This window comes from Bacteroides sp. An269, assembly GCF_002159755.1.
GTDB lineage: Bacteria > Bacteroidota > Bacteroidia > Bacteroidales > Bacteroidaceae > Phocaeicola > Phocaeicola intestinalis.
Genome location: NZ_NFJG01000001.1, coordinates 1 through 115343, shown reverse-complemented (window position 1 = coordinate 115343; position 115343 = coordinate 1). Strand labels below are relative to the sequence as shown.

The window sequence follows — 115343 nt, the reverse complement described above, 5'->3', positions numbered from 1 at the left end:
CTTAGACAAAATTCTTTTTTTGCTTAGGCAAATATACTGGTTCATCTACTGATCCGATATTTAGTTTGACGGTATCAAGCACCTTGCGATTAGCTTTGTCTATGAAGTCCCATGACTTCTTTATATAGATGTCCGTCACCCTCATTGTTTCGTCCACATGGTTAAGCGAAGTGTGAACGGTGTACTTATCAACTCCTGCCTCATTGTTGGCTATTGTAGCCCATGAGTGCCGGGCTTTGTACAATGCAGATATATTTGTGGAAATAGATGCAATTAAAATTATAGATAACAATGAATATCAATAGTTTATGAAACAATCAGCGAAATGGATATTCTGCTTATCTTTTGTTTGTTGATAGGTGTTTTGACTTTTTATGTTACTTTTTTGTTAGTTGTTTCTTGGTGTTTTGGATGGGTTTTTCTATCTTTGCACAAGCAGTAACAAATAACCAAGGAGGAAGTCATGGCACGTACAAAGAAATCAGAGTCTGTACCCGTCCGAATTCGTTTCAAGGAATTGGAGAATGGGAACAAGTCCATCTACCTCGATATATATTATGAGAGGAAAAGACGGTATGAGTTCTTGAAACTGTACCTTATACCAGAAACTTCCGCCGAGGCAAGGGCGCAGAATGAGCATACGCTCAAAGCGGCCAATGCTATCAAGTCACAACGCATCATCGACATCACGAACAAAAAGCCACCGCTTGTTTTGTCCGAGAAAGGCAAGATGCGTTTAATAGACTGGATGGAAATATATATGGAGCAAAGAAAGCAAAATGGAAAACGCGGATTGGAGCCAAGTGTTCATTCCACAGTGGTCCAACTCCAGAAATATGACCCGAAAGCACGGTTGTGCGATGTGGACAAGGAGTTCTTGGACGGTTTCGTGGAATACATGACAAAGGTCGCCAAAACAAAACGTACCAAGAAACCTTTCGCCAAGAAGACCATTAAGACTTATGTAGGTTATATCGTCTCGGCTCTGAACCTTGCTGTTGACGAGGGCATCTTGTCCGTCAATCCCGGATTGGCCATTGACCGGAATGCCATACAGGGGGAACAGAAGAAACGTGAATACCTCACCATAGATGAAGTACGGCTATTGATAGACACCCCTTGCCGTGAAGACGTGAAAGTTCCTTTCCTGTTCTCCTGCTTTTGCGGCCTGCGGCTTGGCGACATGCGCTCTTTGCAGTGGAAAAATGTAATAGAGGAAACAGGGAAGGTTCATCTTGAAGTGCGCCAGCGGAAAACGGGCAACATGCTTTATCTGCCACTCAGCACCCAGGCGCAAGGTTACCTTCCGGAACAACGGGGCGATGCTGAAGAACATGTGTTTTCCATTCCACATACCACTACCTTGGATGTCGTATTAAAGAGGTGGGCTAAAGCTGCCGGCGTAAAGAAAAATCTCTGCTACCACATGAGCAGGCACACGTTCGCAACCATGGAGTTGACATTGGGGGCAGATTTATACACTACCAGCCAATTATTGGGGCACAGGGATGTGGAAACCACGCAGGTGTACGCAAAAATTGTCGATGCCAAAAAAGAGGCAGCCGTGCTGATGATAGACAAACTTTTTGAATGAAAAACAACTGACCGGAGGAAAAGCCATGGCAAGACCGAAGAAACAAGTAAAGGCTAAAGAGCCTGTCCGTTTGCGATTCAACAAGTTGAAGAACGGGAACACTTCCATATACTTGGACATCTACCATGATGGAAGAAGAAGTTACCAGTTCCTCAAACTGTATCTGGTGCCCGAAACCGATTATGCCTCCAAAATCCAAAATGCCAATACGCTTGCCACGGCGAATGCGATAAAGGCGGAAAAGATTTTGGAGTTGACCAACAAAGTGGCAGGAATTTCCGACCGTTCGTACAAGGCTAAGATGCTGTTCACCGACTGGATGAAGGTGTACCATGACTATGTGATGAAGCGGGGCGGTTCCAAGTCTGCTTCGACTTGGATAAACCGTAGCATAGCAGAATTGGAGGAATATAATGGCAAGGTCACACTTGCCGAGGTGGACAGGGAGTATTTGCTCGGCTTTATGGAACGGCTGCTTACCAGGAAGGCATACACGCGGGATCATGGGAAACTTGCCAAAGAAACTGTCTTCATGCACATGGACTACATCCGTGCGGCACTCAATTATGCCGTAAAGGAAAATCTGCTGCAGAAATCTCCATACAAGGGGATAAAACGCAGTATGGTGGCCGGGAAAGAGACCAAACGTGAGTATCTTACCGTGGATGAGATAAAGCGTCTCATTAAGACCCCGTGCCGAAGACCGGACATGAAAGCGGCTTTTCTGTTTTCATGTTTCTGCGGTTTGCGTATCATGGACATCAAGTTGCTCTGTTGGAAAAACATCATCCGGAACAACGGGAAATGGCAGGTGGAGATTACCCAATACAAAACAGGTGTGTTACTGTATCTGCCATTGAACATGAACGCAAGAAAATGGTTGCCGGAACAAGGCGATGCCTCGCCTGACGACCCGGTGTTCCCCACGTTGAGCATTTGGTACAAGCACGTGCTCAGCGATTGGGCGAAAGGTGCCGGAATTGACAAGAAATTTTCATTCCATGTCGCCAGGCACACTTTCGCGACCCTTGCCCTGAGTGCCGGGGTTGACATTTATACGACCAGCCAGTTGCTTGGCCATACGACCATCCGACACACACAGCGTTACGCGAGAATCATCAACAGCAAGAAGAACGATGCGGTTTCCTTGTTGGACAGCGCATTCGTCCAGTAATAATTTATCCACTAAATTTTAGCAGTATGATTAGAAAGCGTAAAAAGATGCCTGCTTTTAAAAAAAGGACAGGCGGACCGTGCCAACGGTAGTGCATCGCAAAGTGGCCTGAATTCCCTTCTTAGGGAACTCGTGGCCAAGTACCAAGCCGAGGTCGTGGCTGGCGGAAAACTGTACAAACTGTTCGCCATGGATTTTCTGAACAGCCATCACCACATCGACCGGCTGGATGCGGCGGGATTGAACGAGCACCGGAAGAATCTCGGCATCCTGCGTGGCATCCTGTTCGCACGGAAAGACCTCCTTGTACGGTTCTCTGAAATGGGAAAGCCCGATGATGGTCTCACGAAGGACTTGTTGCACTTGTATTACACGACGGAAGCGCCTCCTCCGGGGTGCGAAACGGGTGCGGCCATGCCTTCCGCCACCCATCCAAACCATTCATTGTCGTTAGGCTGCTGCCTTGACGATGACCAACTGAGCCTCATTGCCGATTGTGCCAATGAGGCTCGCGTATTTGTGGAAACCATTGACGCATCCACTTTCCGTTCTCTTTTGGAAGGCAAACTGACTGTCCCGCTGACATCGCGTAACAACCGGATGCTCGCCTATCTTTTCGACCAGTTGTGCCGGCACGGGCTGATCCTTTCCCGTTGGCAGAATTTGTTGGAACAGGCCGGAAGCATACTCAGTCCAAAGGGGAACAAACCCTTGAGGCATGAGCAGTACTCGAACGCGCTGACCCATGCAAGAAATACGCCGAACAGCATGCAGAAGAAAATCCGGGAATGCGTCCAACAAGTGCAAAAACAGCTTTCAAATGACGGGACAGCCAGCAAATGACACGGGAAAAGAGCAATAGTTGGAGCAACAGTTCCGAACTGTAAATGTTGGCCTGACATCCGTTTGGGGGCAAGCGACTAAATTCGCCCTCTGAAACGAAAAAAGTTTCGGAGGGTGAAACCCCTTCATTGTCCAACTTAAAAATGCAAGAATGATGGAACAACAAAGAACTGCAACGAATGAACAGCCGGAACGGGTGGAGTGCCCGTCCTGCCTGTTGAAACTGAGCCTGCTGCAGGCACAGGTGGAAAAAGTGGAAAAGCTGCTGTACTGCATCAAGGACACGCTCAACTTCAAAGAGGCCTGCCGTTACACTGGGCTTTCGGACAGCCAGCTTTACAAGCTGACAAAAACGGGAAAGGTGCCGCACTACAAACCCAGCGGCAAGCTCCTGTTTTTCAGCAAACGGGAACTGGACGGATGGCTTTGCCGCAACCATGAATGCGGTGAATCACCCTACCGGGTGGAAGTATCGGAAATGGAACTTAAAGGAATGGACGTATGACGGAAGCCGGATTCTTGGAAACATTGGAGCGGGTGGAAGCCGTCCACTCCATATTGAAACGGATGGAGGACATTGACTGCGTTTTGGACAAGATAACGGTCATAGAGGAGTTCATCAGCCGTTTCGGCACCTTGGAGGCATTGATTGCCAGGTTTGAGGAAGTAGAACGGCAGCTTTACATCTTGAAAGAAGTGTTCAACGTGGAAGAAGCCGCCAAATACCTGAACATATCCACCGGACATCTGTACCGCCTCACGTCCACCCATGAGATTCCGTTCTCGAAACCTAACGGCAAGCACATCTTCTTCGAGAGGAAAGCGTTGGACGACTGGAAACGCCGGAACCCGGTACTGTCCAACCGAGAGATTGAACGGCAGGCGGCTCTTGCCGGAATCAGCATGGGGAGTAGCAACTCACTAATGAAGAAAGGGAAGAAACAATGAACGCACATGGAATCATGCCGGTATCGGAAGACATCGACAGGCAGGTTTACGAGCAGATATTGAGCTTCATCCGATTGCGGGTCACGGAGACCTACGCCTACCCTCCCGAAATCGTGCAGGTGGACGGCATCACCATTGCCACGCTCGGCAATTTCAGCGCATCCGTGGGCAAGCCCAAGAGCAAGAAGACCTTCAACTGTGCCGCTATCGTAGCGTCGGCCTTGTCCGGCAGGAACATCCTGCACTACAAGGCGCATCTGCCTGAAGGAAAACACAAGGTGCTTTATGTGGACACCGAGCAGAGCAAGTGCCATTGCCACAAGGTATTGGAACGCATCCTCAAACTGGCCGGGATGCCTACAGACCAAGAAACGGATCGACTGGTGTTCTTCATGCTGCGTGAGTACAGCCCCAAGCAGCGGAGGCAGATTATCAACCATGCGCTTGCTGCCGACCCGGAGATAGGCTTTGTCGTGATAGACGGCATCCGTGACCTGATGTACGACATCAACAGTCCCAGCGAGTCAGTGGACTTGATAAACGACCTGATGCGCTGGTCAAGCATGCACGACCTGCACATCCACACCGTGCTGCACTTGAACAAGGGTGATGACAATACGCGCGGGCATATCGGTACCGAGTTGAACAACAAGGCAGAAACCATCCTGCAAGTGACAAAGAGCCAGTTTGACGGCAACATCAGCGAGGTCAAGGCCATGCACATCCGTGAACGGGAGTTCCAGCCGTTTGCGTTCCGCATCAACCGGGATGCCCTGCCGGAACTGGTGGAGGACTACGCCTTTACACAGGAACGCAAACCCACCACCGAGGCCATCACGGACGCCCAGCACGCAAAGGCTCTGGAAATTGCCTTTGAAAATGGTCCCATCGTAGGATACGGGCTCCTCATCAAGTCGTTGCGGCAAGGTTATGCGGAAATCGGTTTCAAACGCGGTCGGAACATCTGCATTGAACTGAACAAATATCTGATGGGAAGAGGGGTTATCATCAAGAAAGACAAGGTTTATGCCTACTTGCCGGAATCATTGAACAGACAGGAAGATTCCGCCACCAAAGAGGTTTAGTTTAACGGGAGGGTATATATAGGACAAACTTGGAGAACTTCCATCCCGGTATCAGCCGATATGGAAGATTGGCACAAACAGGTTTAGTTTAACACCGGGTGTATATATATGACAAACGGGGCAAACTTGCATCCCTTGCCGGCGATTAAAGACCGGCGAGTGAAAGAGGTTTAGTTTACAATGGGCGTATATATATGGTAAACTTGGTTATATCCACTCCAATATTCATTAAACATAGAAAAATAGAACGATATGAACATATTACAAATCAAACAGATAGCCATAGTGGACTTCCTGCTGGCCATCGGAATCCGACCTGCCAAGGAAACCGCCGTGTCCGCATGGTATCATGCACCTTACCGGGAGGACGAGAATCCGTCTTTCAAGGTGAACAAGAACCGCAATATATGGTATGACTTCGCTACGGCTAAGAGCGGAGACATCATCGACCTTGCGGTATTGGTATATCGGACCCCGAACATACCTAAAGTGTTGAAGATGATTGCACAGGCAGCACCTGCCGTGCCTTTGAAGGTACGGACATTCATGCCGCTTCCGCAACCGTCCGCAACCGATGGCAAGCCACCGCAAGCGGCCGCATTCCAAAACCTACGGGTGCAAGCGTTGACATCCATACCTTTGCTCTCCTATCTCTCCAAGCGCGGCATTGACCTCGACACCGCAAGGCAAGAATGCAAGGAGGTGCATTACACCTGCCGTGGAAAGAACTACTATGCCATCGCGTTTCCCAACGGGGCGGGCGGCTATGAGATACGTAATCCTTATTATAAGGGTTGCATTGCCCCGAAAGCAGTGTCATTGATTACACAAGGACAAACAGACTCCGTTTGCCTGTTCGAGGGGTTCATGGATTACCTGTCATTTCTGACCTTGCGGAAACGGGAACGCTTGTCCGTACCCTGTTATGGCGCAGACCTGTTGGTGCTGAACTCGGTGAACAACCTGCCCAAGGCATTGCCGCGGCTGAAAGCCTGCAAGCATATCTATTGCTATCTCGACAACGACGATGCAGGACGGCGTGTGGTGGACATGCTCCGGGAACTCAAGGGCGATGCCGTGCATGACATGATGGAAGCCTGTCCGCTCTACAAAGACCTCAATGACATCCTTGTCGGGAAGAAGAGGATGCCGTAATTTGAGGAGATAGAAGGAATAAATCTTGAAGATATTGTTTGTATTCTGATTATAGTTTAGTATTTTTGCATCGTTTTAATAGCAGATTAAATTGATGCAAAAACTGGAAATTGATATTACAATTGCAGGAAGGAATGTTTCGCTACAGTTGCGGGGCAAGGAGCGTATGAAAGGTGTCACCATAGGAGACGCCCTTGCCTATCGGTTCTATGATGGCGAATATCAAGGTATGCCCTTGTTGTTTGCAGAACCCAAAGGTCCGGTGGCATCACCGCGCAACCTCGCCCTGACAGCCGATAAAATCTCCGCCTCAATGGGGCTTCCTGTCGTTTACCTGTTGCCGTCTGCCCCTGCATACCAGCGGCAGCGGTTGATAGACAGGGATGTCTACTTCGTAGTGTCGGCCAAATATGCCCATCTACCCATGTTGGTGGCCAACGAACGAATCCGGCACAAGAAAGCAGCCAAGGCTTTGTCGCCCGTAGCTCAATACCTCCTGCTTTATCATTTGCAGGTTGAAAGTCTGGAAGGGTTGTCTGCCAATGATGTCAAAGACAAGTTACCCTATTCATACGCAAGTATCACCTTGGGCATGACATGCCTTGAAGACTTTGGATTATGCGAGAAAGTAGCGGACGGCCCGAAGAGAAAGCAGCTACACTTCCACCGTAGGGGGATTGAATTGTGGAAACAGGCGAAACCGGTACTTGCCAACCCTGTTGAACAAAAGGTTTACTGTGACGGTCTGGACACGGAAGAAGTCTTTCCTGTGTGCGGCATCAATGCCCTTGCCCATTATACGCGCCTCAATCCCGACCCGGAGCGTATGGTCATGATGGAAGCAAGGCGGTTCCGGTCGTTGAGGGCAGCAAAGGCCATGCAGAATCCGAATGACTATGACGGCAACATTGTCATAGAGGTATGGAAATATCCCCCAGTTACAGGGTGTGGAGAAACTCCCTTGTGGGTGGATAAGTTATCGTTGGCCCTCTCATTGCAAGAAGATGCCGATGCCCGGGTGGAGAGCGAAGTTGAACAATTAATCAATAAAATGGAATGGAAGGATTAGAAAGATTCCGGGAAGCCTTCGAGGCTTATTCAGACAACTATGTCATCATTGGCGGCACGGCCTGCGAGATGGTGATGTCAGGCACGGCGGTGCGGCCGCGTGCCACCCATGACATAGACATGATTGTGATCGTGGAGAAGATGACCACAACATTTGCCGAAAGGTTCTGGCAGTTCATCCGGGAAGGCGGCTACCGCCCGGAGAAAAGGAATCCTAAAGACGGAGAAGCACCAAGATATGAACTGTATCGGTTCGTGGATGGCAAGCCCGGTTATCCGGCGATGATTGAGCTTCTCTCCCGGCATCCTGACATTCTCGGGACACCGAAAGGGCTTACGATAGAACCATTGCCCATGGAGGCCGATGCATCGAGCCTGAGTGCCATCATCATGGATGACGACTACTACCATTTTACCATTGCGCACAGTATCCTGACGGATGGCATTCGTCATGCCTCACCGGAAGCCCTGGTAGCCTTGAAAGCCCGTGCTTACTTGAACTTGCAGCAAGACAAGGCCGCCGGGCGGCATGTCAACAGCAAGGATATCAAGAAGCACCGGTCTGACGTGTTGAAAAATGTCGCCATCATGGAAAATGCGCCCGTGGCCGCACCTGATGCCATCGTGGCATGTGTGAGGTCTTTCGTGGCTTCTGTCAGAAGTGAATGGGAAGCATTGGCGGAGCCTCTTGCCAAGTCCCTTGGGCAGGAGGTGTCCTTCGTGGAGGGCTTGTTGGAAGTGCTGGACGGACTATTTATTGCCGAAGAACCATGAAAATACAATATGCGTCCGACCTCCATCTGGAGTTTGCCGACAACTGGCGATACCTCAAAGCGAACCCGCTTGAAGTGTCCGGGGACATACTCGTCCTCGCAGGTGACATAGGCTATCTCGGCGATGCAAACTATTCCATGCACCCATTTTGGGACTGGGCATCGGACAACTACAAACAGGTGATAGCCTGTATGGGCAACCACGAGTTCTACAAATATTACGACATAGGCACGTTATCTGACAGCTCAAGCATTGAAATACGTCCCAATGTGCATAGCTACTACAATGGGGTTATCCGCATCGGAGACATTGACATCATTGTTTCAACGCTGTGGAGCAGGATTCCTTTGGGAGAGGCATATTTCACAGAGCAAGTGGTCAGCGATTTCCGCCGTATCCTGTACAAAGGGGAACTCCTTACTTTTGCGGACTTCAACCATGAACACGAACGGTGTTTGTCTTTCATCAAGGAGGCCGTCAAGTCGAGTACAGCCCGCAAGAAAGTGGTCGTGACCCACCATGTACCCTCATTCAGGATGCAATGCCCCAAGTTTGTAAGCAGCAAAGCCAACGGGGCGTTCATGGTAGAACTGGAAGGCTACATCAAGGAATGCGGAGTAGATTACTGGATTTATGGCCACTCTCATTACAATGTGGATGTGCGCATTGGCGAAACATGGTGTGTCAGTAACCAACTGGGGTATGTATTCCATGACGAACACTTGACTTTTAATCCGGGCAAGACCTTTGAGCTATAAAAGGGAAGCCTGTACATTTTACACGGAACAACCCATTTTAGTGAAAAGGACAACCGCCCTATCACATCGGTAGAACGGATGTCCTTTCTTATTTTCAGCCCTTATGCCGGTCTGCGTCCTCTGACTTTCCAGCCGTAAACATCTGCAACGTATGGATACAGTGAGCGTGTGAGCTTACGGAAACCCTTCTCGTCAATTTCAAGGTTGTAAATTTTGTCGGCTATCCGCTCGGCATCCTCCCGGCTTTTCGCCACCCGGTAAAGCACATAGTTCGTGCCGTCGTGGTGCGTGAGTCGGGCACGGATGTTGTAGCCGTCGCCGTACCATTCGTTGTCATCGCATGAGCTGCGCAAGATGTCGGCAAGGTTGCTGCCCAAAATCTGGTAGCCCTGCCTGCGGCCGCGCCACAAGCCCAAGTCGCCAAAGGCGATTATCACGCCGTCCACCTGCACATTGAGGTTCATGCGCTCGGCATCGAGCCAACTGTACACTTCCTCACCCCATTCTTCATCGCTCACTGTGTAGCCGTCATCTTCCAAATACTCACGCTGGCAGTCTTGGTAATACTCCCTTGCCTTGTCGTCAAAATAGCTGTCGTTCGACCAAATAATCTGTTTCATCGTTTCGAGAATTAAAATGTTAGACTTCTTGTTCTTTCCCTGCCGTCGGGCTTTCACCCGTCCACAGGGACTTGTTTTTACGTGCAAGGGTCAAGGCGGAAAGCCGGGAACGAATGCAAGGAGGAAGCAGCCACTGCGCCTTGCAGCTTCCCGACGGCCTTACCTTTGCACAGGAAAAACAACGACCGTGGAACAGCCCTTGCACTTCATTGCCGGAGAAGATATGCTTCGATGGTTGAGCAAGTATAATTTACCCAAAGAAGCAAGTATAACTGTCCTTGGAAAGGCTTTCAAAGTATGATTGACCGTATGATTTTTTCGCCTGAAGAAAAATCAAGTTAAAACAGCACAGTATTTCCATCAGAGGTTTCCCGAGGCAGCCTTTCCGCTATTCTTTTGCAGGCAAAACGAGATTGTAAACCCATAAACCAGACAGTGCAATGAGTCCATTTATGATATTCGCCTTTGTTCTGACGATAGCCTACGTCCTCTATTATGCGGTGGTCGTCGCCAAGGACTTGCAAGGTAAAAAAGGAATCGCCAACTCCAACGAGGAGGTGTTCGACCTGGACGGCATGGAAGAAGAGGAGTCCGTGGAAGTAAGTGAGACCGCTGACAGTTTCCAAGTGGGAAATTCCGGAGAAAAGCAGGCTGTCTCGCCTGAGTCCACAACGGTTGACCCTATTGAGAAGCCGGAAGCCCCCACATTGAATGCGGTAGAGGAAAAGGCAGAACAACTCAAATCCAGCCTGCTGGAAGCCGACATAACGAGCGAGAATGGCGTGACTGCTCCCGAACTCCATGAGTTGTTGGAGGGCAAACGGGAAACCCTGTTCAAAATCCCCATGAAGATTACGAGGAATGAGTTGTAAGACGCGCAGGTGGACAGGCTTGTTGTTTGGCGTGTGTGCGGCCTTGCCCGCCTCGGCCAAATGTGGTGGCGTGGACTACAGTTGGGGTGCTGACGCATTGGCACTTATGCACGATTATGTCGTGACGATGATGCTGTATGTCCTCTACCTGCTGTACGCCATTGCCGCCATCGTCGCCATCTATGCCAGTTTGCAAATCTATATCAAGATGAATACGAGGGAGGAAGGCATCACAAGGGAGATAATGATGGTGGTCGGTGCTTGCCTGTTTATCATAGGTGCATCCATCGTGTTCCCGGCATTCTTCGGCTACCGGGTATGACAGGAAGAAATGAGACAATTCACATAGTGTTTAATTTTTAAGGTAAAAAGAATGTTTAAGGAAAAACTCAGAAAGTGGATGAAGGGACTTTGCCCTTCGGGGAGATTGAAAATGCTCTCCCTCATGCTGCTGGCAGGCACAACCGCAGCACTCGCCCAGAACGCCGCCGGTGACTATACGGCAGGCACCACCGCCCTCGGTACGGTGACGACCGAAATCGCCAAGTATGTGCCCTACGTGGTGAAGCTGTGTTACGCCATCGCCGGTGTCGTGGCCATCGTGGGAGCCATCAGCGTGTACATCAAGATGAACAACGAGGAGCAGGATGTGAAGAAGTCCATCATGATGATTGTGGGCGCTTGTATTTTCCTTGTGGCGGCCGCACAGGCACTCCCGTTGTTCTTCGGCATCACCAGCTAAGCCATGTCCGGAACGAACGGCGACACCCGGCCACTGGAATACCCCATGTTCAAGGGGCTGCAACGGCCTCTTGAATTCATGGGGATTCAAGGCAGGTACATCTATTGGGCGGCAGGAGCCATCGGTGGAGCCATTGTCGGCTTCATCGTGGCTTACTGCCTTTCCGGTTTCCTTGCCGGGCTGATAGTCCTGGTGGTGACACTTTGCGGCGGCGCGGCACTTATCCTGCTCAAACAGCGGAAGGGGCTTCACAGTAAAAAGAACGACAAGGGCGTGTTCGTCTATGCCCGCTCTAAAGGATTGTAAGTAGGATTTCACTCTATAAAACAACAGATACGAAAATGATTAAAAACCTCTATAAAACAACGAACGGATGCAAGCCTTTCTGATAATATGTATCGGGCTGCTCCTCGCCTCCTGCGGCGGTAAGGAACAGCCCAAGTCCACGGTCGCCGCCATTGAGTCGGGCGAGAAAACCCGCATGGAATGGCAAAAGAGCCGCAAGCCTGTTGAAATCTACATAGAGGCTGTGGAGGGAATAACCCCTGCATGGCCCCACTTTGGCATATATATGGACGTAAGCGCCACCACACCCGAAGAAAGGCAAGCATTTGCAGGAACGATGTTCACCCGAAAAGGTGGTGTATATGTGTCGGGAAACAGCCATGCCGTCACTAGCGACACGACGGCAACCGTCAGTGTTTGCTATCCATTCCGAAAAGGATTGGGAACAGACGACATCATCCGCTTGGCCGCTCCGTTCGATGAAAACCTTTATGGAGTGGAAACCCACCGCGTCATCGGAAACGCCATCCAACCGGCATTCAGGCTGCAAAGTTCCATGGCACTGCTCCGCATTGTCTGTGAGAGCGACGACCTGCGTGACCGGCTGGACGACATCACTCTCATCGGGGATAACCTCTATACAGAGGGCGGCTACCAGCCTTATACTGGCAGATGGCTCGATAAAAAAGCCAATGGTAGCCTACAAGCGAAAGATGCGGATTGTCTGTTGAACAATGGCAGGAAGCATGACCTCTATTTGATTCCTACTGAAACCGCTTGCTCGGTTACAATCACCATCCGTATCAATGGAAAAGACCATGCGTTGCGCACCATGCTGCCACCCTTGACGGCAGGGAGCATGACGCACCTTTCCATCCGTAAGGGGCGTGAGGGCGTGGCCATCAACGGCAGTTGGGTGGAAACAGAGCGTAGCTTGGCGTATGAACACCGGATGATGCCGGTTGATTCCGTGCAGGTGGGCCATTACCTGCAAAAAAACGGAAAGGTACAAGCAGGACGTGACTCCCTTTCCATCGCCGTGGTCGTGGAAACAGACGGCAAGCATGGCAAGGCCGTTGCCCTGTCAGATTGCAACGGGATGTTCGTATTCTCTGGTAACGACCTTTCAAGCGGCAAGCTGTATTCGACCATAGACGGAACTCGTCATGAGGGCATCATCAATCCAACTGGCGACACCCCGGAGGATGACAAGATTATCTACAAGCCCGGTATGCCCTACCCGGACGATTGCGCCTTGGGCCATGCTGACGGGGCAAGCCTTACGCAAGGACTGATTGAATCCAACAGGCAAGCCAAGCAAGGATCTCCTTTGGGCAGACAAACCATGCTGCAAGAGGCAATGCGGCATTCCGGCAGTTATGTGCCCTCACTCGGTGAATTGGCCGGGCTTTATTACTTGCTGGAATGTGACAAGTCATCCACGCTGAAAGGTTTGATAGCCACCCTGCAAGGCGAATACCTCACTTGTTCCGAAAGCGGCAAGGACACCTTCTATCTGATGGACTTCTCCAATGGCATTGTAACAGGAGGATTATCCAAGCGATATGCCCAAGCGAGACTACGGCTTTTCTACTTATTCTAAAAATGCAGATGAATCCATGACACTCTATGTACTACTGACATTCACGGCTCTTTTGGCAGGCATGGCCATCTCTGTCAAAGCATTCGGCACGGGAGGCAAGCGCAAACGCATGTTCCGAGAAATTTATTTCTCCATTGAGGACGTGGAGGGCATCGGTATCCTCTACACCAAGACCGGAGAATATTCCGCCATCCTGCGCATCGAGAATCCTGTGCAGAAGTTCTCCGCCGACATCGACAGCTATTATGAGTACACCCGGTTGTTCACCGCATTGGCACAGACACTTGGCGAGGGCTATGCCCTGCACAAACAGGACATCTTCACCAGGCAGGGCTTCGAGGAAACAGGCAACGGCAGGCACGAGTTCCTGAGCGAATCCTATTTCCGCTATTTCAAGGGAAGGCAGTACACCAACAGCCGCACCTACCTGACCGTGACGCAGGAGAACCGCAAGGGCAACCTGTTCTCCTATGATGACAAGCGGTGGAAGGACTTTTTGGTAAAGATACGCAAGGTGAAAGACCAGTTGCGCGATGCGGGTATCAATACCTCGTTCTTGGGCAAGGCAGAAGCGAGTGCTTACGTTGACCATTACTTCACGATGGACTTCTCAGACAAGCCCGTGGCAATGGACAGCTTCAAAGCGGGCGAGGAATGTGTGGAGATGGGCAGCAGAAAATGCAAGGTGTTTTCCATAGTCGATGTGGACAGCACAGGATTACCCTCGCTGGTACGCCCGTTCACCAACATCGAGGTAAACAACACCGAGATGCCCGTGGACTTGGTGTCTATGATAGACAGCATACCCGACGCACGGACAGTGGTTTACAACCAGATGATTTTCATGCCAGGCCAGAAGAAAGAGCTTGCCGCACTGGAAAAGAAGAAGAACCGCCATGCCAGCATCCCCAATCCATCGAACCTGATGGCCGTGGAGGATATCAAGCGGGTGCAAGACACCGTAGCGAGGGAAAGCAAGCAACTGGTCTATATGCATTATAACCTCATGGTGTGCTGCGACAAGGGGATCGACCTGCAAAAGCCTACCAACTACTTGGAGAACAGCTTCGGGAGGCTCGGCATCCATATCAGCAAACGGGCATACAACCAACTGGAACTGTTCGTCAACTCCTTTCCTGGCAACTGCTACGGCATGAGCGTGGACTACGACCGCTTCCTCACTCTCGGCGATGCAGCCGCCTGCCTGATGTACAAGGAACGCATCCAGCACAGCGAGAACACCCCGCTGAAGATATACTATACCGACCGCCAAGGTGTGCCTGTTGCCATTGACATCACTGGTAAGGAAGGACGTAACAAGCTGACTGACAACTCTAACTTCTTTTGTTTGGGACCAAGTGGAAGCGGCAAGTCGTTCCACATGAACAGCGTGGTGCGCCAGCTGCACGAACAAAATACAGACGTGGTGATGGTAGATACGGGTAACTCCTACGAGGGCTTGTGCGAGTACTTGAACGGCAAGTACATCAGTTATACGGAGGAGAAGCCGATTACCATGAACCCTTTCCGCATCAACCGCCAAGAACTGAATGTGGAGAAGACAGGCTTCCTGAAAAATCTCGTGTTGCTGATATGGAAAGGCTCCCAGGGCACGGTCAGTAAGACCGAGGACAGGCTCATCGACCAAGTAATTACCGAATACTATGACGTTTATTTCAACGGTTTTGACGGCTTTACCCCGCCCCAACGGGAAGACTTGCGCAAGAGCCTGCTGGTGGACGACCGCACCAACACCCGTGACGGCAAGGAAACAGAAGAGGAACGGATGGCCCGTATCGAAAGGGAGATTGACGAGATAGAACTCCGCCGAAAAGAACTGAAAGTGGAGAGCCTCTCGTTCAACACGTTCTACGAATACTCCGTGCAGCGCATTCCCGACATCTGCCACGAGAATAACCTTGCGGGCATCGACCTCTCCACCTACCGCTACATGATGAAGGACTTTTACCGGGGTGGCAACCACGACAAGACGCTGAACGAGGAAATGGACGGCACCCTGTTCGATGAAACTTTCATCGTTTTCGAAATCGATGCGATAAAAGATGACCCGTTGCTTTTCCCCATCGTGACGCTGATTATCATGGACGTATTTCTGCAAAAGATGCGCCTGAAAAAGAGCCGCAAAGTCCTGGTGATTGAAGAAGCATGGAAGGCCATCGCCTCGCCGCTGATGGCAGAGTATATCAAGTTCATGTACAAGACCGCCCGAAAGTTCTGGGCAAGCGTGGGCGTAGTGACGCAAGAGATACAGGACATCATAGGCAGTGAGATCGTGAAAGAGGCCATCATCAACAACTCTGATGTGGTGATGTTGCTCGACCAAAGCAAATTCCGTGAGCGGTTCGACGGCATTAAGGCGATACTCGGCCTGACCGATGTGGAGTGCAAGAAGATATTCACCATCAACCGCTTGGAAAATAAGGAGGGCCGCTCGTTTTTCCGGGAGGTGTTTATTCGTCGTGGCACGGCCAGTGAAGTGTACGGCGTGGAAGAACCGAGGGAATGCTACATGACCTATACTACCGAGCGGGCTGAAAAGGAAGCTCTCAAACTTTACAAGCGGGAATTGGGATGCAGCCACCAGGAAGCCATCGAAGCCTATTGCAGGGATTGGCAACTTTCAGGCATCGACAAGTCCTTGGCGTTCGCCCAAGAGGTGAACAAGACAGGTCGAGTGCTGCAGCTGGAACGGAATCGTCGGATGACTATTCAGTAATCACCTAATAATCAACAATAAACAATCGACGTTATGGAAGCAGAAAAATTTATTCACGACTTTTGGAAGGCCAACGAAATCAGTAATTTCTCAAAAGAGGCCACCGTGTTGTTCTTCTACCTCATTTATGTGTGGGAGAACGAGAAAAAGCCTGACGTGTTCTATGTGCATCCTGCCAGCCTACTGTGCAAAGTAAGGGGATTCAGCGTGAAAGGCGTGTTGGCCGCCAGTGAGGAATTGCAGGAACGTGGCTACATCACCTACAAAGCCCCAGACCAACAATGGTGTTCCGGGCAGTATTCACTCTGCTTTGACCGTGAGGTGAAGTCCGGGAAGAGTGAAAATCCCGCCCATTCCGCAGGCAACATCATGAATGCGCAAAATGCCAAGCCGTAACCCATGAAAAAAATCCTTGTCCTGTTGCTGTGCGTGTGTGTTTCCGTCCTTTCGGCGGAAGCACAGTATGTGCGTGTCAACTACGACAAGAAGACCGTGGCGGCAATGGCGGCGGCTTACGCCACCGAAACGGCTACCGAAGCTTATTATACCGAGCAAGTAAAGGACATACTCGATAAATACAGCGCGGCGGAAGTGGCGGCGGCGGGCATATTCCTGTCGAAGTTCCTCGACCGCAAGGCTCTTACCGACCTGGGCATCTGGAGCGACGGCACGGAAAACTACTATTATCGCCGCATTTACCACCTCGTAAGTGCGAAGATAATGCCGAAGATATGGACAGTGGCAGGTCAGATGCTCCATTCCCCGCAGACTGCCCTGTATTGGGGCAGTTACCTGATGAAAGTCTGCGCCGAGGTAAAGGCCCTCTGTATGCAATTTGAATCGGTAGTGACCAACGGCACGTTGTCGTTCCGGGACGTGGTGTTCCTGGAGATTGCCCCGCAGTTTGCCCCGTTGTTCAAACTGTCGGAAAGCGGCGGCATTGACTGGGAAGCCTTCTTTGACGATTTGGGCAACATACAGCATAACTTCACCAAGGAAAACCTGAAAGCGGACATTGATAACCTATATAATATAGGTGTGGGACTGGCCAATACCGGGGCGGATAATTTCACGGATGCCATTTTGGGTGAAAGCAGTTTCGACGACTTGCTGAACGGAAAGGTAAGCGACATTGCGCGAGTGGCCGGGAATGCTTACGACCTGTACGGGCAACTGGAACATTCCATGGGCAATACGTTGCTCTCGATGGTCGGCGGGCCGGAAGGCGTTGCCAACCTCTTCCAAATAGACAACTACAACCTCACTTCGTGGATAAGCGACTACCTGAAAGAGACGGCTGGGCAATACTACACCCAACGGTGGTACATTTACCGCAGGGATGCCGGCACGGAAACCCTGTGTGACTACACCCCACCCACGGACGATAACAGCATCCTCTATGGAGGAGAATGGACGCGCTTCAACACCACGAACTCCAATTTCTATCCCAACAGTTCGCAGACCGAGCAGATACTGAGCAACTCGGAACGGTATGCCGGATGGTCAAGGGCGCAGGTGGAACAGATGAACCAGTCAAACGACGGCTATTCCTACAGCATCAGTTATTACCGTTCCAATTACAACATTTCCAAAGGCGGCAAGCAAATACAAAAAGCATACGCCTATAGCATACGGGTGACAAGAAGCTGGAACCAAGAGGAGGTAGTATATGAAGAAGTATTCGATTCCTACAAGATGGACTTGAATACTTTCAAGGCCGGGCTTAACGCCCGATTGTCGGAGTTCAACGACAATGAGGAAGGATACACCTATGTCATCGGCAGCGATACCAAGCACTATTACCAGGCCACGGACGAAGCCAAGCTGCAAGGTTGCGAGAGTGTGATTGTCAGTGTGACCTGCCATGACGGGGTGACATTAGGCAGCGGAAGCGCCCAATACAAGTGCCGCACCTGCGGCGGCAGCCTGAACAACCATTCCAAGGAATGCGCCATGCAGACTACCGTGTCCGGCGATGACGAACTGGACTTGTCCGGTCTGGACGAACTGGAAAACGAATACAACGCTGAAGCGGTGGTCTTGCAGTCACAGATAGATGCCTTGGAAGTCGAGAACGCCGAGTTGGTGAAGCAAATCGTATCTTCCACGGTGGAAGAAGCGGCATCCTTGCGGCAGCAATACAACCGCAATAAGGATGAAATTAACCGGTTGGAATCCGACCTTGCCACCGTCCGGAAGAAGCAGGACGAGCTGGCGCAGGCCAAGGAGGAAGCGGCGGCAGACAATGCCGTGCCCACCGATGACTATTATCGCCTCCCCGCCCTTATGCAGGAATGCAGAAACGCCTATAGCCTGACGTGGCAGGGTGACGGCTGGTGGAACGGCTACAGCTACCTGCGGGAAGCCACTGCACCGAACATCAACGGCACCATCACCTTCAAAGCCACCCTGTCCATCGCCCGCAAGCCCAAGTATTTCCTCGGCATCAAGATACACCGTGCCATCATTCAGATAAGCTGGGAACTGACGGCGGAGTATTCGGATACGGAAGTGGTGGACATCATCGAGCTTGATCCGGCCATGAGCGAGCCTGAAAAGGCAACGTTGGTCAATGACCGTCTGTCGGAGATTGCCCGGCAATACCCTTCGTGTGAAATCATCACGGAATATGTGAAGTCGGAACCGGTGGAGGAAGACACGACTACGGACACTTACCACTTGCTGTGGGCATCCGACCGGCTGGAAATCGCCCGTCAGGTGGAAGCCCGACTGACAAACATCTTCGCCGACCTCGTTGCCTTGGAGAAGATGATGAACTACAAGCTCAGCATTATTGATGTGCTAAAGGACATTGCGCCCTTTGTCAACGACGAACGTGGACGCAGGCTTACTCTGGTGGAGGAATGCCGCCGCAGGTGGTTGCGGGGTGCGGCGAACAGCCTGCACTCGGTGGATTACAACGGGAAATATGAGGAAACGGATGATGAAAGAAGGGAGGAAAGGGAATGAACAAGACCGAGAGACATATTCGCTACGTGGCTATTGTAATCATGGTCGTGGCGTTTCCACTGAAAGTGTCGGCGCAATGGAACTTCGACATCGTTTCGGTGGAAGCCTACATCAACGACCACAAGCAGCAGCGAAGCCTGTTGCTGGCCCGTTCGACACTGGAACTGAGCAACCAACTCCTGCACGAATACAGCAGCGAAGCGGCGGTGGACTTCAAGGAACTGAACGTGGATTTGGACAAGTACACAAGGGCTTTTGATGTCATTGACATCCTCTACCAGTCGCTGCGCACCTCGTTGAACGTGTATTCCACCTACAACAGCGTGAGCGACCGAGTCGGCGACTACAAAGATTTGCTGGACGATTACTATACGAAAGTGGTGGAACGGAACAGGATGGAACTGATGGATACACTGATTATCGGCATCAGCTTGCGGTGTGTGCAGAGGATTGCAGAAGACGGTAAGCAACTCTACCGTTCGATGAGCGACCTTGTGCTGTATGCCACCGGGGCAGCGGCCTGTTCCACCTCGGACTTGCTGTTGGTACTGGAAAGCATCAACCAAGGACTGGACAACATCGAGCGGCACTTGAACAAAGCCTATTTTGAAACTTGGCGGTACATCCAGCTACGCATGGGCTACTGGAAGGAAAGCATCTACATAACCAAGGACAAGTCACAAATAGCGAACGAAGCTTTCCGAAGGTGGCGGGATTCAGGATTGAACCCGTATAATCGATGACAAGGAACAGATTAAACGGAGACAGAATGAGGGAAACAAGATACAAGGAACATAGAAGAACGAAAGAATTGAGATGAAACGAGCGGTATATATAATAGGTATGAGTGCGGCGATATTTAGCCTTGCACCTGAGGCACTTGCCCAAAGCGTGACTTATAGCCACGACGATGCCAAGATGAACCAGATTACCGTGGCCGAAATCGGGTCGGGAGGATTGACACCGGCATTTTATTACCAACTACTGCACAATTCCTACCAAAAGAGCGCGGCGGCAAAGAACAAATTGGGCTTTCGCACGGCGGCGGGTATCAACCTTTACAACCAAGTGGACGATGCAGAGGCATTGGATTCTGCCATGACCCAACGTGCCCGGATTGAGGCCTTGAACGTGACCGACCGAAGCGGCGGTGCGTTAGACGTGGCCTGGCTGGCCGAGGGCGAAAAGGTCAATGCCGCCTTGGAGAACTTCGAGCGGAACATACGGCGGATTACGGAAGCCGGGGGCAGCAGCCGTGAGCAGGAACTTTGGGAGGATTGCTACCGGATGTACCAATGCGCGGTCAAGGCAGTGCAGGAAGCCTATATGCCCAATTCGGAGCGCAAGAAACAGTACCTCCGCATCCATGCGGACATTATCCGCAAGAATGAAACCTTAGTGCGTTACTTGGTGCGGCTGGCCAACTCGGTCAAAGTGGCGGAACTGTTGGATGCTTCGGCTACTATTGAAGACCGTCGGGCGCAGATTGCCATGTCTGCCATGAACCGTTGGCGGGAAGCCGGGTGGCGGATAATGGGGAATTAAACTGATGGTAGGGATATGAAAGATTCAATAACCAATATATTATATATATAAGACAATGAGCAAGGATAACGCGATTCAGGTGTTCAACCACCCGCAGTTCGGGAGCATCAACACCGTAGAAACAGAGAATGGGAAAGTGCTGTTCAGAGCCAATGATGTGGCAAAAGCATTAGGTTATGTGGAAACAGCCAAAGCGGTACGCACCCATTGCAAGGGGGTGTCCGTTTTGGACACCCCCTATGAGAATCAGCTTGGTACGATTGTCATGCAACCCACCAAGTACATTTCGGAAGCGGATGTTTACCGTTTGGTGATGCGCAGCAAATTGCCCGAAGCGGAGAAGTTTCAGGACTGGGTATGCGAGGAAGTATTGCCGAGTATCCGCAAGCACGGGGGTTATCTGACCGATGCCGCCTTGCAACGGGTAGTCACTGAACCGGACTTCCTGATAGGCCTGGCCAATGCCATTAAGGAGGAGCGGAAAAACCGCCTGGAAGTGGAAGCAAAGTATGAGGAGCAGAAACAGTTAATCGGCAAGCAACAGGAGCAAATAGAGGAATTGGGCAAGCGGACAAGCTACGTGGAACTCGTGCTGCAATGCAAAGGTTTGCTCGACATCACGCAAATCGCGCAGGACTATGGGATGTCTGGGCGGAAAATGAATGCCATACTGCACGAGAAAGGCATCCAGTACAAGGACAACAAGCAATGGATTCTGTATGCAGCCTACAAGGACAAGGGGTATGTGCATAGTGCCACCCTCTCATTAGAAAGCGGAAAATCGGTGATGCGCACCCAATGGACGCAGAAAGGGAGGATGTTCATCTACGAGAAACTGAAAGCGGACGGCATACTGCCGGTAATGGAACGGGAGCAATCCCCAGTGGATAATCAAGCAACAGCATAAGGGCATGGGAGACGACATACTTTCTGATTTCGGCATCCACCTCTTGGAAGAGGAGATTGACGATGTGATATTCCAGACCAACGAGTTCCTTTGTGATGCCACGTTTACAGGCACCCAAGGGCCATTTTGGTGGATTCTCCAAATGTGCATGGCACTGGCCGCCCTGTTTGCCATCATCATGGCGGCGGGTATGGCTTACAAAATGATGGTGAAGAAAGAACCATTGGACGTAATGAAGCTGTTCAAGCCGTTGGCGGTGGCTGTCATCATGTCGTGGTGGTATCCGCCTGCAGATACGGGCATTACCAATAGTGGAAGTAGTTGGTGCGTGTTGGATTTCCTGTCCTATATCCCCAATGCCATCGGTTCGTACACCCACGACCTCTATCAAGCGGAAGCCTTACAGATAACGGACAAATTCGAGGAAGTGCAGCAACTCATTTACGTGCGTGATACCATGTACACCAGCCTGCAGGCACAAGCCGACATTGCCCGTTCCGGCACAATGGATCCGGCATTGGTGGAATCGACGATGGAACAGACCGGTGTGGACGAAGTGACGGAAATGGAGAAAGATGCCAGCCGGTTGTGGTTCACCTCTTTGGTAAGCGGGGCGACCGTCTGCTTGGATAAAATCGTGATGGTAATCGCCTTGATTGTGTATCGAATCGGTTGGTGGGCGACCATATACTGTCAGCAAATCCTGCTGGGTATGCTGACGATATTCGGACCGATACAGTGGGCATTCTCGCTGTTGCCCAAATGGGAAGGTGCCTGGGCCAAATGGATGACAAGGTATCTGACGGTGCATTTCTATGGCGCGATGTTATACTTCGTGGGCTTTTATGTGCTGCTTCTGTTTGACATCGTATTGTGCATCCAGGTAGAGAACCTGACGGCGATAACCGCCAGCGAACAGACGATGGCTGCATATTTGCAGAACTCATTCTTCTCGGCAGGCTACCTGATGGCCGCAAGCATCGTGGCATTGAAATGCCTGAACCTCGTACCAGACCTTGCGGCATGGATGATACCGGAAGGTGACACGGCATTCAGCACGAGAAACTTCGGTGAGGGCGTGGCGCAACAGGCGAAAATGTCGGCTACCGGGGCTATGCACTCGTTGATGAGATAAAAGATACACAAATGAGTAACGATTATAACGGTTAGGATTATGGTCATAAAAAACTTGGAGAACAAAATCAAATTAGTGGGGATTGTCTGCGTGGCGGTCATCGTAGGATGCGTGGTTATCAGTATGTCGAGCATCTGGACGGCACGGGGCATGGTGGCAGACGCACAACAAAAAATCTATGTACTGGACGGTAATGTGCCGATATTGGTGCAACGCACCTCGATGGAAGAAACACTTGATGTTGAAGCCCGTAGTCATGTCGAAATGTTCCACCACTACTTCTTCACCCTTGCACCGGACGACAAGTATATCCAGTACACGATGGAGAAGGCGATGTATTTGGTGGACGAAACCGGATTGGCGCAGTACAATACCTTGAAAGAAAAAGGATTCTACAACAACATCATGGGCACGAGTGCCGTGTTCAGCATCTTTTGTGACAGTATCAAGTTTGACAAGGAAAAGATGGAGTTTACCTATTACGGCCGGCAACGTATTGAACGGCGCACCAGCATTCTGATGCGCGAACTGGTTACGGCCGGGCAACTGAAACGTGTACCCCGGACAGACAATAACCCGCATGGGCTGCTGATTGTGAATTGGCGTACTTTGCTCAACAAAGACATTGAGCAACGGACGAAGAACAACTACTAAATGAAGAATGAAGAGTTAAGAATGAAGGATTTAAACACTGAAATAATCAAGCTATGGGATGGAAGAAACTGATTTTCGGGGAGAAGATGCCGGACAAGGATGACCCGAAGTATGAGAAACGGTATAAGAAGGAAGTGGAAGCAGGAAAGAAAGCCGCCCGTTTTCTGCGGATAGACAAGATGGCAGGGTGTGCGCAACGATTTGCCTGCAAGCATCCGAGATGGTTTCTCGGTATCGTGTTCGGCATCGTGTTGGGATGCCTCGCACTCAATGTGTGCAGGGTGGTATCAATATGCACCATGCCTGACAATGGCAAGCAAGCCACAGCCACCGAGCGGCAGGAGATTCTTTTGAAACAAAAACAACCTACGCATGATGATAACAGACAGGATTAATTTCAGGCAGCCGAAGTATGTGCTGCCGGCCATCCTCTATCCGCTGCTGTTGGTGACGGGGTATTTGGTGATGGATATTTTCAATACAGAAGTGGCAGAAATGCCTTCCGCCTTGCAAACCACCGAATACCTGAACCCGGAATTGCCGGAAGCTCAGATGCGCGATGACGGCATAGGCGGCAAGTATGAGAGCATGGTCAAGTCCTACGGCCGGATACAAGACTATTCCGCCGTGGAAAACATTGAACGGAACAACAATGAAACAGAGAAAGAAGATTACGATTCCCGCTATAGCGATGAAGACCTTGCCCTGCTCGATTCGGAAGCAGCCGCAAGGTCGGAAGAACTGGAACACCTGCGTGAGATGCAGGAACGCCTGCGGCAAAGTGCCGAGAGAGGCGAAGCGATGGTGGCGGATTCCACCGGGGTGCAACCGTTGAGCGAGGAAGAACGCCTTGCGCGAAGTGAGCAGCGACGCAAAGAGGCTTTGACCGAGTTGGACAAGGCACTGGCAGAAGCCAGAAAGCAAGGGCAAAAAGGATTGCAGGACGTGGACAGCACGGACGCGGAGAGCCTTGCCCCCACCGGCAGTGTCGCCATAGGCGGCAAGGTGGAAATTAATGAACAGGCCGTGAACGAGCTTGCCGAGAATGCAGAGAGCGAGCAGGTGGTGAAAAAGGTGAAGACTTCTTCGGATTACTTTAACACCTTGGCCGAAAACGAGCCTGAACCCAGATTGATAAAAGCCATCATCGATGAGAACATCAAGGCCGTGGAAGGCTCGCGGGTGCGGTTGCGCCTGTTGGACGACGTGGAGATAGACGGCAAGGTGGTGCCGAAAGGCTCGTACCTGTATGCCACGATGAGCGGCTTCGGCAGCCAGCGCGTGAAAGGCAGTATCAAGAGCCTGTTGGTGGAGGATGAACTGGTAAAAGTGAATCTGTCGCTCTACGACACGGACGGGCTGGAAGGACTTTATGTGCCGAGCAGTTCCTTCCGTGAAACCACACAAGATGTGGCCTCCAATGCCCTCGGCAGCACGATGAGCATCAACAACGGCTCTACCGGGAACACTTTCGCACAATGGGGGATGCAAGCCATACAGAACGCCTACCAGCGCACGAGCAATGCTTTGTCGAAGGCTGTCCGCAAGAACAAGGCGAAACTGAAATACGGCACGTTCGTCTATTTGGTGAACGGCAGGGAGAAAAGGAACTGACATACGATGTAACAAATAAACAAACTAAAAATGAAACTGATAGCAAAAGTGATGCTGCTTGTTGCCACATGGATTACCGCAAGCTCGGCACAGGCCCAGCAAACCTACAACGAAATGGAACAACTGACGGTGAACGAGCAGGTGACGACCGTCATCACCGCCACCGAGCCCATCCGCTTTGTGGATATTTCCACTGACAAGATAGCGGGTGACCAGCCCATTAACAATACCATCCGCCTGAAACCGAAAGAGGCCGGGCATGAAGACGGCGAGGTGCTGGCCATCGTCACCATCGTGACGGAACGCTACCGTACCCAATACGCCTTGCTCTACACCACCCGGATGCAGGAAGCCGTAACGGACAAGGAGGTGCAGCCCATGGAAATGACCGCCTACCGTAACCCGGCGGTGTCGCTCTCCACCGAGGACATGTACCGCTTTGCCCGGCAGGTGTGGCTGTCGCCCGCCCGCTACCGCAACGTGAACCGCAGGCAACACCGCATGACCATGCGCCTGAACAACATCTATGCCGTGGGCGACTACTTCTTCCTTGACTTCTCCATCGAGAACAGGACGAATATCCGCTTTGACATCGACGAAATCCGCGTCAAATTGGCGGACAAGAAGGTGTCGAAAGCCACCAACTCACAAGTTATCGAACTGGAGCCGGAGATGAAATTGAAGCAACGTAGTTCGTTCCAACATGGTTACCGCAATGTGCTGGTCATAAAGAAAATGACTTTTCCCAATGACAAGGTGCTGACCATCGAGGTGAGCGAGAAACAGATTTCGGGGCGTACCATTGCTTTGAACATCGACTATGAGGACGTGCTTTGCGCGGATAGTTTTAATGAGGCTTTATTACAGGAGGAATAGAGGAAATGAAGAATGTAGAATTAAGAATGAAGAATTTGGCTGTGCCAAAGGGCTTAGTCATATTGGCATTCATGTTAGTAGCCACTTTGCCGGGTTTTGCCGATGACCGGCAAGGACGCATCCAAATCGGTACAGGCCTGCTGTATGAGAGAGGGCTGGACTTGACGGTGGGTTACGAGTATGAAACGAACTACCACCATGCGTGGGAGTTCTTCGGAAATGTCTATCTGAAATGGGACGAATGTGAGGATTGCAAGCATATTTGCCCCGAATCGTTCTGGAACCACTACAACACTTGGGGCGTGGGTGCGGCCTACAAGCCTTGCGTGTTCCGCAGCCGTAACCATCATGGCAATTTGCGGTTGGGCGGGTCGCTCGGCTCGGACAGAAACAAGGTACTGGGCGGCATTCATGTGGGCTATGAACACAGCTATGCGTTGCGCAAGGGCTGGAAACTGTTTTGGCAAGCCAAGTGCGACTTGATGATAAAAGGGGAAGATTTGTTTCGGACAGGTATTGTCATCGGCGTGAAGATACCCACGAAATAAGAGATTGGCACACAGATAATACAGATTAAACAGATTCTCGCAGAATGGAGTATTCATCTATATATATTATTATAAGGTATGCAAACGAGAACGATTAAAACAAGAATAGCGTGTGTGGCGGTCGTGGCCATGTTGGGTGTTGGCTTGACCGGTTGTGACGGGCATCACGACCCGTTGGACACCTCGATGAAAGTAGGACACATACTTTGTACGGACGGCAAGACACGAAGCTACGAGGATTATGTGGCTTCCGGCAAGGAGGCGATAGCTGTGGTGTTCCATGTGAACCGCAATGAAGAAATGAGTGGCACTGGCTATGCGGTCTATCTGCATGACCTTCCTCCGGAAGCCTTTGCTGACAGTTTGGGCATTTCGCAAGGAACGTCTGCTGACTTGACGGCTTACGATGGGAACGAGAATACCTTTGCCCTGTATGACACAGACGATGTTTCTTCACCTATGGCCATGCAGGTATTCGATATGTGGCGGTACGGACAGAGTGCCTACGTGCCTTCGGTGGCGCAAATGCGGCTGCTTTATGCTGCCAAGGCATCTATCAATCCTTACATCAAGTCTTGCGGTGGTGAACCGCTGCCCGATGATGCCGATGAATGTTGGTACTGGACGAGTACGGAAGTAGAAGGACAAGAAACCGCCAAAGCATGGCTGTTCTCGATGGGGAGCGGTGCCATACAGGAAACACCCAAACTGCAAGGGCATAAGGTGCGGGCGATAGTCACTTTGTATAATGAAGAATGAAGAACGAAGAATTATTGCACGTTTGTAAATTGGACCCAAATATAGAAAGGAAACATGGAAGAAAGTAAGGAACTGCAAGGGGCTTATAAGATATTTCGGACAGTGGTGTATGTGTCGGTGTTGGTGGAGTTCTTCATGTACGCCATCGACCCGGCAGTGCTCGACCACTGGAACGGTATCGTGTGCGATGTGCATGACCGCATGAAGACATGGCTTATCTACCACGACGGAAATCTCGTTTACAGCAAGGTGGCAACCGTCCTGCTGATTTGCATTACCTGCGTGGGTACGCGTAACAAGAAACATTTGGAGTTCAATGCCCGGAGGCAGGTGCTATACCCGTTGGTGAGCGGCATCGGTTTTTTGGTGCTGTCTGTTTGGCTTTACAATCATCCGATGGAACTGCTTGTTTATTCCCTACGTTTGAATGTCATCTTCTATATGGCGGCATCCGTAATGGGTACTATCCTTGTCCATGTGGCACTCGATAATATCTCCAAGTTCTTGAAAGAAGGCTTGCTGAAAGACCGTTTCAACTTGGAAAATGAAAGTTTCGAGCAATGCACGGAGTTGGTGGAGAACAAGTATTCGGTGAATGTACCCATGCGCTATTATTACAAAGGCAAATTCCGCAAGGGATGGGTGAATATCGTCAATCCTTTCAGAGGAACATGGGTGGTCGGCACTCCAGGTAGCGGAAAAACCTTTTCCATCATCGAACCATTTATCCGACAGCACTCCGCAAAAGGCTTTGCCTTAGTAGTTTACGATTATAAGTTCCCCACTTTGGCGACCAAGCTGTATTACCATTACAAGAAGAACCAGAAGCTGGGGAAATTACCAAAGGGCTGCAAGTTCAACATCATCAACTTTGTGAACGTGGAATACAGCCGGAGGGTGAACCCGATACAGGCAAAGTACATCCCCAACCTCGCTGCTGCCAGCGAAACGGCAGAAACGCTATTGGAATCTTTGCAGAAAGGCAAGAAAGAGGGAGGAGGAGGCAGCGACCAATTCTTTCAGACCTCGGCGGTCAACTTTCTTGCCGCTTGTATCTACTTTTTCGTGAACTACGAACGGGAGCCATACGACAAGAACGGGAACAAACTTTATGCGGAAAAAGTGCAGGACAAGGAAACCAAATTCTGGAAGCCCACTGGCGTAGTGCGTGACCGCAAGGGCGGCAACATCGTGGAACCGGCCTATTGGTTGGGCAAGTATTCGGACATGCCGCATATCCTTTCCTTCTTGAACGAGAGTTATCAAACCATCTTTGAGGTGTTGCAGACCGACAATGAGGTTGCCCCGCTGCTCGGCCCGTTCCAGACGGCTTTCCAGAACAAGGCGATGGAGCAGTTGGAGGGTATGATAGGCACGTTGCGTGTCTATACTTCCCGATTGGCCACCAAGGAATCTTATTGGATATTCCATAAGGACGGGGACGACTTCGACCTGAAGGTGAGCGACCCGAAAAACCCCAGCTATCTGCTGATAGCCAACGACCCGGAAATGGAAAGCATCATCGGAGCATTGAACGCCCTTATCCTGAATCGACTGGTAACCCGTGTGAATACCGGGCAGGGCAAGAACGTGCCCGTGAGCATCATCGTGGACGAGCTGCCCACGCTGTATTTCCACAAGATAGACCGTCTGATAGGTACGGCGCGAAGCAACAAGGTGAGCGTGGCGTTGGGATTCCAAGAGTTGCCGCAGTTGGAGGCAGACTACGGGAAGGTAGGTATGCAGAAGATTATCACTACAGTAGGTAATGTCGTATCTGGTTCTGCCCGATCCAAGGAAACCTTGGAATGGCTGAGCAACGACATCTTCGGCAAGGTCGTGCAACTGAAAAGAGGCGTGACCATTGACCGGGATAAGACCAGCATCAACCTGAACGAAAACATGGACAACCTCGTGCCCGCCTCGAAAATTAGCGACCTGCCTACAGGATGGATATGCGGGCAGGTCGCCCGTGACTTCGTGAAGACCAAGACCGGCATGGGTGGAAGCATGAATATACAGGAAGCCGAGGAGTTCAAGACCTCGAAATTCTTCTGTAAGACGGATTTCGATATGGAGGAAATCAGGCAGGAGGAAGCCGGGTATGTGCCGCTGCCCCAATTCTATACTTTCCCGTCGAAAGAGGAAAAAGAACGTATCTTGTACAAGAACTTCGTTCAGGTGGGGATGGATGTGAAGGAGATGATTAAAGACGTGGTGAACCGCCGCGGGGCGAAATGATACTTCAACAATAAAATATCAATGTTATGACAACATCAGTAAAAGCTAAATTCAGACCCTCGCGGGTAAAAGGGAAAACAGGAGCCGTCTATTTCCAAGTGATTCACGACCGTATGGCACGGCAAATTAGTACAGGTTATAAACTTTTCCCCGAAGAATGGAAAGATGGAGAAGTGGCACTCCCTGAACAAAATCCGGAACGCAGTTGCTATTTGGCGGAAATAGCACAGAACCTGCAGAATATGAGGAAGCGAATCGAAGCGATAATCCACCGTTTGGACGAGTCGGGCAAGCCGTATTCTGCGGACGAAGTGGTGGCGGCTTACCTGTTGCCCGATGATGACGAACACTGCCTTCGCGCGTTTTCCCACAAACTGGTGGAACATCTGAAACGCACGGGAAAGCACCGCCTCGCCGAGACCTACACTTCATCCGTGAACAGTTTCCTGCGTTTCCGTGGTGAACAAGGCGACATCCGTCTGGATGAAATAGATGAAGAACTGGTTAAAGAGTATGAATATTACCTGCTTGAAGATTGCGGATTGTGCAGGAATACCTCTTCGTTTTACAACCGTAACCTGCGGGCCATCTACAACCGCGCCGTGAAAAAGAAACTTACCATAGACCGGCACCCCTTCGCGGAAGTTTATACCGGCGTGGACAAGACCGCCAAGCGGGCCATCTCTATCCAAACCGTCAAAGAAATCAAGGACTTGGATTTGAGCAGGAATGCCGAAATGGCGTTTGCCCGCGACCTCTACCTGATGAGCTTCGACCTGAGAGGCATTTCGTTCGTGGACTTGGCCATGCTGGAAACCGGGCAATTGAAAAACGGCTACTTGACCTATTCCCGCCAAAAGACCCGGCAGAAGCTCGAAATCAAATGGGAGAAACAGATGCAGGAGATAGTTGACCGCCACCACGTGGAGGGCTCCCGCTATCTATTGCCAATCCTAAGCGAAGAAAGGGGCGACATACGGAGGCAATACCTGAATGCCCTGCACCGGATGAACGTCCAGCTGAAAAAAATTGGCAAACTCGTAAACTGCCCCATTCCGCTGACAACCTACACGGCGAGGCATTGCTGGGCCAGTGCTGCCTATCGGCTGAACATACCCACCCCGTCAATCAGCCAGGCATTGGGGCATGATTCGGAAAAGACCACACGCATCTACTTGAGTTCCTTGGATAACCAGGTGATTGACGATGCGAACCTGACTGTCATTCGCGCAGTCTATGCACGATAACCTACAGATTAAACAGATAAGTTAGATTGGCATAGATTTGTCCTATCTATCTTTCGGACTGCTGATTTTGCTGACAATTTCCCTGCGCATCCACTGGCTAATCATGTTTGGTGGATGCGCCAAACTGTTATTGCCTACCTTGAATGGAAAAAGGTAAAGATGAATAGAAAATGACGATTGTCAGCAAATCAAGACATCGTACACAGAATTTATGCAAGATGAGATATAAAGAAGAGTGTTCTTTTGCAGATGGAGAAGGAATTTTTGTTGAGTAAAATGAGGTATCTCTCTTTAAGAGATGGATTTATGCGTTGCAAAGATACAAAAAATACTATGAAATCCATAATGTGCCAAATAAAATCTGTTCAAGCTATCTCAATTTTTATGTATCTGCCTGGCAAATGTAAGCAATTTGTTGAGAAACAGTCGCTTTTTTAATCTGTAAATAGCTGATATTCAAAGTTGATATCCATCGGACACATCTCTTAAAGAGAGATGTACCGAATTCGGCATCACGTACTGGTTTTAGGGTTTTAAGCCACAGCATGTTTATCCGGGAACAGGATAGCTATAGGACAAGAAACCACTTGTGGTAGAAGTTTTCGGAAGATTGGGCTTAATATGCCAAGGGGGTATTAAAATTCTTGAATTGTTGAGCAAATCTAACCATCTCTTAGCAAGAGATATACGCAGGTGCAAAGGTATAAAAAATATCAAATAAAACAGTAAGAATGAGCAAAAAAGATTCATTTGACACCTATTTTGATGTTTGACAGAACTTGTTTTTGTCTAACAGATGTTGAGTGATGGATAATTGTGGATTTCTTTTCTGTACTGATTTACAACAACCTTAATGCTTGTGATTCCAAAAGATACATCTCTTGCTAAGAGATGTACCGCATTGGAGTTGAAATGCAAACTCCACTAAATGATAAACTGACTAAGCCTGAATAGGCAAAGTATGAATAATGTGGAAACGGGTGAAACACCCGAACTTTTTGAGGGGGTAGGCATAACTGCTTGTGTTTCAGTAAATCACAAACACTTGCAGGATTCAGAGAATTGCCCTTCGCTCAACAGGCAGTTGATAATCGTCACCTGACAATTTCTTTTCTTGTGAGAAGTAACCAATATAATAAGGTAGGGGTTATGGATATAACGCAGCTTACGACAGATGAAAGGCAGTGGTTCGTGATGCGCGACCTCAAACGGAGAAACGCCAAACAACCTGCCTACCTGATGTTCAAGGACAAGGGGATAGAGTTCTTTACCCCGATGGTGCATAAGCTGCTTACCATTCATGGGAAAAGAGAAGACCGGGAAGTACCTTTCATGCAAGACTTGCTTTTCGTCAAGGAAACAAAGGAAAAACTCGACATTATAGTTGAAGCCATCCCCACGCTGCAATACCGCTACAAGTTAGGTGTACAGCACACCCCCATTGTAGTAAGGAACACAGACATGGAACGCTTTATCAAGGCTGTAGAAGCCACAGAAAATCCCAAATATTACCGACCGGAGGAAATAACCCCGGATATGCTGAACCGCAAGATACGTATCATCGGAGGACAACTGGATGGCTATATTGGAACCTTGGTTACTACACGGGGTTCCAAAACAAAACGGCTCTTGGTGGAACTGCCCATGTTGTTGGCAGCGGCAGTGGAAGTCAATACGGAGTATATCCAGCTCATATAAATATTTAGAAAGGAATGACATGAATTCATCGGTGGTTGAACTGATTGAATTGATAAATGGTCATATACCCGACATCTTGTTCATGGAGGCAAGTAACTTGTCGCAAATCTACCTTTACCGTGCAGATGACTATTGGGTGGCATTCGAACGGTCTGCGTTTCTCCTTTGCCGTGCCTATGCCGATTCTATTATTACTCCGATGAAAGTAGCCAATGCACCGACTCCAATTGTCATGGCAAGTGTAAAGGTTAAGAATATGTTGGAGGCCACACGTAATTTGCATTGCCTAAGAGATACGGAAAAATTGCGGATTTATGATGCAAGAAATCTTTCTTGCAACAACGCTTCATTCAGCAGATGGCATAACTGGAAAGTAAAGAATATCGTCTGCTATTTATCACGGAAAAAACGCATGGAATCTTAACAGTTCCATTTCCCTTATAGCCAGACAATCATGACATATCATTTATGAATTATGTGTTTTTATTGACATCCTGGTTATTGGCATTGGTGCTTGGGATGGCAATCGTTCCCAAAATCCTGCTGATTTCCTACAAGAAACGCTTGTTCGACATACCGGACGAGCGCAAAGTGCATACCATACCCGTCCCTCGGCTTGGCGGGTTGTCTTTTTTCCCAGTGATACTCATCACCATGTGCCTTATGCTCGGCATACGCTATTATTGGGGTTATCCCATAGAGAACCTTTCGCCCAATGTAGTGCTTTATGAGTTCCTATTCTTCGCGGTTGGTTGCATGACGCTTTACCTGACGGGCGTGACAGACGACCTTATTGGGGTAGGCTACCGCTACAAGTTCCTCGTGCAGATTGCCGCCGCCTTGTTGCTGGTATGGTCGGGAGAATGGTTCAACTCTTTGGGTGGCTTGTTCGGTATATACGACCTGCCGGTATATATCGGTGTTCCCGTCACCCTGTTTGTGGTGGTTTACATCACTAACGCCATCAACCTGATAGACGGCATTGACGGACTGGCTTCCGGTCTGTGCTGCATCGCGCTTGTTGTGTTGGGAGGTATGTGTACTTTCCAAGAAGAATATGTTTTTGCCATGCTTGCCTTTACCACTTTCGGTGTTATCGTTCCGTTTTGGTTCTACAATGTCTTCGGCAATGCCAAGCGCGGCCACAAGCTGTTTATGGGCGATGCCGGGAGCCTCACATTGGGCTATATCGTCAGTCTGTTGATCATCCACCTCAGCCGTATTGACATGAACGAAGGTGAGGCAGGTCAAGTCAACTTGGTATTGGCTTTTTCCACGCTTATCGTGCCCTTGTTTGACGTGGTAAGGGTGGTGATGCACCGTGTACGGGAAGGTAAGAACCCGTTCATGCCGGATAAGAACCATTTCCACCACAAGCTGCTACGCACGGGAATGCACCCCCGCATGGTGATGGTGACCATCCTGTTTGTAGCCTTATCCTTTATAGGAGTCAATTGGGCATTGGCCGGCTTATTAAATATTACGCTGCTATTGATACTGGATATTGTCCTGTGGACTTTGATGCAGTTGGGTATCAACAGAGCTATTAAGCGGCATAAGAAAACGTTGGGCAGATGATGTATTAAAATGAAAATTAGTTATAGAATGAAGAGATACAAAACAGCATGTACTTTGTTCCTTTTAATTATTGGAACGGTATTTTTAAGTTCCTGCGGGTCATCGAAGCAGGTTGTCTATTTCCAAGACCTGAGACCTGGAGAGAGTGAGGTAAAATTGCCGGAGGTTCAGGCGATAACTGTGCAACCGGAAGACAAGATTTCGATTATTGTCAACAGCCGCGACCCGCAGTTGACCAACCTGTTTAACCTGCCTTATGTAACGCAGCAATTGGGCTCGACCTCAGAACTCGGCACATCAAACAATAGTCGTGGCGTTTCGGGCTATACCGTGGATTCCAATGGCGAGATAGATTTCCCCGTGCTTGGGAAAATCTATGTGGCCGGAAAGAAACGCGAGGAGATAGCAGCATATATCAAAAATGAATTGGTGCGCGAAAACTTGGTGAAAGACCCCGTCGTCACAGTGGAGTTCATGAACCTGTGCGTGTCTGTGTTGGGCGAGGTAAATGCCCCCGGGCGTTTCAGCATCGACCGCGACCGGCTGACCGTTCTCGACGCTCTGAGTATGGCGGGTGATCTGACCATCTATGGCAACCGAAACAAGGTGATGGTGCTGCGGCAGGAAGACGGTGTGCAACGTGTGTATGGCATCGACCTCACCTCGGGTGAGCATGTCTATACCTCCCCAGCCTACTACCTGCAACAGAACGATGTGGTGTATGTGGAACCGAACAACGTGAAAGCCCGGCAGTCCACCGTGAACGGCAACAACGTGCGTTCCACCTCGTTCTGGATATCATTGGCCTCGCTGTTGACCTCGGTGGCCATACTCATATTCAATTAGATTTAAGTATTAGAGACAAGTGATTAAGTAGAAGCATGGCAACTCAAAACAATCCTGCAAGACCCAAACAAGCGGACGACCTTATCCGCATACAAGACCTTTTTTACCTTTGTCTTAACAAATGGTATTGGTTCGTCATTTCCTTGGCCGTGACCATCGGTGTGGCAGTCGTTTACCTGCTGACTACTCCGCCCGTCTATACCCGCTCGGCCTCACTGCTCATCAAGGAGGACAGCAAAGGAAACTCGATGAGCGATGCAGCCGGAGTGCTTGGCGATATGAACCTGTTCCAGACCAGCACCAACGTCAACAACGAAATACAATCGTTGCAGTCGCCATCGGTGATGCTTGACGTGGTAAAACGCCTCCACCTTGATATCAACTATTATACGGACGGCGGTTTTTATAAGAAAGTGTTATATGGAGGAACTTGCCCATACTCTGTATCATTCAATGATTTGCAGGACAATGAGAGCGTTTCCTTTACCGTTAATCCAAGTTCCATAGGGCAAGTGAAATTGACGGACTTCGTACATAATGGGGAAGATGTTGATGGAGAAGTGACAGCTACGCTGAACGATACGGCAGATACGCCTATAGGAAAACTTTCCATAAAGGCAATGAACGATACCGTGACCTATCAAGAACCGGTTTATGTAACTCGTATAAGTTATCAAGCTGCTACAAGTGCCTATGCTTCCAACCTTTCGGTCGCACTGAATGATGAAAAATCAACGGTTGTCAACCTTACGTTCACCGATGTATGTACCCAGCGGGCAGAAGACGTGCTGAACACGGTCATTGCTGTTTACAATGAGAACTGGATAAAGGACAAGAACCAGATTGCCGTCAGCACATCGGCTTTCATCAGTGATCGCTTGGGGGTAATCGAACAAGAATTAGGCAATGTGGACGAAAACATATCATCATACAAGAGCGAGCATCTCCTGCCCGATGTGCAGGCAGCTGCAAGCATGTACATGGCGCAGAGTAGCGAGACCAATGCGCAAATACTGGCTTTAAACACGCAACTGTCGATGGCCAGATATATCCGCAACTACCTGACCAATGCCACCAGTAAAAACCAGTTGCTCCCGGCAAATTCGGGCATTGAAAGCCCCGGTATCGAGCAACAGATTGCCAATTACAATACCGCGCAGTTGCGTCGCAACGACTTGGTGGCAAATAGCAGCGAGAAAAATCCGTTGGTTATTGACATGGATCAGTCTCTTGAAAACATGCGCCATGCCATCGTTACCTCTATCGACAATCATATTACTACGCTCAATACACAACTCCGTTCTTTGCGCCAAAGCGAACAGCAGACTACGGCGCGGATTGCTGCCAACCCCACACAAGGGAAATACTTGCTCTCTGTGGAACGTCAACAGAAGGTAAAGGAAGCCCTCTACTTATTCTTGTTGCAGAAGCGAGAAGAAAATGAACTGTCACAGGCGTTCACTGCCTACAACACTCGTGTCATCACGCCGCCGTCGGGCAGCATGATACCCACCGCTCCGGTCAAGAAGAACATCGCCTTGGTTGCGATAGTCCTCGGTTTGCTTATCCCGGTGGTCATCGTCTTTATTCGCGAGAACATGAATACCAAGGTGCGCGGGCGCAAGGACTTGGAGTCGCTCTCCCTACCATTCGCCGGGGAAATTCCGTTGGCCGTCAGTGGCAAGGGGAAGAAAAAAGTCCATAATGCGAAAAAGATAGTTATCAGGCAAGGGAACAGGGATATTGTCAACGAGGCGTTCCGAGTGCTACGCACCAACCTTGAGTTCATGCTCGATGCCAAGACCGACGGCAAAGCAAGCGTCACACTGTTCACTTCTTTCAACCCAGGCAGTGGCAAGACTTTCCTGACAATGAATACGGCAGCTACCTTCGCACTGAAGGGCAAGCGGGTATTGGTTATCGACGGAGACTTGCGACGCGGCTCAGCATCGGCCTACTTGGGTTCGCATTATAAAGGATTGAGTGACTACTTGGGCAAACGGGAAAACGGTTTGGACGGCTTGATACAGGAAAACCCCGATATTCCGGGCTTCTTCCTGCTGCCAGCAGGCACTATCCCTCCCAACCCGACCGAACTGCTGGCCGAGCCGCTGTTCAAGGAAATAATTGAGCAATTGCGGGGTCATTACGACTACATTTTCATCGACTGCCCGCCCATCGACATCGTAGCCGACACGCAAATCATCGAGAAGCTGACCGACCGCACCATCTTCGTGGTACGCGCCGGGCTGTTGGAACGCGATATGTTGCCCGAACTGCAACGCATGTATGACGAGAAGCGTTTCAAGAATATGGCACTCCTGCTGAACGGTACGGAAGGTGGCGGCAACCGCTATGGCTACCGTTACGGGTACAAATATGGTTACAAGTACGGCTACGGTAGCAAAAGTTACTATGGCTCGACAAAGTAAAGATTAGGGAACAATGTGGCCATTCCGAAAGAAACAGACGTTGGAAGAAAGCGGATTTTTCCGTGGTTTCACGGACTGGCATAGCCATATTCTGCCTGGCGTGGACGACGGTGTGCAAACAATGGAAGAAGCCCTGCAAATCCTCGCCGAATATGAGCGATTAGGTGTAAAAGAAGTGTGGCTCACGCCGCACATCATGGAGGACATACCTAACACTACGGGACATTTGCAAGAACGCTTTGCCCAATTGCGATCAGCCTATCAAGGGAAAGTCATCCTACACCTTGCCGCTGAGAATATGTTAGACAATCTGTTCGAGGAACGTTTGACGAAGAACGATTTTCTTCCTATTGGTAACAACGGCGACCATCTTTTAGTGGAAACAAGTTATTTCAATCCTCCTATGGGATTACGAAACATACTTCTACGCATCAAGGCTAAAGGTTATTACCCAATATTAGCACATCCTGAAAGATACGTGTACATGGGGAAAAACGAATACAAGCAACTGAAAGAAATGGGAGTAAAGTTCCAGCTTAATCTGTTTTCTCTTAAGGGAATGTATGGGAAAGATGTAAAGAAAAAAGCAAAACATTTGCAAAAGTTAGGAATGTATGAATATTTTGGAACAGATTTACATAAACTGGAAACCTTATATATAAATAAGTAGACTATGGGAAGGAGTGATGATATAAAAGAACCCTGCGCAGGGAAATGGTGGTTTATTACTATAGGATTATGTTTACTGATTAGTATAGGAGGTTTCTTTTTAACATTATATTTATCACAGAAAACAAGTTTATTCCCAACAGGTGATGATGATTGTGCACCTGCACTATTTGGTGATAGTTTTGGAGCAGTTAATGCTCTAATTTCTGCTTTTGCTTTTGCTGGTATGATTGTTACGTTTGTTTTGCAGCGTTACGAATTAAGTATGCAAAGGAAGGAGTTAGAAGCTCAACGGATGGAATTTTCTTCTCAAAACGAAACATTACGGTTACAGCGCTTTGAAAACACTTTTTTCAATATGATGGAATTACAGCAAAGCATAGTGAACGATTTGTATGTTATGGATTCGGATAAAGAATTTGTAACAGAGGATAACCCAAATGATTTTTCAAGAATTTCAAAAGAAGAAGTAGTTATCCCTAATGAATATCGGGGTCGCAATTTATTCTATTATGCTTTTCATATCAATAAACATTACATCGAACCTACTCATAAAGAAGTAAATGGCTTATGGGGTGTCTTACTGGTAAAAGGGAAGTGTGCTTTTGATGATTACTATACGACTACAGTATTTGATCATTATTTTAGGCATTTATATACTATTCTCAAATTTATTAAACAAAATGAATGGTTGGGCAAAAATGAGCAATATAAATATGCCACTTTTGTAAGAGCAACGCTATCGCGGTATGAATTAGTTATGCTGTATTATAATGGATTCTTTCATCCCAAGATGAAATCTTTAATGGAGGAATATTGTCTGTTAAATAATTTGCGCCGAGAACTTCTCCCTCTTTGTTATGAAAATCGCCGATTTTTAAACGGATTGGGTATTTCAGACGTAACAGCATTAAGAGAAAATAATTTTTCAGGTAGCGATTTTGAATTTTTTCTCACAGATAGGAAAGGTGACTATAATAAGTATTTCTTAGGTGCTTTTTATACAAAAGAAGAACGGGAAATGGGTAAGGAACTTTTATCAAGGTGGAATGCCTATATAAATAGCATTGTTGATGTAAAAAAATACAATAATTGAATTTGTTAAAATGAAAGGAATCGTACTTGCAGGAGGGTCGGGTACACGGTTGTATCCCATCACGAAAGGCGTGAGCAAGCAGTTGTTGCCAATATATGATAAACCGATGGTTTATTATCCCATTTCGGTGTTGATGTTGGCAGGGATAAGGGAGATATTGATTATATCCACACCACAAGATTTGCCGGGTTTCCGCCGCTTGCTCGGAGATGGCAGTGATTATGGAGTGCGTCTGGAATATGCCGAACAGCCATCACCTGATGGCTTAGCACAAGCATTTATTATTGGCGAAAGTTTCATTGGTAGTGATTCCGTTTGCTTGGTACTTGGTGATAATATATTCCATGGAACAGGTTTTTCTGCATTATTGAAAGAAGCAGTAAAGAATGTTGAGGACAATAGTAAAGCGACAGTCTTCGGATATTGGGTCGATGATCCGGAACGGTATGGTGTGGCTGAGTTTGATACCGAAGGCAACTGCCTGTCTATTGAAGAGAAGCCTGCCAATCCCAAGTCTAATTATGCTGTGGTTGGCTTGTATTTTTATCCCAATAGTGTGGTAGATATAGCAAAGCATATCAAGCCATCGGATCGTGGCGAACTTGAGATTACCACTGTCAATCAAGAATATCTACAACGTGGGAGTTTGAAAGTGCAGACACTTGGTCGTGGTTTTGCTTGGCTCGACACGGGTACTCACGATTCACTTGCCGATGCATCGATTTTCGTGGAAGTGATTGAGAAACGTCAGGGATTGAAGATTGCCTGTCTCGAAGGCATCGCTTATCGTAGGGGATGGATTTCCAAGGAGCGTATGGAACTGTTGGCTAAGCCTATGCTTAAAAACCAATACGGGCAATACTTAATGAAAGTCATCAAGGAAGTGGAGTCAACCGGTAAAGAGAATTTGGATTGATACCCACTGGAATATAGTTTTTATTCGGTCCATTCTTTCTATCTAATCATTCAAGGACAATGGAAATAATCAAGACAGCGATAGATGGCGTGGTGATTATCAAGCCGCGCATATTCACAGATTCGAGGGGATATTTCTTCGAATCGTTCTCACAAAGGGAGTTTGACGAGAAAGTGCGCCCCATTCAGTTTGTGCAGGACAACGAAAGCAAGTCAAGCTATGGCGTGATGCGCGGGTTGCATTATCAGAAGATGCCCTATACGCAAAGCAAACTCGTGCGTTGTGTGCGAGGTAGAGTGCTTGATGTGGCAGTTGACATACGTCGTGGATCACCCACATTTGGTAGGCACGTGGCGGCTGAACTCAGCGAAGATAACCACCTGCAATTGTTCATTCCACGCGGTTTTGCACACGGTTTTGCCGTGCTGAGCGACGAAGCTGTTTTCCAATACAAGTGCGACAATTTTTATGAGCCGCAAAGTGAAGGTGGAATCCAACTGATAGATGACACTCTCGGCATAGATTGGCGCATACCGACCGACCATGCCATCCTTTCGGAAAAGGACATCAAACGAACCAAGTTGGCTGACACGCCGCTTGATTTTGATTATAATGAAGATTTGTATAAGAAATAAACTATGAACATTTTAGTGACAGGGGCTAACGGACAACTCGGCAATGAGATGCGCATAATCGCCCAAACAACAGGCGACCATTACATTTTCACTGATGTTGTTTCGGTCGAAGGGGTTGAAACAGTCTTGCTTGACATTACTGATGCCGATGCCGTTAAACGTATCGTTAAAGAGAATGGCGTGAGGTGCGTAGTGAACTGTGCCGCCTACACGAATGTTGACAAGGCTGAAAGTGATGAAGCTTTGTGCCGCAGGCTCAATGCCGACGCGCCAAGGATATTAGCTGGAACTATGAAAGAGGCCGGGGGATTGCTCGTGCATGTTTCCACCGACTATGTGTTTGGAGGCGACCCCTACAATACTCCATGTCGTGAGGACCAAAAGGGAACTCCGACAGGCGTTTATGGTATGACTAAACTTGAGGGTGAACGGAACGTGCAAGCCTCAGGTTGCGACTATGTAATATTGCGAACGGCTTGGCTGTATTCGGAGTTTGGACGGAATTTTGTTAAGACGATGCTTAACTTGACGGCCACTAAGCCGTCGTTGAAAGTGGTGTTTGACCAAGTAGGAACGCCAACCTATGCCTACGACCTCGCATTGGCCATCAAGACCGTTTTGGCAGATTATACTGCCGAAAATCCCAATGCAGGGTACAGCAAGGCTGGCATCTACCACTTCAGTAACGAGGGAGTGTGCTCATGGTATGATTTCACCAAGAAGATTGCCACGCTGGCCGGCAACACGGCTTGTGACATAGAGCCGTGCCACAGCGACGAATTTCCCAGCCCGGTGAAGCGTCCGGCATATTCGGTGTTAGACAAGACTAAAATCAAGCAAGTGTTCGGTCTGAAGATTCCATACTGGACCGACTCGCTGAAGCAGTGCATGAGCAACATGAGTGCCTTGAAATAACGAGAGGTAATGGAAAAGAAGCGTGACTTGACACTCGACATTGCTAAAGCCATTTGCATCATCCTGATGGTGGTAGGGCATAGTTTTCTCACTCATAATTACTGGCATAATTTCATATATATGTTTCACATGCCATGCTTCTTTTTCATAAGCGGATGGCTGCTGAGCGACAAGTATTTGGCCGACTTGAAGACAGGCTTGATGAGGAAAGCGAAAGGTAGTTACTGGGCGTTTGTCAAGTGGTCGCTGATATTCTTGTTGTTCCACAACTTGTTGGCTCAGTTGCATATTTATGGTGCAAGCTATTCATTGAGGGAATTTGTCATCAAGATTGTCAGGATATTTACATTGACAGGAAGTGAGCAATTACTTGGTGGTTTTTGGTTCTTGATTTCCTTGTTTTGGGCCTCGGTGGCTTCTTTGCTGTTCCTTTGGCTCTTGAACCGCATTGGAAGATTAACAAATATCTGCATTTCGGGGGGGGTGATTTTTGCTCTTCTCTTCGCTGTTGGAGAAAAATGGCTTCCCGTTCATCTGCCACAACAATTTGGATCGCAAACTATGATGGCTACGGCTTTTTACTTGACCGGTTACCTGTCGCGCAGGGTTGGCGTGATGAACCGTTGTGGTTCATCATGGATGGTGTTGTTGTTGGCAATCCCGGCTGTAGCTGCCATGTTCATGGATTTAGGCATGATGACAACCACAGGTTTAGGAATCCTGCCATATTATGTAATTTCAATGTGCGGTACGTTAGGCGTGCTTGGCTTATCGAAGTGGATGGTGCGTCATCGCATATCAATTGCTTTCAAATACGTCGGTGACAAGACTTTATATATTTTAATTTTTCACCTTTTGGCATTCAAGCTGGTCAGCTATGCCTATATCGTTTGCAACGACCTGCCAATCACAATATTGAGCCAATTCCCGGTAATGAATGGCGTACCCTCTTGGCTGTGGGTGGTTTACTTGATTGTAGGCGTGTCTGTGTCGCTACTGATGTGGGAGGTTATAAATAGAATTTCAAATAAAATAAAAACAATAAAAACAAATAGTCAAAATGGAATTTAAACGCAACATTATAGTTACCGGCGGTGCCGGTTTCATAGGCAGCCATGTGGTAAGACTGCTGGTCAACAAATATCCAGACTACCACATTATCAACCTCGACAAACTCACATACGCCGGCAACCTTGCCAACCTTAAGGACATTGAGGACAGGGCTAACTACACGTTTGTGAAAGCCGACATTTGCGACTTTGAGAAGATGCAAGAGCTGATGAGTACTTACCGTGTGGACGGCATCATCCATCTTGCGGCCGAGAGCCATGTCGACCGTTCGATAAAAGATCCGTTCACGTTTGCCCACACCAATGTTATCGGCACGTTGACCTTGCTTCAGGCTGCTAAGGAATACTGGGAAAGCTTATCGGAAGGCTACGAAGGCAAACGTTTCTATCATATCTCGACTGATGAGGTTTATGGCGCGTTGCAGCTTACTAAGCCAGATGGTGTAAAATCGCCATTTACCACTCAGGCCAGCTCGGCACACCATCACGCCTATGGCACGGATTTCTTCACAGAGGAAACTAAGTACAATCCACATTCACCCTATTCGGCATCTAAAGCGTCGAGCGACCATTTTGTCCGTGCTTTTCATGACACATACGGTATGCCGACCATTGTCACCAATTGTTCAAACAACTACGGCCCGTACCAGTTCCCGGAGAAACTGATACCGTTGTTCATCAACAACATCCGCCATCGCATACCATTACCGGTTTATGGCAAGGGAGAAAACGTGCGCGATTGGCTCTACGTAGAAGACCATGCCCGTGCTATCGCTCTTATTTTCCATAAGGGCAAGGTAGCCGATACTTATAACATCGGCGGCTTTAACGAATGGAAGAACATCGACATCATTAAATTGCTTATCAAGACTACCGATCGCCTGCTTGGACGCAAGGAAGACGAAGATATGGATTTGATAACGTATGTCACCGACCGCAAAGGTCACGATTTACGTTACGCCATCGACTCTCGCAAATTGCAACGAGAACTCGGATGGGAACCTTCTCTGCAATTTGAAGAAGGCATTGAGCGCACCGTTCGCTGGTACCTCGACAACCAAGCATGGATGGACAACGTTACCAGCGGCGACTACCAAAGGTATTATGAAGAGATGTATAAAAATAGGTAAAATCAACAATTTGCATGGCATTGTAGCTGTTGATATGTATCTTTTATCGGAGCAAGTGATAAAAATCATCAATTGATATCTTGGAACAAAAGAAAAGTTTAGTAAAGAATACTCTTACTCTATATGCGAGAATGCTAATCTCCATGTTGGTAGGTCTTTATACTTCGCGTATATTGATTAGCCAATTGGGAGTAGTGGATTTCGGCATATATAACGTAGTGGGCAGTATTGTAATATTATTGGGTTTTTTGAATGCGACTTTATCGCTCAGCACCCAACGATTTATCAACTACGAGTTGGGGAATGGTAATTATGAGCGGCTCACGAAAGTGTATTCATCTTCTATTGTTATTCATGTGTTATTAGCGTTATTGGTACTAGTATTCGCCGAGACTGTCGGGTTGTGGTTCCTTAACACACAAATGACAATACCTTCAGATCGTTTGACGGCCGCAAATTACGTATATCAGTTCTCAATACTATCGGCAATGCTTACTTTGACTATGGTACCTCACACTGCCACCATAATCGCGCATGAACACATGAAATCTTATGCAACGATAGGTATAATAGACGTGTTATTGCGGTTTGGAGTCGCCTGTTTATTATACATCATCAATAACGATAAGCTTATTGTGTATGGACTTGCAATGTTTATTGTCGTGGCAGTTGATTACAGCATGTATTTTCTATACTGTAAAAAGAATTTTACGGAATGCCGGTTTTCTTTTTCAAAAGATGCGAGTCTATATAGATCTATGTTGGCATTTTCGGGGTGGAATATTTTCAGCAGCATATCGATGGTGTTGAACGGGCATGTGGTAGGAATAATCCTAAACATGTTTTTTGGTCCAGTCATAAATGCAGCAAGAGGAATTAGCAATCAAGTAAATGGGGCTGTCAGTGGGTTTGTCAGTAACTTTCAAGTTGCAGTGAATCCACGCATAATCCAGTCATATGCATCTAATGAAATGGATGTGTTTTACAGATTGGTAAACCAAAGTGCAAAAATGTCGTTTTTTTTATTGCTTGTTTTGGTAGTTCCGATATGGATTAATATTGATGTGATATTGAAAATGTGGCTGGGATCAGTACCTCAATATGCTGGGGACTTTTGCAGAATAGTATTCATCTCTTCCTTGATAAACACATTTTCATTACCTCTCGCGACAGCAGCTAATGCAAATGGAAATATAAGGCTTTTTCAAACTGCTTGCGGAATATTTGAAATCATGAATATACCGTTGTCGTATGTGTTGCTACGATATGGATGCCAACCAATTGCTGTCTATTATCTTGCTTTGACGATTGTCGTGATAACGCTGTTTGTGCGGTTGTTCGTCTTACGACGACTTATACGTTTTGACGTAAAGCGGTTCCTTTCAAGCATTGTATTGAGGTGTATTGCCATTGCATTAACAGCTTTCGGTGGAATGTATGCTTTATCACAAGTTATTTCCAATACTAATATAGGATGGCTATTATTGTCTGTCATAATGTCTATTCTTTTTACAAGCTCACTCATTATGGCTTTAGGCTTGAACAAAGAAGAAAAGTATTATTTGTTGAATGTCTTAAAAACGAAATTAGGTAGGGGATGAAAACTTCTGTAGTTTTATCTGCATACAATGGAGAAAAATACATTTTGGAGCAGTTGGAGTCCATAAGAATGCAGACTATTCCTGTGGACGAAGTCTTAATTGTAGATGATTGTTCAACCGACAATACTGTTACGATTTGTAGGCAATATATTAAAGAACAAAGCCTCACTAATTGGTCGTTTGTGATTAATTCTCACAATAAAGGGTTTGTCAAGAATTTTCTTGATGGATTTAATGCCGCAACAGGCGAGGTGATATTTGTGTGCGATCAAGATGACCGTTGGAAGCCTAATAAAGTTGAACGAACCATGCAACTTTTTGAACAATATTCAAATGCTCTTTTGGTCTGTTCTGGATTTTCTCGATTCGGGGAAGGAAAAGTTTACAGCTCACATGTTAAAGTACCCCACAGAAAGAGAAATGGCATTAAGCAGGTTGATTTTGACGAATTTTGCGTATTTCATACGTATTTAGGTATGACAATGGCATTTAAAAAAAGTTTATTGATGAATCATTATAGTGATTGCATAAATTATCTGCCCTATGATATTTCTCTTGCTTTCCTCGCTGTTATTGAGAAAGGGTTATATTATGTAGATGAAGTTTTGGTAGATAGGAGATCATATTCTACAAGCACAAGTAATAAGATAGCTTCCGATTGGGTAGAGAAAGAATTTAAAGGCAATAAATTCTTATATGGATTATACCGTGTTATCGGGAACTTGAAGGGTTTTCATGATTATATAATCCGTTTTTGTCCTAATAGTGAATATAAAAAGATAGTTGAGTCATATATTGAAGTTGATGAAATAAGATATCATTATTATAAAAATAAATCTTTTATGCAGTGGAGTAAGAACTGTAGTAAAGTGACAAGATTATTTACTTTTGGCAGATATATAAAAGATGGAATTATCATACTGAAAGAAAAACTGCAATGAAAAAGATTTTATTATTTATCAAACACATAATTAATATTGTTTCATTCTCCATAAGAGATGGTGTTGAATTTGTTAAAATAACCGAAATGGGAGGAGTGAATGATAAGATAACACGTCGCCAATTTGAATTGACAGTTGGCATCCACTCTTTGGAAAAGGGGTTGTCATACAAGACAAAAAAGAAGAGGTTTGGTGAATCCAAGGCAGTGAAACAATTGAGAACCTTGCTTGATTATCTGCGTAACGGTTACCCTCAAAAGTGCTATGCAGTTTTAGAGACAATAGCTGTCGTAAAGGAATACTTGCGTTACAAAGATTCTATTGGAGAAAATAATGCAGAGATAAAGGCTTTGTTTGGTGAATGCAAATCATTGCTGCATGATGTTTCCGATAATTATTGTTCTGCTGGGGTGGAGGTCGTAAAAAAAGATACATTCATGATTAAAGATCAAGAAACGATAGGAACACTATTTAAGAATACAAGAAGCATCCGGAATTTCAACAAAGCAGAGAAAGTCACTGAGCAGGAAATTCTATCGGCTATTGAATTTGCAAAAACAGCTCCGTCAGCTTGCAACAGACAGCCATCTAAGGTATATTATACAATGGACGAGAATAAGAACAAGGAAATAAGCAAATTAGTGCCGGGGAACAGGGGATTTGAAGATGAAATACCTAATTTCCTTGTTGTTACATCGGCTAAGAATTACTTTGGCTTATTTGAGTACAACCAGTGGTATGTAAATGGAGGAATTTTTCTCGGATATTTAAGGTTGGCACTTCGTGCAGTTGGATTGGGGCATTGCATCTTTCAGTGGAGTTTGCAGGCCGATGAAAAGGCATTAAGGAACTTATGCAATATCCCTCAAGGTGAGGCTATCATTGCGATTGTGGGTATAGGGCATTACGCAGATGTGTCAAGTTGCATTAAAGCTCAACGCAAATCCACGAGTGAATATATATATAAATTTTAATCTCATGACAAATAATTCTATAATAGGTTTTTGGGGATTGTCTTTCAACAGTGGAAACATGGGATGCAACGCATTGTCTTATTCCTTTCTCCATATATTAGGGCGTTGCACAACCCAAAAACTTAAGGTATATGTGTTTTATCAAGGTAATGATTTTGACACGAAGTTGCTTTCTACTGACAAGATAACTGTCGTATCAGCTAGTTACAACCCTCGCTCATTATCATCTATGAAAACATTGGTGAAACGTGTAAAGGAGTGTGTAATCTCATTTGACTTTACGGCTGGTGACAGCTTTTCAGACATATACGGAATGAAAGGCTTCATCAAGTCATGTTTATTAAAAAAAATGGCAATGCGTTATTCTGGTAAGTTTGTGTTAGGACCACAGACATATGGGCCATATTATCATAAAATAGCGCAAAAAATAGCTAAGGATATTATTGTTAATGCCGACTACGCTTGTTCGCGCGATAATGCCTCGGCTGAATATGTAAATTCCCTTTTTGGAATAAAAATGGATGTGTTTACCGATGTCGCTTTCGCCTTGCCATTTGTCAACGGGCATACATTGCCCAAAACTAAGAAAAAAGTGGGAATTAATGTTTCGGGATTGCTGTGGCGTGGAGGTTACACAGGTAATAACCAGTTCGGGCTCAAGGTAGACTACCGTAGTTACATCAAAGCATTGATAAAAGAGCTTGAAAAACAGGTAAATATTGATGTGTACATTATCCCTCATGTTGTATCGGTCAATGGTGCAGAGAGCGATTATGCCGTGTCAGAACAAATAGCAAAAGAGTATACTCATGTTCATTTAGCCCCAAGGTTTAACAATCCTATAGAGGCTAAAAGTTTTATTGCGGAAATGGATGTATTCACCGGTGCGAGAATGCATGCCACTATCGGGGCTTTTTCGGCAGGAGTGGTAACGATACCTTTTTCTTACAGCCGAAAGTTTGAAGGTCTATATGAGAATTTGGGCTATCCTTACACTATCAATGCTCGGCAATTGTCGACACAAGAAGCTGTTGATCGCACTTTGGATTACATTAAAAATCATGACAAGCTAAAAATAGCACAGATGAAATCCTTTTCTGTTATAGAGGACAAATTGAAACAATTTGAAATCAATGTAACTAAACTTTTAAATGAATAGTTCCGTTGATAAATGGAGATAGTAGCAACCATAATATTAAATTATAACTCTTCGACGGATTGCCGAAAATGTGTTTCTTTTTTGAAGAAGCAACGAGGAGTGAAGTTGGAAATTGTCGTTGTCGATAATTGCTCGCGAGCGGATGAGGTGGAGCAATTGCGTCGGCTTTGCAAAGAGCAGGGATGTACCCTCATCGAGAACCACGAGAATCGCGGCTACAATGCCGGTAACAACATTGGCCTGCGTTACGCAGCCGAGAAAGGCTACAAGTATGCTATGATAGCCAACCCTGACATGGAGTTCCCCCAAGAGGACTATATGGCTCGGGTGGTGGCAAAAATGGATGAGGATCTTAAAATAGCTGTGCTTGGTACAAGCATTGTTGATGCTAAAGGATTACAGCAGAACCCTTTGGATTTTGTCAGCTTTTGGTCAGAGTTCTTATGGCCCATGGAAATGTTGAAATATAAAAGGTCGCATAAATCACTTTCAACAGTAATGGATTATACCCGGAGTGGGTATTGTCCCATTGTGTCCGGATGTTGCTTTTGCATAAGGATGTCGTTTGTCAAGCAAATAGGTTATTTTGACGAAAATGTATTTCTATATTGCGAGGAGCCTATCCTTGCCCATCAAGTAAAGAAATCAGGAATGAAAGAATATTACATGTCGGAAGTTATGGCTATTCATAGGCATATAAGCAGCACGAAAGGAAATCCATACGCTCGCATGATTCTTTTATGTAAAAGTAGAGATTATAAAAATAAATATCATAGTAATTATAATGCTTTTCAAGTCCTGCTGTTGCGTATAAGCAGCGATTTGCGAAAGGCAATAATGAAAATTAAATCATGAATACAAAGAATTTGCGAGTAGAAGCGATAGATTGGATGAAGGGATTATGCATCATCTCGATAGTATTGCTTCATGCAGAGAATGGCATATTCCCGATGTGGCTTAATGCAGCCATAGGCATGTTCATGATTACAGGCTTTTATGTGACAAGCGGATGGGTGCATGGCTTGAAATATGGTGATGCAGTAGATATTAGAACTTTTGCAAAGAAACGGCTAAAATCGTTAGGCGTTCCTTATTTTTGGTTCACTTTGATATTATTGCTTGTAGATGTATTTTTCATACTGTTAGGGCATTATGATTTTAACATATTGCTTAGAGATGCATATAAATCATTAGTATTGAGAGGAATAGGCACATTGTGGTTTCTGCCAGTCTTGTTTTTCGGGGAACTAGCATTCATGTTTTTTAAATCTAAGCATCTGAACACATTGGGGCTTATTATGGGATTGGCCGTGAACTTGGTAATTTCATTTATCATAGAACAAGTCGAACATGGATTAAGTGACATGTCCATCATAACAGCTCCACTGTTGGTCGTGAAAAACAGCGCAACAGCCTTGTTTGTTATCACAAGCACTTATTACATATCAAAATCTTGTACATGCAGGGGGAGTAACGCAAAATTGCCTATCGGGATATTTTTGTTCATTGTTTCTTTTGTTTACATCTATTTTAATGTGTCGAATCTATTCAATGAGAGTGTATTCATAAGTTCATTTGTGGGTTTGATTTTGTCTTGGCTTGAACCATTAGGCATTCTGGTGATATTGTTGCATATAAGGAAAAGCAATGTCGTGTTAAGGTATTTAAATTATTGGGGTCGCAACTCGATTATCTTGATGGTTATACATTATTCTATACTTCTGGAGTTGTGCATGTTTGTTTGTAATAAATTTTTAGACATACCAATGTCTGGAATTACCTCTTTGATTTGTTTTGTTCTTATAATGGCATTACAATATCCATTAGCCGAGGTAATCAATAGAAAATTTAAATTTTTAATAGGACGATGAATTTCTTTCGAACTGAAAATAGAAACACTGTAATAGTCGTATTTTTAGCTGTTCTATTAAGTGTATATCCGGCATTCTTAATGAATAGTGCCAAACAAAATATGCTGCTTCTTGGTGTAATGGCAATCTCTCCAATTGCGATCCTCTTATCTCAAAAGATTCTGATTAAATACGATCTTCCACTAATAGTAATGTATGTGTTGATGTTGTCATTCCCGTTAGTGTTTTATCCAGCCTCGGTTCGATGGTCCACATTGATTTATACCGGAATGTTCATCAGCTTGTTCTTAGCATATGTGAGGATATTGCATTCAAGCGAATTAACAGCAGAACAATTTAAAAAAATATTAAAATGGTTGATATGTTTATATGCTATAACATTACTTGTTCAATTAACATGCTTCTTTCTTGGACTGCCAATCTTTAATAGGATAAATGTTGATTTAACACATGGCTTCCCTAGATTGAATGCATTAGGACCAGAACCGGCATGGACAGCCCGAATATTAAGCCTATTCATGTTATTATACTGTTGCTTATCAGATCATTTAAAAGGATATAAGGTCGGTTTTCTGGAAATAGTAAAGGAAGAAAAATGGGTATGCATTAGTTATGTTTTTGTGATAATAGCATGTGGCAGTACAACCGGATTAATATTTGCATGTGTACTTCTGTGTAGATTTATAAATGTCAAATCCATTTTATATGTCGCTATCCTGTTGTTTGTGGTTTTTTCCTTGGGAAACATAATGGAAATAAATAGCTTCAATCGTGTTACTAAATTCCTCCCGGCATTATTTACATTGAATGAAGACATGATAATAGAGGCAGATGGAAGTGGGGCCAGTAGAATAGTACCAACCATAGCAACTTTAAAGCAAGTGTCATTAACTACTTTAGACGGATGGATAGGGCATGGTGTAGATGCAGATATGGGGATTTATAAAATAGGTAGCATCAAAACTAACGGAGGCGCATTTAGTCTTTGGTATAACTATGGATTTATTGTGCAGATAATATATTTGACATATATAATTTGGATATGTTGGGTGCGAAATGAATGGACTTTAATAGCAATGGCCATTTTATACATTTTTGGCGGCGTAACATTAAATCTTCAACTTCTGTGGTTCCTTTTAGGAATGTGTTGCACTTATAAATACGTTATTAGCAATAAAATACTATAAATTACAATAAGATGAACAAATTTTATTCAGACGAGAAGAACATTCAGATTTTAATTGCATTGTTAAAAGCTCATGCCATTAAATATGTGGTGGCTTCTCCTGGCAATACAAACCTTACTCTTGTCGCCAGCTTGCAGCAAGATCCATTTTTCACCATATATTCATCAGTAGATGAGCGTTCTGCTGCATATTTGGCATGTGGCATTTCGGAAGAAACAGGAGAGCCAGTCATGCTTAGTTGCACTGGTGCCACTGCTTCACGAAATTACATGCCGGGACTTACTGAGGCTTATTATCGCCATCTTCCGGTGCTTGCAGTTACTTCAAGTCGTATTTATGGGGAAATAGGGCAGCTTATACCGCAAGTTATAGATAGGAGAATATTGCCAAATGACATTGCAAAACTAAGTGTACAATTACCTGTTGTAAAAGATGAGCAGGATGCTTGGGAATGTAATTTAAAAGTTAATCAGGCTATTTTGGAATTAACAAGGCGCGAGTGCGGACCTGTGCACATAAACATACCGACAATTTATTGTTCAACATATAATACGAAGGAATTACCTAAACAAAGGGTGATAAATCGTATAGAGAAATGTGAGAACATGCCATCGCTTGACAAAAAGAAGGTTGTCATATTTGTTGGCTCGCATGGAACGTGGAGCAGGCAACTTATAGAAACTGTCGAATGCTTTTGTGAGCGTTATGATTCGATGCTTATTTGTGATCACACAAGTGCATATCATGGAAAATATCGCGTGCAGTATTCACTCATTGGTGGTCAGGAGCAATTGGTCAACAGTTTAAACCAGGTGGATGTATTAATCCATATAGGACAGACATCGGGTGATTATTTTTCATCCATAGGTAAGTTTAATATGTCGCAAGTGTGGCGTGTGTGTGCTGATGGAGAGATTCATGATACATTTCGAAAATTGCGGTATGTATTTGAAATGAATGAACTTGATTTTTTTAGTTATTATAATAATAAGAAGCCTGCAAATATCTGCAATGTAGAATATTATAAAAATTGTCATGAAATATATGCTCATTTAAGGAAATGTCTTGATATTAATATAGATAAAGTGCCATTTTCCAACATATGGATTGCAAGTCAGACTGCAGATCTTATCCCGAAAAATTCTGAGATTCATTTTTCAATATTGAGTAGCCTGAGGTCATGGAACTTCTTCGAGTTGCCCCAAAGTGTGGACTCTTTTTGTAATGTGGGAGGATTTGGCATTGACGGCTGTGTTTCATCGCTAATTGGAGCTTCGTTGATTAATCAAGATAAAATTTATTTTGGAATAATTGGAGATTTGGCCTACTTTTATGATTTAAATTCTTTAGGAAATCGCCACATTAATAAGAATGTGCGTATAATATTGGTAAACAATGGTATTGGGGCCGAATTTAAATTGTCTTGTTATCCGGGAGCGAAATTGGGAGACGATTCTAATGCTTATATTGCAGCTGAAGGTCATTTTGCCAAGAAATCACATGAGCTGGTCAAGCATTTTATGCAAGATTTGGGCTTTGAGTATCTATCAGCATCCAGCAAGGAGGAATATTTGAAATATCGTGATTATTTCTTGGATCCTAAGCCCAAAGAAAAGTCGATATTGTTGGAAGTGTTCACCTCATATCAAGATGAAAGCGATGCATTGGAAGTTATAAGGAATCTTGATAACAATATGCTTGGATCTGTTAAGAAATCTTTGTCATCGGTATTAGGAGAAAATACTAAGCAAGCATTGAGAAAAATCGTAAAACGATGAACCGTTGGATATGAAAAAAATTGCCATTCTTACACGACGTGCTGGATATAACATGGGAACATCATTGCAAGCTGTGGCAATGTCTGTTTTCATAGATAAGGCTGGGTTCCCTAATAGGATTATCAATTATGACGAGTATTCGGGACATCTTCTTTGGCAAATAAAACCGAGAGTAAATAAGATTATTTATTTTGCAATGAATCTTTGTCCTTGGTTTAGCAAATTGGTTTTAGGAAAGAAATTTTTAATGTTGCAGAGAGCGCAAGAACAAATGAATCGTTTTCATGAATTCGAACAAATGTTCATGCCTTTGACCGATAAGAAATACACGTCTTATAGGGCTTTAGAACGGGATTTTAATAATTATGATGCATGTATATGTGGAAGCGATCAAATTTGGAGTCCTTATTTTTATGACAGTGCTTTTTTATTGTCTTTTATAAATAAAGGAAGCAAGTGTCGAAAAATTGCATATGCTCCCAGCATGGGAATAACAGATGCATCGATGCTACCGCCCGAGCAAATAGACTTGATGAAGCAATTTGACAGTATTTCATGTCGAGAATACGAAGCTTCGGCAATAGTAGAAAAAGTAACTGGAAAAAATGTCCCTACTGTTTTGGATCCTACATTGATGGTAGAACCAAAAGTTTGGAATCAAATGGCAGATAAAGCAAAATTAGACATTAGTAAACAAAAATACATACTGACTTATTTCCTTCATACAGACTATTATAAGGATGTCATTCCAAATGATTTTATTAAAAAGTTAAAGGCAATTACAAAATTGCCTGTTTATAATATCTCTCTGTTCAATTTAGAAAATAGAGTCAATGCAGATAGGGATTTTAATACGGTTGGTCCGTTGGAATTTTTGGCTTTGGTAAGAGACGCAGAATGGATATGTACTAATTCGTTTCACTGCTGTATATTTTCTTATATATTCAAGCGTCGTTTTTTTGTATTTGAACGGTATATGAAAGATGGAAATGTTGGTGGTAATCAAAATTCGCGAGTACATAATTTGTTAAAATTATTCGACCTCGAACAATGTTTAACACAACCTAAGGACGAGCCGAATGTGTTGCAGAAATTTGATTTTAATTCGAGAAAAGCATTAGTTGATGAGTATCAAGCTAAATCCTTAGATTTTTTAAAAGTATCATTGTCTTAAAAGTAAGAGAGTATGAATATTCTTGTTATGGCTTATGCCATATCACCTTACCGAGGGTCGGAATATGCCGTGGCATGGAATTATGTCACGCACATGTCAAAGGAAAATAATTTGACTGTTTTATTCGGAACATCGGATAATCATATTGGCGAGACTGACACTATGAATAAGTATCTGGAGGAACATCCTGTTGAAAATGTGAGATTTATTGCAGTAAAGCCAAATGGGTTAACAAATATATTGAATTGGCCTAATCGACATAACCTGTTTGTATATACATTTTATTATGCTTTTGCGGTGTGGCAACGTACTGCTTACAATGTCGCTAAAGAAATTATAAAAACTGAACATTTTGATCTTGTTCATAATGTAGGCCCAATCGGTTATCGAGAGCCGGGATATTTGTGGAAATTAAGCTTACCATATATTTGGGGGCCTGTTGGCGGAGCTAATAATGCGCCATTGCAATTGATGAAGCATATGCCATTGATTGGACGAATGAAACAGACTTTCCGTAACGTGGCCAATACAATGCAATTTCACACAAAACTTCGTTTAAAACGAGCTTTGAGAGCTACAGATGTGTTGCTGACGGCGACATCGGAAAACCAACGTAAATTCAAAGAGGTACATCATAAAGACAGCATCTGTATCCCCGAGAATTGCATAACGGGGAAAATAGCTCTTGATGAAAGCAAGTTTGACAATCCGAGCAAATATAACATCATTGTGATAGGGACATTGGATGCAAGAAAATCGGTAGGTATATTTCTCGAAGCGTTGGAGCAAGTGAGAAATCGCAATATGTTACATGTTGACATTGTGGGCGACGGGCCATTGCGAACTAACTTACAGGAATACGCTAAAAAGCATGGCTTGGACAGATTGATTGCATGGCATGGACATTTACCACGTGCTAAAGCTGTGAAGATTTTTAATTCAGCTCATTTGCATGTGATTACAAGTGTCAGTGAGGGTAACCCAACGACAATATGGGAAGCAATGTCTTATGGCGTACCAACAATGAGCTTCGATCACTGCGGCATGCACGATACCATTTGTGGCCGTTGCGGAATCAGAGTGCCAATTGCTAAGCGATATGAGGATTGTGTTGCCGGCATTGCCCGAAACATAAATGAATTGTTGGAGCATCCTGAACATTTTTATCAACTTGCTCACGGTGTTTTGGAATGTGCGAAGCGTTATACATGGAATGAACGGGAGAAGTTATTAAATGAAGAGATATATGTTATGGCAATTGAAAATCATAAACATATAAATGATTGACTAATATGTTCTTGCATAAATTAACGAGTAAAGTCGTCAGTGTTCTTAAAAGAGAGCCGTTTGAACTTGATCCGAGGATTCCGATAACATACCTCGTATCTGTTATAATAAGTCGAATGGTAATGGCCGTGAATGGATTTTTTGTGTTTGGGAATATTAGACGACGAACCTATATTGCACCTTCGGCAAAAATAAAATGTACGCATAAAATTAAAACAGGATATAATCTGAGCGTAGGCAGGGGATGTTATTTAGATGCTCTGTCTACCGACGGGATATCTTTCGGGGATAATGTTTCCATTGGGAAATATACTTGTATAGAGTGTAGTGGAACATTGAAAGATTTAGGTAAAGGCTTGATTGTAGGGAATAATGTTGGTCTCGGGACTCATGGTTTTTTTGGTTGTGCCGGAGGAGTTTCGATAGGAGACAATACAATATTGGGGAATTATGTATCAATACATTCGGAAAATCATAATTTCAAAGACAGGAGTACGCCAATTAGATTGCAAGGAGTCAATAGAAAGGGAATAAAAATAGGTAGTGATTGCTGGATAGGCGCAAAAGCTACGATTCTTGACGGCGCAGATATTGGTAACGGTTGTATTGTCGCTGCCGGGGCTGTTGTGAGAGGAAAGATTCCACCTTATTCCATAATCGGTGGTGTTCCGGCTAAGGTTATAAAGGAAAGGTGAGAGAGATGAAGAGGGTTGTGTGTTTTCATTTGTTTAATGATTACAGCGGAAGTCCGAAGGTGCTGAAGATGGTGTTGAATGGACTTCTTGACCGAAGGGTAAAGGTGGACTTGGTGACATCGCGTGGCGGCGTGTTGGATGAGCTTGTCGGGAATCCTAATTTACAGTTTCACACTTACCGATATGTGTTCTCCAAGAATTCGTTGGTGACGATGATGCGGTATATGTTGGTACAGGTTTACACGTTTCTGCTTGCTTTCCGCTACCTGCCGTGTCGCAACTGTGTGTTCTACATAAACACGCTGCTGCCTGTGGGACCGGCTCTTGCCGGGTGGCTCATGGGAAAGAAGGTAGTATATCATTATCATGAGAATGCTTTTGCCAAGGGACGGTTCTATAAAATCTTGGCTTGGGTGATGCAGCGCGTAGCCAATCAAATAATCTGCGTGTCGGCCTATCAGGCTTCGTTCTTGAAGCGCAAACGTGGCGTGACGGTTGTTCCAAACGCCGTGCCGAGTGATTTCGTTGAAAAACTGCATCCCGACGCGGCGGCAGCCTTTGAGCGGAAAACGGTATTGATGCTTTCGTCATTGAAAGAGTACAAAGGAACTCGTGAATTTATTGAGCTTGCCGAACGGCTGCCTCAATATAAGTTTGTACTTGTGATAAACGACACACAAGAAAATATAGACAGGTATCTGAAAAATACCCTCCCCCCCCCAATCGTTAAATAATTTAACCATATATCCGCGTCAAGAGCGAGTTTCTCCGTTCTATAATGAATCTTCGATTGCCCTAAACCTTACTGACCCCCGAAAAGCCATTGAAACATTCGGCTTGACCGCCCTTGAGGCGATGTCGGCCGGGCTGCCGGTAATAGTGCCGACGGTGGGCGGCATTGCTGAGCTGGTGGAAGATAGTGTTAACGGTTATAAAATCGATGTGCGTGATCTTGACGTGATTGCCGACAGGATTAATTCCATGCTTGGCGACAAACCTTCGTATTTGCGCTTGTCGGCATCGGCATTGGCCGTTTCAAGACGGTACGATGTTGGTAACATGATTGATTCGATAGGCCAAATAATGGCTGTTGACTTATGAAAGAAGATTTAATTGTTTATCCGAGGCAGGCTGACGTAGCGGAGTTCTATAATGGAGCATCGCTCGTCTTGAACCTGTCGGACAAGGACCGCTTCATTGAAACATTCGGACTGACCGCCCTTGAGGCGATGTCGGCCGGACTGCCGGTAATAGTGCCGACGGTGGGCGGCATTGCCGAACTGGTGGAAGATAGCGTTAATGGTTATAAAATTGATGTGCGTGATATTGACCGCATTGCTGAAAGGATAGGTAACATATTTACTGACAAATTATTATACTTGAGATTGTCGGAAAATGCATTGTCTGCATCGAAAAAATATGATGAGACTAGCATGATTGACCATATATATGAAATCTTGCAATAAGGGAGGCAAGAAAGCAGTCTGATACCTGAAAGGTACGTTCCATTTGTGAATCTGCAATTAATTTTATTCCATATATTTTTATGAAAAAAATCGTTATTGTGGGCATACAGGGTGTGCCTGCAAAGTACGGTGGTTTTGAGTCGCTTGTGGAGAATCTCATAGGCGACAACTGCCCGTCTGACATCCATTATACCGTTTTTTGCAGCAGCAAGGATTATGCCGAACGGCTTACCGAGTATAAAGGTGCTACGTTGAAGTATATCCCGTTACATGCGAATGGGGTCCAAAGCATTCCATACGACATGTGGGGACTGGTACGGTCGATGCGCGGATATGATGCTGTCGTAGTGCTTGGAGTGTCGGGATGCCTGTTTCTGCCGATTTTCAGGCTGATGTACCGCAAGAAGCTCATAGTGAACATCGACGGCCTTGAACACCGTCGCGCAAAATGGGGCAAGATGGCAAGATGGGTGCTGCGCACGAGCGAAGCCATGGCGGTGCGTCTGGCCGACGTGGTGATTGCCGACAACAAAGGGATACAGGACTATGTGTGGGAAACTTATCGCCGCAGGGCAGAATTGATAGCCTATGGTGGAGACAATGTGTTGCGTGATGTCCCAATGGAAAATCAGTTGAAGGTACTTGAACGCTATGAAGTGAAAAATAATGATTATGCAATAACTGTATGCCGCATCGAGCCTGAAAATAACAGCCGCATGATTCTTGAGGCTTTTGCCCGTAGTAGCAGGTGTCTGGTATTCATTGGGAATTGGGGTCACAGTGATTATGGTAGCTCGTTGAAAAAAGAGTTTGGGAATAAGCCCAATATTCATTGTATCGATGCTATATATGACCTTGATACGCTTTTTGTTCTACGTGCTAATGCTGCATATTATATTCATGGACACAGTGCCGGAGGGACAAATCCATCCTTAGTAGAAGCAATGTTTTTTGGTAAGCCAATATTGGCATTTAATGTTGTATATAATCGGGAAACGACCAATAATCAAGCCTACTATTTCTCTACAAGCACAGAACTTCAACAGTTGCTTGAACGCACTAACCTTGATGGTAGTTTGATGAAAACATACGCTATGCAACATTACACGTGGCGACATATAGCTAAGCAATATGAAGATTTGTACTAAGTAGATGTTGAAAATTAATTTATATGATGTGTGCCTGTCATGTTGAGTGCCTATTTCCTGCGGAAAATCCATTCGATTATGACAAATTGTAAATTCGTCATTGGTAGCGGAGCGAAGCGAAGTCGAAACATCTCCAGAAAGACACGATTCCCTTGGGCAGTGCATGTAGTGAGATTCTTCGACTACGCCCTACGGGCTTCGCTCAGAATGACAGATACGTCGATAGTATAAACTAAATAGGAATGATTACTTATACTAGTATCTAGCGGCCAGGAAAACGTCTATGGCCGCTGTCCAACGATGCCTATTCCAAACAGTTTTTACGTTTGCTGCCTACTCCTAATGGAAACCGAGAGTCGATGGTCCAGCGTGTAGTACGCCAAATTCAAGATTCTCAACTTGATGCAGAGATAACTATCGCCATAGGCGAAGGACAACGGGATGCGATAAGCTGTCAGCTTGGTAATACGGTAGGTCTCGTGACCGAACCTGAACGACGTGACACTTTCCCTGCTATTGCCTTGGCTTGCTTGTATCTTGAAAAGGGAAAAAGATGCGCACTTGACGAAACCGTTGTGGTCATGCCGAGCGACCCCTATACGGATGAAAATTATTTCCGTGTCATCGGACAGATGGCAGATGCCGTGGAACACAGCGTTGCCGACCTCGTATTGATGGGGATTGAACCGACATACGCATCTACCAAATACGGTTACATTGTCCCGCAAAGTTCCAATGGTATTATCCGTAAAGTTGAATGCTTTACAGAAAAAACCTATGAAGAAAGAGCCAAAGAACTGATTGACAGCGGAGCTTTGTGGAATGGGGCGTATTCGCTTTCCAATTGGGATATTTAACGGACATCGTAAAACGGCATCTGCAAGCCGACACATTTCAAGAAGTCCGTAACCATTACGGAGAACTGCCCAAAATCAGCTTTGACTATGAAGTGGCCGAGAAAGTCCAATCTGTGGCTGTTATTCCTTTTAATGGAGTATGGAAAGACTTAGGCACTTGGGATGCATTGACTGAAGTGCTTGGAAACGAAACCATTGGCCATGTATTGTTAGATGAAAGTTGTCATGATACGAATGTGATTAATGACCTTGACATTCCATGTGTCTGCGTAGGAACGGATAATCTTGTCATTGCGGCAAGCCCAGATGGTATTTTGATTGCAGATAAAGATGGTTGTGAGCGCATCAAACCCTTAGTTAGCCGGATAACCGACCGTCCCATGTACGAAGAACGCCGGTGGGGAACATACAAGGTAATAGACCGACATGAAACGGCAGACCAACAAGTCCGGTCATTGACGAAACATCTCTGCGTCAAGGCTGGAAAAAGCATCAGTTACCAACGTCATTTTCATCGGGATGAAGTCTGGACTTTTGTGGAAGGAACAGGTATCTTGGTGATAGACGGTAAAATGAAAGAAGTTCAACAAGGCGATGTCGTATATATCCGCAAAGGGCAGAAACATGCAGTCAAGGCACTTACTGATTTACATTTCGTAGAAGTGCAGATGGGCGACAGGCTTGTTGAGGAGGATATAGAACTGTTTGAATGGAATTGGCAGGGATGAATCTTTTCCAATAAATGAATGGATAAACATGGGTAAAGAAAAAAATTGACAACATGGATTGAAAGAATCTCAGCACGGGCATTGTCTGCCCTGAAATTGAAGAATACAGTCAAGGTCTGTTTAGAACCTGTGGGCACTAATTCGCCACATTGGACAATGCTTGTGAAATAACGGATGACAACATATATGTCAATTCCGATTGGCTGCTACAACAAAGTAACAATCCAGATGAAACAGAAGTCAGGATGCTTATCTATCATGAGATAAGGAATCTTTACCAAAGAATAGGAGTGAAGAACTTCTGTGAAAGGAAATCCACGAAAGAACCTTTACCAGTCCTGCAGAAATGGCAATATGAATTCGAGCATTACCAACGAAATGAAGGTGGGCCTACTACACTCCGCTATTATTCACAGTCCATAGAGATAGACGCATACGCTTTTGCTGTTTATCTTCTTAATATGGATTTGGAAAGAGGCGAAAGATTATCTCTTGACACCCGTTCCATTCCGGATGAAATCGATTCTGCGGTAAGGCAAAGAGCCTATGAGATAGCGAGACAAATGAGCACGAACAAGTAATCAAGTTGAAATGTCCACCTAAAAACATTGCATACAAGTCATCGTATTGTACGTTCAAAGGAAAGACTTAATTAAAAATCCAATGGAGTACAATTGTAGATTCAATTCATCAAAAGCCTTTGCCTTCTTCTGTATAGAAGCAAAGGCTTTTGTTGTATCATAATGTTTGCAAAATCCAACGATGTTCATATAAAAACACGGCAATATATTTCCGAATATGAAAACAATTCCGTATATTAGTATTCTGAAATTCAATTTATTATGGAATATATTGTATTGATTGTATTGGGATATGTCCTGCTGAAATTCTGTGGGAAGATATTACGAAAGGTCTGTTCGGCAGAAGCCACCGCACTGTGGCTGGCCGTGCTGTTTTGCTGGCTCATATTGGATTGGTTTTGGGTGGGTGCCATTTTATTGGCTTGGCGATACATCTTGATACCGGTAGCCAAGTATCAAGAGCGACATCCGAAACAATACAAACGGAATGACTATGGGGGTACAAATTGGAGCAAGGTCATTCTATGGGCAATTCCCATCTTCTGGCCTATACTGATAGCAAGGATGTTCCTGTCGGGCAAGACCTACAAGCCGACGATGAACGAATATGACTACGAGCAGTTCCTGAAAGGGAAAGGGAAGTGAGCTTAGTCGTCTGCTACCAAATGCGCCAATGCTTCCGCACGTGTTTCACGGACGAATTGCAACAGGATGGCCGGGTCGATGTGCTTCTTGCCGTATTTGGCGGTAATGTGCAAGTGTGGTCCGGTACTACGTCCTGTGTTGCCACTGATGGCCACTACCTCGCCAGGCATGATTTGTGCGCCTTTCTTTACCAATGTTTTCGACAGATGGCAATAACTGACTGTGTAGTCACCGTGTCGGATGGTCACATAGTTGCCTGAACGCTTGTCGGATGACACCTTAACCACCTCGCCCGGCATCATGGCATAGACCTCCTCATTCCTTGCCTGCAAGTCCAAGCCGTTGTGGTTGCTCCGCTTGCCACTGAGAGGGTCTTTGCGCCGTCCGTAAGGTGAAGTAACTATGATTTTCTTCAAAGGATAAGAAACACTCATATAACAGCCAATCCATCGGCTGTGCATTTCGTCTAAATGTTTCCCTGCCATCGATGGTTGAGAAACAAGATTATCGGCCTCTCCGGCTTCTGGGAGGCTTTTTGTTTCCTTTGGCTCCGCAACTTCTTCCACGTTATACAGCTGTTTGTTGTAAGCGATGGTGTGGAACTGCGCTTGTACGGAGAGGAAACAAGAAGATAAGGTGAATAGTAGACATGACTTTTTCATGGCACAAAAGTAATATGTGGCTTGCGTAAAAGCGGAAAGACGATAGTGGGAATGGCTATATTATAAGATTTTATAGGGAATCAGACCTGTCAATCAGACTTCGCAACGATTATACAACGGATGCCTGAAAAAATGGAGAAATCTCTCTTAACTTGGAAGTTACACCGTAAAAAACATTATATTTGCAAACTGTAAGAAGCAACTGCATCACCAAAGTGAGGTCGTATCAATCAAGCAACCGATGACAATGCAGTTGCAACATAACAAGAATCGTATGACAGACATCAGAAGAGAATTATATGCTTTGGTACAAAAAGGTGAATCGGCCGAAGTCGAGTTCAAATCCGCCCGTGGTGGCTTTCCCGGTAGCTTTTGGGAAACCTATTCGGCATTTGCCAATACCAACGGGGGTACAATCATATTGGGCGTACAGGAAAAGGAAGGGAAATTCTTGTTCGATGGCCTTTCCGAAGAAACGGCACTCAAATACAAGAAGAATTTTTGGGACAACGCCCATAACCGTGGAAAGGTAAGTGTCTGTCTGCCCCATGAACAGGATGTGGAAGTCAAGGAAATAGATGGAGCGTATCTACTCGTTTGCCACATTCCCCGGGCTGAATACAATATGCGCCCTGTGTACCTCACGACCAACCCCATTGGCAATACCTATCGTCGGAACCATGAGGGCGATTACCTGTGTACGGATGCGGAAGTGAGGCGGATGTTTGCCGATGCGGAACATGAAAGCCATCCGCAAGATGCCATCATACGAAAAGGGTTCACCCTTGAAAATGCCATTGACCTGCCGTCACTGCACCAATACCGCCAGTTGTTTGCCAGCCTGCACCCCACCCATCCTTGGGCAAAGCTCACGGACGACCTGCAATTCATGGAGAAGATAGGTGCTTATTCCCACAACATAGCGACAGGCGAAAGCGGCATCACCCGTGCCGGTCTCTTGATGTTCGGCCAATCCGACATGATAACCAACCCTGCCGGAGAACCCTATTATTTCGTGGACTACCAAGAGCGGTTGTACACCGATGATGCCAAGGTGCGCTGGACCGATCGTATCTATCCTGATGGAACGTGGGAGGCAAACCTGTTCCAATTCTATATACGAGTGTACAACAAACTTATCCAAGCCCTACCCAAACCATTCAAATTGGTAGGCGATGAAAGGCAAGAGGAAACCGCCGCCCATGATGCCGTGCGCGAGGCATTGATTAACTGTATAGTCCATCAAGACCTGAATGCGACAGGAAACATTGTAGTACGCAGGACGGAAACGGAACTGACTTTTTCCAACCCCGGCATGATGTTAGTGTCGAAACAACAATACTTTAAGGGAGGAAGAAGCATCTGCCGCAACCCGACCTTGCAAAAGATGTTCATGTTGTTGGGCAAGGCAGAGAAAGCCGGAAGCGGCGTGGACAAGATATTGGCCGGATGGAAAGAATTAGGTTGGGATGAGCCTAAGTTGACCGAAGAAGTGCAGCCCGATTATGTGGTGTTGACATTGCCAATTGGGAAAACCCCACAAGAAAACCCCGTAAGAAAACCCCATAAGAAAACCCCACAAGAAAACCCTATAAGAAAGTCTGACAAGAAAGAACAGAGGCTGCAACAGATAATGGATTTTTGCTCTGAGCCAAGAACCTCTTCCGAGATATTAGCCATGCTTGGCTTGGCAGACAAGAAAAATCTGATGGAAGTATATATAACGCCTATGATAACTGAAGGCCTGCTGTCAATGACAGAACCCGACAACCCAACCAGCAGGAATCAAATGTATGTCGCGACCAAGGCTGATAAGCCCTAATTGCGCCTATAAACCTAACGACTTATACCCGAATGGGGCTTCCCGGCATGAACGTGCTTTGGGAAGCCCCATTCTTCGTTTGAAGTATGATTGACAGTATGATTTTCGGTTGCCAACATAATTAAGCCTAAATCCGGGCAGATTTCTTCTTGCACTTTCTTTTGCCGCTTGCAGCCGTCTTACATTTGTCCGAGAACAAATAAATTTCGGACGAATGAACAGATACAAATTCTCGGAAGAGGAAGTGCCCTACGGCATCCTCGAACAATTCGGACTGACAAGGGAGATGATAGGCGACCTGCCGGTGAATGTGCTGCAAGCCATCCATTCGGGCCGCCGTTCACCCATTTTGCCCATTCGTGTGGACGATTCGGAAGGCAACACCATCCATGCCCGGACACGCTTTTCATTGGTACGGCGTGAGGACGGCACCGCCGATGTGTTGTTTTATCCCGTGCTGGTGGAGAGCCGCTTGGAGCGGTTCAGCGAAGAGCAGAAACAACGTCTCTTGGAGGGAAAGCCCGTCATCGCACCGATGCTGGGAGACAGTGACAATCCCGTGCAGGCATTCCACCAGATCGATGCCGGCACGAAGCAAATCCTTTCCGTGCCCACCCCCGTCATCGGGCGCAACCTGCAAATCATAGCTGATGAATTCCATCTTTCTACAGCGGAAATCAACTGCCTGCAAGTGGGTGAACCGCTGACTGTGGCGGAAGGCGATGAACTGATGACCATCGGCATCGACCTGAACGAGCCTACGGGCCTGTTGGTGTGCGCGGGTGACAGTGTACAATGGAAGCAGGAAGCGAAACGCGAGTGGGACAAGTACAACTTCGGCTGTTTTGGCTGCTGGGTCGCAGACGGCGAGGGCGGTCTCGACTATGTGCACGAGGACGACTACACCGAGGAAATGTGGAACGAGTTGAAGCGGAGCAGCCAGCACAGGATGCAGAACGCCAACACTCCCAAACTATAAGGCATCATGTCAAAAGAAGAATACTACCCGGAAGAAACCCTTGTGGAAAAGGTGCAGAGCGGTGAATATGGCTGGAAAGACTATGTGCAGCACCATTCGAGGGAATGGAGGACGGAATACGAAAAGTACTGCCGCCTGCGCGACCTGCCAATGGACGACGACACCGCCTTGCGCTTCCTCGACATGAAGCAGGAGGAGATAGAAACTGCACTCGCCAACGGCGATGCCTGATTATCGTATAACAGCATGAGAACAACCAAAGATGAGCATACGAAAGAATACCACCCCCCGACCCTTGGAACTGCCGCCGGAGATGCGGGACATCCTGGCCCGCAACGGCATGAGGGGACACATAGCGGGAAGCAGCGAGGGATTTGTCCTGATTGTACAAGGGCATGACTCCCCGTTGCTTTCCTATCCCATCACCGAAAAACAGCTGCAAGCCCTGACCGAATGGGGTACGAACTACGCCAACCGAAGGTGCTACAACACCTTCGCAAGTATTGTAGCGGCGGATTTCGACTTGCCCAGAGATTTCGTACACGCACGGAACGCCAACGGACGAGTGGCCATGGGGCTACACGGCTACCGCATCGGTGCGGGCGAATACGGGCGGCTTGGACGCCCATTTCCTTTGCGCCACCCTTGGGGAGCCTGCTTCCTCGGCTGGACACCCCGCCAGCAGGACGGATTCCACCTGCGACGCATCGGCGGTGACCTTTACTATCCCGGCGCACCGATAGTGCCCAACCGGCCTGACGGACGCATGAAACCTGGAGAGTTGCAGAGTGGCGGTTATGGCTTCTACTACAAGGGGCATCCCACCGCTACGGTGGCCGGGCAGGATGTGTTGGAGGAACTGGAAACGGTCATCACACCCTTACAACCCAGGCCACGCCCCACCGAGCCTGCCAAACCCTATCACACCCTCATTACTTCTCCTGTCTATTTCACCCATGAGAAATGGCAGGAATGCCTGGCAAGCCACGGCATACTTATCGACCCCGAACGCAAGACGCTGACCATACAATCCGCCTCCATTCCCGCAGACCTGCAATATGACTTGAAAGAGGAGGAACTGGCTGCATTGACCCACAATTCCGCGCAGGAAATGCCGGTGGAAAAGCGGCTGGAAATCATCAACGGCATCATCAAAGAGGACTTTTCCGTTCCCATCACGATGGATATGCTGAACAGCGACAAGATGATTGCCATCGAACTGTATCCGACTGTCATGGAAGACCTGAACCGCCAGCTTGCCCAAGCGGAGCAACTGGAGCAAGGAATGCAGGGATTGCAAGGCGGGCAAGGACAATATGCCAATGAAGGGTTATCCGTAGTGCCCGAAGAAAGGGAACTGCCCAAAGGCACGGTGGTGATGGACGGTAACGACCTTGCCTATATCCATCCCGACAAAGGCTGGTACAGGGAAGGGAGGCACGGACGGGAGGTGACGGTGGACGAGATACGGGTAGAACCTACCGAGACCGAGGGCAAGTACCGTATGACCGCCGTCATTGACGGAGAGGCCGTGAGCCACGAAATCACCCAGAAGCAATATGACAAGTTCATGGCCATCGACGACTACCACCGCTTGAAACTGTTTTCCAAGATATTCGGGGAAGTGGACATGAAATCGAGGGACAACGTGCCGTTGGGAACGAAAATCGGGGCGGCTTTGTTGGCGGGCGTGGCCGTTATGGGCGAACTGGGCCGTGGCCCACGCCCCGACATCTACTTAGAAAGGCACGGCCCTCCACCCCCACGCTGCTATTTCAAGCCCGGTGTGGACACACCGATGGATGTGGCGGCACGCAACTACGAGGCGGCCGTGAACACGGAACGAATGCAGCATGAAATGAGGCATGGAATGTGATTCAACGAAGAATGAAGAATTAAGAATGAGGAATTGAGAATTGGTCATGGCAGAACTGACTTACGAGGATTACAAGAGGCGACTGAGCATACAGGAATTGCTGGTGGACGCAGGCTATCGGCTGAACCGTCGTGACGGCCTGCGCTATCCGTCGTATGTCCGCATTGACAGCGACGGGCGCAGGGTGCGCGGCGACAAGTTCATCGTCACCGGCAACGGCTTCTGCTGCTTCCAACCACCCGAACGCAAGAACTACAACGTCATCTCCTTCATCAAGGAACATCCCCACTTCTTTGCCGAATACACTCCGGGGATGTCTGCCGACCGGTTGGTCAACCTCGTATGCCGCCGCCTGTTGAACGAACCGCAGGAAATCCGTGAAACAAGGATATTCAACCCCGGCAAGGAGGGCAAACCGTTTGATATCGACGAATACGACCTGCAAGCCTTCCGCATGGACGATTGGGAAAGCCAGAAGAAGTTCTATCCCTATTTCAAGAACCGAGGGATAGACCTCGACACCCAACGTGCCTTTTGCGGCCATTTCTTCCTTGCCTCCAGACATCGGACGGACGGCAAGTTGTTCACCAACCTCGCTTTCCCATTGTCGCTGCCCGCATGGCCGGGCAAACAGATTGTCGGTTTGGAAGAACGCAGCCGCCCCAATGCCGAGGGGAAGACCGCTTACAAGGGCATGGCGGCAGGGAGTAACGCCACCGAAGGCATGTGGATAGGCAGGCTTGAGCAGCACCGCAGCGATGTGGGCTATACCACACCGCTGTCGGGAGCAAAGGATGTGTATTGGTTTGAGAGCGCCTTCGATGCGATGGCGTTCTACCAAATTGAAAAGAAGGGAAATGTGGCATACGCCGACTTGGGAAATGCCGTGTTTGTTTCCACGGGCGGTACCCCGAGCGTGCGGCAGTTTGCCGGAATGCTGGAGCAGACACCTAATGCCAACCACCACCTCTGTTTCGACCGCGACCGCGCGGGGCAACTCTATGCCGTGAACTTCGCCTTGCAGATGAACGGGAGGGTATTCAACTCGCATACGACCCAAAAAGACACCTTGGTTGTCACCGACTTGACAGGGAAATACGGGCGGCACGAAATGAATGTGGCCACCTTTGACTTTGACGCCATCTGTAAGGAACTCGGCTTGGATAAACAGCATATCGATTACCGTCCTCCCAGCGAGGGTTACAAGGACTGGAACGACCAACTCTTGGACAAACGGATGGACGAGAGCATGGAACAAGATAATACAGAAGAAAAACAAACCAGATTCAGGCGATGACACAGATTAATTCACAATCCCCATTCATGCTGCCCGGCACCCTGCAATTACGACCACGGACGTTGCAGTTTTTTATCGACAACCTGCCGTTGCTGACGCTCGACCTGTGCGGTTACGCTTGTGCCGGGATGGACGGAATGCCGTTCAAGGGATTGTTGCTTTGGTTGTCAGTGGCCATGTCGTTGGTCTTGGCTTACCGTTTTATCTACCTCAAACGCATGATTTACCGCATTACGGACGAACAACTGATATATGAACATGGGGTGATTACCCGGAGCAGCGATTACGTGGAACTATACCGGGTAGTGGATTTCGCCGAGCGGAGCAACCTGCTGCAACAACTTTGCGGGCTGAAAACCGTGAGCGTCCATTCAGGCGACCGCACCACGCCACAGCTTGACATCATCGGCATGGAGATAAATGACGATTTGGTGACTGTCATCCGTGGACGGGTAGAATTGAACAAACGAAGAAAAGGAATCTATGAAATCACGAACCGTTAAGATATGGATCATCGTATTTGCCTTGTGCGCCGGCATCCGGGTACAAGCGCAATTCGTACAGACCAACCCTTTGGAATGGTTGGCCTTGGCAGAAGGCAACGAGGCTATCAATAGCCAGATACAAGACCAGATTGAAGGCCAGACTAAAACGGCGGTCTTGCAGAACACCATCGCCGCCGAGTTCAACCGCATTCATGAATGGGAACGCAAATACAGCGACTACCTGCAAACGGTGGAAGGTTATGCCTCCTCGCTGAAAGCAGCCACCACCCTGTATGAGGACGGGGTACGCATTTTCATCACTCTTGGCAAACTGCGCAAGGCCATCACCCACAATCCGCAAGGCATTGTCGCCACGATGAGCATGAACAACCTCTACATTGAAACGGCCACTGAACTTGTTTCGGTTTATACGCTACTCAGAAATGCCGTAGCTACCGGAGGGCCGCAGAACATGCTGACAGGTGCAGAACGGAGCGAAACCCTCTGGGCTTTGTCCGACAGGCTGGACGCTTTCAGCAAGAAACTGTACCTGCTGCATCTGAGCATCCGCTACTACACCATGACTGATGTGTGGAACAGCGTCACGGCCGGGATGATAGACCGTAGCAACGGAGAAGTGGCCCATGCTGCCTTAGACAGATGGAGGAGGGCGGCAAAAATCATTCAATGAAGAAAAAATGATGAATGAAGCATGGGAGGAATAAAGAAACATATCGTGATAATGGGCTTGCTGCTTGTTTGCTCGTTGCAATTAAAGGCGCAAATCGACCCGACCCTGGCCGGGATGGTCTATCTCTATACCGAAAAGGCGGAAGACCAGTTGAAGGCACAGGAACGGGCGATGCTGATGCAGACCACCGGGCATATCTGGACACGGGAGGAAGTGGAAGGCACGACGGACATCCAACGGAAGTTCAACGACTACCTCGATTCTTTCCGCGACATCATCAGCTATGCGGCACAGATATATGGCTTCTACCACGAGGTAGGCAAACTGGCAGAAAATATGGGAAGCCTGAACGACCAATTGCGCAGCCATGCAGGGAATGCCATTGCCGTGGCACTCACCCCGAACCGCAACCGCATCTATCAAGAACTGATATTGGGCAGCGTGGAAATCGTGAACGACATCCGGCAAGTATGCCTGAGCGACACCAAGATGACCGAGAAACAACGGATAGAATTGGTGTTCGGCATCCGGCCGAAGCTGAAAGCGATGAACAAAAAACTTCGCCACCTGACTTTGGCGGTGAAATACACCTCGCTGGCCGATGTGTGGGCGACCATTGATGAAGGGGCAAGGCCGCAGAAAGCGGACAAGGCAGAAATCGCCCGTGCCGCTATGAGGCGGTGGAAAAGAAACGGAGATTTATAAACGGATATAGAAACATCAATAAAACAATCACTGGATATGGGAGGATGGTCAAGAATATTGGGTTTCGGCAAGAAACTGGTCAACAACTCCGTCACACGCTCGATGGGCGGCGCGATAGTGCATCCCCAGCGCACCCTTGCCGGATTCGGACACGCCACCAAGACCGCAGTCGTCGGAGGCGGCATGGGTTACCTTGCGTGGGAGAACATTGTGAACGACAAGCCGGTAGTGCGCACCGTGGCCGACGTGCTGGTCGGTGAAGAGAACGTGGACAAAGGAGTGGAAATGGCCGGGCAAGCAGCCGACCGTGTGGAACAGGCTGTTGACAAGGCAGGTGAAGCCCTGCAAGGCGTAAAGGATGGCGTTTCCACCATGAACCAGACATGGGGAGGCATCGGAACGTTCTTAGGCAACCTAACTGGTGGGAACGGTTTGGATATGTTCGGCAATTTCTTCTCCAACTTGGGAAAAGGAAACGTGTCGGGCTTGGGAATGCTCGGCTTGGTAGCTTCCGCCTTGTTGGTGTTTGGCCGTTTCGGCTGGTTAGGCAAGATAGGCGGCCTGCTGCTGGGCATGATGCTTATCGGTAACCACTCACGGATTGAGCAGACGCAACCTGTGGGGCAAACGCAACAAGAGGAGCAAGAACGGCAGGGAGGAATGCGAAGATAAAACGGAAAGAAAATTGACAATAACGAGAATATGGACTATACACAAGAAATGAACCTTGTTTCCACAAGCGGCTACTGTATGCCGTTTGAGGAACGGGACGGCGAAGTGAAGATGCTCTTGGGCTATGGGGAACAGGCCCATCCTAAGAGCGGCGAGACGTTTTTCCACCACGGCGTGGATTTCGGCACGCATCGGTACATACTGGCCGCAGTGGCCGACGGCGTGGTGACGGGAATCGGGAGCACCCCCAGGCAGGGGCTGTTCCAAGTGACCCGGTACGACAAGTATGAAGTGACTTACGCCCACCTGGCAAGGGCAATGGCACCGTTCGGGGCAAAGGTAAAGGCAGGGAGCGTGTTGGCCATCAGCGGCGACCTGCTCCACATGGAGGTGCGGTATGACGGAGAAGAAATCAACCCCATCGACTTTCTCACCATGATTTATGGCAATTTGAAGATGATGCAGCAACAAGGACATACCGGTATGCCCGACTTCGACACCCTCGAAATGGAGATACCCACTGACTATGACGATGACCGGGAGGAAATCGAGCAACTGATGCTCCGCTTCTATCCCGACTACCTTACGGACATCGCGGGCGGACAATACAAGGTATCCGGCCATACCGTCCAGTCGCTACGCAATATTTTCTCGCTTTCGGCTATCCGCAACTATTTCTATGAGGTGATACCCTCGTTGGCCAACCCGCTCGGCATCGGCAGCCGCTCCATACCCATCGCCGCCAAGGTACAAAACCTGCTGATAGGCGACTTCCTGGACTACTTGGCGTTCCGTCACGGGGTGTTCCTCTCCACGTTGGACGAAAGCGGTAAAAAAAAAAACTTGACGAAGCGGTAGCCGCCATCGGCGTCACCGACCCGTTGGAAGGACTGGAGATAGACGTGCGCAGTTTCGACATACCCAGGCTTGTCACCGTCTATCCCGACCGGGCAGGTTTGCGTTGGTGGACGAAAGCCTGGTTCAACAACAAGGAGGACGGGGAAGCCTCGGTGGAGATCAACCGGCAAACGGCGGTGGGCTTTATCCACGATGAGATAGCCAAGGACACCCTGCTGGAGAAATACTATCCCAAGCAGATGGAAGCCTGCCGCCATGCGATAGAACAGACCAAGGAACAACTGATGAAGCAACTTAACATCATGTAACATCATGAGCAAGGAAATACAACATAGCGAACGGTTTGCCGAAGTGGAATACTGCCTGCAAAGCTACTTTGACACCCATTTCGTCCCTGTCATGCGTAGCGTGAAGGACTTCCTCGGCAAGAAACAGGCGGAAGAAATTGGCGAATACGCCCTCAGCCCGGCGGGGTTGCTTGGCAGCTTTGCCGCCGGTGCCACGGGTATGCCGGACAACACCCTGCAGTATCTGCGCCTGACGGGTGAATGGAACAGCAAGACAGCAGAGGACTATGTGGAGATGTGCCGTGAGCGCATCGCCGGGAACAAGGATTTCACATCCGACCTGGCACTGTTGGCACATGAATGGCGGGAGGCCGTGGTCGCCGAGATTGGCAGGGAGCAGTACGACAAGCTGTCTGCCCGGTTAGGTGGCGACCTTGCATACGCCTACGTGGACTACCGGGTGGAGCAGATGATGGTTGACCGTATGGTCAAAGAGCAGATGCCCAAGTCATCGGTGGAATATGTGCTGCGCAAGGGCATGGAGGGAAGCTTGTTCGGGTTTGCCGATTCGTTGATGCGCTCCCCCTTACAACAGGAGATAGACGCAAGGGGCGAGGCCGCCTATAACCCTTCCACCGGGGAAAAGTGGGCCGGACGCGGCGTGTCATTGGCTGCCGATGCCGTGGCTACCGGCGGCATCGCATCTTGGGCGGCACTGGCAGGAACGGTGGGCTTGGAAGCCGCTTCCTACGGTGTGGAGTGGTACATCGAGGGCAAGGAGAATGCCGGAAAGAAACCGCCCACCGTAGAAGATTGCATCAGCCGTGCCGTGTTCGGTGCGGAGGATAACGTGTTCACTGGCTTCCGCAAGCAAGGAAACAAAATCCTATCCTACGAGAACGACTATGTGCTGTCGGTCAACAGCCAATTGGTCAAGCCGATGGGCATCCTTACCGAAAGACCGGTATGGGCGGATTGGATGGAGCAGAATACCCTACCGGATTTTCCCAGCCTCCAGTCAATGTTTCCCGAGATATTTGAAGACAAACGCAACGATGAACGCTACAAGAATATGCCCTTGGTTGTGGCACCCGGACATGAGGAAGAATACTTGGCTGAGCAACAAGCCTTGCAAGAAGAACCAAAGGGTATAAACAGCTTGACCCCCCTTTCTACGGACGGGCAAGCACCGACATCAGACAGTCAAGGACCGACATCGGACGAGCCACAAATGCCACAATCGCCCCGACAAACTAGACAACCAGATCAACAGCCCTCGAATGAAAACGGTTGGGATGGACTGCTCAGGACATTCGGATTAGACGGCATCGGCGGTGTGGGCAGGAACCTGAGCTATGTTGTTTCCATGCTTCCCGATGTGCTGATAGGCTTGTTCACCGGTCATACCAAATCATTCGGGGTAAAGGACAGCCTGCTGCCCATTGCCTCCATCTTGCTAGGCATGTTCGTCCGCAACCCCTTGTTGAAAATGGTGCTGATAGGCATGGGCGGCTTGAACCTGCTTAACAAGGCCGGACAGGAGGCTCTTGACCGGCAAGAAGAGACATCGGCCAAACAGCTGTATAAACCCTATCCCGATGAACCGTTGAATGCAAGGCTCGCCCATCCCGTACTGCAAGGAGACAACCTCTTTATGGACATCGACGGTGTGCCGTGCAGCATCCTGTTGCCATACCATGCCGCCGAAGCCTGCCGGGAAGGAGCATTGCCGATAAATACCCTCGCCAATGCTGTGCTGGCCAAGCATGAGGAAACAAGGCAAATGACCCAAGAAAACTACCGCGCATCGGAACAGACCTTGGAAGAAGGCAGGGAAAGGACATTTGGTATCAAGTAAAACTAAACTGAAGATATATGAGCAAGGACAAAAGCCCACAAGAAAAAGCTGCCGTGGAACGGGAGAAGGAACTGCTGTCTGGCGCATTGAATGGCGCGGCAATCAGCGGCGGCTATTGGTTGAACGCTTCGGGCAGGACGGCTCCAAGGTTTTACCCGAAAGGTCCGGAAGTCAGCCCGTTCAACGCCCTCATACTCGGTATGCACGCCGACCGTGGCGGTTACAAAACCGCCCGCTATTTCTCGTTCAACGAAGCTAAGAAACACGGCGAGGCGGTGCTGCAAGGCGAGAAAGGAGTGCCGTTCCATTGGTACAAATGGGAGAAGTACGTCAACCGCAACGACCCGAGCGACACGATGTCGAGGGAAGACTACCTCCAGTTGGACAAGGAAGAGCGGAAACAATACAAAGGGGTGCGCAACCGGGAGATACGCATCCTGTTCAACGTGGACCAGACCACGCTGCCCGATTCCATTCCCGAAACCTACCGTGCCCTATTGGAGAGCCACGGCGGCATCAACGACCGGGGCAATCTTAAAGCGGAAGAACGGCAGTTGCGGAATGCCGTCAACCATTTCGTGGCGCAAATCAAGGAAAACCTCGTGCCCATACGCAAAGACGGTACCGGCACACCCCGTTACGACACCGCCAAGGATGCCGTCTATATGCCAGACCAAAAACATTTTTCCTCTTACCCCGACTATGTGCAGGAATTGGTGCGCCAAGTGGCAAGCGCCACCGGCCACCGGCAACGCCTTGCCCGTGAAGGCATGGTGATGCAGGGTGGGAAAGCACCATCGGAAGATGCCGTGAAATATGAACGGCTGGTGGCCGAACTCGCTGCCGGAGTGAAGATGATGGACTTCGGCCTGCCGGCCAAAATGTCAGCGGAGAGCCTGCCTTTGGTGGAATACTGGACACAGGAACTGCAAGAGAACCCCACCCTGTTGGAAGCCATCGAAACGGACGTGAACAATGCCGTGGAGGTGATGCGCAAGGCAGAGCGTGGCGAGAAAATAGAATACGCGACCTTGCTTGACCACAAGCGCACCACCGAATTGCGCGAGAAACAGAAGCCGCAAGTGGATTCAAGGGAGAGCGCCATTCTGATCGACATCATCCGCAAGGGAGGCATGGGTGTGGACAGCCGGAATTTCGCCTCTCCCGCCGAGAAACAGGCGTTCCTGGAAAAGTTCAATCTGGGCTTCTATGACAAGAAAGTGGAGGAAGCGTTGTTAAAGGTGCATGATGAAGACCCTGAAGTGATGGAAATCGCCTTTACCGAAGCCGTCCATTACGGCACACAGATGGCGGAGTCCTGCAAGGAATATATGCCCGCCGAATGGAATACCAAGGGCAGCTATACGGTGTCGGACAGCTTGAAGGGGATACCCGACCGCTCTACCAAGGAGATGGTCATCGTGCGCGACAAGCAGACGGGCATCGTGGATGTCGTGCTGCCGGCCGGAGCGTTGGAGGGCGGTCATGTGGCCTTTCCCGATGGCGACAAACGCCCATACTGCTTGACACCGGACGAGGTGATGAACGCCCAAGAGCGGTCTGAACGCGGGGCAAAGGCGGTGACGAACAACCTGCCCGGCTTCTCCAAAACACGCATTGATAGCGCCTTGCGGGCGCAAGGGGCTACATTCGTCCGCTTCTTCAACAAGGATGGCTTGCTGGGCTTCCGTCCCGATGACAGTTATTTTGAGGGCAAGGAGGTGACCACGGCCAAATTGGAGGGCAAGGAACTGCGGACACTCTCGTACATCGACGTGTCGGAAGCGGTAGAAAACGCAACCTCCGTGCAGTTCGACCGCATACAGATGTTGCGTGACGATGACGGACGCTGGGCGTTGTACCTCAAACCGCAGGGAGAAACGTCATTCAGCGTCTATCCCGACAAAGAGGATGTCAACCGTTTCTTCACCACCATCAAGCAAGGGCAACAGGAAGCGTCCGCCGAAGTACGCCGCAGCTTGGCCAATAAATACTACGCCCTGGCACAGAACAGGCCGGAACTGAAAGTGGACTTGTTTGCTGGTCCCGCCGAGAATGCCGACCTGTCCAAAATCAAGCGGGTGAATATCTTCCGCACCAAGGACGAGCGCATTCTCTGCGCCCCGGTCATCGACGGCATAGAGAAAGTGCAGCCGAGGCTGGTGACACCCCAGCAGTGGCAACGAATGTGGGCGGCGGAGGATATGGCCGAATATAAGACCTGTCTGGCAGCCAAGCTCTTTGCCGATGTGTTGCAACAGGCAAACGCGCAGGCCCAATCACAAGAATCCCATCAAGGAGAACAAACCCGCATAGCATTTGATGCCAATGCCAAGGGACAACCATTTACCCCGGCTATGCAGGAACAGTACGACCAACTTAAAGGCAAGCACCCCGATGCCGTGCTGCTGTTCCGGACCGGCGACAACTATCTGGCCTATAAGGAAGACGCACAGACCGCCTCACGGATATTAGGACTTGATGTAGTACATGGAGATAAAGCAGACATCGTTTCCTTCCCCTTCGGGGATTTGGACACCCATCTTCCCAAACTTATCCGAGCTGGGCAACGGGTAGCCATCTGTGACCAATTGGAGAACCCCGAGCAGACAATAAGCAAGGAGAATGAGGTACGTATGGGTCGTGGACGATAATAACAGGTATTGATAATCATAAGATTTGGATATGGGCAAAAGCAAGAACGAAACATACGCGGAGAGATACGCAGCATATGCCATGTTATGTTGAAAATAACATAACATCGCAAATGTTGAGTATAAAGTTATGTAATCTTTATTATTCATATTATTGATATTATTATGCTTAATGAGATTCTACACAACATAATTTTTTGTACGTTCGTTTTCAGACAGAAGATATGTTTCACTATAAACTATTAATGTATGATAACGCAATTATTTAAATCCAAGCCAACGCAAAGGAAACATCTTGATGCTCCTTTACTCCAGGTGCGTATTCGCTTTCTTTCTATGAAAAGCGAACAAGGTCTATGCCAAGAACATCTGAAAGATTGGGCACGTATTCTTCTGGCGTTTGTTTCTTGTTACAATCTTCAAGATGGAAGCACTACACGAATCTCATTAAACGAAGTCGTAAGCAAAGCGGAGTTATGGGCAAAATCAATTTCCAAAAAATCCCGTAAAAAGAATACTCATCAGATGGTGTTAGATGAAGAAAAATTTGTAGTTCGTTCTATCGATTTTCTGGAGTATATCGGTTTGTTGGATATCCGCTACTATGACAACGTGGTGAATCTACTTGTAGAACGTAAGTTTGATAAAGTCAAACTCATCGTTGCTCCTTTCTTCCAAGAACGGGTCTCTTTCCTTAACGGGTATCGTTTGAGTGGTCACAAAAAGGAAACATTACGCCGTTATGCCCAATACCAGATTCATTTAATTGAATTTTTGCGACTCAAAAATACCCAAATGGTTACTGACGAAGAGATTTTTGCAGCAGCACAGAAATGGAAGGATTATTCGGATCCAAGTTCGCACAAGAAATCCGGGTCAAAATGGAATGATACATTTTTCGTCACTGTTGCAAAGAAATGGCTGGCAGCCATGAATATGTATAAAGTGGAAGAAACTAAATCTATAAGTGACATCCGCATAGAGAAATATCTTCAAGATTTGCAATATCGAGGATATTCATACGCTACGTTAACTTCGTCCTTGCGCTCGCTACATCGCTTTTATGACACGATAGGCAAGCAAAACACAGAAGAGCCCATCACTTTGGCTGATATTGACAAGTGCATAGAAATGTATACGTCATGCCATACAAACAGACAAACCATTAAAGCATACATGGCGCGTATTCGTTCCTACTTACACTATGCCGCAGAGCAAGGATGGTGTCAACCTGGGGTGTGTGAAGCCGTTGTACTTCCGCGAATATATAAAGAGGAAAACTTGCCTTCATTTATGTCTTGGAATATGGTTCAGGCAATACTTCAACGAATGAAAAACGCCAAGGGGAAATCAGCAAGAAGAAACTATACAATCGTTTTGTTGTTAGCGACTTATGGGCTACGCTGTAGTGAAGTCGCAAATCTGAAAATATCAGACATTAATTGGCGTAAAGAACAAATTCATATACAACATGCAAAAGGTGGCAAAAGCCAAACGTTCCCCCTTTTACACTCTGTTGGTGAAGCAATCATTGAATATCTTCGGTGTGAAAGACGAAATGATTCACACAATGATAGTTTGTTTTTCTGTGCCAAGGCTCCTTTTCGTGCTATTACGTGTCAAGCAATTCATGATATTGTGCGTAGAGAATTGCAAGATGTATCAATCAAGCATAAAGGTCCACATTCATTGCGCCATAGTTATGCTACTTTCTTAATAAACAATGGACAAACGATGAAGGAAGTAGGTGACTTGCTTGGGCATAAAAGCATTGATTCAACAAGAATTTATGCAAAAGTTGATTTTCAGTCTTTACGCGAAGTTTCTAACATAAATTTTGATGGTGTATTATGAATATTCAGACAGTTACAGAATTATATATCGCCTTCCGGGATTCTCTCAAATATAGGGATTCATCTGACAAAAAGTCAAGGATTAAACATACCATAAGAGAGTTTGCCAAATTTGTAGGAGTATCAAAAGAAACGGAACTAATTACAGAAGAAGACTGTACTTCCTTCTTAAACAGAAGGAACACAACCGTTACTACCGCATGGAAGAAAGACCACTGTGCTATAAAGAAATTATTCGAATGGGCATGTCTAAGAGGATATACCCCGATTAATCCTGTCCCAAAACAATTACCAGTTTTTCCTGATGCTCATCCAGCTTACATTTATAGCAATGATGAGTTAAAACGCCTGTTTGATGCATCATTGACTTATATGAAAGCTGAATCTCTTGTCACCGATCCGCGATGTATCCGTTTTATATTGATGACGACCTATGCCATGGGATTAAGAATTAGCGAGACCCTTGCTCTTCGTTTTAAACACATTGATCGTAAACAGCAAATCATACATATTGAAGATAGTAAATTCTTCAAATCCAGATATGTGACCTATAACCATCAAGTTGCAAAACTTATAAACGAAGTCTTTGAGTGGAGAAAATCCGATAGCTACCCAATGGAACCAGATAATTACGTCTTCGTGTCAAAACAGGGGAAACCCGTAAACTTTGTCACCCTTCATTGCATATTCGCAAAAATTCGCAAGAAAGCCAATTTATATTTCCCCGAATTAAAAAGACATCAACCAAGGATCCATGACCTCAGACATAGTTTTGCTACAAACGTTCTTAAAAGTTGGTATAAAGAAGGAAAAGACGTACAATCCTTACTTCCGAAACTCTCCATATATTTGGGCCATTCAAATGTATCCCATACATCTGTTTACCTAAGTATGATTCCTGAAATATTAGAGAAAGCCAACGAATTGTTTTACATCTATAAAAATCAAGACAATGAAAACGCCACAGACAACAAAGATTGATAACCTTGGCTATTGGCTCAAACTATTCTTGGGCGAATTCCTGACAGTGACACGTAACATGTCCCACAATACCCAAATGAGTTACCGAGACACATTCAGAATGCTTGTTAGATTTGTTTCTGGAAAGACAAATATCGCAATTGACAAACTGAATATTAGTGACATTTCCAAGGAGATGGTATTACTTTTCTTGGACGAGTTTATTGAGAAAACGAGAAATGCATCTGTTTCCTCACGGAATCAACGACTTACGGCCATCAAGTCCTTTGCGAAATTCATAGCATGGAAATGCCCTGACTATATTGATTGGTGCCACCAAATCAGACAAATACCCACAAAGAAAATCACACAGAGGCAAATCACGTACATGGATAGAGAGGAGATAGAGGCACTTACAGAAGCTCCACTAAGCAACAGAAATCATAAATACGCAGAACGAGATCATGTTATAATTCTACTCATGTATAACACTGGTGCTAGGGTTTCCGAAGTAATAAATATACATGTCGGTGACATCGTTATGCCTAAAAAGAGAGGGATGGGAACTGTTACCTTGCACGGAAAAGGCAGACATGAGCGAACTTGCCCTCTTTGGCCTGAATTCTGGGATTTGCTCAAGCCAATGATGGAAGGAAGAAAGCCAGATGAATTCCTTTTCTTGAATCGCTTCAATAGCCCCATGACACGTTACTGCATATATACTCTCATTAAGAAATATGCTGACTTTATCAGCCGGGATTATCCAAACCTCAGGAACAAACGCCCATCACCTCATACTATCAGACATACAACAGCTACTCACTTGCTTAATTCCGGAACAGACATTAATACGGTTAGAAATTGGCTTGGACATGCATCCATTGACACCACGAACATCTATGCCGAGATAAGTATGGACCAGAAGATAAAAGCTTTAAAAAAGTGTGAGTTCCCAAATGTCAAGAATCCAAATCGAAAATGGGGAGACGACAAGAAACTCATGGCTTTTTTAGATAGTCTATAGCCAGTTGAAAAATCATGTTGTGCAAAATGTCAAAGAGCGATTATTTATATGGATATAACACGTTCATACGTGCACCTTAAATGTTGTTATGATGCCCTAAGTGGCGGACTTCTATTAGTTGCTCTCATAGCGACAGTAGTTAAAATTATGTTGTATAGAATATTATTAACTAATTAAGTACCAAGAATATGAACAATAAAGATTACATAACTTTATACTCAACATTTGCGATGGAACAGATGCGTCGGTATGGGATTCCGGCCTCCGTGACACTGGCACAGGGCATTTTGGAAAGCAGCAACGGCGAAAGCACCTTGGCAAAGAAAGAGAACAACCATTTCGGCATCAAGGCCACGCAAGGCTGGTTGGACGGTGGCGGCAGGTATGGCTTGTATACAGATGACAAACCCAATGAGAAGTTTTGCAGCTATGACAGCGTGGCCGATTCCTACGAACACCATTCCCGTTTCCTGGTAGAGAACAAACGGTATGCCGGATGTTTCAAGTTGCAAGCTGATGACTACCAAGGCTGGGCGAAAGGGTTGGAACAGGCGGGATATGCCACGGGAGGCAACTACGCTGCCTCGCTCATCGGCATCATTGAGCGGAACGGGCTTGACAAGTACGACCGCATGGTGATGGAAGAGATGCAAGCACAAGGCCGGACACCGGGTGAGGATAGGGACAGCCACCTTGCCGGAGAGAGCAAGGATTATGCCTTTCCGTTGGAACGGGCAGAGTTTCTGTTGGTGACTGTGCCGTTTGGCGAACAGCGCAGCATCACTCTTCCAACGGACAATGAAGCCGTATTGGCCACGGAAGACAATGGCAAGGTCGTGGCAGTGGATGCCGGCAAATCATTGACCGTGGAGTATGCACGGGCAGATGGAACCACTTATCAGGTCAGCTACCAAGGCCTGACGAACACCCATGCCAAAGTGGGCGATACGGTAAACGCCGGGCAGCAAGTGGGCGTGTCAAGTGACAACCTCCAATTCGGTGTGGTGCAACTCTCCACCGACGGCGCCAAGCGTGACATCGACCCTGCGGCATACTTGGCTGAGATTGCCCCAAAGGGGAAGATTAACCTGCAACTGCTGCACGATGGCAAGGATTTATTGGCAAAATACAAAGCCACAGACGGCACGGCTATCGACGCAGGCCTGTCACCGGATGAGTGGATGAAGAAATTACTTTCATCGGAGGACAGCAACGAGCACCTCGGTTACGGTACTGACCCCATTGTGGAAATGGCCATTACTATGTTCACCTCGCTTATGGCTCTCGCCATGCAGATTGACAATAAGGAGGAACAGATGAGGATGGCTACCGAAGCGGCCTTGAGCAAACGCATCGACCTCTCGGCATTGCTGCCCGCCTGCAAGGAGTGCGTGTTGGAGGTGCAGGACAACGGCCGCCCCATCTTGCATATCGACAGTGGCGACGGCAGTTTCTCGCATGAACTGACCGCATCGGAGATGAACCGCCTTTCCCTTGTCCTTTCCGATACGGGTACCACGGCAGAACAGAAACGCAGCCAAGTGGCGGCAATTGTGGGCGGCATCGCCCTTTCCGGGCAAGTGGCTCGGAACTATGAGCAGGGAATGGAACAACGTAACGGACAAGGCGAGAACCTGCAAATGAGATAATAGACAAAATATCGAATACATCACCAATAAAGGATAACCATATGATTAAATGCAATGTGACAATCAACGGCACGGTCAGCCGGGCGGCGACGGTGCGGACCAATAGCGAGGGACAAACATTCATCTGCTTTGGTGTCAAGACCACCATTCCCGCCAAGTCGGGAGCGGGCAAGCAAGTGGAAATCTCCGTGTCAATGGATGGAGGTGAATCGGACACCAACCCATATGCTGTGGGTACAAAGGTAGAAATGCGAGGCACGCTCACTTTTCGCAAGCGCAGCGACAACCTATACTTGAATTTCCATGCCGATGCAGTGGATTTTACCCCTGCATCCGACAAGGACAACATAGAGGGCGACATTGAATTTCGCGGCACCATCGGCAAGCAGGTGGAGGAAAAGACTGATAAAAAAGGCGGCAAGTATCTGGTGTTCTCGGCTTTCAGTACCGAGAAAGATGGCGATGCCTTCGCTTTCACTTGGGTGCGTTTCATCCGTTTCTCAGCTGAGCGGGAGGCATTCCTTGTACCCAAGACAGGTATAACAGCCAAAGGCAAGCTGGAACTGTCAGCCTACCTTGACAAACTCAACATTGCTTGCCGGGTGGAAGAGTTGGCAGAATGGGTAAAAAAGGAGCATAACAACCAAACACAAGCGTAGGCATGGCAAAGAGGAATGATTACCATAGGGATGGCCCGTCGGCGGAAGACCGGGCGTTGGAACGATTCACGGAACTGATGATAGAAAAGATTTCCACCTTGAAAAAGGACTGGTCGAAGCCTTGGTTTACAGAAGGCATGATGAAATGGCCAAAGAATCTTTCGGGCAGGGAGTACAACGGGATGAATGCCCTCATGTTGGCATTGGAATGTGAGAAAAGGGGGTACGAGCTTCCTGTATTTTGCACCTTCGATGCCGCGCTTTCACTCAATTACAGCAAGAAGAAGGACGGCTCGCGTCAGCCTTTGGTGGATGAGAACGGGGAAAAGCTGCCGTTGGTATCCGTGCAGAAAGGTGAGAAATCGTTTCCAGTGTTCATCACCACCTTTACCGTAGTGGACAAGGAAACGAAAGAGAAAATCAAATATGACGAGTACAAGCGGCTGTCGGACGAGGAAAAGCAGCGGTACAATGTCTATCCGAAGATGAACGTATATAACGTATTCAATGTGGACCAGACCAACCTCCGCGAGGCTCGTCCCGAACTATACGAGAAGATTCGGTCTGCCAATGCACTGAAACCACCCGTAAAATTGGAAGGTGAGTCATTCTCGTTCGCCCCATTGGACGAAATGGTGGATAAAGGGCTATGGGTGTGCCCCATTCGCCCCATGCACCAAGACCGTGCGTATTACAGTATCAGCAAAGACGAAATTGTTATCCCTGAAAAGTCGCAGTTTGTAGATGGGGAGTCCTATTACGGTACCATGCTGCATGAAATGACTCACAGCTCCGGGCATGAAAGCCGGTTGAACCGTTTGAAACCTGCCGCATTTGGGTCGGAGGAGTATGCAAGGGAAGAATTGGTGGCCGAACTGGGCAGTGCGCTGTTGGCCTCGCGGTATGGCATGGCAAAACAGATAAAAGAGGAATCAGCGGCTTACTTGAAATCGTGGCTGGGCAGCTTGCAGGAATCACCGGAGTTCTTGAAAACGACCTTGTTCGATGTAAAAAGAGCCACCTCGATGATTTCGCAACAGATTGATGCCGTGCAAGAACGCATCGAAGCCAAGCCGGACATCATGGATGTGGACGGTGACGGCAATACGCAAGAGGTGGCGCATGAGGACAGGGAACTGGTGGGGGCTATAGCGGAAGACTATGTGCCATATCGCCGAGGTAGGTAAAATAGGAATCGTTCTTGCAAACGGATGCTGTATCATGTATCAAAATGTCAGCCGTGGGGTATTTCCAAACGGCTGACCCATTTCCAATTTTTGTAATTTCATTTCAGCAACAGGACAATTCCGTGGGGAAAACTTCTGCCTCCGAACAATCGGAAGCTATTAAAATGATGCTGTCCTCTTCAATTTCTTCAGGAGCAGATATTATCCCATACTCCCCATCCGATAAACCGCCATCCGGGTCATGCCAATAGACTGTGGCACCCTTCTTGATAAAATCATATTTGCCCATAGTCATTATTTACCTGTAATTGTTTCTGAAAATTTATTATTTTGATGCCGCTCCCAGTTAGCCAATGCCGAAGGTTTAGAGGAATTGGCATAGCAGTATTCACAAAGATGGGGGCAGGTGTCATACTCCCCGATGTCCTTGGAAGCCATGCAGCCACACAACAGGCGTTGGCCTGGGTCTTTCTTATGTCGGCTTATGAAATACCGATTTCCCGGCAATGGTATGGCACCGGACGGCAACAAGCCGTCATCAAACAGGCCGTGCGAGGTTATTTCTTTGACTTCGACACCCATGTGCTTCATCAACGTCTTGTCCTGCCAAGCCAAGCGGGCGATGAGGTCGGCATCGATGCAACGGTTATGAGCTATGCCATACCGGGCAAGCTCCACCTTTTCACCGCAAGTCGCCAAGGCATAATTCCAACCATTCGTCTTGTTCAACTCGGAAAGGCGTTCTGCAAATTCAACCATCTGCCCTTCCGTCCATTCCCTGTAACATATCCCGCTCTTGTCTAAATTGGATTTTACCTTTCTATAGTTAGCGATGTCGGCATAGCTGAACACCATTTTTTCGGTATATCCCTTGAGTTGGTCACCTATGCGTTCCACCTTATCAAGCAAGCTGTCCAAGGAGAGGCTTTCCATGAGCAGCATGGGGTCGAAACGCCATATCACGGCTTTCTTGCCTAAACGTGTGGCCAGTTTCTTGAACGTGTCTATGCGCTCCACCAATGGAGGAACACCTGTTTCCAAGCGTTCGAGTTCGTAATCGTTTAATGTGTATTGTATATAACACCCTATGCCCTTTCCTCGCAGAATATCCAAATAAGGCAACAAGGGGTACGGGTTCTTCGACCAAAATATGATAAACCTTGTATCCTTGTAAGATACGTAACTCCGGACTTTGCTGAAAGGGTTTGTCCATACCGAGTAACCTACTTGGAGGCGATGGAAAAACCAGTCGGCATAAAACGCCGGAATGTCGGTGCTGCGGCTTGCGGAAACAATGACCGGGCAACTTGCCACGGCATTGCCGCCATCTTCCAATATAATGTTTCGTTTGTCCATATCGGTGATTTTCTATGCAAAATAAACAAATATAAACCATATCCCGTTTTCTATCATGTGATTATTGCCAACAAAATATGTGGCAACCTATGTATGGACGGCTTATGCGGCATGGGAAACCTGTAAGGCATCCCATGAACCGCACCATCCGTTTGATTTGAGCCTGTTTAGACTATTCGGTAATGATGCAGGTAACAATATCCCTCATTGTCGCCAGTATGCCATTGCTCATTGAGGGCTTCCACATCTTCTTCCGACTGTATATCGCACTTGCTTATTTCAGCTATCCATTGCAGGGCTTCTTCCATACGGTTAAAATACTCCACCATAAATTCTCCATCGGGAACATTCACGTCCGCGATGTAACGCTCTTTGAAATAACGTCCATCGCTATCATTAGTCAGGTATTCCGCCATCATCGGTTCTTCGGAGCGGTAGTAATAGTTCAGTGACGGAAATTTTTGACAGATGAAGTCGTATGTTTCGATGCAGGGTGACCAAGCAGTTTCGGTTTCCATACGCAGAATATTCCCTTGACATTCCAAAGAAAACCATGTGCCTCGGCAATAGGTTTCTTTCCAATGGCCACCCAAGGCTTCGACAAGGCATCCCAGCCAGTTTGTACCAAAGCCGTTTTCTACCAATGGAGTTTTGCGCCTTTCCAACCTTTTCATCGTTTGGTAAAGGGTCTTGATTTCTTGTTTGTCACCCTCGAATACAAGGGATGTGTTACACCAATTAGGCATGATTGTAAATGTTTGTTGGTTAGATAATATGTTTGGATGGGGTACAGGGCATTGGGAACACCCTGTACTTTTTGTTGTGTCACTCGGGCAACATCATCGGCATCAGCAAAGCCAAGTGTTCCGACTGGCCATCGCTCGATACTGGTTCGATGATGGCGGCACGGCAGGCTTCGCTCATGCGGAAGCGTACTTCGGCTGCGTCCATATTCTCCAAAACCATTTTGAGGTTCTCGGCGTGAAAAGCGATACGGATTTCATTCCCTTGGTAGGTGCAGAATACGGTTTCCTCGGCCGAAGTGGCATTGTCAAAGTCATGCCCCGTGAGGAGCAATGCCATGCCCGAAAAAGACAATACAAGCTGGCGGCTCGTCCTTTCCGCGAATATGCCCACACGACGGATGGCAGATAACAAAGCTTGGCGGTCGATGGTCGCTTCCTTGTCGCTGTTGGTGGGAACAATGGCATTATAGTTGGGATATACCCCCTCTATCAACCGTGTGCTGAAGCTGTCCGTGTCGGTTTTGAACACAATGTTCCGCTCGTTGTATGCCACTTCCACGTTGCCCTCCTTCTTCTGTAACAACAACTTGACAATCTTTGCTGCCTTTGCCGACAAGATGAAACGGCAATCTTCCGCATTTCCTGCTAAGGGATAGGTGTTGCGCACCAACTTGTGCCCATCGGAGGCGGCACACTCCACCTTTCCACCTGCAAAAGTGTAGCTTATCCCTGTCATTACAGGTCGCTGGGCATCGTATGAAACGGCATAAAGCGATTGGTCGATGGAATTGCACAATGTGGCAGCGTCCATGTCGAAGCGAATGTCACTCTCATCTTGCATCATGGGATATTCATCGCTGCCAAACCCTGCCATGTCGTAATGTCCGTTCAAATAGTGAATGGTCACGCTTTTATCATTATCATTGATGGTGAAGGTAATCGGCTGTTCGGGCAGATTTCTCACTGCCTCCAACAAGGTGGATGCCGTGATGCACACTTTGCCTGTTCCCTCCTGTCCTGTAATATCCAGTGAGCCGTGCCATACACATTCCAGGTCGGAGGCGGTCACTTCCAGCGGTGTGTATTCTTTCACCTCCAGCATGAACGTGGAAAGGATGGGCAGTGCCGGTTTGTTGTTCATTACTTTGGCCATTGCAGCCAGTTTGTTCGCCATTGCGGTTGATGATACTGTAAATTTCATAATGATGATGTTTTTATTTCCCTGCTATCGGGCTGCTTGCCCTTGCCTCAGGAAGTTATTTTTCGGTGCAGGATGAGCCGCCCGCCTATGACGCAAACTTTTTGGCAGGAATACGCTTTGGCGCAAGGGAAAGGAAGATTCCTGCCATCGGGACAACCGCTACATCCTGCCTTCGTCCCAAAAGTTTTCGGCATCAACAGCGGACGACTGAAATTCGCACAAGAAAATACGCCCGGCGGCAAGGGCATGGACACGAACGGTAAGAAGTCTGTACAACCGGATGACTGTCAGCATGTAAAAGGAATGACAAAGTAAAATTGTATCTTTGATATTCCCTTGGAAAACACTCCATGCTGCCGTCGATTTTGCTAATTTTGCCGTCTTTTATTCAAGCAACTGAAAACAGATTGAACGATTAGTCATCCTATTATTGCTAATCCTGATACTGGTTACACGGTATGGGAGAAGAAAGCTGGGCGAAGCCTATTGCGCTGCCGCCAAGTATGCGCCTACTTTGGAACTGCGCAGGGATTTCAGCCGCAAGGCGGTGTTGGCGGGCAACCGGGAAGCAAGGAAAATTTTCCCCATCACCGTTGCGAGGTTTGCGGCCGACCATCAGCCGCTGAAAGTGTTCAAGAGGAAGAAAATCCCCTGCGTATTTACGGACTATTACTTCCCGTCACGGTACAATCCATACTTGAGTGAAGCACAAAAACAGTTCTGCCAATCCATTTTGGATTTCAAGGACGGCAAGCATGATGGCATCCGTTTCCTTGTGGCCGGAATAGAGAGATTGAAACCCCAACCAGGTACCATTGTCATGTTCATGCCGTGCAGTACACAGCGCAAATATTGGAGGCGGTTCAAAACGATGGCGGACTATGTACATGACGAATATCCGGAACTTGTGTGCGGCATATCGTATGTCCGTTACACGGGCGACAGGGAGAGCTTGCACCTGCAAAAGGACAGAGGAAATGTTACATTGGAGAAAAATTATTTCTTCAAAGAGGACTTGGCGGGCAAGGAGGTATTAGTGGTGGATGACATCCTTACAACAGGGAATAGCCTGCAAGATTTCAGAAAGGAAGTGGAAGCGGATGGTGGCAAGGTGGTAGGTGCCATTTTTGCCGCCGAGACATTCAAAATGCCCAATGCTTTCTGGTGTTATTTGGAAGCGTTAGGCTGGTCGGAAGATGATGCGGGGAAATATGAATCCAAGCCCGAAGATACCGTTGTGGATTATCCATACCAACGTCGTAAATGGGGTGTCTATGATGAAGAACCGGAAGACATTGATTGGATGCCCGACAGGACGATTATTCATGGGAACAGCATGATAAACTTGTGGTATGGCAAAAGAAAAGGGAAGAATGTAGTGGTAAAAAAGGAAATCTTGCCGTTGGATCCGGAGAGCGACGAGCCATGCAGCGACGACTTGTCTGAATTTGACTTGCGGATATAAGACTGGCCGGCTTTCACAAGCCAGCCAACCCCTAAGAATCCTTGGTTCAAACCAATGAAATAAGTTGTTTCAAACCATTCTTATATTATGAACAACAAGCACCTAATCTGTCGTGTCCGATGATGGTAACAGCAACCTTACACAAGCATTGCGGTTGGCTTCTACGGGATTGTACTTGTCGATGCCGCCGGCTGAAACCGTTTCTATCCTATCGGCATCCACGCCACGTCTTCGCAACTCTCCGGCCATGTATGCGGCACGCCTTTGCGACAAGCCATTGTTGATGGTGTCGTTTCCGGTAGCACTGTCTGCCGCACCGATGATTTGGATGCGCAACCCGTGCTTCTTGACAATCCGGGCGATACCGTCCAGGTTGACCAACTGCGAAGGGTCGGTAAGCCTGTCGGTATCCAGCACGAAGAAGAAATAGATGGGCGGGCCGATATACCTGCCGTCCACAGGCAAGGTTGAAACAATGGAATCATTGCTTTGGAAGGAACCACCGCTTCTATAAGTGGAATCCATGTCGTATGTCCTATAAACGGTGTTTTTACTGTGGATAAAAGCGGTATCGCCTTTATGCTTGTCCTTGTTCGCTTGGGCATCTCGCAACCTTGCACGAAGCGAGTTCAACCCGCTGTAATTGTTCTTGGGATAGCCGGTTGTCAAGCCTTTGCCGTCACGTTCGTCTTTCATCGAAGAAAGCCTGTCCACATACTTGTCCAGCAGCCCTTCCAACTTCAATATCTTCTCCAATTCAGCAATGATGCGGGTGGTATTGCCGTTCATCTTCCGGAGCCGCTCGTTCTCATTGCGCAAGCTGCGGGCATAGCCGGTCAACCGTTCGTTACGCCCGATGTAAGGGGAGGCATCCACCACACGTTTCCGGCCTTTCTTTCCGATAGTATAGGAAAATCCGGCGGTTAGGGATAGCAGACGGTCGCCCCACTTGTTACCTGCGCCCATGCCGTCAAAGTCCTTGAAGGTGGTGGCACAGCCAAGTTCAGCCGTGAGGTGCAGGCGGTCGGTCAAGCGGTATCGTCCTTGTACCCCGTAAGAAACGGCAAAGGGATGGCGGCCTAATTTGTCATTGTGCAGGATGCCCAAGCCAACGTAGGGAGCCAAGTCCCAGCGGAAATCCTCTTTGGTACGTGAGAAGCCCGACAACACGTTCCACATCAAGTCGGCATGGAGATGCAGGAAGTCCTTTGATTCAAGTTGTGCGTCCTTGAACTGCAAGCCTTGGAAGGCGATTCGTGTGCCGATGGCCGGTGTGAACCACTTGCCCACGGAAACGGACAATGCTGGCTTTGTTCGGTCAAAGATGTCACCACAACCAAGCGGTGAACCGACGAATGCCGACACGCCGCCGGACACGTTCACGAACCAGTTGCCACGCCAAGGGGAAACTTCCACGGCATTCTCCAAATAGGCCGGCTCCAACGGTTGCAACAATTCCTCCCACTGCGGAAGGATCTCCCATCGGATGGTGTCCGTCATGGGAACATTGTACGCCCTTGCCATGAGTGGCAGGGACAATACAGATAGCAATAAAAATCTCCTTATCATATTTATCTGTGTATTTGTTTTCTGTTTGCAAAAGAAATGATTCGCCGCGTCTGCAAAGAGGCCGAAAGCCTCTTTCAACTCGTGCTTAACAAGAATTTCGGTAGCGGCAATTTATCATACTGTCAATCATACTGTAAGGCATAGGAAATAGGCTGTTGAAAATCATTTGCCTTGTCATTTCCGGCGGACGCTTTTGCCACTTTTGGGCTTCATCATCCGGCTTGCTTGCATCAGACAGCGTCTTGCCCACGCCCGGTCATCCTCGTCCTCATTGCGCCCCCAAGGCAGGTCGCTGCCGCCACCTCCGCCGCCGTGGCTTTCTGCAAACGTTGTGGCCAAGTCCACATAGTTTGCAAAGAGGTAGATGGCGCATTTGAAAATATCCTCGCCACGCTCGGCCACTTCTTTCAGCAGTGTACCATCGAACAGGCTTTGGCCTTCACCGTCCAATGACGGAAGCAATGACTTGAACTCGTGCAGTATGTCGCCCAGCAGCGCATCGGCCAGCCGGTAGCGCACCTGATGTTCCAAGTCGTAAGTCGCCGCTTTGAGGTCCCGGCGGTATTCCAACGCACGTTCCCGTGTTTCTTCCTCTAACTGGCGAAGTTCTGAGAGTTGCTTGTCCGCTATTTCCAATTTGTTGCGCTTGTCGGTGAGGTTGTCAAGCACTTTCTGCAAGTCAAGGTCGAGTTTGCTTATCTTCTTGCGCAGTTCCTCCGAATCGCCACGGCCTGCTTTCAACTCTTCTGCAAGGGCTTCCATCTCGGCAATCATCTGCTTCTTTTTCTCTTCCAAATTGGCGGTCATCGTACCCAACCCCTTCACCCGTTTCTCGGCAAAACGGATGTCGGCAAGAAGCCCGGAAAGCAATGTCTTATTGTTCTCGATTTGTTCCTCCAAGGTCGTGCATTCCTCGCTCAACGCACGGCGGTATTCTTCCGTGGTCCGGTGTTTCGCTCCTGTCACGGCTATGCTGTTGCCACGCTTCATTCCCCACTTCTCGTTCACCTTGGCAAACTCGTCGTGGAGTGCGAAGAAACGCTTCTTGGAATCATAAATCTTCCCTCCGAAAACCTTGTTGAACGAGATTTTATTCCGTTCATCCACCGGTATCACGGTGCAGTGCACATGTGGGTTCAGTTCATCGAGGTGTACATAGAAGCCGATGACGTTTTCCTCGCCCCAGTGTTCACACGCAAACCTGTACACATCCATTGCCCAACGCTCTATGTCCTTGTTGCGCCGGATATGCGAGTTGTCAGCCCCGTGCGTGAAGTCCACTCTTTGGTTGCCAAAGGCTATCTCGTGCATTCTTTCCCTTGAGCCGCCAAAGATGATGTTTGCTACGGTGCGGTACTGCGGTTCGCACAATTTTGCGTTCGGGTCGGTTATGCCACGTTCCCGCAGATTGTCCGCCATGCGCCTGGTGATAGTCCTCGACTTATCGACCGGCTGGATAATGCCGCCTTTCACAATCTCGAAATTGAGGTGTTCGCGGTTTCGGTCATAGTTGCCATGCTTCGTTGCCCACTCCCAACCTTTTTCCGTCCAGTTACGCTGGTGTTCGTCGCTTTGGCCTACACTCATGCCCTTTCCGGGTCTTATGTCCAATACCTGTTTGATGTCATTTGCCATAATTCAGTCAAATTTTTCAGCTTGCTGCCGCCTCGGCGGTTCCTGCATTTTGCCCTTCCCGGGCAAAGTGCGTATTAGGCTACGCAGGCAGAGCCTGTCTTCGTGGGCAAGCCCTGTCGTCAGGGTCGGAGGTCAAGACCTCCGTCTTTACCCATCCGGCTTGCCGGGATGCTTCGTACGTAGTCCTGTGAAGCACAGCGCAGGGGAAACAAACCATCCTAACTTAGTTTTCCAATTCGCCCGTGGGTTTGGTTCCATCATGCGGTTTAAGCCCGTTGTGAGGCTTTTCTTGCGTTATAAAGGGGAGATAATGCCGTAGAATGGTGTCGGCAGTTTCATTGCCGCTACAAGTGGCTTGTGCTTCCCGCAGGTTTCTTGTCTCGATGAGCCGCAATCCGGCGAGCGTCAACCGCTGTAGGAAACGCGCAAGGTCTTTGCCACATTCGTCCACGTACAGTCGTTCGAGGGCTTCATTCACCCGTTCATCAGCAGGAATGATGCTTGTGCGTTGGAGGATGGTATGGGCTATCAGCTTGTGCAGGCGTTCACCGGTGGATGCTTGTCGTCCGGAACGTTTGTTTGTCGGTTCTGAAACAAATAGTTTATCCGTTTCGGTGATGAAGTGTGCAAGCATCTCCACCGATTCCTCGATGGTGAGGTAGCCACAGAGCCAGTGGTTCAGGAGTAGTTCATCTTCCGACAACAAAGGAGCCTGGGAGTTCTCCCCGTTCGGCACTGCACAAGTGACAGTAAGGATGAAATAGCCGCTGCGGCCAATGACTTTGACAGCATTTGTTTCCTCCAATGTGGATAGGAATTTCCTCACCGTGGTGCGGTGCCAGTTCCAATGTTTGGCAAGTCCGCTGACCGTCAATGCCACTTGTCCTTCAGGCAAGGGCTTGGCGATGGCAGGGAACTCTTTCTTGTTCCCGTTGGCTATCTCCACAAGGTTACGGAACGCAGCCATTTTTGTGCATTTTTCGCCCGATTCGGGATTGAGGTATGCGAGCAAATCACTGTCGATTTGGATGCGGTATTTGGTCGTTTGATTTTCTTTCATGCGCGATATGTTTTAATCGTTATCTTGTTCAATCAAATCAGGATGAATGGCAGGGAAAGGCTCTCATGTAAGCAATCTTTCCATTGGCCAAGGTTTTCTACTGCCATCTGTAATAGTCCTCCACAATGCTTTGGGGCGATTCCAAGTATTCTTTCAGCTTATCGGATGGAGCCGCCCGTACAGTCTGCGGAGGATAGAACACTGCACCGAATACGACTGTGGCCACCGTAATACCGAGAGGCAGCGTATGCGGAACGAAAATCAGTATCATCGCCGCCATTGCCACCCAGAAAAAACAGCGTTTCCGTTGCAGGAAGTCAAACGCCCGTTCCGTATTCTTGTGGGAATACAAGGCTACGCAAACAAGGGATGAGCAGACCAGTTCATAGACATTTCCAAAGACATTCAGATGGTAGAAGTGGAACACCATGAGCGAGGCAAGCATGGCCAGCGTGTAGCACCTGCGGAAGCTGCGGCTCCAAACCATGCGCAAATAGAACTGTAGCATGGCGGGGCATTTGCTTTTATAGAGAAACGGCACAACGGCATACGCCAGAATGAAAAGCATATAAAGGATGGGGATAATCATTGTCTGGTGATTTGAGGGTTACAGTTCAAGTTCCAAGTTGATGAGTTTGTGCGAGGCGAGGTGGATGATGTCCTCCGCGTCCTGCATGGAAAGCGTGCCTAACCTGCAGCGTTCCTTGAAGCCCGGCCGACGTTTGAGCGAGTTCACCGCACGGTCAAGACGGTATTCGGGAATATCCCACACATGCCCTTTGGAATAGGCACCATGAGCTGTCCGTGCCACCAAGGAAAGCACCCTGCAACGGATGGGATGCAAGCCGCCTCCGGAGTGCAGCATGAAGTGGCCGGTACGGTCGGTATCCAGCACATCCACCCACGTGCGGCACTCGTGGATGGTGGCGGCGAGTTGGCGGTACAGGACTTCCTTCATAGGCAGATGAAGTCTTTAAGCAGTTCCTCTTCCTTGACGGCGTACAGGAGTTTGCCGCCTTTCGTTACCCTCGCAAGTTCCTCGCGGAGTTCGCTGCCCATCACCTCCAACGAATCGTAGAGGATCACATAGAGCGTGTCGCATTCCATGCGGTCATCAGCTTGCGCGTTCAACTTGTGCATGTGGCCGAAGCGGGGATTAGAGTAAGCACAGCACCGCTGGCCGAACGGGGTGTCTTTGCTCGGCACATGGTGGTAAAGGAGTACCAGTTCCATCTGGTCCTCCAGCTCGTCGATAAGTTCCTCGATGGGATAAACTTTGGGCAGGCGGAAGGTGAGCAAAGCATAGTCCTCGTACACCTCCGCTCCTTGGAAAAGGTTTTGTGAAACCAACGCCGGCATCTCCAAGGATGCAAGCGTGATGAACCGGTCGATTTGTTCTTTTTGCATATGGTCGTTTGATGATTTGATTAATTTCGGTTTATGGGTGACAGTCTTATTGGCATCCCAAAATGAATGTTTCCATCAGGAGCGTGGGCAATTCTTCCGCTTCCAAAGGAAAGTCAATGCCTTTCAGTTTGGCCAAAGCCGATGGCATCCGTTCTGCCAGTTTCTCCATTGTGTGCAACTGTTCCTCGTCCATGAGCGCATAGGCGAAGCTGTCGAATGAAATCCACGGTTGCAGGATCATCCAGAGATAAGCGGCGGCTTGCCCGTTGTCCGTGATACGCAAGCGTGACAAGCCGTCCACACAAGCCTCGGCGTTCTGTATAAGCCGCCTGTTATTGCGCATCGCCAACAGGATGACCACCTCGGTTTTTCCGAACACAGGCTGCTCCTTGCCGGCAAGGGCGATGATGCCGCGTATGACTTTCCCGGTGTTTCGGGTAATGCCGTCCAATGGCGTATTCCCGGAGCTGAGTGAAGGTAGGTGAAGCAGGAACGAGCGGAACGCCACATCTTCTTGCCGGAGGAAGTCAATGGCATCTTCCTTGGTTCGGAGGCTATTGGCAAGCGTGCTTTCCAATAGCTTCTCATACTTACGGATTACCTCTTTGCCGCTGCCTTTATAAGCAGGGATTGCGCTTGCCTTGCGGTAGAACAGATGGACGGAACCGGCCAGCCTTTGTGACAGGGAGTCCACTTCCACATCGTTCAAACCGCGTACCACGGAGAGGTAATCGGCAAAGCTCCTTTTTTGGCTGTTTATCAAGAGTGCCATTTGCACGGCGATGGAGTCGCCAAGGGCGATATGGTTGCTGTTGGCATGGGCGTGTCTGTTGTTTGCCGTGTCACTTGACAGGGCGAATGACACGGCGGCATCCAGCTTTCTCCATTCTTTGGTCAACGAAATAATTTCGTCCGTGTCGGCATTTCTTTTGCCTTTGAGCGATTGGAAGAAATCGTTATAAGCGGCCATCGCTTCCTCTGCCGTGGTGCGGGCATCTTTATGGGAAGGATGACATCCTAAGAGAAGTGCCGCCATCAAGAGCAGGCAAACGATGCTTACAGTATGATTTTTTAGGGTTGGTAAAGAATGGCAAATGCCATCTGAAATATGCGGCTGTTTCACTTGCCACTTGATCAACCGTCCTTTTGATTCTGTCTGTTCCATTGGAGTAAATTTGTTATTGACGGCGCAAAATTATAGCAAGGGATTAACAATGCGCATATGGGCATTGTGTTGTTATTTATTCTTATGAAATCATACTTGGAATATGATTTTACTAATTGTTTGTCAGTCTGTTAGTGGATAATAAATGACACAAAAAAGAATTATTTGGGTCAAAGGATATAAAAGGGTGTTTGGTCGATGACGCAAGCCGGAAAGAACTGTCGGCAAGGGTGACAGCTTGTGCAGGGGATCTGCTGTACAAGGCGACAGTTCCGTGTATAGAAGTTAGTAGCCGCAAGTGTAAGTTTCCTATGAAATCCACCGTTTTTTCCGCAAAAAAATCATACTTTTGCAGCCGTAACACTAATCAGATCAATTCAATGGCTATAATAGGCTATTTGCCGTATCTTCCCAAGTATGCGGAGGGAGCGGCTGACAGGAAATGGATGGAGGACTTCGGTTGTGACCGCATCGTGGAGGAAAAGCCCGAAGAAGGAACATACCGTATGGGATGGGATACACTTCTGGCGAGCATCGGCAAGGGTGACACACTGGTCGTTTCCAAACTCGCACACGCCGTCAAGGGCGCAAGGCAGTTGTCATTCTTTCTGGAGTTTTGCAGGATAAAATCAGTCCGGCTGGTTGCCCAGCATGACGGCATCGATTCGGGCAATGAACTGTTCCCTGAAACCCAAACATCGGACTTGCTAAGAGTGATTGCCCAGTTGCCCGAAGAGGCTAACGCCGTGCGCAAGATGACATCCCAACCGGGGCGGTGGACAAAAGGGACAAAGGTGCTTTCGCAAGCCGCTTACGGGCGTGTGGAACGGAATAAACGGGTGGTGAACATGTATAAGAGCGGCTACACCATTGATGATATTTGGAAGACCAGCGGCTTCCGTAGCCGCAGTTCCGTGTTCCGTGTATTGAAGGATGCGGGAGTGGAACTGAAACGAAAAAAGAGATAAAGACTTTAGTAAAATCATAGTAAAACATAGTAGCATGGAAGATTTAAACATAAATAGAACTGGTATTGTAATTCTACAATGGTTACGAAATGAGGATCCTCAATTAGGAGAAGAATTGTACTTTCAAATTAGAAACAAGGAAACACAGTTTGATAATTTCTTTGTTACATTTTACAAGGCGACAAATCAGAAAGAGTTCACAGATTCTTTACAAAAGATGATTGATACTTTGGAAGAAGGGACTATTTTTACTTTGCACATAGTAGCACATGGATATGAAGATGGGTTAGGAACTGATTTATCAACCTCAATAAAGTGGAAAGAGCTTTTTTATTACACTAGACAACTCAATATAAAAATGCATAATACATTATTGATTGTTTTATCTTCGTGCGTTGGTGGTGGAATACTTTCTTATATAGATCCTACGCAACGCGCTCCTTATATGGCTTTTATAGGTAACACAAGAGATGTTTTGATTAAAGATGCGAGAAAAGGATTCCCATTATTCTATGAAGGTTATCGCTCACCTTTAGACTTTGTAAAAGGGTTAAAAGCATTAAATGAATCTATTGATTTTTCTGAAGAATTAGAACCTGGTAAAAGAAAAACTGAATTTTTCATAATGTCTGCAGCACAATCTTTTGATGAGATATTCAATCCCGATAGAGACCCTATTTTTTTTGCTAAGGTTGTATCAAAAATAATGCCTCCAAATCAAATTATACCGCAAGAACTGCGAATACAAAAGGCAAAAGAATTATTTAAGAAAGAAGGCGAAAAGTTACGCCCATATTTTACTTTTACAGATTGATTTTTCAGATAATGATATACTAAAACTAATAAATTGTATATTTAAAAAAGACAGATGGGCATGGTTTACTTGAAATCCCATGCCCAAACTACTCCTTGGTACATCAATCAAGCGCTCTGCCTTTTCTGCGTCAAGGCGTTTCGGATGGTATCATTCAGCCGCATCAGCCAAATGTGGCTACCGCATGGAAGTTGCTGTTCGTCCAGGACAAAGGGCAGGGAGTGGTCTCTCACTTGCACTTTCAGTCGTTCTCCGTCAAGGTTAAGCCCAGTTACCGTTCCGCAGCGAGTGCGTCCGTCTTCGTCCGTCCAGCCCATGCGGACATCAATCCCCATTGGCGCGGATTGGAGTCGGTTCTCCTGCATTGTTTGCCTGACGGCTTGCAGGGCGTTTCGCTTCATGCCGTCAAGGACAGTCCCGATGGATTGGGGCATGGATGTTCTTGTTATCATAAGCTGTCCGTTTATGAAAAACATTCCTTCAAAAGAAACCGTCGGTATTCGGCTTCGTCCTTGCCCCGCTCGACGGCTTCATCGATGACACAGCCAAGTTCGTCAAAATACACTTCCTCGCCGATGCACTCCGTGCCGGCATAGTTCTGCAAATAGACCTCGTAGTAGTCCAGTGCGTTGTAAGCGATGATGACATTGCCACGGAACAACCGTCCCTGCACATGGAACTTGAGGGCGGCCATGCCCTTGTATTCCGTTGCCACGAAATTTCCGATGCCCCATGAACAAATGACATTCAGCGGGGTCATGCCTACCAGTTGGTCTTTGATGATGTTCGCCATTTCTAATACAAAATCCTTATCCATATTCAATTCTATTATGATTAGTCAAAGTTTTCTTCTTCCTCGATGATTACGCTGACATTTCTTTTGCCATAGATGCGTTGGAATGCTTGCACTATAACATCAAACAGTCTGTCGCTTTCCGTGTACCCAATGTCCAGCTCCTTCGTACAATAGTCAAAGTTGAAACCAGCCGTTTCGCCCGAATATCGGTCAGCCGTGTTGTAAACCGTGACGTCCACATAGTCGGTCGTGCCGCTTTGCAGGCTCACCAAGTGGCCGTAATAGCAGAACTCCATGTTGTTGGAGGGGCTGGTGGTAATTTTCTCCACCAGCCTGTGAATGTAATTGTACCGTTTCCTGCTCATAGTGGTTTCATTTCATCAATTCCTACCGTAAACCCATAGCCATCCTCCGTGCGGAACTCATACAGTCGTTCCAGGTCGTGCAGCACTTCGCCTTTGCCGAAATTCTCCCTTGCTTCTTCTATCTCCACATTCATGGCGGCTTTCGCACGTTCAAGGGTAGCATACAAGGCATGGCAGTCTGACACGCAGTCATTTTGCTCAATCAAGGTGTAAACCAGATACACTGCGTTCTTTTCCATAGTCCAATGTTTTAGATGTGCGGGATATAATGTCCGTTCTCTTCCAAGTAAGCCACGATGTCTTTCGCTTCCTCATGCGATGCACGGTTGCGGTCATCATACCGCCTTTTGTCATCGGCCATCACCACCAGGCACTCCTTCAACAGCTTATAGAGGTTTTGCTGCAAGGTCGGGTGCATCAGTGGGATGGAAGCGGCAAAGACCGCATAGTCAAAGCCGTAGTCATTCAAAGCATTTTCCACCTGCATGGCAAGGCGGTACTCTTTCGTTTCTCTGAGGTTGTCAATTTTCTTCATGTCCATAGATATTTAAGTGAAACTTTTCCCTTTCATTGGCTCCTTTCCCCGAAGCCTGTTTGGGATTTACGGATGCTTAGTCCGGGTATCAGCCATGCTTCACCTGACGCTTTTTCTTGCCGAATACGCTCCGCAGGAGGAAGATTCCGCAAGAAATTCACTTCAAAGCGTGGCAGGTCAAGCGTGATGCCCGACATTTGCAGCCGAAAAACCTAACGGTGAAGGGCAAAGGCGGAATGCCATGCAGACAGGTATAAAAGGAGTAATGGCTGACTATGAGAGGATAAGGGAATTAGGCAAGTATAACAGGGATAAAACCGGGTAAAGCAAGTGCTATAAGTGGTCAACGCTATAAGTGGAACCGGGCTGGGTAGTCCATGCAGGGAAGCCGTGAGCCGACTTTCCCACATGGATTTCCCTTATTAGAACCATTCGGGATTATCCCTCTTTAACTCCTCTACCAGCTCTTTGTCGGGCAAGGCAAGGGTACGCTCATCGGTGAAGAAGAAAATCTCATCGTAGATGTCCGATGCTTCCTCATTGGCAAAGCCTTCGTTTTCGTCCTCGAAACTGCCGGGCTGCAAAGCGTCAAGCAGGGCTGTGCTGCCTATAATCATATACTCGCCTTGGTTGTCTTCCACCATGCGGCATGGGTACTCCACACCGCCAAATTCAATTTTTGTTGTAATCATGCGTTTGTATTGTTAAATGGGGTTTGTATAAGTTGGTTATATCCAATTTCATGCGCTCCGCCCTGCGGCAAGTGTAGAACGTGCCGCCTTTCGGCTCGCCATTGTAGTAGGCAATGATGCGGTTGGCTCGCTCAAGCATATAGTCGTTGCGTCTGAGAAAACAGCCGTCAAAGTAAGTCTCGCTCAAGCATACCACGTTATCTGCCTTGCCGAGAATGGAGCTATACCGCTCTTTGTCCGTAGGGTTGAACTTGCAGGATTGCCCACGGAAGGGGATGACAGCTGTCAGCCGAATATCGGGATAGTTGGCTTTCATCGCCAGCAGTGTTTCAGCCGCAAGCATGTCAAAGCCTGCCGCCATGCCGCAAAGGAAGTGGCGGATGCCCGAATGATAGCAAGCCGTGATAGCCCCTTCAAGATTGGTTTTCAACCGCTGCCTGTCGCTGTAGCGGATAAAGCGGTGTCCTGTGAACGCTGCCGCCTTTGTAATGTCTGTCCGTATCATCATCTTACCTTGTAGAATGTCTTTGCCAAGAACAAACCGCCCAACACGTTTGCGCCACACGCTTCCAAGTTGTCGGCTGTGGTGGCGTAGGATATGCCTTTGGTGATGATGTCGTCAAAGAGCAACACATCTTTGCCCTTGAAGAAATCAGTGTCATAGTCTGCCATTTGTGTCGTCCGTGCCTCGGTTTCGTCTCTTCGGTGTTCGTGGACTGCCAACCGCCCTGCCGACACTTGCATATGTGGATAGCCGTTGATGGCATGGGTGAGTTCGCATACCCTTTCCGAAAAACGCTTGTAGCGCAGTTCGTTCTTCTCTTGCGTTGATGCAGGTACGCAGGTGAATACGATGCTTGTGAGCCGACTGCCGAAAAGCTCTTGCAAGTGCTTGGCGGTCATTAGGGCTACTTGCTCGTATGCCCGCCCGTCCTTGAAGTCCCAAATAGTCTGTCGGTCAGCCTTTTGCTGCTCGCCCACATTCTTGATGCGTACCGGATAGTATTTCATCAGCCACACCATTACTTTGTTTGCCTGTCCTGTTATGTTCTTGTCCATCGCCATTGTTTTTGAGGGTTTGACTTCTTCCCCTGCCTTCGGCTCCTTTACAAGCCAGCATCGGGGTTATTTTTCTGCCTCGTCAACGGGCAAAGGACAACCGGCAAATCCGGTGGTGGAAATACGCTTTCCGTGCAGCGGAAAGGAAGATTTCCGCAACCACCCGTGGTGGCTTGCCGGATTTGCAAGGCTTGGACACGGCCTGTTAGTTTTGCAGGGAAATAACCCGAAGCTGGCTCAGGAAGTACGGAGGCATCAGACCGGTATAAAAGGTGGAGCGTTGTATAAAGGGATTCGTTGATAAAACTGGACTATAACAGTATTCCGGCTTCGGGTGGGTCAACAATCGCCTGCCGGGCAGACAAAAGAGGACGCTTGTTGGCAGTGGGCAGGTATACGAGGTTGTTTCAGCAAGGCTGAAGTTCCCGTGTGCCTGCCAAAGACAACGTGCGTCCGTCTTCCTTCCTTGCGTGGGTCTGCCCAATGGACAGAGGTGCGCAAGGACTGGCTTCCGCTGATTATTCTGGGTCGGGGAGCCGGATATGCTTGTTATAAAAGGAAAATGGCACAAGTCCATAAAAGCAGGGAGATATACAAGTGGCAGAAACCGCAGGTATGGTTGCAACTATGCACCTATATATAATTGGTATAGGGCAGCTTGTCTGCCCGACGGTTTAGACTGCCAACAAAGACTTTGTTTTGGCAAACAGAAAAATCCCCTGCCGTGTTTCTCAACAAAGCAGAGGAAGTATCAAATATGAATATATGGGCATTAAAAAAGGTTCGGCATGGCCATAAAAGGGGGATATAACAGGAAAGGCTTGCCAAAAGACAAAGACGGATTGCCGGGCAAACAAAAAGGGAACTTGCCCTTTCCCTATCAGCGGACGTGTACGCCGACAGGGAAAGGGCGTGTTCACGTTTGCCCATGACGCGGAAGCCTCGCCGCCGTTTACAGCGGCATGGCTTGCGGCACAATCCTTCTTTCCTATGATATAAGGCAAGCCGCCGGCATCGAAGATGGTTATAAGAGGAAGGAAGTGTTAAATATAAATGTATGTATATCAGCAGAAAATATTATTTTTGCAGAAATAATTCATTATGCAATGACACATCAGGAGTTTAAAAACGCAGCCCGCCAGCACCAGATAGATTTCAAAGTGAACGACCACGAAATCAATGTTCCCGCAGACAGATTTCCTATTCGTTTCATGAAACGTAACGGCAAGGAGTATAGAATAGATGTAAGGAGTTCGCTTACATGGAAAGATGCCGTGGATGAAAACGGTGACTACCGCATATTCTTCAGCGGTTTCCGCCATGAAATCACTGAAATCATCAACCAAATAGAGTTCCCATCGAAAGGGCAGATGGTCACGAACCTATTGCGGAGCGAACATATTCCTTATAACTTGTTTTACCCGATGCGGTATGACTTGGATGGCGCGGCCATGTTATTCAACAGGATATTGGGCAAGAATAAGATAGCGGGCATAGGCAAGATATTGATTGAATACAATCCTGGAGGTTTGCACGACGGAACTTCATTCGATGTTTTCGTGGAATACGACAACAAGTCCGGGCAGAAAGGCGGGATAGGCATTGAGGTGAAATATACCGAAAAGGAATATCCTATAAAGCGTGGGACGAAAGAATGGAATGAAACCCACAATGAGGCAGGCATCCATTTAGCAGACAATTACAGAAAGCCGAGCACTGATTGTGGCTGGTTCAAGGAGAAACATATTGGAGATGTGCCGTTTGAAGATGCAGAAGGGATGACACACCATGTGGTAGCCAATCAATATCGCCAGATATGGCGTAACCATATACTTGGGGCATCAATGGTGCTGGGCTTGTGTGACGATATATTGTCTGAATTTACGAGCCTGACTATCTATCCGAAAGGCAATGTGCATTTCTCAGGAATATGGTCAGAATATGAGTCCATGTTGACGCCATCAGGGCAGGAAACATTCAGACATCTTACTTACGAGGATTTGTTTCACATGATGCAAGAATGCCTTAACGTCACGAAAATCCCCAACCTTAATCAATGGATGGATTATCTAAATAGGCGATACATCATAAAATGAAACTTTTTCTATAGGTCTGTCTCAAAAGCAGAAAGACGGAAAACTATGATTTATTTAGTCAAAGGGCGGATGCCCACCCAACATGCTTGATTGTATATATAAATGGTTGGTGCGGTCTATAAGTGTAATGTAATGGTACAACAGGAAAACAGCAGGGAAAGCAAGGCACACCGGGTATTGTACTGTACCCAATATGTGCCTTGTCTGATGGCGATTAAAATTAAGTCCTTATCCGCTGCCTAATCAAATTCATATTGCTGTTTACAAGGTTGACAATGCGGTCGTGGTATTCTGTGTTTTGGTTGCACACGCCACGGCTCTGCACCACGCAAAGTTTCTTCAAGTCCACCTCGACCGTTTCAATGCGTTTGTTCCCGATGGTAGCCGACAATATCAGCGAGTTCTCCTTGCGGTAGTAGGCGTTGGCATATACACAGTGGTGCATCAGCGTACCCTCTTCCGCTATCTCGGCTACGCTCTCCAACACTCTGACGTTCAGTGTCCCGTCCGTAATGAGGATGCCGAAGAACTTGCCTTTCTGCGACAGGTAGCCTTTCTCATATTGGGCGGCTTCCTTTCGACGCAACGCCAGACGTTCACGTTCTTCCTTGCGGTTGCGCTGTTCCACCAACTTGTCGTGTTCGGCTTTCAAGTCGGCAGGACAAACATATTTCGGACATCGGATGTCCTTGCCCATACGTTTCAACAGGTCAATAGTATCGCACCACATTGAGCCGTCAGTAATGGTATAGCCATTCCGCAGGCAGATTTTCACAGACGGCCAGTAATCGTCCAGGCGAGTTGATGAGTGCAGGCAATGGCGCAACAGGTCATATTGTCCGGCTTTCATCAAGGTTTCCGCTTTCGGGTCAGTGAGCAAAGCAGTGATGAGCCTTGCCGGTGCCACGTCGTGCAGGTTGCCGTCAAAGCCATTCCTTTTCAGCGTATCAATGGCAGTGTACTTTGGATAGGTGTCAAAAGTTGCAAGATGTCGGAATACATCTTTTTTATCTTCTCGAATTGCCATTGGAGAAATAAAGGAGAAACTATCCAAATACCGACCCAATATGCGCTGAATGGCTACAAGCGTTTGCTTGCCTTTGTCGTTCCACCAATATTGCCCGATTTCCAAGGCGTAAGGGTGAGCCTTGCAGCCTTTCTCCATTTCCACCACAAGCAGAAACATTCGCAAGGTCTGATACTCCCCACACTTGGCAAGCACGGTGAAATAGCTCTTCTGCTTCACTTTGCGGACAAGGGTATTCTTGACCTTCAGTTTTGCGTGGCATTTCGGACAGACACAATGCTCTGTCGCTTTTTTCTTTACCCATTCATGGCCGCAGTCCATGCAGGTTGTCCGACCCTTGGGCAGTCGGTGTGCGAAGTGACTGACACACTCACGGAACGCCCACGAAAGTTGCGTCTTTGACAAAGGGTGGAGTTTGTCGCTTTGGGCAAGCACCGCTTTCTCGAATTTGTTGCGTGGTTTCATCGTCAAAAACCGAATAAGTTAGGTTCTGTTTGTTTGGCCTCCTGTGGTTTTGCCGCCGACTTGCTCTTGCGTTGCTGCATCTTGCGCAGTTCCTCGGCTTGGTATTGGCTGATAGCCCTCTGCCGTGCCTCGGCTTTCTCTTCCTCAGTCAGTTCAATACGGTTGTTGACTATCACCTTGCAGTTGACTGGCTTGCCTATGTCCGTTATGTCCTCGTCATAAAAATGACAAGCGAGCGAATACACGTCATCGTCAGCCATGCCGACACAGCCCTCATTGGCCATTGCTTTGACTTGGTTGAGTATGAACGTGATGCAATCGTCCAAGTTCTTGTTTTCCTTGGCATAAGCCACTGCAAAGAGTTCGTCCGTCTTGGCTCTTCCGTCCAAATAACTCTTGATGGCCTGTTTGAAATGTTCAGTTCCTTTCATAGTTGTCATTGTTTGATGGGTTGGATATAATAGACGTCGCAGTCCACTACCTCTGTCGGCAAGCCGAAAGCCGGGTAATGTGAGAAATAGGGTTGCGTGCCGCATTCATCGTCCATGACGGGTGAAACTACTTGTACGCCTATACCTTTATACCAGCGGTCGATAGTTTGTATTTCTTCCTCTGTCAGTCCGCTTGCATCGCCATTGACGATGTAGCACAAGCTCCATGTCGGTATCTTTTCGGTTGTCTTTTCCATATGGGTATGCTTTGGGGTTAGTCAATCTCTATCTCGTCAGGATAAACCACTATCTCCGCTCCGCTGCTCACTTGGACGATATAGCCTTTGTCGGTCTGTCCGACTATGGTTGCCGAGCGGTAGCCTTTCCACGGGGTCAGCAGCCAGCAATGCTTGCCGTAATCCTCAAAATCTTCTCTGTTGTCGTAATCGTACATATTGGTGTATGTTTTTGATGTTAAACTTTCCCTGTCATCGGTCCTTCTTGCCGTGACCGATTTTGGATTTTATCGATGCGGCGGCTCGGCTATCGGGAAAGCCTCATGCGGCGGCTTTTGTTGCCAATTACGCTCCGCAAGGAGGAAGAATTTGCAAGAAATCCACTTCAAGCCGCCGCCATCAGGCGCGATGGACGACCTTTGCATCAGTAAAACCAAACGGTGACGGCAGGAGGCGGGATAAAGAATAGCCGGTATAACAAGGCGGGTAATGGTAGAACAGGCGGCAGGTCATTTTTAAGAGGGACAAGTCACCAAGTGCATTGAGCACAAAAAAAGCGGCCGAAGCCGCTCTTTCCGGAGATGGAAGAGGTCTATGCTGCCTCCTTCTGTTTCTTGGCGCGGGTCTTGGGTTGGGGCTTCTCGGCCTTCTCCGGTTTCTCCACCGCTTCGTAGAACTTCTTGGCCACGAACTTGATGCCGTTCTGCTTGGTACCGTTCTTGTCGGTCCACTCTTCGGGCTTCAAATAGCCCTCGATGGTGAGCAGCGTACCTTTTTTCAGCAACTCGAACGATGCGCTGCCGCTCTTGCGCCAGGCTTCCACGTTGATGAAGGCAGACACGCGGTTGGTGGCGTTGTCCTTGGTTTCCTTGCGGCCGATTGCCATCGGGAAACGGGCTACATCGTTGTTGGTAAACGTGCGGATTTCAGCGTCCTTTGCTACAAAACCTGTGATGACGAAAGAATTTTCTACTTGCTTCATGACTGTAAGTTTTTAGAAGTTGAACAATTAATTTTTACGGATGCAAGAAGATATTGCAGGCATAGGGCAGCACCAAGGGCGGCACGGCAAATACGCAACATTTTATGCGGGGCGGAAAATGTCGGAAGATTTCCGGGGCATGCCATTGGTCAGAACGTCAGTGTCCCGTAACGCCAACGGCGTGCTGTATTATATCTTTGCATCATGGAAAAATATTGTGGCTTCGGTAAGCGCACGGCCATGCAAGAAGCAACACGGAAATTCAGTCACAGGTTATGATGAAGGATGCCAATAATCCGCCTGCCAAAAAAGAAAGCCCGTTCTGATGGCTATGCAACGGGCCAAGGACGAAACGGCGATTCCAACCACCGCTTTCATTGTGGAAGTCGCAAGGGCGGAAGCGATACCGATATTGCCAGAAAAAGGCCGCTCTACCATTGGAGAGGATATGCCCGAAGACAAGACTGACGAATGGGGAATGTGGACAGAATGGCTGTGCGTGTACTGTTCGAAGCTGCGGGGAAGAAATGAAGGAAGGATGCCCATCAACCCAAGTCCAAGATACGATGGAGGATAGGCGCATGGCCGCCTATCGGGAAAGAGGCCCGGTCGCCTTTGGCGAAAGGCAAGCCGGCAAAAGGAGATAAACCGGTGTAAAAGTGTGGAAACTCGTAAAATAAGGACAATCACGTGCATAAAAATGGTAATTTTGCAAACCGAATGGTAATGCAACAAGAAAACAGGGATATGGAAAATTCACATAAAACAGTCATCAACGAGTCAGGAATAGAAAAGGAGGACGGGGTAAGGCTCATCCTTTATTCAGCCGACCAGAGCAGCGAACTGCCGTTGGACTTTGCCGATGGTGGCATCCGTGCAGGCTTTCCCTCACCGGCACAGGACTACATGACGGAGAGCATCGACCTGAACCGCGAGTTGGTGCGTCATCCCGCCACCACGTTCTATGCCCGTGCCGTAGGTGATTCGATGAAGGATTGCGGCATCGACGATGGCGACCTGCTGGTGATTGACAAGGCCATCGACCCGCAAGAGGGTGACATCGTGGTGGCCTACATTGATGGGGAATTCACGTTGAAGCGGGTGAAATTCGACCCACACGCCGGTTGCCTGTGGCTGATGCCTGCCAACAAAGACTACCCGCCCATCAAGGTGACGGAGGAAAACAATTTTATCGTATGGGGTGTATTGACCTACAACATCAAACGCCAATATCGGAGGAAATGAGAGCCATGTTCGGTTTGGTAGATTGCAATAACTTCTATTGCTCGTGCGAACGGGTGTTCAATCCGGGTTTGCACACACAGCCCGTGGTGGTGCTGTCTAACAATGACGGTTGCATCATTGCCCGCAGCAACGAAGCAAAGGCGTTGGGCATAGAAATGGGTATGCCGTTTTACCAAGCCAAAGAGTTGCTGGAGCGTGAAAAGGTTGCCGTGTTCAGTTCCAACTACACACTCTATGGCGACATGAGCCGCAGGGTGATGATGTTGCTCTCGGAGTTCACGCCCGAATTGACGCAGTATTCCATCGATGAAGCTTTCATCGACCTTACAGGCATGGGCGGTGGAGAAGCCTTACGTGACTACGGCAAACGCATCGTGCGTACCATTGGCAAGGGCACAGGCATCCCGGTGACTCTTGGCATAGCCCCGACCAAGACCTTGGCAAAAGTGGCAAGCAAGTATGGTAAAAGATACAAAGGCTACGAAGGAGTTTGTCTGATTGACACTGAAGAAAAGCGTATCAAGGCATTGCAAGGTTTTGACATCGCCGATGTATGGGGCATAGGCAGACGTTCGGCAAAAAAGTTAGAGTATTATGGGGTCAAGACTGCATGGGATTTCACGCAGTGGAGTGAAAGCCGGGTAAGGCGTTTGCTTACCGTGACAGGCACAAGGACATGGAAGGAACTCCGTGGTGAAAATTGTATTGACATCAGCGAACTGCCCGAAAAGCAAAGCATCTGTACCAGCCGTAGTTTCCCCGGCAATGGTTTGTCGGAGTTGAGAGTGGTGGAAGAAGCGGTAGCCAACTTTGCAGCTTCATGCGTCCGCAAACTGCGGGAGCAAAAAAGCCGTTGCAGCCAACTGACAGTTTTTGCATACACCAGCCGTTTCCGCAACGATGTGCCAAACCATACCATCAACCACACTGTTTCATTGCCCATGCCCACCAACGACCAGTTGGAGTTAGTGGCAGCAGCCGTGCAAGCACTCCGATCTGAATGGCGTGAGGATGGCAAATACCACTACAAGAAAGCCGGTGTCATCGTGTGGAATATCAGCCCTGATACAGCAGTGCAGGCCATCCTCTTTGATTCAATCGACCGGGCAAAGCAAGCTCGTCTTTCAGCAGCCATCGATGCCATCAACCGAAGGAATGGTTTCAATACCGTAAAAGTGGCAGTCCAAGGCACGGATAAACGTTGGCACCTGAAATGTGAACATAAGTCTGCCCAATACTCCACAAACCTCTGTGAAGTCATCAAGGTCAAGGTCTAAGCAATGGCCTTTTGCCTTCCAAAAAAGAAAGGCTGGTGTAACTGGCAAAGTGGTTTAGTCCATTCCTTGTACTATATATACAAGACTCCAACAAAGCCTATCCTTTTAAACTGATTTAAAGAGGCAATACAACACCAACAAGTTTGACTCAGTCCTTTATATATACAAGATGTGATTAAACCTATTTATTAGGACTGCTGTTCATCGTAGAAGTAATGCAGCAAGAGGTTTACTCTGTTCCTTGTAGTATATATACAAGATGCCATTAAACTTATTATTGGAATTACTGTTCATCGCGGAAGAAATGCAGCAAGAGGTTTACTCTGTTCCTTGTAGTACATATACAAGAATACTCTAAACTTACTTTTTTAACTTCAGCTTGCGTAATCAAGCATGGTTAGAGAATCTTAGTCAATCGGCCAACAAGGACTTCCGATACCCCCACGGAAACCTCACCATCAACAGCTAAAACTTTTTCTTTTGGAAGGCAAAAAATCAAGTTGAAGCCATTACCTTTGTACACTTGATAGGCAGGCTTCCTTGCTCTTGGTAAGACATTATTTTCAATCAAAATGTTACCTGTTTGTTATCCTTGTTTTTGTTATTCTTATTATATTACAGTGTTTCAATAAGATATATTCTCAAATTTAAGCTATACCCATTTGTGGCGCGCTGCGTAAAATTCCAGATCATCAACTCCGATTATCTTGCCTATCTTCTTTAGCCCATAGTTCAAAGCAGCACTGAAAGAATCCATCCGGCTATACCAATGGTAGAATCCAAACACACGCTCACCAGCCGGATCACGGTACTTATCCACCAAAGCCTGTATCTCTGGCTCTATCTTGATTGATATTTCCGCACCGTCCGCTCTTCTGTTTTTCGTCTTTGTCCTCTGGTAAGTTATGCGACCATTTTTGCAGTCCGTACAGTAGTACAAATCTACGGCATTCATTCCGACCAGTGCGAAACTCAACAAAAACACATCCTTTGCCAGATTGAACCTGTTTTTACCCGGTTGCATTATCTCCGTATATGGAAGCTCCGCCAACTTCCGCATAGTCACAACATCCAATGCTCTTTTTCGTGTTACCGGGATCTTCGGCAGCTTCACTTTCTTGAACGGAGAATATGGTATTCGTATAACCCCCATGTCCTCATCATTAAATTCTGCCTTTGCACGGTTATGTATGGCTCTTAGCTGGCTTGGGTACAATGATTGCGCCCTTTCTCCTTTTTTCCTGTTAGTTCCGGCTGGTTGCAATGCAATCCACCTTATCCAGTCCTCAATGAAGCGTGATGTTACTTCATGGATGCTTATCTTATCCCTGCCAACGAACTTCACCAGATTGTTTATCGCCACTTCGTATGAGTTTGCGTTTCCATTGTGTCCGCTATCACGGAGCTTCTGGATATACTTCCGGGCGTAATCCACAATATCAAGATCAAAGTGTTCTCCAGTGTCAGAGGTGATAAGATCCACAACCTGATCCACTGTCATATCTTTCAGCCTTTCCCCTGCACGATCACAGATGTTGCGGTACTTCTTCACAAGCTGATCTGTGAGATCTATGTACTTCTGGTTTTTCAATTTCAACGCACGGGTAAGATCTTCTTTCGTCACATAGTATGTGGTGGCAAGATACCTCTTTTGCCTGTTGTGCGTAACCCTTATCTTTATGTTATATGTCCCGTCTGATTTCTTTTGGTGGGCATATACTTCCGCTTTGAATGTAGCCATATATATAATCTCTGTAGAACATTTGTAGAACTTTGTACCGCAAAGATAGGCTTTTTTTGCTGTAAATGCGGAAAAGAAAAAGCCCACCCTTGTTAAAAAGGTGGGCTAAAAAGTAGCTCCGATGGGAATCGAACCCATATTTGCGGTTTAGGAAACCGCCGTTCTATCCGTTGAACTACAGAGCCTTATGTAATTTCAAGAGGATTGCCGGATAATGTTCACTCGGTGAATCCGGCTCACCTCATCTTTTTAGTGCCGTTGCCCCGTGTCCAATGTTTAGGAAACGCTTGTTCTATCCGTTGAACTACCAAGGCGAGTGTGCAAATTTACTGCTTTTTGTGCTAATTCCCATATATTTGCTCAAGAAAAACACAAGGACCTTACATTTTTTGTAATAATTCTGCCTTTTTATTTTGATTTTTAAAGGAAGTTCCCCAATTTTGTGTGCATTTAATACGAGAACTCTAAAAAAATATAGTATGGCAAAAGAAATGATAGTCAAAGAACTGCATGATGTCGTAGTTCGTTTCTCGGGAGATTCGGGCGATGGCATGCAGCTTGCCGGAAATATGTTTTCAAATATTTCGGCTACGGAAGGAAATGATATCAGTACATTCCCCGATTATCCGGCTGATATACGGGCTCCGCAAGGTACGCTGACGGGAGTATCGGGCTTTCAGGTACATATCGGGTCGGGTAAGGTCTATACGCCGGGAGACAAATGTGATGTGTTGGTCGCTATGAACCCTGCTGCATTGAAAACACAGTACAAGTTCTGTAAGCCTCAAGCGGTTATTATCATCGATACGGACTCGTTTACCAAACGTGATTTGGAGAAAGCACAGTTCCAATTGGAAAACCCATTCTCTGAACTGGGTATCAAAAACGAAGTAGTAGAGGCAGCCATTACCACGATGTGCAAAGAGAGCCTGAAAGACAGCGGATTGGATAATAAGTCTATCATGCGTACCAAGAATATGTTTGCATTGGGACTGGTATGTTGGCTGTTCCACCGCGATGTCAGTGTAGGTGAAAAACTGCTGCGCGAGAAGTTTGCCAAGAAACCGGCAATAGCAGAAGCTAATATTAAGGTGCTTTACGATGGCTATCATTTTGGCGAAAACACACATGCTTCTGTTTCTGCCAGCTATACAGTACCGAGTAAGGAGCCTAAGGAAAAAGGGCGTTATATGGACATCAATGGCAACAAAGCGACTGCATACGGCTTGATTGCTGCTGCTGAAAAAGCCGGATTACAACTTTATTTGGGCTCGTATCCGATTACACCTGCCACTGATATCCTGCACGAATTGGCGAAGCATAAGTCATTAGGCGTAAAAACCGTGCAATGCGAAGACGAGATTGCCGGATGTGCTTCGGCTGTAGGTGCAGCTTTTGCCGGTGCACTTGCTGTCACTACTACTTCAGGGCCGGGTATTTGCCTGAAGAGTGAGGCGATGAATCTGGCGGTGATAACCGAACTTCCATTGGTCATTGTGGATGTGCAGCGTGGAGGTCCCTCCACTGGTTTGCCTACCAAGTCGGAACAGACAGATTTGTTGCAGGTATTGTTCGGAAGAAACGGCGAAAGTCCGATGCCGGTCATCGCTGCCATTTCGCCTACTGATTGTTTCGATGCCGCTTTCATGGCCTGTAAGATAGCTTTAGAGCATATGACTCCCGTGGTATTGCTTACCGATGCCTACATCGCTAATGGTTCGGCTGCATGGCATTTACCCGATTTGGCGAAATATCCTGAGATTCGTCCGCCATATGTCAAGCCGGAAATGGCAGGCTCGTGGACGCCTTTCCAGCGTGACCCGAATTCGTTAGTACGTTATTGGGCGATACCTGGCACGAAAGGTTTCATGCACCGTATCGGAGGACTGGAAAAAAGCAGCGAGACAGGTGCCATCTCTACCGATCCCGAAAACCATCACCTGATGACGGGCATTCGTGCGGAAAAAGTAGCACGCATCGCTTCGTGCATTCCCGATTTGCAGGTAGAAGGATGTGAGGATGCAGATTTGTTGATCGTCGGTTTTGGCGGTACATACGGACATTTGCATTCTGCCATGGACATATTGAACGACCAGGGCAAGAAGGTGGCACTGGCACACTTCAAATACCTTAACCCGCTGCCGAAAAATACAGCAGAAGTGCTTCGCCGTTACAAGAAAGTTGTGGTGGCAGAGCAGAATATGGGACAGCTCGCAGGCTACCTGCGCATGAAGGTAGAAGGCATTCATCTCTATCAGTTTAATCAGGTGAAAGGACAGCCTTTCGTTGTGCAAGAACTGGTAGAAGCCTTTAATCGCATTCTGAATGCATAAGAGATAAGTTCTTTTAAGTTTTTCAGTTTTTCAGTTCTTAAGTTTTTAAGTTGAGAAAGAATAAACTCACGAACTTAAGAACTTGCAAACTTAAAAACTAAAAAACTCACGAACTTAAAAACTAAAAAACTCACGAATTTAAAAACTAAGAAACAACTATGTATACAGCAGCCGATTATAAAGCAGGCCAGCCGCGCTGGTGTCCCGGATGTGGCGACCATGCATTCTTGAACTCATTTCATAAGGCACTTGCCGAGTTGGGTGTACCTCCTCATGAAATAGCTGTTATCTCCGGTATCGGATGTTCATCGCGTTTGCCTTATTATATGAATACGTATGGTATGCACACCATTCACGGGCGTGCGGCAGCCATTGCTACAGGGGCAAAAGTGGCAAATCCGAATCTTACCATCTGGCAGATTTCGGGTGATGGTGACGGACTTGCCATTGGAGGAAATCATTTCATCCACGCTATTCGCCGTAATGTGGATATTAATATCATCTTGTTGAACAACCGTATTTACGGTTTGACGAAAGGACAATATTCGCCAACGTCAGCACGTGGCTTTGTCAGTAAGTCGTCACCTTACGGCACGGTAGAAGATCCTTTCCGGCCGGCAGAGCTTTGCTTTGGTGCCCGTGGACGCTTTTTTGCCCGCTGTGCAGCTGTAGATGGCGGACCATCTGTCGAGGTGTTGCAGGCAGCTGCCCGTCACAAAGGTACTTCGGTAGTGGAAGTGTTGCAGAATTGCGTTATCTTTAATGATGGCACACACAATGCCGTAGCGAAAAAAGAAGACCGGGAACGCAATGCCATTTATCTGGAACATGGCAAACCTATGCTTTTCGGACCGAACCGGGAGTTTGGCTTGATGCAGGAAGGCTTTGGGCTGAAAGTCGTGAAATTGGGTGAAAACGGCATTACGGAGAGCGATATCCTTGTACACGACGCCCATTGTGAGGACCATACCTTGCAATTGAAGTTGGCATTGATGGAAGGACCGGATTTTCCCATTGCCTTGGGGGTAATCCGCGATGTGGAAGCTCCTACTTATGACGAAGCGGTAGAAGAGCAGATAAAGGAAGTGTCGGCAAAGAAACCATACCATAATTTTGCAGAATTGCTCGATACCAACGATACATGGGAAATCAAGTAATTTATTCAAGTTCAGCAAGCTGCAAAACTAGAGCCGTTATGTAAGTAACTAATTTAGAAGCTGTTTTGAATTTATCGTGCGATGATTTGGGATGAGTTTTTGAGGCATTTTCGCTTCTGCGATGAGGAAGATAGCGGGCTATCTGACGAAGAACAGGAGCGAAAAAGACCAAAAAATCGCCCAAAGCACACACGAAAACGGATACATCAAGCCAAGAAAAACTTTTTGGAGAAATTCAAAACAGCTTCTTTAGTTTATATGAATTCCGCAATTAGCCAATGTAGGGGCGGGGTTCGCCCGCCCGTATGCGTCCACGTGGATGTTTTCGGGCAGGCAAACCCTGCTCCTACAAGTTAATTGGCAAGATGCGGACATTCATTTTAGTTTATATTGTAGAAGTTAAGCCGATAGTAAGTCAAAGAACCGTATGCACAGAGGTATTGGCATCTGACTCCCATCCCATCAAGTGGGCGATAACTCCATCTAACTCCCTTTTAACTCCTGATTGGCATTACTTATAAGGTCTTGTATGTTATAAAAAAGCGGTTCTTTTGAGCCGCCTTTTTATTGTCCCTTTCAGAATAATTTTGTTTCTTTGCGTAAATCCAAAACTTGATGCACGATGAAGTACCCGATAGGAATCCAAAGCTTTGACCAGATTATAGGAGACGGCTATGTATATGTCGACAAGACCGGTTTGATTTACCAGTTGGTGAAAGGTGGGAAAATCTATTTCCTGAGCCGCCCTCGCCGGTTCGGCAAGAGCCTGCTGGTCTCTACCTTGAAATGTTATTTTCAGGGGAGGAAAGAACTATTTAAAGGGCTTGCCATTGACAAGTTGGAAACCGAGTGGGCGGAATACCCCGTGTTCCATATCGACTTTAATGTGGGAGACTTTACCCTGCCAGGCAATTTGGAAGCGAGAATAGAAGAGACCATGGCAGCCTGGGAAAAGCAGTATGGCAGGAGCGATACGGCGCAAACGACAGGCGCACGCTTTATCCATGTGCTGCATCAGGCACGCAAACGGTACGGCAGACGTTGCGTGGTATTGATAGACGAATACGATAAACCTATCCTTGACGTGCTGGATACGGGATATGCCACTACGGTAGACGGTGAAAGGCGTCTGCTGGAAAACCGTAACCGAGAAATATTGAAGAGTTTCTATTCGGTATTCAAAACCGCTGACGAGGACTTGCAGTTTGTGCTGTTGACGGGCGTGACCAAGTTCTCTCAGGTAAGTGTGTTCAGCGGGTTCAACCAGCCGAGCGACATCAGCATGGACGAGCAGTATGAAACGCTTTGCGGCATCACACAGGAAGAACTGGAGCATTATTTTGCCGAGCCTATCAAGGCATTGGCTACAAAATATAAGGTTAATGAAGAAGGGATGCTGGACATGCTGAAGCACCGGTATGACGGCTATCACTTCAGCGGCAACCTGACGGACATATACAACCCGTTCAGCCTGCTGAACGCGTTTGCCAAAAAGGCACTCCGTGACTATT

The 115343-nt window shown here is 47.5% G+C and carries 123 protein-coding genes, 1 tRNA gene and 2 pseudogenes; 96 read left to right on the top strand and 30 right to left on the bottom strand.

All coding sequences use genetic code 11. From position 1 onward, the window contains the following. Position 1: 1 nt before the first annotated feature. Positions 2–235, bottom strand: a pseudogene (locus B5F71_RS20905) (phage integrase SAM-like domain-containing protein); the annotation flags it as partial. Between the two features lie 228 nt (positions 236–463). Between B5F71_RS20905 and B5F71_RS00610 the strand changes: the two are divergent. The 10 genes from B5F71_RS00610 (at position 464) to B5F71_RS00565 (ending at position 9399) form a co-directional block, all read left to right on the top strand. After that, entirely contained in the window at positions 464–1594 is a 1131-nt protein-coding gene (locus tag B5F71_RS00610; protein WP_087207005.1) for a site-specific integrase, read from the top strand. Further along, positions 1587–2768: a site-specific integrase gene (locus B5F71_RS00605; RefSeq protein ID WP_241148518.1), complete on the top strand. Its 1182-nt coding sequence runs from the start codon at positions 1587–1589 to the stop codon at positions 2766–2768. The genes B5F71_RS00610 and B5F71_RS00605 overlap by 8 nt, the downstream gene beginning before the upstream one ends. Positions 2769–2900: 132 nt before the next feature. Further along, a complete protein-coding gene (locus tag B5F71_RS00600) occupies positions 2901–3611 on the top strand; it encodes a hypothetical protein (RefSeq protein ID WP_241148517.1) in 711 nt (236 codons plus the stop codon). 151 nt (positions 3612–3762) lie between these two features. Beyond that, positions 3763–4116, top strand: a complete 354-nt coding sequence (locus tag B5F71_RS00595; RefSeq protein ID WP_241148516.1) for a helix-turn-helix domain-containing protein — start codon at positions 3763–3765, stop codon at positions 4114–4116. Further along, positions 4113–4559: a helix-turn-helix domain-containing protein gene (locus B5F71_RS00590; protein ID WP_087207000.1), complete on the top strand. Its 447-nt coding sequence runs from the start codon at positions 4113–4115 to the stop codon at positions 4557–4559. The genes B5F71_RS00595 and B5F71_RS00590 overlap by 4 nt, the downstream gene beginning before the upstream one ends. Continuing rightward, positions 4556–5644, top strand: coding sequence for an AAA family ATPase (locus B5F71_RS00585; protein ID WP_087206999.1), 1089 nt, complete (start codon positions 4556–4558; stop codon positions 5642–5644). The genes B5F71_RS00590 and B5F71_RS00585 overlap by 4 nt, the downstream gene beginning before the upstream one ends. Before the next feature lie 252 nt (positions 5645–5896). Beyond that, positions 5897–6799, top strand: a complete 903-nt coding sequence (locus tag B5F71_RS00580) for a toprim domain-containing protein (RefSeq protein WP_087206997.1) — start codon at positions 5897–5899, stop codon at positions 6797–6799. Positions 6800–6893: 94 nt separating this feature from the next. After that, positions 6894–7868 (top strand): hypothetical protein, encoded by a 975-nt coding sequence (locus B5F71_RS00575; protein ID WP_087206996.1) that lies wholly within the window; start codon positions 6894–6896, stop codon positions 7866–7868. Next, positions 7856–8641 carry a hypothetical protein gene (locus tag B5F71_RS00570; RefSeq protein WP_087206995.1) on the top strand — a complete coding sequence of 262 codons (786 nt, stop codon included), beginning with the start codon at positions 7856–7858 and terminating at the stop codon, positions 8639–8641. Before B5F71_RS00575 ends, B5F71_RS00570 begins: the two co-directional genes overlap by 13 nt. Next, positions 8638–9399 carry a metallophosphoesterase gene (locus tag B5F71_RS00565; protein WP_087206993.1) on the top strand — a complete coding sequence of 254 codons (762 nt, stop codon included), beginning with the start codon at positions 8638–8640 and terminating at the stop codon, positions 9397–9399. Before B5F71_RS00570 ends, B5F71_RS00565 begins: the two co-directional genes overlap by 4 nt. 101 nt (positions 9400–9500) lie before the next feature. Here the strand turns inward: B5F71_RS00565 and B5F71_RS00560 are convergent, their stop codons facing one another. After that, positions 9501–10019 (bottom strand): hypothetical protein, encoded by a 519-nt coding sequence (locus B5F71_RS00560; RefSeq protein WP_087206991.1) that lies wholly within the window; start codon positions 10017–10019, stop codon positions 9501–9503. Between the two features lie 440 nt (positions 10020–10459). On the opposite strand from B5F71_RS00560, the gene B5F71_RS00550 reads away from it, so the two are divergent. From B5F71_RS00550 to B5F71_RS00305, 52 genes are all read left to right on the top strand, one after another. Next, positions 10460–10891, top strand: a complete 432-nt coding sequence (locus B5F71_RS00550) for a hypothetical protein (protein WP_241148515.1) — start codon at positions 10460–10462, stop codon at positions 10889–10891. Then, positions 10881–11213: a DUF4134 family protein gene (locus B5F71_RS00545; RefSeq protein WP_087206986.1), complete on the top strand. Its 333-nt coding sequence runs from the start codon at positions 10881–10883 to the stop codon at positions 11211–11213. Before B5F71_RS00550 ends, B5F71_RS00545 begins: the two co-directional genes overlap by 11 nt. A 51-nt stretch (positions 11214–11264) precedes the next feature. Continuing rightward, positions 11265–11633: a DUF4134 domain-containing protein gene (locus B5F71_RS00540; RefSeq protein WP_025068586.1), complete on the top strand. Its 369-nt coding sequence runs from the start codon at positions 11265–11267 to the stop codon at positions 11631–11633. 3 nt (positions 11634–11636) lie between these two features. Beyond that, positions 11637–11939 carry a DUF4133 domain-containing protein gene (locus B5F71_RS00535; protein ID WP_018665875.1) on the top strand — a complete coding sequence of 101 codons (303 nt, stop codon included), beginning with the start codon at positions 11637–11639 and terminating at the stop codon, positions 11937–11939. Between the two features lie 67 nt (positions 11940–12006). Continuing rightward, positions 12007–13521 carry a hypothetical protein gene (locus B5F71_RS00530; RefSeq protein WP_087206984.1) on the top strand — a complete coding sequence of 505 codons (1515 nt, stop codon included), beginning with the start codon at positions 12007–12009 and terminating at the stop codon, positions 13519–13521. A gap of 16 nt (positions 13522–13537) precedes the next feature. Continuing rightward, the gene (locus B5F71_RS00525; RefSeq protein ID WP_143269829.1) at positions 13538–16258 is read left to right on the top strand and encodes a DUF87 domain-containing protein; all 2721 of its coding nucleotides are present in this window, start codon (positions 13538–13540) and stop codon (positions 16256–16258) included. Positions 16259–16291: 33 nt separating this feature from the next. Continuing rightward, positions 16292–16654 carry a hypothetical protein gene (locus B5F71_RS00520; protein WP_087206980.1) on the top strand — a complete coding sequence of 121 codons (363 nt, stop codon included), beginning with the start codon at positions 16292–16294 and terminating at the stop codon, positions 16652–16654. A 3-nt stretch (positions 16655–16657) separates the two neighbouring features. Beyond that, positions 16658–19228 (top strand): hypothetical protein, encoded by a 2571-nt coding sequence (locus tag B5F71_RS00515; RefSeq protein ID WP_087206979.1) that lies wholly within the window; start codon positions 16658–16660, stop codon positions 19226–19228. Further along, on the top strand, positions 19225–19971 hold the full coding sequence (locus B5F71_RS00510) for a hypothetical protein (protein WP_162609929.1): 747 nt from the start codon (positions 19225–19227) through the stop codon (positions 19969–19971). Before B5F71_RS00515 ends, B5F71_RS00510 begins: the two co-directional genes overlap by 4 nt. 73 nt (positions 19972–20044) lie before the next feature. Next, on the top strand, positions 20045–20773 hold the full coding sequence (locus tag B5F71_RS00505) for a DUF5045 domain-containing protein (protein ID WP_087206977.1): 729 nt from the start codon (positions 20045–20047) through the stop codon (positions 20771–20773). A 55-nt stretch (positions 20774–20828) separates the two neighbouring features. After that, the gene (locus tag B5F71_RS00500) at positions 20829–21680 is read left to right on the top strand and encodes a phage antirepressor Ant (protein ID WP_018665868.1); all 852 of its coding nucleotides are present in this window, start codon (positions 20829–20831) and stop codon (positions 21678–21680) included. A gap of 4 nt (positions 21681–21684) precedes the next feature. Continuing rightward, entirely contained in the window at positions 21685–22815 is a 1131-nt protein-coding gene (locus B5F71_RS00495; RefSeq protein ID WP_087206975.1) for a hypothetical protein, read from the top strand. A 39-nt stretch (positions 22816–22854) separates the two neighbouring features. Next, the gene (gene traK, locus B5F71_RS00490; protein WP_068855509.1) at positions 22855–23469 is read left to right on the top strand and encodes a conjugative transposon protein TraK; all 615 of its coding nucleotides are present in this window, start codon (positions 22855–22857) and stop codon (positions 23467–23469) included. A 53-nt stretch (positions 23470–23522) separates the two neighbouring features. Further along, positions 23523–23864 (top strand): hypothetical protein, encoded by a 342-nt coding sequence (locus tag B5F71_RS00485; protein ID WP_018665849.1) that lies wholly within the window; start codon positions 23523–23525, stop codon positions 23862–23864. Next, complete coding sequence (gene traM, locus B5F71_RS00480; protein WP_087206973.1) at positions 23842–25083, top strand: conjugative transposon protein TraM; 1242 nt, start codon at positions 23842–23844, stop codon at positions 25081–25083. Before B5F71_RS00485 ends, traM begins: the two co-directional genes overlap by 23 nt. 30 nt (positions 25084–25113) lie before the next feature. Then, entirely contained in the window at positions 25114–25959 is an 846-nt protein-coding gene (traN, locus tag B5F71_RS00475; RefSeq protein ID WP_087206971.1) for a conjugative transposon protein TraN, read from the top strand. A 5-nt stretch (positions 25960–25964) separates the two neighbouring features. Beyond that, positions 25965–26507, top strand: a complete 543-nt coding sequence (locus B5F71_RS00470; protein ID WP_018665846.1) for a hypothetical protein — start codon at positions 25965–25967, stop codon at positions 26505–26507. A 129-nt stretch (positions 26508–26636) separates the two neighbouring features. After that, positions 26637–27266, top strand: a complete 630-nt coding sequence (locus tag B5F71_RS00465) for a DUF1566 domain-containing protein (RefSeq protein ID WP_087206969.1) — start codon at positions 26637–26639, stop codon at positions 27264–27266. Positions 27267–27320: 54 nt separating this feature from the next. Further along, positions 27321–29507, top strand: coding sequence for a type IV secretory system conjugative DNA transfer family protein (locus tag B5F71_RS00460; RefSeq protein ID WP_087206967.1), 2187 nt, complete (start codon positions 27321–27323; stop codon positions 29505–29507). 26 nt (positions 29508–29533) lie between these two features. Further along, positions 29534–30754, top strand: coding sequence for a site-specific integrase (locus tag B5F71_RS00455; RefSeq protein ID WP_087206965.1), 1221 nt, complete (start codon positions 29534–29536; stop codon positions 30752–30754). Positions 30755–31903: 1149 nt separating this feature from the next. After that, positions 31904–32452, top strand: coding sequence for a UpxY family transcription antiterminator (locus B5F71_RS00445; protein ID WP_143269824.1), 549 nt, complete (start codon positions 31904–31906; stop codon positions 32450–32452). Positions 32453–32471: 19 nt separating this feature from the next. Next, positions 32472–32876, top strand: coding sequence for a hypothetical protein (locus B5F71_RS00440; RefSeq protein ID WP_087206961.1), 405 nt, complete (start codon positions 32472–32474; stop codon positions 32874–32876). A 44-nt stretch (positions 32877–32920) separates the two neighbouring features. Further along, positions 32921–34030: an MraY family glycosyltransferase gene (locus B5F71_RS00435; RefSeq protein ID WP_087206959.1), complete on the top strand. Its 1110-nt coding sequence runs from the start codon at positions 32921–32923 to the stop codon at positions 34028–34030. Positions 34031–34057: 27 nt separating this feature from the next. Then, on the top strand, positions 34058–34876 hold the full coding sequence (locus B5F71_RS00430) for a polysaccharide biosynthesis/export family protein (RefSeq protein ID WP_087206957.1): 819 nt from the start codon (positions 34058–34060) through the stop codon (positions 34874–34876). 35 nt (positions 34877–34911) lie between these two features. Continuing rightward, positions 34912–37308, top strand: coding sequence for a polysaccharide biosynthesis tyrosine autokinase (locus B5F71_RS00425; RefSeq protein WP_087206955.1), 2397 nt, complete (start codon positions 34912–34914; stop codon positions 37306–37308). 13 nt (positions 37309–37321) lie between these two features. Then, entirely contained in the window at positions 37322–37978 is a 657-nt protein-coding gene (locus B5F71_RS00420; protein WP_087206953.1) for a CpsB/CapC family capsule biosynthesis tyrosine phosphatase, read from the top strand. Between the two features lie 3 nt (positions 37979–37981). After that, complete coding sequence (locus B5F71_RS00415; RefSeq protein WP_087206952.1) at positions 37982–39073, top strand: putative phage abortive infection protein; 1092 nt, start codon at positions 37982–37984, stop codon at positions 39071–39073. Positions 39074–39083: 10 nt separating this feature from the next. Further along, positions 39084–39989 carry a glucose-1-phosphate thymidylyltransferase RfbA gene (gene rfbA / locus B5F71_RS00410; protein WP_087206950.1) on the top strand — a complete coding sequence of 302 codons (906 nt, stop codon included), beginning with the start codon at positions 39084–39086 and terminating at the stop codon, positions 39987–39989. A gap of 59 nt (positions 39990–40048) precedes the next feature. Then, positions 40049–40624 (top strand): dTDP-4-dehydrorhamnose 3,5-epimerase, encoded by a 576-nt coding sequence (rfbC, locus tag B5F71_RS00405; protein ID WP_087206949.1) that lies wholly within the window; start codon positions 40049–40051, stop codon positions 40622–40624. A 3-nt stretch (positions 40625–40627) separates the two neighbouring features. Further along, complete coding sequence (rfbD, locus tag B5F71_RS00400; RefSeq protein ID WP_087206947.1) at positions 40628–41539, top strand: dTDP-4-dehydrorhamnose reductase; 912 nt, start codon at positions 40628–40630, stop codon at positions 41537–41539. A gap of 9 nt (positions 41540–41548) precedes the next feature. Next, positions 41549–42610: an acyltransferase family protein gene (locus tag B5F71_RS00395; protein WP_087206946.1), complete on the top strand. Its 1062-nt coding sequence runs from the start codon at positions 41549–41551 to the stop codon at positions 42608–42610. Then, positions 42600–43739 carry a dTDP-glucose 4,6-dehydratase gene (locus B5F71_RS00390; protein ID WP_087206944.1) on the top strand — a complete coding sequence of 380 codons (1140 nt, stop codon included), beginning with the start codon at positions 42600–42602 and terminating at the stop codon, positions 43737–43739. The genes B5F71_RS00395 and B5F71_RS00390 overlap by 11 nt, the downstream gene beginning before the upstream one ends. Positions 43740–44281: 542 nt before the next feature. Further along, positions 44282–45340: an MATE family efflux transporter gene (locus B5F71_RS00385; RefSeq protein WP_343285782.1), complete on the top strand. Its 1059-nt coding sequence runs from the start codon at positions 44282–44284 to the stop codon at positions 45338–45340. After that, the gene (locus B5F71_RS00380; RefSeq protein WP_087206942.1) at positions 45337–46281 is read left to right on the top strand and encodes a glycosyltransferase; all 945 of its coding nucleotides are present in this window, start codon (positions 45337–45339) and stop codon (positions 46279–46281) included. The genes B5F71_RS00385 and B5F71_RS00380 overlap by 4 nt, the downstream gene beginning before the upstream one ends. Next, entirely contained in the window at positions 46278–47255 is a 978-nt protein-coding gene (locus B5F71_RS00375; RefSeq protein WP_087206940.1) for a nitroreductase family protein, read from the top strand. Before B5F71_RS00380 ends, B5F71_RS00375 begins: the two co-directional genes overlap by 4 nt. 4 nt (positions 47256–47259) lie before the next feature. Beyond that, positions 47260–48414: a polysaccharide pyruvyl transferase family protein gene (locus B5F71_RS00370; protein WP_158098015.1), complete on the top strand. Its 1155-nt coding sequence runs from the start codon at positions 47260–47262 to the stop codon at positions 48412–48414. Between the two features lie 12 nt (positions 48415–48426). Then, on the top strand, positions 48427–49269 hold the full coding sequence (locus tag B5F71_RS00365) for a glycosyltransferase family 2 protein (RefSeq protein WP_087206937.1): 843 nt from the start codon (positions 48427–48429) through the stop codon (positions 49267–49269). After that, a complete protein-coding gene (locus tag B5F71_RS00360; protein WP_087206935.1) occupies positions 49266–50285 on the top strand; it encodes an acyltransferase in 1020 nt (339 codons plus the stop codon). Before B5F71_RS00365 ends, B5F71_RS00360 begins: the two co-directional genes overlap by 4 nt. After that, positions 50282–51472 (top strand): hypothetical protein, encoded by a 1191-nt coding sequence (locus B5F71_RS00355; protein ID WP_087206934.1) that lies wholly within the window; start codon positions 50282–50284, stop codon positions 51470–51472. The genes B5F71_RS00360 and B5F71_RS00355 overlap by 4 nt, the downstream gene beginning before the upstream one ends. Positions 51473–51483: 11 nt before the next feature. After that, positions 51484–53250 (top strand): thiamine pyrophosphate-binding protein, encoded by a 1767-nt coding sequence (locus B5F71_RS00350; protein WP_087206932.1) that lies wholly within the window; start codon positions 51484–51486, stop codon positions 53248–53250. A gap of 10 nt (positions 53251–53260) precedes the next feature. Then, complete coding sequence (locus tag B5F71_RS00345; RefSeq protein WP_087206930.1) at positions 53261–54424, top strand: polysaccharide pyruvyl transferase family protein; 1164 nt, start codon at positions 53261–53263, stop codon at positions 54422–54424. Positions 54425–54436: 12 nt separating this feature from the next. Continuing rightward, positions 54437–55711 carry a glycosyltransferase gene (locus B5F71_RS00340; RefSeq protein WP_087206928.1) on the top strand — a complete coding sequence of 425 codons (1275 nt, stop codon included), beginning with the start codon at positions 54437–54439 and terminating at the stop codon, positions 55709–55711. A gap of 5 nt (positions 55712–55716) precedes the next feature. Then, positions 55717–56406, top strand: a complete 690-nt coding sequence (locus tag B5F71_RS00335; RefSeq protein WP_087207143.1) for an acyltransferase — start codon at positions 55717–55719, stop codon at positions 56404–56406. Between the two features lie 5 nt (positions 56407–56411). After that, the gene (locus B5F71_RS00330) at positions 56412–57140 is read left to right on the top strand and encodes a glycosyltransferase (protein ID WP_241148513.1); all 729 of its coding nucleotides are present in this window, start codon (positions 56412–56414) and stop codon (positions 57138–57140) included. Then, positions 57112–57507, top strand: a complete 396-nt coding sequence (locus tag B5F71_RS20900) for a glycosyltransferase family 4 protein (protein ID WP_343285783.1) — start codon at positions 57112–57114, stop codon at positions 57505–57507. Before B5F71_RS00330 ends, B5F71_RS20900 begins: the two co-directional genes overlap by 29 nt. Continuing rightward, a complete protein-coding gene (locus B5F71_RS00325; RefSeq protein WP_087206926.1) occupies positions 57504–57872 on the top strand; it encodes a glycosyltransferase family 4 protein in 369 nt (122 codons plus the stop codon). The genes B5F71_RS20900 and B5F71_RS00325 overlap by 4 nt, the downstream gene beginning before the upstream one ends. 80 nt (positions 57873–57952) lie before the next feature. After that, complete coding sequence (locus B5F71_RS00320; protein WP_087206924.1) at positions 57953–59020, top strand: DUF1972 domain-containing protein; 1068 nt, start codon at positions 57953–57955, stop codon at positions 59018–59020. A gap of 78 nt (positions 59021–59098) precedes the next feature. Then, the gene (locus B5F71_RS19725) at positions 59099–59251 is read left to right on the top strand and encodes a hypothetical protein (protein WP_162609928.1); all 153 of its coding nucleotides are present in this window, start codon (positions 59099–59101) and stop codon (positions 59249–59251) included. A 95-nt stretch (positions 59252–59346) separates the two neighbouring features. Then, positions 59347–59877: a sugar phosphate nucleotidyltransferase gene (locus tag B5F71_RS20895; RefSeq protein ID WP_241148512.1), complete on the top strand. Its 531-nt coding sequence runs from the start codon at positions 59347–59349 to the stop codon at positions 59875–59877. Continuing rightward, positions 59838–60605 carry a cupin domain-containing protein gene (locus B5F71_RS20890; protein WP_241148511.1) on the top strand — a complete coding sequence of 256 codons (768 nt, stop codon included), beginning with the start codon at positions 59838–59840 and terminating at the stop codon, positions 60603–60605. The genes B5F71_RS20895 and B5F71_RS20890 overlap by 40 nt, the downstream gene beginning before the upstream one ends. 245 nt (positions 60606–60850) lie before the next feature. Beyond that, the gene (locus tag B5F71_RS00310; protein ID WP_087206922.1) at positions 60851–61186 is read left to right on the top strand and encodes a hypothetical protein; all 336 of its coding nucleotides are present in this window, start codon (positions 60851–60853) and stop codon (positions 61184–61186) included. 261 nt (positions 61187–61447) lie between these two features. After that, the gene (locus tag B5F71_RS00305; RefSeq protein WP_087206920.1) at positions 61448–61831 is read left to right on the top strand and encodes a hypothetical protein; all 384 of its coding nucleotides are present in this window, start codon (positions 61448–61450) and stop codon (positions 61829–61831) included. Positions 61832–61833: 2 nt separating this feature from the next. On the opposite strand, the gene B5F71_RS00300 is transcribed toward B5F71_RS00305, so the two are convergent. Then, on the bottom strand, positions 61834–62493 hold the full coding sequence (locus B5F71_RS00300) for a M23 family metallopeptidase (RefSeq protein WP_087206918.1): 660 nt from the start codon (positions 62491–62493) through the stop codon (positions 61834–61836). A 274-nt stretch (positions 62494–62767) separates the two neighbouring features. Between B5F71_RS00300 and B5F71_RS00295 the strand changes: the two genes are divergently transcribed. From B5F71_RS00295 to B5F71_RS00205, 19 genes and pseudogenes are all read left to right on the top strand, one after another. After that, positions 62768–64315, top strand: a complete 1548-nt coding sequence (locus B5F71_RS00295) for an RNA-binding domain-containing protein (protein ID WP_087207141.1) — start codon at positions 62768–62770, stop codon at positions 64313–64315. A gap of 214 nt (positions 64316–64529) precedes the next feature. Next, a complete protein-coding gene (locus tag B5F71_RS00290; protein ID WP_087206916.1) occupies positions 64530–65294 on the top strand; it encodes a DUF4099 domain-containing protein in 765 nt (254 codons plus the stop codon). 6 nt (positions 65295–65300) lie between these two features. Then, on the top strand, positions 65301–65525 hold the full coding sequence (locus B5F71_RS00285) for a hypothetical protein (protein ID WP_087206914.1): 225 nt from the start codon (positions 65301–65303) through the stop codon (positions 65523–65525). Between the two features lie 31 nt (positions 65526–65556). Then, positions 65557–67170, top strand: coding sequence for a hypothetical protein (locus B5F71_RS00280; protein WP_087206913.1), 1614 nt, complete (start codon positions 65557–65559; stop codon positions 67168–67170). A gap of 46 nt (positions 67171–67216) precedes the next feature. Then, positions 67217–68467: a toprim domain-containing protein gene (locus B5F71_RS00275; protein WP_087206910.1), complete on the top strand. Its 1251-nt coding sequence runs from the start codon at positions 67217–67219 to the stop codon at positions 68465–68467. Continuing rightward, positions 68464–68970, top strand: coding sequence for a PH domain-containing protein (locus B5F71_RS00270; RefSeq protein WP_241148510.1), 507 nt, complete (start codon positions 68464–68466; stop codon positions 68968–68970). Before B5F71_RS00275 ends, B5F71_RS00270 begins: the two co-directional genes overlap by 4 nt. Further along, positions 68951–69643 carry a hypothetical protein gene (locus B5F71_RS00265; RefSeq protein ID WP_087206908.1) on the top strand — a complete coding sequence of 231 codons (693 nt, stop codon included), beginning with the start codon at positions 68951–68953 and terminating at the stop codon, positions 69641–69643. Before B5F71_RS00270 ends, B5F71_RS00265 begins: the two co-directional genes overlap by 20 nt. A gap of 21 nt (positions 69644–69664) precedes the next feature. Further along, complete coding sequence (locus B5F71_RS00260; RefSeq protein ID WP_087206906.1) at positions 69665–70348, top strand: hypothetical protein; 684 nt, start codon at positions 69665–69667, stop codon at positions 70346–70348. A gap of 36 nt (positions 70349–70384) precedes the next feature. Continuing rightward, positions 70385–71020, top strand: coding sequence for an antitoxin (locus tag B5F71_RS00255; protein ID WP_087206904.1), 636 nt, complete (start codon positions 70385–70387; stop codon positions 71018–71020). A gap of 30 nt (positions 71021–71050) precedes the next feature. Next, positions 71051–71878 (top strand): M23 family metallopeptidase, encoded by an 828-nt coding sequence (locus tag B5F71_RS00250; RefSeq protein ID WP_087206903.1) that lies wholly within the window; start codon positions 71051–71053, stop codon positions 71876–71878. 23 nt (positions 71879–71901) lie between these two features. Beyond that, a complete protein-coding gene (locus B5F71_RS00245) occupies positions 71902–72186 on the top strand; it encodes a hypothetical protein (protein ID WP_068855470.1) in 285 nt (94 codons plus the stop codon). Positions 72187–72190: 4 nt separating this feature from the next. Further along, the gene (locus B5F71_RS00240; RefSeq protein ID WP_087206901.1) at positions 72191–74023 is read left to right on the top strand and encodes a hypothetical protein; all 1833 of its coding nucleotides are present in this window, start codon (positions 72191–72193) and stop codon (positions 74021–74023) included. 17 nt (positions 74024–74040) lie between these two features. Continuing rightward, on the top strand, positions 74041–76677 hold the full coding sequence (locus B5F71_RS00235; protein WP_087206898.1) for an ArdC-like ssDNA-binding domain-containing protein: 2637 nt from the start codon (positions 74041–74043) through the stop codon (positions 76675–76677). Between the two features lie 249 nt (positions 76678–76926). Continuing rightward, positions 76927–78531: a tyrosine-type recombinase/integrase gene (locus B5F71_RS00230; protein ID WP_032571686.1), complete on the top strand. Its 1605-nt coding sequence runs from the start codon at positions 76927–76929 to the stop codon at positions 78529–78531. Then, a complete protein-coding gene (locus B5F71_RS00225; protein ID WP_032571687.1) occupies positions 78528–79511 on the top strand; it encodes a tyrosine-type recombinase/integrase in 984 nt (327 codons plus the stop codon). Before B5F71_RS00230 ends, B5F71_RS00225 begins: the two co-directional genes overlap by 4 nt. Next, complete coding sequence (locus tag B5F71_RS00220; protein WP_032571688.1) at positions 79483–80514, top strand: tyrosine-type recombinase/integrase; 1032 nt, start codon at positions 79483–79485, stop codon at positions 80512–80514. Before B5F71_RS00225 ends, B5F71_RS00220 begins: the two co-directional genes overlap by 29 nt. Positions 80515–80744: 230 nt before the next feature. Further along, positions 80745–82163, top strand: a complete 1419-nt coding sequence (locus B5F71_RS00215) for a glucosaminidase domain-containing protein (RefSeq protein WP_241148509.1) — start codon at positions 80745–80747, stop codon at positions 82161–82163. Positions 82164–82204: 41 nt separating this feature from the next. Beyond that, positions 82205–82822: a hypothetical protein gene (locus B5F71_RS00210; RefSeq protein WP_018667491.1), complete on the top strand. Its 618-nt coding sequence runs from the start codon at positions 82205–82207 to the stop codon at positions 82820–82822. A gap of 2 nt (positions 82823–82824) precedes the next feature. After that, a pseudogene (locus B5F71_RS00205) lies at positions 82825–83895 on the top strand (zincin-like metallopeptidase domain-containing protein); the annotation flags it as partial. A 217-nt stretch (positions 83896–84112) separates the two neighbouring features. On the opposite strand, the gene B5F71_RS00200 reads toward B5F71_RS00205, so the two are convergent. From B5F71_RS00200 to dnaN, 4 genes are all read right to left on the bottom strand, one after another. After that, on the bottom strand, positions 84113–84298 hold the full coding sequence (locus B5F71_RS00200; RefSeq protein ID WP_087207137.1) for a hypothetical protein: 186 nt from the start codon (positions 84296–84298) through the stop codon (positions 84113–84115). Between the two features lie 5 nt (positions 84299–84303). After that, entirely contained in the window at positions 84304–85365 is a 1062-nt protein-coding gene (locus B5F71_RS00195) for a DUF1848 domain-containing protein (protein ID WP_087206892.1), read from the bottom strand. A 167-nt stretch (positions 85366–85532) separates the two neighbouring features. Next, a complete protein-coding gene (locus tag B5F71_RS00190; protein WP_087206890.1) occupies positions 85533–86111 on the bottom strand; it encodes a hypothetical protein in 579 nt (192 codons plus the stop codon). Between the two features lie 79 nt (positions 86112–86190). Beyond that, on the bottom strand, positions 86191–87312 hold the full coding sequence (gene dnaN, locus B5F71_RS00185) for a DNA polymerase III subunit beta (protein ID WP_087206888.1): 1122 nt from the start codon (positions 87310–87312) through the stop codon (positions 86191–86193). Positions 87313–87399: 87 nt separating this feature from the next. Between dnaN and B5F71_RS00180 the strand changes: the two genes are divergently transcribed. Together B5F71_RS00180 and B5F71_RS00175 are read left to right on the top strand one after the other, a co-directional pair. Further along, a complete protein-coding gene (locus B5F71_RS00180) occupies positions 87400–87627 on the top strand; it encodes a hypothetical protein (protein WP_087206886.1) in 228 nt (75 codons plus the stop codon). Positions 87628–87742: 115 nt separating this feature from the next. Beyond that, positions 87743–88777 carry a phosphoribosyltransferase family protein gene (locus B5F71_RS00175; RefSeq protein ID WP_241148508.1) on the top strand — a complete coding sequence of 345 codons (1035 nt, stop codon included), beginning with the start codon at positions 87743–87745 and terminating at the stop codon, positions 88775–88777. 102 nt (positions 88778–88879) lie between these two features. Here the strand turns inward: B5F71_RS00175 and B5F71_RS00170 are convergent, their stop codons facing one another. From B5F71_RS00170 to B5F71_RS00140, 7 genes are all read right to left on the bottom strand, one after another. Further along, a complete protein-coding gene (locus B5F71_RS00170; RefSeq protein ID WP_087206884.1) occupies positions 88880–90346 on the bottom strand; it encodes an OmpA family protein in 1467 nt (488 codons plus the stop codon). Between the two features lie 174 nt (positions 90347–90520). Beyond that, positions 90521–91981 carry a MobV family relaxase gene (gene mobV, locus B5F71_RS00165; protein WP_087206882.1) on the bottom strand — a complete coding sequence of 487 codons (1461 nt, stop codon included), beginning with the start codon at positions 91979–91981 and terminating at the stop codon, positions 90521–90523. Between the two features lie 223 nt (positions 91982–92204). After that, entirely contained in the window at positions 92205–93041 is an 837-nt protein-coding gene (locus B5F71_RS00160; protein ID WP_087206880.1) for a hypothetical protein, read from the bottom strand. A 97-nt stretch (positions 93042–93138) separates the two neighbouring features. Then, positions 93139–93630: a hypothetical protein gene (locus tag B5F71_RS00155; protein ID WP_087206878.1), complete on the bottom strand. Its 492-nt coding sequence runs from the start codon at positions 93628–93630 to the stop codon at positions 93139–93141. An 18-nt stretch (positions 93631–93648) separates the two neighbouring features. Then, positions 93649–93999 (bottom strand): hypothetical protein, encoded by a 351-nt coding sequence (locus tag B5F71_RS00150; RefSeq protein WP_018667479.1) that lies wholly within the window; start codon positions 93997–93999, stop codon positions 93649–93651. Further along, positions 93996–94448, bottom strand: a complete 453-nt coding sequence (locus B5F71_RS00145) for a hypothetical protein (protein WP_087206875.1) — start codon at positions 94446–94448, stop codon at positions 93996–93998. Before B5F71_RS00145 ends, B5F71_RS00150 begins: the two co-directional genes overlap by 4 nt. Before the next feature lie 46 nt (positions 94449–94494). After that, positions 94495–95613 carry a hypothetical protein gene (locus B5F71_RS00140; RefSeq protein ID WP_087206872.1) on the bottom strand — a complete coding sequence of 373 codons (1119 nt, stop codon included), beginning with the start codon at positions 95611–95613 and terminating at the stop codon, positions 94495–94497. A 380-nt stretch (positions 95614–95993) separates the two neighbouring features. Between B5F71_RS00140 and B5F71_RS00135 the strand changes: the two genes are divergently transcribed. After that, positions 95994–96581, top strand: a complete 588-nt coding sequence (locus tag B5F71_RS00135; protein WP_087206870.1) for a recombinase family protein — start codon at positions 95994–95996, stop codon at positions 96579–96581. 34 nt (positions 96582–96615) lie between these two features. After that, positions 96616–97395, top strand: a complete 780-nt coding sequence (locus B5F71_RS00130) for a hypothetical protein (protein ID WP_087206868.1) — start codon at positions 96616–96618, stop codon at positions 97393–97395. 107 nt (positions 97396–97502) lie between these two features. Here B5F71_RS00130 and B5F71_RS00125 read toward each other — a convergent pair whose 3' ends face one another. The 8 genes from B5F71_RS00125 to B5F71_RS00090 all read right to left on the bottom strand — a co-directional run bounded on the left by B5F71_RS00125 (position 97503) and on the right by B5F71_RS00090 (position 100848). Beyond that, entirely contained in the window at positions 97503–97847 is a 345-nt protein-coding gene (locus B5F71_RS00125) for a hypothetical protein (RefSeq protein ID WP_143269821.1), read from the bottom strand. Positions 97848–97858: 11 nt separating this feature from the next. After that, entirely contained in the window at positions 97859–98212 is a 354-nt protein-coding gene (locus B5F71_RS00120; protein WP_087206864.1) for a hypothetical protein, read from the bottom strand. A gap of 17 nt (positions 98213–98229) precedes the next feature. Beyond that, positions 98230–98556 carry a hypothetical protein gene (locus B5F71_RS00115; RefSeq protein ID WP_087206863.1) on the bottom strand — a complete coding sequence of 109 codons (327 nt, stop codon included), beginning with the start codon at positions 98554–98556 and terminating at the stop codon, positions 98230–98232. Further along, positions 98553–98795 (bottom strand): hypothetical protein, encoded by a 243-nt coding sequence (locus tag B5F71_RS00110; RefSeq protein WP_087206861.1) that lies wholly within the window; start codon positions 98793–98795, stop codon positions 98553–98555. Before B5F71_RS00110 ends, B5F71_RS00115 begins: the two co-directional genes overlap by 4 nt. An 11-nt stretch (positions 98796–98806) precedes the next feature. Continuing rightward, on the bottom strand, positions 98807–99091 hold the full coding sequence (locus B5F71_RS00105; protein ID WP_013619395.1) for a hypothetical protein: 285 nt from the start codon (positions 99089–99091) through the stop codon (positions 98807–98809). 422 nt (positions 99092–99513) lie between these two features. Continuing rightward, on the bottom strand, positions 99514–99783 hold the full coding sequence (locus B5F71_RS00100; RefSeq protein WP_087206859.1) for a hypothetical protein: 270 nt from the start codon (positions 99781–99783) through the stop codon (positions 99514–99516). Further along, positions 99764–100291, bottom strand: a complete 528-nt coding sequence (locus B5F71_RS00095) for an SLOG family protein (RefSeq protein WP_241148507.1) — start codon at positions 100289–100291, stop codon at positions 99764–99766. The genes B5F71_RS00100 and B5F71_RS00095 overlap by 20 nt, the downstream gene beginning before the upstream one ends. After that, entirely contained in the window at positions 100288–100848 is a 561-nt protein-coding gene (locus tag B5F71_RS00090; RefSeq protein ID WP_087206857.1) for a phosphoribosyltransferase, read from the bottom strand. The genes B5F71_RS00095 and B5F71_RS00090 overlap by 4 nt, the downstream gene beginning before the upstream one ends. Here B5F71_RS00090 and B5F71_RS19720 point away from each other — a divergent pair. From B5F71_RS19720 to B5F71_RS00075, 3 genes are all read left to right on the top strand, one after another. Next, positions 100829–101143 (top strand): hypothetical protein, encoded by a 315-nt coding sequence (locus tag B5F71_RS19720; RefSeq protein WP_143269820.1) that lies wholly within the window; start codon positions 100829–100831, stop codon positions 101141–101143. The two genes, B5F71_RS00090 and B5F71_RS19720, sit on opposite strands and share 20 nt — an antisense overlap. Positions 101144–101176: 33 nt before the next feature. Continuing rightward, positions 101177–101485: a hypothetical protein gene (locus B5F71_RS00080; RefSeq protein ID WP_087206853.1), complete on the top strand. Its 309-nt coding sequence runs from the start codon at positions 101177–101179 to the stop codon at positions 101483–101485. A gap of 463 nt (positions 101486–101948) precedes the next feature. Next, positions 101949–102938 carry a hypothetical protein gene (locus B5F71_RS00075; protein ID WP_143269819.1) on the top strand — a complete coding sequence of 330 codons (990 nt, stop codon included), beginning with the start codon at positions 101949–101951 and terminating at the stop codon, positions 102936–102938. A 220-nt stretch (positions 102939–103158) separates the two neighbouring features. On the opposite strand, the gene B5F71_RS00070 is transcribed toward B5F71_RS00075, so the two are convergent. The 5 genes from B5F71_RS00070 to B5F71_RS00050 form a co-directional block, all read right to left on the bottom strand. Continuing rightward, positions 103159–104430 carry a PcfJ domain-containing protein gene (locus tag B5F71_RS00070; RefSeq protein ID WP_087206848.1) on the bottom strand — a complete coding sequence of 424 codons (1272 nt, stop codon included), beginning with the start codon at positions 104428–104430 and terminating at the stop codon, positions 103159–103161. 2 nt (positions 104431–104432) lie between these two features. Further along, entirely contained in the window at positions 104433–104861 is a 429-nt protein-coding gene (locus tag B5F71_RS00065; RefSeq protein ID WP_087207132.1) for a PcfK-like family protein, read from the bottom strand. Positions 104862–104866: 5 nt separating this feature from the next. After that, on the bottom strand, positions 104867–105118 hold the full coding sequence (locus tag B5F71_RS00060) for a hypothetical protein (RefSeq protein WP_087206846.1): 252 nt from the start codon (positions 105116–105118) through the stop codon (positions 104867–104869). 17 nt (positions 105119–105135) lie between these two features. After that, a complete protein-coding gene (locus tag B5F71_RS00055; protein ID WP_018667451.1) occupies positions 105136–105315 on the bottom strand; it encodes a hypothetical protein in 180 nt (59 codons plus the stop codon). A gap of 374 nt (positions 105316–105689) precedes the next feature. After that, entirely contained in the window at positions 105690–106079 is a 390-nt protein-coding gene (locus B5F71_RS00050) for a single-stranded DNA-binding protein (RefSeq protein WP_018667449.1), read from the bottom strand. 40 nt (positions 106080–106119) lie between these two features. On the opposite strand from B5F71_RS00050, the gene B5F71_RS00045 reads away from it, so the two are divergent. The 4 genes from B5F71_RS00045 (at position 106120) to B5F71_RS00030 (ending at position 108601) form a co-directional block, all read left to right on the top strand. Further along, positions 106120–106374: a hypothetical protein gene (locus B5F71_RS00045; protein WP_087206844.1), complete on the top strand. Its 255-nt coding sequence runs from the start codon at positions 106120–106122 to the stop codon at positions 106372–106374. 30 nt (positions 106375–106404) lie between these two features. Then, a complete protein-coding gene (locus tag B5F71_RS00040; RefSeq protein WP_087206841.1) occupies positions 106405–106656 on the top strand; it encodes a hypothetical protein in 252 nt (83 codons plus the stop codon). A 170-nt stretch (positions 106657–106826) separates the two neighbouring features. Continuing rightward, positions 106827–107324: a translesion error-prone DNA polymerase V autoproteolytic subunit gene (gene umuD / locus B5F71_RS00035; RefSeq protein ID WP_087207130.1), complete on the top strand. Its 498-nt coding sequence runs from the start codon at positions 106827–106829 to the stop codon at positions 107322–107324. A gap of 5 nt (positions 107325–107329) precedes the next feature. Then, entirely contained in the window at positions 107330–108601 is a 1272-nt protein-coding gene (locus B5F71_RS00030; protein WP_087207128.1) for a Y-family DNA polymerase, read from the top strand. A gap of 397 nt (positions 108602–108998) precedes the next feature. Here B5F71_RS00030 and B5F71_RS20065 read toward each other — a convergent pair whose 3' ends face one another. The 3 genes from B5F71_RS20065 to B5F71_RS00020 form a co-directional block, all read right to left on the bottom strand. Continuing rightward, positions 108999–109172, bottom strand: coding sequence for a hypothetical protein (locus tag B5F71_RS20065; protein WP_158098013.1), 174 nt, complete (start codon positions 109170–109172; stop codon positions 108999–109001). An 81-nt stretch (positions 109173–109253) separates the two neighbouring features. Continuing rightward, the gene (locus B5F71_RS00025; protein WP_241148506.1) at positions 109254–110342 is read right to left on the bottom strand and encodes a phage integrase SAM-like domain-containing protein; all 1089 of its coding nucleotides are present in this window, start codon (positions 110340–110342) and stop codon (positions 109254–109256) included. Positions 110343–110455: 113 nt separating this feature from the next. Next, positions 110456–110527 (bottom strand) — tRNA-Arg (locus tag B5F71_RS00020). A 294-nt stretch (positions 110528–110821) separates the two neighbouring features. Between B5F71_RS00020 and B5F71_RS00015 the strand changes: the two genes are divergently transcribed. From B5F71_RS00015 to B5F71_RS00005, 4 genes are all read left to right on the top strand, one after another. Then, positions 110822–112675 (top strand): 2-oxoacid:acceptor oxidoreductase subunit alpha, encoded by a 1854-nt coding sequence (locus tag B5F71_RS00015; RefSeq protein ID WP_022039286.1) that lies wholly within the window; start codon positions 110822–110824, stop codon positions 112673–112675. A gap of 158 nt (positions 112676–112833) precedes the next feature. Continuing rightward, complete coding sequence (locus B5F71_RS00010; protein ID WP_022039285.1) at positions 112834–113832, top strand: 2-oxoacid:ferredoxin oxidoreductase subunit beta; 999 nt, start codon at positions 112834–112836, stop codon at positions 113830–113832. 81 nt (positions 113833–113913) lie between these two features. Next, positions 113914–114189, top strand: a complete 276-nt coding sequence (locus B5F71_RS20060) for a hypothetical protein (protein WP_158098012.1) — start codon at positions 113914–113916, stop codon at positions 114187–114189. 265 nt (positions 114190–114454) lie between these two features. Further along, the coding region (locus tag B5F71_RS00005) for an AAA family ATPase (RefSeq protein ID WP_158098011.1) at positions 114455–115343 on the top strand (889 nt) is incomplete at its 3' end.

Coding starts and splice junctions, on each gene's coding strand:
- B5F71_RS00610 (WP_087207005.1), top strand. CDS start 464: ATGGCACGTACAAAGAAATCAGAGTCTGTACCCGTCCGAATTCGTTTC.
- B5F71_RS00595 (WP_241148516.1), top strand. CDS start 3,763: ATGATGGAACAACAAAGAACTGCAACGAATGAACAGCCGGAACGGGTG.
- B5F71_RS00590 (WP_087207000.1), top strand. CDS start 4,113: ATGACGGAAGCCGGATTCTTGGAAACATTGGAGCGGGTGGAAGCCGTC.
- B5F71_RS00585 (WP_087206999.1), top strand. CDS start 4,556: ATGAACGCACATGGAATCATGCCGGTATCGGAAGACATCGACAGGCAG.
- B5F71_RS00580 (WP_087206997.1), top strand. CDS start 5,897: ATGAACATATTACAAATCAAACAGATAGCCATAGTGGACTTCCTGCTG.
- B5F71_RS00575 (WP_087206996.1), top strand. CDS start 6,894: ATGCAAAAACTGGAAATTGATATTACAATTGCAGGAAGGAATGTTTCG.
- B5F71_RS00570 (WP_087206995.1), top strand. CDS start 7,856: ATGGAAGGATTAGAAAGATTCCGGGAAGCCTTCGAGGCTTATTCAGAC.
- B5F71_RS00565 (WP_087206993.1), top strand. CDS start 8,638: ATGAAAATACAATATGCGTCCGACCTCCATCTGGAGTTTGCCGACAAC.
- B5F71_RS00560 (WP_087206991.1), bottom strand. CDS start 10,019: ATGAAACAGATTATTTGGTCGAACGACAGCTATTTTGACGACAAGGCA.
- B5F71_RS00550 (WP_241148515.1), top strand. CDS start 10,460: ATGAGTCCATTTATGATATTCGCCTTTGTTCTGACGATAGCCTACGTC.
- B5F71_RS00545 (WP_087206986.1), top strand. CDS start 10,881: ATGAGTTGTAAGACGCGCAGGTGGACAGGCTTGTTGTTTGGCGTGTGT.
- B5F71_RS00540 (WP_025068586.1), top strand. CDS start 11,265: ATGTTTAAGGAAAAACTCAGAAAGTGGATGAAGGGACTTTGCCCTTCG.
- B5F71_RS00535 (WP_018665875.1), top strand. CDS start 11,637: ATGTCCGGAACGAACGGCGACACCCGGCCACTGGAATACCCCATGTTC.
- B5F71_RS00530 (WP_087206984.1), top strand. CDS start 12,007: ATGCAAGCCTTTCTGATAATATGTATCGGGCTGCTCCTCGCCTCCTGC.
- B5F71_RS00525 (WP_143269829.1), top strand. CDS start 13,538: ATGACACTCTATGTACTACTGACATTCACGGCTCTTTTGGCAGGCATG.
- B5F71_RS00520 (WP_087206980.1), top strand. CDS start 16,292: ATGGAAGCAGAAAAATTTATTCACGACTTTTGGAAGGCCAACGAAATC.
- B5F71_RS00515 (WP_087206979.1), top strand. CDS start 16,658: ATGAAAAAAATCCTTGTCCTGTTGCTGTGCGTGTGTGTTTCCGTCCTT.
- B5F71_RS00510 (WP_162609929.1), top strand. CDS start 19,225: ATGAACAAGACCGAGAGACATATTCGCTACGTGGCTATTGTAATCATG.
- B5F71_RS00505 (WP_087206977.1), top strand. CDS start 20,045: ATGAAACGAGCGGTATATATAATAGGTATGAGTGCGGCGATATTTAGC.
- B5F71_RS00500 (WP_018665868.1), top strand. CDS start 20,829: ATGAGCAAGGATAACGCGATTCAGGTGTTCAACCACCCGCAGTTCGGG.
- B5F71_RS00495 (WP_087206975.1), top strand. CDS start 21,685: ATGGGAGACGACATACTTTCTGATTTCGGCATCCACCTCTTGGAAGAG.
- traK (WP_068855509.1), top strand. CDS start 22,855: ATGGTCATAAAAAACTTGGAGAACAAAATCAAATTAGTGGGGATTGTC.
- B5F71_RS00485 (WP_018665849.1), top strand. CDS start 23,523: ATGGGATGGAAGAAACTGATTTTCGGGGAGAAGATGCCGGACAAGGAT.
- traM (WP_087206973.1), top strand. CDS start 23,842: ATGATGATAACAGACAGGATTAATTTCAGGCAGCCGAAGTATGTGCTG.
- traN (WP_087206971.1), top strand. CDS start 25,114: ATGAAACTGATAGCAAAAGTGATGCTGCTTGTTGCCACATGGATTACC.
- B5F71_RS00470 (WP_018665846.1), top strand. CDS start 25,965: ATGAAGAATGTAGAATTAAGAATGAAGAATTTGGCTGTGCCAAAGGGC.
- B5F71_RS00465 (WP_087206969.1), top strand. CDS start 26,637: ATGTTGGGTGTTGGCTTGACCGGTTGTGACGGGCATCACGACCCGTTG.
- B5F71_RS00460 (WP_087206967.1), top strand. CDS start 27,321: ATGGAAGAAAGTAAGGAACTGCAAGGGGCTTATAAGATATTTCGGACA.
- B5F71_RS00455 (WP_087206965.1), top strand. CDS start 29,534: ATGACAACATCAGTAAAAGCTAAATTCAGACCCTCGCGGGTAAAAGGG.
- B5F71_RS00445 (WP_143269824.1), top strand. CDS start 31,904: ATGGATATAACGCAGCTTACGACAGATGAAAGGCAGTGGTTCGTGATG.
- B5F71_RS00440 (WP_087206961.1), top strand. CDS start 32,472: ATGAATTCATCGGTGGTTGAACTGATTGAATTGATAAATGGTCATATA.
- B5F71_RS00435 (WP_087206959.1), top strand. CDS start 32,921: ATGAATTATGTGTTTTTATTGACATCCTGGTTATTGGCATTGGTGCTT.
- B5F71_RS00430 (WP_087206957.1), top strand. CDS start 34,058: ATGAAGAGATACAAAACAGCATGTACTTTGTTCCTTTTAATTATTGGA.
- B5F71_RS00425 (WP_087206955.1), top strand. CDS start 34,912: ATGGCAACTCAAAACAATCCTGCAAGACCCAAACAAGCGGACGACCTT.
- B5F71_RS00420 (WP_087206953.1), top strand. CDS start 37,322: ATGTGGCCATTCCGAAAGAAACAGACGTTGGAAGAAAGCGGATTTTTC.
- B5F71_RS00415 (WP_087206952.1), top strand. CDS start 37,982: ATGGGAAGGAGTGATGATATAAAAGAACCCTGCGCAGGGAAATGGTGG.
- rfbA (WP_087206950.1), top strand. CDS start 39,084: ATGAAAGGAATCGTACTTGCAGGAGGGTCGGGTACACGGTTGTATCCC.
- rfbC (WP_087206949.1), top strand. CDS start 40,049: ATGGAAATAATCAAGACAGCGATAGATGGCGTGGTGATTATCAAGCCG.
- rfbD (WP_087206947.1), top strand. CDS start 40,628: ATGAACATTTTAGTGACAGGGGCTAACGGACAACTCGGCAATGAGATG.
- B5F71_RS00395 (WP_087206946.1), top strand. CDS start 41,549: ATGGAAAAGAAGCGTGACTTGACACTCGACATTGCTAAAGCCATTTGC.
- B5F71_RS00390 (WP_087206944.1), top strand. CDS start 42,600: ATGGAATTTAAACGCAACATTATAGTTACCGGCGGTGCCGGTTTCATA.
- B5F71_RS00385 (WP_343285782.1), top strand. CDS start 44,282: ATGAAATCTTATGCAACGATAGGTATAATAGACGTGTTATTGCGGTTT.
- B5F71_RS00380 (WP_087206942.1), top strand. CDS start 45,337: ATGAAAACTTCTGTAGTTTTATCTGCATACAATGGAGAAAAATACATT.
- B5F71_RS00375 (WP_087206940.1), top strand. CDS start 46,278: ATGAAAAAGATTTTATTATTTATCAAACACATAATTAATATTGTTTCA.
- B5F71_RS00370 (WP_158098015.1), top strand. CDS start 47,260: ATGACAAATAATTCTATAATAGGTTTTTGGGGATTGTCTTTCAACAGT.
- B5F71_RS00365 (WP_087206937.1), top strand. CDS start 48,427: ATGGAGATAGTAGCAACCATAATATTAAATTATAACTCTTCGACGGAT.
- B5F71_RS00360 (WP_087206935.1), top strand. CDS start 49,266: ATGAATACAAAGAATTTGCGAGTAGAAGCGATAGATTGGATGAAGGGA.
- B5F71_RS00355 (WP_087206934.1), top strand. CDS start 50,282: ATGAATTTCTTTCGAACTGAAAATAGAAACACTGTAATAGTCGTATTT.
- B5F71_RS00350 (WP_087206932.1), top strand. CDS start 51,484: ATGAACAAATTTTATTCAGACGAGAAGAACATTCAGATTTTAATTGCA.
- B5F71_RS00345 (WP_087206930.1), top strand. CDS start 53,261: ATGAAAAAAATTGCCATTCTTACACGACGTGCTGGATATAACATGGGA.
- B5F71_RS00340 (WP_087206928.1), top strand. CDS start 54,437: ATGAATATTCTTGTTATGGCTTATGCCATATCACCTTACCGAGGGTCG.
- B5F71_RS00335 (WP_087207143.1), top strand. CDS start 55,717: ATGTTCTTGCATAAATTAACGAGTAAAGTCGTCAGTGTTCTTAAAAGA.
- B5F71_RS00330 (WP_241148513.1), top strand. CDS start 56,412: ATGAAGAGGGTTGTGTGTTTTCATTTGTTTAATGATTACAGCGGAAGT.
- B5F71_RS00325 (WP_087206926.1), top strand. CDS start 57,504: ATGAAAGAAGATTTAATTGTTTATCCGAGGCAGGCTGACGTAGCGGAG.
- B5F71_RS00320 (WP_087206924.1), top strand. CDS start 57,953: ATGAAAAAAATCGTTATTGTGGGCATACAGGGTGTGCCTGCAAAGTAC.
- B5F71_RS19725 (WP_162609928.1), top strand. CDS start 59,099: ATGACAAATTGTAAATTCGTCATTGGTAGCGGAGCGAAGCGAAGTCGA.
- B5F71_RS00310 (WP_087206922.1), top strand. CDS start 60,851: ATGCTTATCTATCATGAGATAAGGAATCTTTACCAAAGAATAGGAGTG.
- B5F71_RS00305 (WP_087206920.1), top strand. CDS start 61,448: ATGGAATATATTGTATTGATTGTATTGGGATATGTCCTGCTGAAATTC.
- B5F71_RS00300 (WP_087206918.1), bottom strand. CDS start 62,493: ATGAAAAAGTCATGTCTACTATTCACCTTATCTTCTTGTTTCCTCTCC.
- B5F71_RS00295 (WP_087207141.1), top strand. CDS start 62,768: ATGACAGACATCAGAAGAGAATTATATGCTTTGGTACAAAAAGGTGAA.
- B5F71_RS00290 (WP_087206916.1), top strand. CDS start 64,530: ATGAACAGATACAAATTCTCGGAAGAGGAAGTGCCCTACGGCATCCTC.
- B5F71_RS00285 (WP_087206914.1), top strand. CDS start 65,301: ATGTCAAAAGAAGAATACTACCCGGAAGAAACCCTTGTGGAAAAGGTG.
- B5F71_RS00280 (WP_087206913.1), top strand. CDS start 65,557: ATGAGCATACGAAAGAATACCACCCCCCGACCCTTGGAACTGCCGCCG.
- B5F71_RS00275 (WP_087206910.1), top strand. CDS start 67,217: ATGGCAGAACTGACTTACGAGGATTACAAGAGGCGACTGAGCATACAG.
- B5F71_RS00270 (WP_241148510.1), top strand. CDS start 68,464: ATGACACAGATTAATTCACAATCCCCATTCATGCTGCCCGGCACCCTG.
- B5F71_RS00265 (WP_087206908.1), top strand. CDS start 68,951: ATGAAATCACGAACCGTTAAGATATGGATCATCGTATTTGCCTTGTGC.
- B5F71_RS00260 (WP_087206906.1), top strand. CDS start 69,665: ATGGGAGGAATAAAGAAACATATCGTGATAATGGGCTTGCTGCTTGTT.
- B5F71_RS00255 (WP_087206904.1), top strand. CDS start 70,385: ATGGGAGGATGGTCAAGAATATTGGGTTTCGGCAAGAAACTGGTCAAC.
- B5F71_RS00250 (WP_087206903.1), top strand. CDS start 71,051: ATGGACTATACACAAGAAATGAACCTTGTTTCCACAAGCGGCTACTGT.
- B5F71_RS00240 (WP_087206901.1), top strand. CDS start 72,191: ATGAGCAAGGAAATACAACATAGCGAACGGTTTGCCGAAGTGGAATAC.
- B5F71_RS00235 (WP_087206898.1), top strand. CDS start 74,041: ATGAGCAAGGACAAAAGCCCACAAGAAAAAGCTGCCGTGGAACGGGAG.
- B5F71_RS00230 (WP_032571686.1), top strand. CDS start 76,927: ATGATAACGCAATTATTTAAATCCAAGCCAACGCAAAGGAAACATCTT.
- B5F71_RS00225 (WP_032571687.1), top strand. CDS start 78,528: ATGAATATTCAGACAGTTACAGAATTATATATCGCCTTCCGGGATTCT.
- B5F71_RS00220 (WP_032571688.1), top strand. CDS start 79,483: ATGAAAACGCCACAGACAACAAAGATTGATAACCTTGGCTATTGGCTC.
- B5F71_RS00215 (WP_241148509.1), top strand. CDS start 80,745: ATGGAACAGATGCGTCGGTATGGGATTCCGGCCTCCGTGACACTGGCA.
- B5F71_RS00210 (WP_018667491.1), top strand. CDS start 82,205: ATGATTAAATGCAATGTGACAATCAACGGCACGGTCAGCCGGGCGGCG.
- B5F71_RS00200 (WP_087207137.1), bottom strand. CDS start 84,298: ATGGGCAAATATGATTTTATCAAGAAGGGTGCCACAGTCTATTGGCAT.
- B5F71_RS00195 (WP_087206892.1), bottom strand. CDS start 85,365: ATGGACAAACGAAACATTATATTGGAAGATGGCGGCAATGCCGTGGCA.
- B5F71_RS00190 (WP_087206890.1), bottom strand. CDS start 86,111: ATGCCTAATTGGTGTAACACATCCCTTGTATTCGAGGGTGACAAACAA.
- dnaN (WP_087206888.1), bottom strand. CDS start 87,312: ATGAAATTTACAGTATCATCAACCGCAATGGCGAACAAACTGGCTGCA.
- B5F71_RS00180 (WP_087206886.1), top strand. CDS start 87,400: ATGACGCAAACTTTTTGGCAGGAATACGCTTTGGCGCAAGGGAAAGGA.
- B5F71_RS00170 (WP_087206884.1), bottom strand. CDS start 90,346: ATGATAAGGAGATTTTTATTGCTATCTGTATTGTCCCTGCCACTCATG.
- mobV (WP_087206882.1), bottom strand. CDS start 91,981: ATGGCAAATGACATCAAACAGGTATTGGACATAAGACCCGGAAAGGGC.
- B5F71_RS00160 (WP_087206880.1), bottom strand. CDS start 93,041: ATGAAAGAAAATCAAACGACCAAATACCGCATCCAAATCGACAGTGAT.
- B5F71_RS00155 (WP_087206878.1), bottom strand. CDS start 93,630: ATGATTATCCCCATCCTTTATATGCTTTTCATTCTGGCGTATGCCGTT.
- B5F71_RS00150 (WP_018667479.1), bottom strand. CDS start 93,999: ATGAAGGAAGTCCTGTACCGCCAACTCGCCGCCACCATCCACGAGTGC.
- B5F71_RS00145 (WP_087206875.1), bottom strand. CDS start 94,448: ATGCAAAAAGAACAAATCGACCGGTTCATCACGCTTGCATCCTTGGAG.
- B5F71_RS00140 (WP_087206872.1), bottom strand. CDS start 95,613: ATGGAACAGACAGAATCAAAAGGACGGTTGATCAAGTGGCAAGTGAAA.
- B5F71_RS00135 (WP_087206870.1), top strand. CDS start 95,994: ATGGCTATAATAGGCTATTTGCCGTATCTTCCCAAGTATGCGGAGGGA.
- B5F71_RS00130 (WP_087206868.1), top strand. CDS start 96,616: ATGGAAGATTTAAACATAAATAGAACTGGTATTGTAATTCTACAATGG.
- B5F71_RS00125 (WP_143269821.1), bottom strand. CDS start 97,847: ATGATAACAAGAACATCCATGCCCCAATCCATCGGGACTGTCCTTGAC.
- B5F71_RS00120 (WP_087206864.1), bottom strand. CDS start 98,212: ATGGATAAGGATTTTGTATTAGAAATGGCGAACATCATCAAAGACCAA.
- B5F71_RS00115 (WP_087206863.1), bottom strand. CDS start 98,556: ATGAGCAGGAAACGGTACAATTACATTCACAGGCTGGTGGAGAAAATT.
- B5F71_RS00110 (WP_087206861.1), bottom strand. CDS start 98,795: ATGGAAAAGAACGCAGTGTATCTGGTTTACACCTTGATTGAGCAAAAT.
- B5F71_RS00105 (WP_013619395.1), bottom strand. CDS start 99,091: ATGAAGAAAATTGACAACCTCAGAGAAACGAAAGAGTACCGCCTTGCC.
- B5F71_RS00100 (WP_087206859.1), bottom strand. CDS start 99,783: ATGATTACAACAAAAATTGAATTTGGCGGTGTGGAGTACCCATGCCGC.
- B5F71_RS00095 (WP_241148507.1), bottom strand. CDS start 100,291: ATGATGATACGGACAGACATTACAAAGGCGGCAGCGTTCACAGGACAC.
- B5F71_RS19720 (WP_143269820.1), top strand. CDS start 100,829: ATGTTCTTGTCCATCGCCATTGTTTTTGAGGGTTTGACTTCTTCCCCT.
- B5F71_RS00090 (WP_087206857.1), bottom strand. CDS start 100,848: ATGGCGATGGACAAGAACATAACAGGACAGGCAAACAAAGTAATGGTG.
- B5F71_RS00075 (WP_143269819.1), top strand. CDS start 101,949: ATGACACATCAGGAGTTTAAAAACGCAGCCCGCCAGCACCAGATAGAT.
- B5F71_RS00070 (WP_087206848.1), bottom strand. CDS start 104,430: ATGAAACCACGCAACAAATTCGAGAAAGCGGTGCTTGCCCAAAGCGAC.
- B5F71_RS00065 (WP_087207132.1), bottom strand. CDS start 104,861: ATGAAAGGAACTGAACATTTCAAACAGGCCATCAAGAGTTATTTGGAC.
- B5F71_RS00060 (WP_087206846.1), bottom strand. CDS start 105,118: ATGGAAAAGACAACCGAAAAGATACCGACATGGAGCTTGTGCTACATC.
- B5F71_RS00055 (WP_018667451.1), bottom strand. CDS start 105,315: ATGTACGATTACGACAACAGAGAAGATTTTGAGGATTACGGCAAGCAT.
- B5F71_RS00050 (WP_018667449.1), bottom strand. CDS start 106,079: ATGAAGCAAGTAGAAAATTCTTTCGTCATCACAGGTTTTGTAGCAAAG.
- B5F71_RS00045 (WP_087206844.1), top strand. CDS start 106,120: ATGCAAGAAGATATTGCAGGCATAGGGCAGCACCAAGGGCGGCACGGC.
- B5F71_RS00040 (WP_087206841.1), top strand. CDS start 106,405: ATGGCTATGCAACGGGCCAAGGACGAAACGGCGATTCCAACCACCGCT.
- umuD (WP_087207130.1), top strand. CDS start 106,827: ATGGAAAATTCACATAAAACAGTCATCAACGAGTCAGGAATAGAAAAG.
- B5F71_RS00030 (WP_087207128.1), top strand. CDS start 107,330: ATGTTCGGTTTGGTAGATTGCAATAACTTCTATTGCTCGTGCGAACGG.
- B5F71_RS00025 (WP_241148506.1), bottom strand. CDS start 110,342: ATGGCTACATTCAAAGCGGAAGTATATGCCCACCAAAAGAAATCAGAC.
- B5F71_RS00015 (WP_022039286.1), top strand. CDS start 110,822: ATGGCAAAAGAAATGATAGTCAAAGAACTGCATGATGTCGTAGTTCGT.
- B5F71_RS00010 (WP_022039285.1), top strand. CDS start 112,834: ATGTATACAGCAGCCGATTATAAAGCAGGCCAGCCGCGCTGGTGTCCC.
- B5F71_RS20060 (WP_158098012.1), top strand. CDS start 113,914: ATGATTTGGGATGAGTTTTTGAGGCATTTTCGCTTCTGCGATGAGGAA.